Genomic DNA, 115,343 nt, shown 5'->3' with positions numbered 1-115,343 from the left:
CCTTCTAACTGCTTCATGACGTTGCCGTACATAGTTCCCTGACCACAACCCGAAGTAACGGTCTTTTTCTTTAATGCAGGTTCTAAATGTTCTAGCGATTCTTTGGTGACAATGGCGGCAGTATTGGTTTCCCAGTCAATAATAACTGACTCAAGTGCTTCAGGATCGTTAAGAAAACTTTGGTTCTTCAGATAGCCTAAGACAAGGGCTTCAGGGCGAGATCCTAATGTCATCAAGGTGACTATCTCTTTCCAGTTAAGCATTACTGTTAACGGGCGCTCACAGGCGATAGATTTAGTTAAGCGCTCACCATATTCGTCAAAAACATCAACTTCGATAGTTTGAAATGGGTTTTCACTGGTTTTTATGATTTTAGGTTGTGCCACGTGAGATTCCTGATGGAGTGATCGGAGAACAACGAAACAGCAAGTTTCATTCCATTGCTTTGTTAATTGCGTCGATTAGGACATTTTCATCATTTAACCGCAAATTAATGCGACATTTAACCCATGACATTCGCAAATTTCCAACTAGGCTTGAGTCAATGGCTCAATATTTGCTTTGTGTCACCTTAAATAACACTAACAACATATACTAAAACAAGAATTGATTAGGTTTCTTATGTCAGAAAAACAAATACAAGCTCAACCTCTTGTAGCTAAACAAACGATGGCAAAAACCGAAAACAGTTGGCCTATAAGCTGTCGCTTAAAAGAACATGAGATTACTGCCGGAATGTGGGTAACAACCCAATGGCAGTTACTTGGCTTTGATCTAACCGTAGATGAGAACTCACAGCATGTTGCAATGCTGGAGCTATATCGAGACGAGCGTACAGACTATCGCTTTAATCTCAGCTCCCAAAGTCCAAAATTGTTTTTGATTTTAGAACAGCCAGAAGATGGCGAAGCACCAAAAATCATCCGCTTAATCGCCTCGCAAAGTGTCGCAGGTCAATATATGGATGGAGAGTATTTGGTGTTGTCGAATGACATGCCTTTGCCTGTGCAAGCTTGGATGGAAGCTTTTATCGGCCGACACGGCGAACTGTTAGAAGTGCGTGGTAAGAAGCGTAAAGGCGCGGGGAGGTCTAGTGGTCAATGATTCATTCTTAACGCGCTGGTCAAAACGTAAGCTTGAGGGAGAGAAAGACGCTCAGGTAGAAGACGCGAAGCCAGGATTGGAAGCTGATTCAATTAACACTGATACTGCCATTGACCTAACAAGCGAGGACAGATCAGACGAAAACCTATCTTCAGATGTTGAAGCATTACAAGAGGGTAGCGAGCCTCAATCACTTGCTTCCTTACTGACTTCGGAAGCCGATAAAGACATTAAAAAAGCCGCACTACGTAAGCTATTTTTCGGCGGCGAGTTTAGTGAAGTGTGCAGAATGAACGACTACGCTCAGGACTTCAGTGCCCTCAAACCTCTGTCACCGGAAATTGCAAAAACATTGCGAGGATGGTTGAAAGAGTCGACCGAAAACCCTGAGCAACAGGAACAGTTTGAGTCTGAACAACCCGAACTGCTTGCGCAGCATAGTGAGGTGGAAGAGGGTGAGCAAACGGAAGAAACAGCATTAGAGACCCACATTGAACTCTCTGATTTAGAAGGTGAGACAAAAAATACCATATAAATCATAGGTACATTTTGACTAAACGGTAAGTTAGCAGTTGGGACAAATTGTCCCACAAGATAATAATGCCCTTAATTAGCTTAGTGTTATCCTTGTATCTTGTTGTAAATATTGAAAAGTTTTCTTGGAACGCTATTTGCTAATGTAGGTTCATATCCAGATAAAAAGTGTGTGGATAAACACTGGAAGCGAGCAAATGCTAAAACAATACTTACAACAATCGACTTCGCAAAATGGAATCGCGCGGTACTCTGCCATTGAAAATACCGTCGAATTATCTAACCTCATTCCTCCCACGGTGAGTTATGAGTCCTCTGGCGATACTCTGATTATTGGGCCTACCAGTCTGATTGAGCGTATCGCAGAACAATTACCTCAAGTTCAATCTGTCTCTTTGCTCTCCATTGATGGAGAAAAGGGCAAAGAAGCCAATATCTATTTTGCAGATAGCGTTCAAATTAGTGGATACCTCGGCAGTTTTGATGTGCTGGTACAAAACCATGGTGTCACAACAAGTCTTTCAAAAGTCGCTATAGGAAAAGATTCGTTCGATATCATCCTTGATATGTCTCTGAATGGCGTCATGACGGAAGAAGTTCCTGTTCCGGGGTATTTCCCTGTAGGGCGAGGCTATCCAAAACTGGCTGACGCACTTGAGCAAATCCCAAATTTGGTCGGCACTTTTGATAAACCAAAATATTTCCGACTTGATACCGATTTATGCGCGCACAGTTCACGCGGTGTAAAAGGCTGTGAACGTTGTGTGGATGCCTGTCCTGCTGGCGCTTTATCAAGCGAAGGTTCAGACAAAACAGGTCATAGAATTGAGATTAACCCTTATCTATGCCAAGGCGTCGGAACTTGTGCCACCGCTTGTCCTACCGAAGCTATTCATTACGCATTACCCACACCTAAAGAGACACAAAAGTTTATCGAACGTTTGCTTAAAAACTACTTTCAAGCGGGCGGAGAAAAACCGGTCGTTTTGATTTGTAGCTCAGAACACGAGACGTATAACCTGATGGCGTTAAAGGCACTACCCGAAAACGTTATTCCAGTGACGGTCGATGAACTGCCATCCATCGGTATTGATACTTGGTTTGCCGCATTAACCAATGGAGCGACTCAAGTTCTTTTTGCTGCCAGTCGCCGAATGCCGAAAACCATTCAACGTATTCTGGAACAAGAAGTCGCAACCGCTCAAACATTGCTTTCTCAGTTAGGCCTAGCGAAAGAGACAATAAACATCCTCTATTTAGAATCACTTCGCGAAGGCGCTCCGAACCTAATCACCGACGATCTTCAATTACGTTTAGGTGAATTAGAAGGGAACAAGCGTTCCCGTCTATTTACCTCGCTTGATGCACTTGCCGAACAATTCAACATCGAGAAAGTGGCGCAGCCATTAGAAGCCTCTTCCGTTTACGGGACGATAGAGTGTTCAACCAAAGACTGTACTTTATGTATGGGATGCGTTGCAGTGTGTCCAACAAGAGCGCTTCATCATGAAGGTGATATTCCGGGGATTAAGTTTGTTGAACAGGACTGCGTTCAATGTGGCTTGTGTATCAAAGCTTGTCCTGAAAATGCTCTAACAAGTGTTAAGCAAATGAACTGGGATAAAGCAGCTCGTCAATCGGCGATCACGCTCCATCAGGAAGAACCAGCGAAATGTCTGCGTTGCCATAAGCCATTCGCACCTCAATCTATGATCACTATGTTGCAGAATAAGTTACAAGGTCACTCGCATTTTGCTACTGCTGAAGCTTTGAACCGTATTGCTATGTGTGAAGACTGCCGTGTGATTGATGTATTTGAGTCTATGGCTAACGACCCAGAACAACAGCTGAGATATTAGGAGAAGGAAATGGAACAGGCACAATCAATGCGTTCAGATATCTATCTGTTATTGGCGACGCTATTTCGCCAAGCGCCTAGCAAAGAACTGCTCGATTTTCTCTCTGAGTTAGAGTTTGAAGACAACGGTACGCCTATGGCTCAGGCTTGGTCTGAAATCGTTCATGCGTCTAAGAATACCAATGTTGAGCAACTGGAAGATGAGTACCAAGAACTGTTCATCGGTATTGGTCGCGGTGAAATCGTACCTTTTGCATCTTGGCATTTAACTGGATCGCTAATGGAAAAACCGCTAGCGGAAATTCGCACACATTTAAGCCAGCTAGGTTTAGAGCGAAGTGAAAATGTGAAAGAGCCTGAAGATCATATTTCAGCTCTTTGCGAAACCATGGCGTATTTGTGCGAACAGCCAGAATCCGTTCAACAATCATTTTTCAATCGTCATTTAGCGCCTTGGTATGAACGTCTTGCCGTACAAATTACCGAAGCGCAACACACCCGTTATTACCATGCAGTTGCCAAGTTAATGCGTGCATTTTTGTCGTTAGAAAATGTGTCATTTACCGAGGCGAAGGTAAGTAAACGTAATACTCACAAAATAGAAGTAAAGAACCTGACTGAATAAGCGCATAAGGCGCTTTCAGACTTACCTTGTTGGCAACAATAGGGACGAGATAAGGAAGCAATGATGAAAAAACAACAACAAGACATCGATAAAAGCAGACGTGACCTGCTCAAAGGACTTGGAACTGCCGCGGTTGCTGGCGCTGTAGGCGCAACAGTTTCTCAAAGTGTCAGTGCACAAGAACCGTCTTTGAATGTACCTACAAATAAAAAAGAAGGTTATCACGAGACACAACACATTCGTGATTACTACGACACGCTATAGGAGCTCGCAGATGAGACTAACTAAACGTTCTGATAACGTAACAAAAGAAAAGAATCAGCTCGGGATTAGCCGTCGTGCCTTCATGAAAAACAGCTCATTAGCTGCTGGTGGTGCGGTTGTCGGTGCAAGTCTATTTGCTCCGGGAATGATCAAAAAGGCACAAGCGGAAGAAGTTGATCGCAATGCCAAAACTGAAGTGAAGCGCACCATCTGTTCTCACTGTTCTGTGGGTTGTGGTATCTACGCTGAAGTTCAAAATGGCGTATGGACAGGTCAGGAACCCGCATTTGACCACCCATTTAACGCTGGTGGACACTGTGCTAAAGGTGCAGCTCTTCGTGAACACGGTCATGGGGAGCGTCGTCTGAAATACCCGATGAAACTCGAAAACGGAAAATGGAAAAAGATCTCATGGGATCAAGCCATTAACGAAATCGGCGACAATGTTCTGAAAATTCGTGAAGAGTCAGGCCCTGATTCTGTTTACTGGCTTGGCAGTGCGAAACACAGCAACGAACAAGCGTATCTGTTCAGAAAAATGGCTTCGCTATGGGGTACCAATAACGTTGACCACCAAGCGCGTATTTGTCACTCGACAACAGTAGCCGGTGTAGCAAACACATGGGGCTACGGGGCAATGACCAACTCTTTTAACGATATGCATAACAGCAAATCGATTCTGTTCATTGGCTCGAACCCTGCTGAAGCTCACCCAGTTGCGATGCAACATATCTTAATCGCCAAAGAGAAGAACAACTGTAAGATTGTTGTCGCTGACCCAAGACGTACCCGTACTGCGGCAAAAGCGGATCATTTCGTCGCTTTGCGCCCAGGTACTGACGTGGCATTTATCTGGGGTTTGCTATGGCACATATTTAATAACCAGTGGGAAGATAAAGAGTTCATTCGTCAGCGTGTATTCGGTATGGATGAAATTCGCGCTGAAGTGGCGAAATGGAACCCTAAAGAGGTTGAGCGCGTTACAGGTGTGAGCGAAGAAGACGTATATCACACGGCGAAATTGTTGTCTGAAAACCGTCCCGGTTGTGTGGTCTGGTGTATGGGTGGTACTCAGCACACCACTGGTAACAACAACACTCGCGCATACTGTGTACTTGAATTGGCACTTGGAAACCTAGGTAAATCTGGCGGCGGTGCAAATATCTTCCGTGGTCACGATAACGTTCAAGGCGCAACGGACTTAGGCGTACTTTCTCATACTCTACCGGGTTACTACGGCTTACTTGATGGTTCTTGGAAACATTGGGCTCGCGTGTGGGATGTCGATTTCGAGTGGATTAAAAATCGATTCGACCAGAAAGAGTATCGTGGTCACAAGCCAATGAACAATATGGGTATTCCTGTATCGCGTTGGATTGATGGCGTGCTCGAAGACAAATCTAATATCGAGCAGAACGACAACATTCGCGCCATGTTCTACTGGGGCCATGCTGTAAACTCGCAAACTCGTGGCGTTGAAATGAGAAAAGCGATGCAGAAATTGGACATGATGGTCATTGTCGACCCATATCCAACAGTCGCTGCGGTGATGAACGACCGTACTGATGGTGTTTATCTGCTTCCAGCAACCACTCAGTTTGAAACTTACGGCAGTGTGACGGCATCTAACCGATCTATTCAGTGGCGTGACCAAGTCATTGAACCATTGTTTGATTCAAAACCAGACCACGAAATCATGTATTTGCTTTCAAGCAAACTTGGCTTCGCTGATCAGTTGTTTAAGCATATTAAAGTCGAAAATAATCAACCCGTCATCGAAGACATCACTCGTGAATTTAATAAAGGGATGTGGACGGTTGGATATACAGGACAAAGTCCGGAACGCTTGAAAGCGCATCAACAAAACTGGCACACATTCCACAAAACAACACTTTCAGCAGAGGGTGGACCAGTAAACGGTGAAACCTATGGCTTGCCTTGGCCATGTTGGGGTACGCCTGAGATGAAACACCCGGGCACTCACATTCTTTATGACACGTCCAAAACTGTTGCAGAAGGTGGCGGCAATTTCCGTGCTCGTTACGGTGTCGAGTTCGAAGGTAAGAACCTACTTGCTGAAGATAGCTTCTCAAAAGGAAGTGAGATCGAAGACGGATACCCAGAGTTTAGCGCTAAGCTACTGCAACATCTTGGTTGGTGGGATGATCTTACCCCTGAAGAGAAAGCAGAAGCGGAAGGTAAAAACTGGAAAACCGATCTGTCTGGCGGCATTCAGCGTGTGGCAATCAAGCATGGCTGTATTCCGTTTGGTAACGCCAAAGCGCGTACCATTGTATGGGAGTTCCCAGACCGTGTGCCGCTTCACCGTGAGCCTTTATACACACCGCGCAGAGATTTGATTGCGGATTATCCGACTTGGAACGATGCAGAGTCTATCTATCGTCTGCCAACCCTTTATAAATCTATTCAGGATCAGGATAAGTCGAAAGAATATCCAATCATTCTCACGTCTGGTCGTTTGGTTGAGTATGAAGGTGGCGGTGATGAGACACGTTCAAACCCATGGCTAGCTGAGCTTCAACAAGAGATGTTTGTTGAGGTCAACCCTAAAGATGCCAACGATTTAGGCTTCAAAGATGGCGATATGGTATGGGTTGAAGGCGCGGAGAAAGGACGCATTCACGTTAAAGCTATGGTTACTCGTCGTGTACGTCCGGGAATGGCATTCATTCCGTTCCACTTCGGTGGGAAGTTCCAAGGTGAAGACCTAAGAGGCAGGTACCCAGAAGGTACTCAGCCATATGTTGTTGGCGAGTCAGCGAACATTGCAACCACTTACGGTTACGATCCAACGACTCAGATGCAAGAAACGAAAGTCACACTATGTAACATCCGTAAAGCGTAAGGAGCACCGCGATGGCTAGAATGAAATTCCTATGTGACACCAAGCGCTGCATCGAATGCAACGGCTGTGTGACTGCATGTAAAAACGAAAACGACGACGCATTAGAGTGGGGAATCCAACGTCGACGCGTTGTAACACTTAACGATGGTGAGCCGGGTGAAAACTCGATCTCGGTTGCGTGTATGCACTGTACCGATGCACCGTGTATGGCAGTTTGCCCAGCAGATTGTTTCGTACACACGGAAGACGGTATTGTTCTGCACAATAAAGATCTTTGTATCGGTTGTGGCTACTGTCTGTTCGCTTGCCCATTTGGTGCACCACAATTTCCTAAGCAAACTGCATTTGGTGAGCGTGGAAAAATGGACAAATGTACTTTCTGTGCGGGTGGTCCTGAAACGGAAGTGGGTTCTGAAGAAGAGCGTAAAAAATACGGTGCGAACCGTATTGCGGAAGGCAAACTTCCAATGTGTGCTTCACTGTGTTCAACCAAAGCGCTTATGGCAGGGGATGCTGAGACAGTGTCAGATATCTTCCGTCAACGTGTTGTTGAACGTGGCGCAAAAGGTGCTGGCTGGACCAATGGTGAAGATCTTTCTTATGACGCAACAAGGAGCTAGTAGCCTATGCGAAATTTAATTGTTCGCGCTGCTGGTCGAGTGCTGCCTTTACTGGCAGCACTGCTGTGCTTGGCTTTTGCGCCTGCGTTTGCAGAAGAAGGTGGCAAAGCCGTAAATGGCAAGGCAGATGTTGCGCAGAGTGAAATGAGCCAACTTGCTGGTGCTGATTACTGGCGACAAGTTCGTCAAGGTGTGTCTGGATATACCACCTCTCAGTCTCCTGAGCATGGTGTTCTGATCAGTAAACCGGGCGAAACGTGGTTTATTTTGAAAGAAAAATGGATGTCTCCTGCGGGTGCAGTCGCGATTTTCGGAAGTATTGCTTTGGTTATTCTGGCGTATGTGATTGTTGGCCCAATCATGTTGAGCAAACCTAGAACGGGGAGAAAGTTAAATCGCTGGTCGCGACTAGATAGGGCGCTGCATTGGTCTATGGCGTTTACATTCTTAACTTTAGCATTCAGTGGTTTGATGCTGGTTTACGGAAAGCATTTTTTGAAACCTTACATCCCAACTGACTTATGGGGTTTTATCGTTTTCGCCGCAAAACAGTATCACAACTATGTAGGGCCTCTGTTCTTTGTGTTGCTGGTGTTTATCCTGCTGAAGTGGTGGCGTAAATCGCTGTTCACTAAAGTGGATGTTCAATGGGCAATGAAACTGGGTGGAATGGTCGGTAAGCATAAAGGTACACATCCATCAGCAGGCTTCTCAAATGCTGGTGAAAAAGCGGTTTACTGGTTGTTGATTGTGTTTGGTGCCTTCGCTGCTGTGAGTGGTTTGTTCCTTGATTTCCCTATCTTTGGTCAAACTCGTCGCGACATGGAGATGTCTAACCTTGTCCACATGTTCTCGGCATTGATTTTAATCTGTGGTTTCGTGTTCCATATCTATATTGGTTTGTTTGGTATGGAAGGTGCGTTGGAAGGCATGGTGACAGGTAAAGTTGATGAAACTTGGGCTAAAGAGCATCACGATTTATGGTATGACGAAATGAAAGCCAAAGGAGAAATTGAAGAAGCGGACGCCGTTTCCAACGACACTCAATCTCCACCAATGGGGGAGCCAATGCATGACAAGCGCTAATACTATGCAAGCTTCGGATAACAAGTCAGTGTGGTTCGTTTACATCGCTAACCTATTAACACCGTTTACCTGTTTAATCTCCGGCGTTATCGGCATTATTTATGCCGGATATCGTCTGGATAAAAACGAGGATGGGGAAGTCGCAAACTCTCATTACTACGGTTTGATCCGCAACTTCTTCCTCTTTTTAACTTTCTTTGTGGTACTGATTGTCACTGTCGCCACTACCAACGGGCTGATCATGGGCGTTAACCGTTACTGGTACGCACATTCATGGTTAACGACCGTAGGTGGCGCAATTCCCTATGTCGGAGCATTAATTGCTCTGTTTGCCATTTCACTTTGGTTTGTGCGAATGGTTAAAGGGATGCAGCAGTTGAAAAACAATATTCCTCATGCGCCCTCTAAAGGGCCAAACCTATAAAAAATCTCAATCGCTTATAGTGCCATTGATATAGTGTTACAGGCGGCCAAGATAACATTGGTCGCCTGATTTCATTCAATGAATCACTCTCTCACGATGAACGTTACTCAATACCTGAGAAAAGTCTATTGTCAAAACGACGACGGTTGGCTTTTGTTGAAATGATTTTGTTACCGAAAATTCCGGCCCGAATTTTACGTTTGGAAATTGAAAAGTAGCAGGCCATTCTGCAGACGGAGTTCTGCTTAAAGACTCAGAAATGGAAAAAGAAAAAGCGGGTAATTGCTTCATGAAGCTCTCCTCCAATATGCCTAAAAAGCGGGCTACGATGAGCCCGCTAAAGTTTAGATAGTCGTTGGAATCACAACCTGTTGGTTAGCTATCCTGATTTTTGTCTTCGACGTAATCGGACACCATTGCTTCCGTAGTGATCATCAACCCTGCAACAGAAGCTGCGTACTGCAACGCTGAACGGGTAACTTTGGTTGGGTCCAAAATACCCATTTCTATCATGTTGCCATATTGTCCACTCGCAGCGTTGTATCCGTAGTTTTCATCGCCGCTTTTCACTGCGTTTGCAACCACAGATGCTTCGTCACCAGCGTTGATAGCAATCTGGCGTAGTGGCTCTTCCATCGCGCGAATAGCAACACGAATACCTACGTTCTGGTCGTCGTTGTCACCAGTGAGCTCTGAAAGTTCTTTGGCGATCTTCGTTAATGCAACACCACCACCGGCCACGATACCTTCTTCCACAGCAGCGCGAGTCGCGTGTAAAGCATCATCGACGCGATCTTTTTTCTCTTTCATTTCAACTTCGGTAGCCGCACCAATTTTGATCACCGCTACACCACCAGAAAGTTTAGCAATGCGTTGTAGCAACTTGTCTTTGTCGTACTGAGACGTTGTTGTTTCAATCTGATTTTCAATTGTCGCAACACGATCTGCTATAGCACTAGCTTCCGCCGCGCCACCAACGATAGTGGTTGTATCTTTGGTTATAGTAACTTTCTTCGCCGAACCTAATTGTTCTAAGGTTACTTTTTCTAACTCAAGCCCGATTTCTTCAGAAATAACCGTACCAGCAGTGAGTACAGCAATATCTTCCATCATCGCCTTTCTATTATCACCAAAGCCTGGCGCTTTAACGGCAGTAGCTCGGACAATACCGCGCATGTTGTTCACAACTAATGTAGCCAGAGCTTCGCCTTCAATATCTTCAGCGATGATCAACAGAGAGCGAGATGCTTGAGCAACCGCTTCCAATACCGGCAATAGTTCGCGGATGCTACTGACTTTCTTATCTACCAATAAAATGTAAGGGTTATCGAGTTCTACAGAACCTTTCTCCTGATTGGTAACAAAGTAAGGTGATAAATACCCACGGTCGAACTGCATACCTTCAACCACAGATAATTCATTACTTAATCCTTGACCTTCTTCAACGGTAATTACGCCATTACGGCCCACTTTTTCCATCGCTTCGGCAATGATTTCACCAATAGCACGATCACTATTTGCTGATATGCTGCCTACGTGAGTAATTGACTCTTTGTCTGTACACGGTTTCGATATTTCACGTAGCTTAGCAATCGCAGCTTCTGTTGCTTTGTCGATACCGCGTTTCAAGTCCATAGGGTTCATTCCCGCAGCAACAGCTTTTAGCCCCTCGTTAATAAACGCTTGTGCTAATACTGTCGCAGTGGTGGTACCATCGCCCGCCTCATCATTGGCTTTTGAAGCAACTTGCTTGACCATTTGGGCGCCCATATTTTCGAACTTATCTTTGAGTTCAATTTCTTTTGCGACAGAAACACCATCTTTTGTAATTGTTGGGGCGCCGTACGACTTATCTAGAACAACATTGCGTCCTTTTGGACCTAAGGTGACTTTAACCGCATCAGCCAGTAGGTTTACACCTTTAAGCATTTTTTGACGTGCTTCATTTGCAAATAGAACTTCTTTTGCAGCCATGATTTAACTCCTTAAAAACAACCAAATCTTTATTCAACAATTGCCAACACATCAGACTCTGAGAGAATCACATATTCTCTACCGTCTATTTTTTCGTTTTTTACGCCGTAACCGTCATTGAATATGATTTGATCTCCAACTTTCACTTCCATGGCGGCATGATCGCCATTGTCTAAACGTTTTCCTAAACCCACAGCAATGACTTTGCCTCGGTTAGATTTTTTAGCGGACTGGGAAGTAAGTACAATTCCACCTTCAGATTTGTTTTCCATTACTTGCCTTTCTACAAGTAACTTGTCATTCAAAGGGCGAATATGCATGTTGAGATGCCTCCTACTTAGTACAGAAAATAAAAGACAGATTAAAACTATTGATTACACACGAGTCACTAAACTCGTTTCGATAAAATAAATAAGGTCTGAGATAACGACTTCAAGAGGGATTTTTAATAAATATTTTTTATTGGTATGAAAAAAGGAATTAATCGGAAGTATAAGTACTGAACAATTACAGGGCGCACTAAATTGGTTCACGCGTACCAATGTGGTGCTATTTATTGGCAGAAATCCGATTGTTCATCATTCGGCCATTCCCGTTTTTAAAACCAATATTATTAATAATCAGATAGTTAATAATTTAGTTGTTGTTGTAGTTACAAACTGGAATACATCTTGCTCATGCTGGGCACAAACATAATAAATTCACCAATATTGTGAATTGCAAAACATTTGGCACCTAGTTGGTGCGCTTTTTTATTCTGCATGGAGTGTAACGAGAATGACTCAAACCGAAAGTCAGGTTTATGGAGCTGTACAAGCCCTGACCCAAAGTTCAGATACTTTATTTTTGCTGCTTGGCGCCATTATGGTGTTTTTAATGCATTCAGGGTTCGCATTTTTGGAAGTAGGGACAGTGCGTAAGAAAAACCAGGTTAACGCATTAGTAAAAATTCTAGCGGACTTTGGTGTATCAACTATCGCTTACTTCTTTATTGGTTACTGGATTGCCTATGGTGCTAACTTCTTTGCTGACGCTGAAACATTGGCTCAAAGCAATGGCTACGAGTTAGTTAAGTTCTTCTTCCTACTGACGTTTGCCGCCGCTATCCCTGCAATTGTTTCGGGTGGTATTGCGGAACGTGCGCGTTTTTATCCGGTTCTCATTGCTACGTTTTTCACTGTTGGTCTGGTTTATCCTTTCTTTGAAGGGATCATCTGGAACGGCAATTATGGAATTCAAGAAGCATTCGAAAATCGTTTTGGCGCAGGTTTCCATGATTTTGCCGGTTCGGTTGTTGTACACAGCGTCGGCGGTTGGATTGCACTGGTTGCCGTGTACTTCCTAGGAATGCGTAAAGGTCGTATTCGCGCAGGTAAACATACCAACTTTGCACCTTCAAACATTCCATTTTTGGCGCTAGGCGCATGGATTTTGTGTGTTGGCTGGTTTGGTTTCAACGTCATGTCTGCACAAGCGATAGCGGGCATTAGCGGCCTTGTGGCGATGAACTCGTTGATGGCGATGGTTGGCGGTATCCTAGCTTCGCTTGTAGTTGGCAAAAACGACCCAGGCTTCATTCATAACGGACCTTTGGCTGGACTCGTCGCCGTGTGTGCGGGTTCTGATATCATGCACCCGCTTGGTGCGTTAGTGACAGGCGTTGTTGCTGGTGCGCTATTCGTATGGTTATTCACACAACTTCAAAACAAAACCAAGCTTGATGACGTACTAGGTGTTTGGCCGTTACATGGTGTGTGTGGTGCTTGGGGTGGCATTGCAGCAGGTATCTTCGGTCAAACGGCTCTAGGTGGCTTAGGCGGCGTTAGCATTGCTGTTCAAGTGATGGGTACTGTGTTGGGTATCCTTGTTGCTCTGGTTGGTGCATTCGTGGTTTATGGAGCGCTTAACGCTCTGACAGGGCTGCGTCTATCCGAAGAAGACGAGTTTATCGGCGCTGACTTGGCTGTACACAAAATTTCTTCAGTCAACGAAGAATAACTTCTCGCTTTATTTTAGTATTCGAGCGTTAAACAAGAGCAGGCCAATGGTCTGCTCTTTGCTTTTCTGAATCACATAACAAGTAATAAGTACTAAAATTAAGACTATTGTCTAACGGCGAAAACTACAGATGAGTTTGCTTCAGTGTTAATCTAGCCAAAAGCTATTCAGAATAAGGATGTTGTATGAAATTTCCGTATCGCAATGTTGTTGTGCTAACAGGCGCTGGAATCTCTGCGGAATCGGGTATTCAGACCTTTCGAGCTCAAGATGGACTTTGGGAAAATCATCGAATCGAAGATGTTGCTACGCCAGAAGGTTTTGCTAAAGACCCAGATTTGGTTCAGGACTTTTATAACCAGCGCCGCCGTAAACTTCAGTCTGATGCCATTCAACCTAATCCGGCACATATTGCTTTAGGTCAGCTGGAAAAAGAGCTTGATGGCAAAGTCACCATCATTACTCAGAACATCGACAACCTGCATGAGCGCGGTGGAAGCCAAAACATTATTCATATGCACGGTGAGTTGCTTAAAGCGCGTTGCAGCGTCTCTAATCAAACCATAGAACAAAAGGGCGATTTGTTGACTGGTGACCTCTGCCATTGTTGTCAAATACCTGCGCAGATGCGTCCACATATCGTTTGGTTTGGTGAAATGCCTCTGCGAATGGGGGACATCTACTCGGCATTAGAAGAAGCAGACTTGTTTATTTCGATTGGCACTTCTGGCGTAGTTTATCCAGCTGCAGGTTTTGTACACGACGCGAAGATGCACGGAGCACACACGATTGAGATAAATTTGGAGCCTAGCGCGGTAGAGAGTGAGTTTGCAGAAAAACGTTACGGAAAAGCGAGTGTTGAAGTCCCGCGTTTGGTTGAAGAAATTCTCGAACTTCAACAACCCGATTTCAAGTTTGGTAATCACTAGCAAGTCACTCTTAAGTTTCCTTGTTCCTAAAATGATTACGGTAAAAAAAAGCGGCTAAAAGCCGCTTTTTCAATTCATACTTTGTTCGATTACTTATCGACTTTAAGTTTCTGGAAGTATTCTTCGTACAGAACGCTTGCGTCACCAACTTCGTCTTGCCACTCACCGCTGTCCATAATTTCTTGCGGAGGGAAGATGCTTGGATCGTTCGCAAACTCTTCAGGAAGTAGCTTATACGCCGCTTTAACTGGTGTTGGGTAACCAATTTCTACTGCAATTTTCGCTGCGTTGTCCGGACGAAGCAGGAAGTCGATCATTTTATGAGCTGCTTCGATGTTCGCTGCACCAGCAGGAATCGCTAAGCTGTCCATCCAGAAGATTGCACCTTTCTCTGGCCAAATAATATCGATGTTTGCGCCTTCTTCACGAGCCATGTATGCAGAACCATTCCACAGCATGCCTAGCGATACTTCACCTGCTAAGTAAGGGTTAGCAGGGAAGTCTGAGTTAAATACCAACACATTTGGCATTAGCTTTTTCAGTTCTTCGTAGGCTGCTTCGATTTCTTTAGGGTCGGTTGTATTTGGTGAGTATCCCAGCTTAACCAGAGCGATATGGAAGACTTCTCGAGAGTCGTCCATCATCATCAGTTGTCCTTCCCATTTGGCGTCCCACAAATCAGCCCAGTTATGGATGTTTGATTTATCCAGCATATCCGTGTTGATACCGATACCTGTCGCGCCCCAAATGTAAGGAATTGAGTAGCTGTTATTTGGATCAAAAGGTTTATTTAAGTAGTTAGAATCCAAACCTGCAAAATTAGATAGTTTCGACTTATCAATCTCAAGAAGCATGCCTTCCTTACGCATTTTAGAAACGAAATACGTTGAAGGGACAACTAAGTCGTAACCCGTACCTTGTGTTTTTAACTTAGCGTACATACTCTCGTTCGATTCGTATGTAGAGTAGATGACCTTAATACCTGTTTCCTTGGTAAAGTCTTCTAGTACTTCGCTTGGAATATATTCTGACCAGTTGTAGAAATAAAGTTCCTGGTCATTAGCCATTGCATTGGTAGTGAATAGAGTCGCAGCACAAAGAGCGCCAGCATACAGTTTACTTTTCATTACTTTTCCATGTTTGTGCAAGAGCTTGCCTAGGCAAACGCGTTTCAAAAAGGAAAAACAGTATAACAGCTCGAAAAAAAATAGGCAGCGAAAGCTGCCTATTTAGTTCTTTTTGCTGGGTTATTGACCCGCTTTAAGCTTCATGAAGTAGTCTTCGTACTTCACTGTTTTGTCGCCAACAGCAGCTTGCCATTCCACACGGTCAAGATCTTCTTGAGAAGGGAATAGTGGAGCTACGTCTTTGAATTTTTCGTTAGACTGAGCAACAGCAGTTAGGTAACCAGTGTCGTTAGAGATTTGCTCTGCGATTTCTGGACGTAGTAAGAAGTCGATCATCTTGTGTGCTGCATCGATGTTCTTCGCACCAGCTGCGATAGCAAAGTTGTCAACCCAACCGATACCACCTTCTTTAGGGAATACAAGTTTAAGAGGTAGACCTTCTTTTTGTGCTGCAGCTGCAGAACCGTTCCAAAGCATACCCAGACCTACTTCACCAGCTAGGTAAGGGTCAGCAGGGTTGTCTGAGTTAAATACTAATACGTTTGGCATTAGTTTTTGTAGCTCAGCGTATGCTTCATCAATTTGTTTTTCGTCTGTAGTGTTACCTGAGTAACCTAGTTTACGAAGTGCAATATGGAATACTTCTCGAGTATCATCCATCAGCATTAGTTGGCCTTTAAGCTCGGGTTTCCATAGGTCGCCCCAGCTTTGGAAGTCGTTTGGATCATACATATCTGTATTCACCGCAAGACCTGTAATAGCAACAACGTGTGGAATAGAGTAGTCGTTATTTGGATCGAAAGGCTTGTTTAGATAGTTAGTATCCAAATTCTTGAAGTTGGTAAGTTTTGACTTATCAATCTTCTGAATCATACCTTCGTCGCGCATTTTAGATACGAAGTAAGTTGAAGGAACAACAAGGTCGTAACCTTCGTTGTGAGTCTTCAGCTTCGCATATAAGGTTTCATTCGACTCGTAAGTTGAATAGATTACTTTGATACCGGTTTCCGCAGTAAACTGCTCTAGAATACCGCTGTTAATGTACGGTCCCCAGTTCATGAATACCAGTTCTTTATCCTCTGCTACTGCTTGCGCAGATAACAGTGAAAGCGCACATGCACTACCAGCTAATAAAGTAGCCCATTTTTTCATTGACGTTAGCTCCAAACCAAACGTTGCCCTTAAGGACATTTTTAAAGGATAACGGAATAACATCGGTTATTCCGTTTCGAATTCCAGTTAGTCAATTAACTGAAAATTATTTCACTTTCTCTTTTGCCAGCAGTTGTGAAGTCACAACCAGTACCAGCGAAACAACCAACATTACGGTTGCCAGTGCATTCACTTCAGGTGAGATACCCACTTTAACCATTGAGTAAATCTTCAATGGCAGAATCTCGTATGTCGGTCCTGTAACGAACGAACTAATAATGACGTCATCAAGAGATAGGGTAAAGCTTAATAGCCAACCTGCTGCAACCGCAGGCTTAGCAAGAGGTAAAATGATTTTCTTCAAAATTACCCATTCACTCGCACCCAAATCTTTTGCTGCTTCTAGCATTTTTACATCGAAGCCATTCAGACGACTGAATACAGTCACAACAACAAATGGCAGACAGAATGTAATATGAGCAATCAATAGCGTCATAAAGCCAAGCTTCGCACCCAACACTAAGAATAGTGCAAGAAGCGAAATTGCCATAACAATGTCAGGAGACATCATTACTACAAACAGCATACCGTTAACCATGTTTTTACCACGGAACTGGTAACGGAATAGGGCTACAGCAGTCAAACTACCTATGATCGTCGCAGCCGTCGCTGAGAAAACAGCCACGCTAATTGAGTGCCATGCTGCTTGCATTAAGCTGTCGTTGTTCATTAATGCGTGGTACCACTTAGTGGTGAATCCACCCCATTTAATACCGAATTTGTTCGCATTAAATGAGTTTGCAATTAACACAATGATTGGTAGGTACAAGAATAGGTACACTACGCTCATAAAGCTAAATCTAACAACTCTTCCCATTAGTCTAGCTCCACTTTCTTATTCAACAATTTGCCAGCACGGTAATATGCGTAAAGCATGATCGCCATTGCGATTGTCAATGCAATACTTGTTGCTGCACCAAACGGCCAATCGCGCGCGTTCAATACTTGGCTCTTAATGACGTTACCAATCAGCAAGTTTTTCGCTCCGCCAAGTAAGTCTGAAATGTAGAACATTCCAAGAGCAGGGAGAAGAACTAGCAAGCAGCCGCCGATAATGCCAGGCATAGTCAGAGGCAAAATAACTTTGGTTAGAGTCTGGAACTTATTAGCACCAAGATCGCGAGCCGCTTCGATGTATGTGTCATCCAATTTTTCAATCGCTGAATAAAGCGGAAGAATCATGAATGGCAATAAGATATACACCAAACCGATCATTACTGCAGTTTCTGTATACATAAGGCGTAGCGGAGCATCAATTAGGCCAATGTCTAACAGTGCCTTGTTCAAAATGCCTTGAGTACCAAGAACAATCTTCAAGCCGTATGTACGAATTAATGAGTTGGTCCAAAATGGAACAATCACCAAAAACAGCATAATCGGACGCCATTTTTCAGGCATCTTAGCGACGATATAAGCAAACGGGTAACCGATAATTAAACACAAGATGGTTGCTACGATCGCCATATAGAAAGAATGAAGCATTACTTTCGCATAGAGCGGATCTAACAATCTTAAGTAGTTATCAAAGGTAAACGTCAACTCAATCAGATTTGCTTCATCACGAGTCAGAAAACTTGTAATGATAATCATCAGGTTAGGGATCAGAACAAAAAGAACTAACCAGCCAACAATTAAACTGATGATTGAAGTCTGAAGATTAAACTTCTTGCTCATCATTGAGGACTACCTCCCAGCTTTCTACCCAAGTGATAGTAACTTTTTGGCCGATAGAGTGGTCAACGTCAGGATCATCTTCATTAAAGAACTCACTAACCATAACACTCATGCCTGAATCCAACTGAACAACGGATTCTAAAGTCATGCCTTTGTAGGTGCGATCTGTCACGTGACCAACGATACCTTTGGTCTCTGACTCTTTGATCTCTTCAATGCGTAAATCTTCTGGGCGAAGAAGAACTTGGAGTTTATCGCCAGCATTGACCGGTTTGTCGTAATAAACCACAGATTCAACGCCTTCGATATCAACCAGAATACGTTTATCATCAAGACGTTTAATGGTTTCTGCAGCAAATACGTTGATTTCACCGATGAAGCGAGCAACAAATAGGTTTTTAGGATCTTCGTAAATTTCACGAGGAGAACCATCTTGTTCGATATTACCGTCACGCATCACGATAATGCGGTCAGACATAGACAAGGCTTCTTCTTGGTCGTGAGTAACGAAGATAAAGGTGATGCCAAGTTGACGCTGTAGATGCTTAAGTTCACTTTGCATCTGTTTACGTAACTTGTAATCAAGAGCTGAAAGAGATTCATCTAACAGAAGTACTTTTGGTTTATTCACAACAGCACGAGCAATAGCGATACGTTGTTGCTGACCACCTGAAAGTTGGTGCGGTTTACGCTGCGCCATTTGATCCAAACGAACCATACGCAAAGCTTCCATAACTCGAGGTTCGATGTCATTAGCCGGCACTTTTTGCATACGCAGACCAAATGCTACGTTTTCAAAAACCGTCATGTGAGGGAATAGAGCGTAACTTTGGAATACGGTATTGACGTGTCGTTGTTCAGCAGGAACTTGAGTAACGTCTTGACTATCCAGTAGAATCTGACCGCTATCAGCAGATTCAAAACCTGCTATCATTCTTAAAACGGTAGTTTTACCACACCCTGATGGGCCAAGAATTGTTAGGAATTCACCATGGTTAACGTCTAGCTGCAAGTTACCGATGATCTGTTTACCATCAAAACTTTTACTGATACCAGAAAGTCTAACGACTGGTTTTCCTACTGAATTTGGTTTGTTCAACGTCTGTCTTTCTCCACCCTGATCCGCAGATAAGTTAACTAGAAGTTGTAAAACTATCTACTTGTTGGACCTGTTAAATAATTACAAATTAGTGGCGCATGATAATCACGAAAAAGGCGATCTCAAAGCGTTTTCTTATCTTGAAACACAAAAAGTTTTGTAGTTAAAAGCAAACTTTCATTAACATCCAAGTTGCGATAACTATCAATGCTTTCAACTGGTTAATTATCAACCATATTAATAAGAAAGCAAGATGCAATTCGAGATTCGATTTTAGACTCGGGTGCATTTCAGTATAATGAATCAAAATTTTATGTTGTCATATTTCCATACCAAATATGACTCGCCAACTTAGGGCATTTTATGAGCAAGGATATAGAGAGAGATTTCAACGTAGGTGGTACTGTTGAGCAAGCGCTGTCGGGCCAATATCAACTAAAAGTTGGTGAGGTTCTGAAAGAGTCTTGGGATACAACACTCAAGCATTTTGTCTCTTTTTCTCCAGCAATCGTAGTAATGATTGCCATACAAATTGCAATATTTTTCGTAGCGCTAAAGCTTCAACTTGGTGATCCTTCTGCAATCATTACCGCTATAGAGCAAGGTTCTGAATTTCCAGAAGGGATGATTGAGGCCATTTTCATTGCCAACTTCAGTTACGAAGTTGTCAGTGCGCCTATTTTTGCTGGTGTTAGCTTGATGGCAATGAGCCATGCGGCTGGCTTGAAAACAAAAACTCGACACATCAGCAAAGGTTTGCAGTTTACCATCCCAGTTATCTTGGCAACGTTGGTAGGATTAGTTCTACAAGGCATCGCAGGAATGATCTTCCCTTTGCTGTCTATGTATCTTTCCATCGCATTTAGCAACTCTATCTTACTGATTTGTGAGAAAAGAGTGCCACCAATGCAATCACTGTTTTTGTCACTGCGTGCCGTAAACAAAAAGTTATTGCCTCTCGCGTCGCTTTACTTAATCGTGATGATTATGTTTGTTACAGCGGCTCTCATGTACGGAATAGGCTTGATTTTTGTTGTTCCGTTTTTCTTCCACTTAAAAGGAATTATCTACCGCAACATGTTTGGGGTGCGTTTAAAGATCATCACGACTAATAAAGATAATGATGACAATCAGGATAATAACTCTCAGGTATTTAATGCATAAGTTTTTTCAAGTTGCCGCTTTGGGCGGAATCATCGCAGTTGCTGGCTATGGCTATTACAATTTTGAAAGCCAAAAGAGCCTGACTGAATCTGTAGCTAACAAAGGTAAAGCAGTATCAAAAGCACCAGATTTTACTGCTTATACCGATGTAAATGAGAAGAAACATGCATTCTTTTCATACCTTAAGCCGGGAATTGCTTTAGAAAACCAACGAATTGAAAAAGAAAGAGAAAGGCTGATTCGTCTCAAAGAGCATCTTGAATCAGGTTCAATTTCTGATTCTGACATTGACGATGCAAAACGCCTCTCTCATCTATATCAAGTTGAGTTGCAGGGGGATGTTGTCACATCTGACTGGATTGACAACATGCTGCATCGCGTTGATGTCATCCCTGAAGCATTGGTACTAACGCAAGCAGCAAACGAGTCTGCTTGGGGCACATCGCGATTTGCTCGCACGGCAAAAAACTATTTTGGCCAGTGGTGTTATAGCAAAGGGTGCGGCGTAGTTCCATTACAACGTAGCGAAGGAATGACTCATGAAGTGGCGAAATTTAAGTCTGTTCAAGAATCAATCCACCGTTACTTTATGAATGTAAATAGAAACCAAGCTTACTTTGACTTGCGCGAAATCCGCTTCCAACTTAGAGAAGATGGCGCAGATTTGTTGAGTATGAGTAGTGCAATGGAAATGAGTAATGGCTTATTGAAATATTCTGAACGAGGTGAAGACTACATTCAGGATTTACAAGCTATGATGCGTCATAACGAACAATTTTGGACAAATTAATGAAAGGAATTACAGCGTTAGCCCTAGGGCTAGTTTGTGCCAGCTTTTCTATCAATGCTGCGGCTCAAGAATACATGTTTACCTACAGCAAACTGTATTCATCTCTCAAGAACAACAACAAACCAGAATACCCAGATGTGAAAGTCGGTGTGTTTTTCGTCAATGCCGATACCAAAAAGCTATGTACGATTGAAAAAGCTTGGATGGAAAAAGAAGAACATTACGAACTGATTCCGAGCAGCGATATCAATGAGCTTCTGCTACCTATTGATGAAAACCTTAAACAAGCTAATCCACTAGTGTTTGTTGATACCCCACAGGATACGCGTTGCGATTTCTCCCTTGTGGTAATGACTAAATCCACTCTATCTGATCAAGTTCTGTATTCTGACGTAGAGAAATTGCTTCCACAGATGCAGGAAATTCTCGAATCGTTAGGCGGTATGTTCTCTAGTTGGTTTACACCTGAAGTTGCAGGTGTGACATTAGAGTTTGCGAACAACTTGAATGGTTTCATTCAGTTAAGTAGTGGATCAGACGTTGAAATTGTAAATGGTAAAGCTCAGGTTTCTTTAGCGCAAATTGGAAAAGATGGTTGGATGAAACTACCCGAAGAAACCACCCGAGTTCTTCCATATTTACCAACTGCGAAAAAATGACAAAAAAAGGCTGCAATTAATGCAGCCTTTTTCTTAACGATTCATAAGTTGGAAATCAGACGTTAGTCACGTCTAGTTTCAAGCTTGGATCAAACTCCATTACACTGTCTTCATCTTGAATTGGCATTGCCGGAATATCTTCCTTATCAAAACCAATATCACCACCATTAATTACACCTGACTCACTGTTAATAGATTTAAAATCAAACAGCTCGAAGTCAGCTAAGTGACTAGGTACTACATTTTGCATAGCGCGGAACATTGATTCAATTCGACCAGGGAATTGCTTATCCCAAGTATTCAGCATCTGCTTAATATTCTGACGCTGTAAGTTTGGCTGAGAGCCACACAGGTTGCACGGAATAATAGGGTAGTCACGCATGCTTGCGTACTTGATGATGTCTTTCTCACGGCAATAAGCCAGAGGACGGATTACCACGTGTTCACCGTTGTCAGATACAAGCTTAGGTGGCATACCTTTCATTTTTCCGCCATAGAACATGTTGAGGAACAAGGTCTCAAGAATGTCGTCTCTGTGGTGCCCAAGTGCAATTTTAGTCGCACCTAACTCTTTCGCAGTGCGGTACAAAATACCACGGCGTAGACGAGAACATAGCGAACAGGTTGTTTTACCCTCAGGGATCTTGTCCTGAACGATTGAGTAGGTATCTTCTTCTATAATCTTGTACTCAACGCCAAGCTGCTTCAAATATGCTGGCAGAATATGCTCTGGGAATCCCGGTTGCTTCTGATCAAGGTTTACTGCTACCAACTCAAAAGAGACAGGTGCGCTCTTTTGTAAGCTCATTAAGATTTCAAGCATAGTAAAGCTGTCTTTTCCGCCAGATAGACAGACCATGATACGGTCGCCATCTTCAATCATGTTGAAATCAGCGATTGCTTGGCCTGTATTACGACGAATACGCTTTTGCAATTTGTTGAAATTGTATTGTTGAGCCTTGGTTAGCTCTTGAGTTTGCTCAGTCATCAGGTTGCAGTCTTTAATCTTAGAAACAAAATGAAGTGCGTATGATACGGATAAATTAACGATATGCCAGAGTTAAGCGTTCAAGCACAAAAAAAAGTCCCTAGACTTTCGTTTAGGGACTGATGACGTTTGCGGATTGTTATGAAGCAATGGTTGGATCAAGTGGGCTAACATACCCTCTAGGTTTTAGTGCCATTACATCACAGTTAATTTTATCAATCACTTGTTCAGCAGTATTACCAATAAACACCGCAGACAGACCAGTTCGGCCAGTTGTACCTAAGATAACCATCGCAGCATTTAGCTTTTCAGCCGCTTGTGGGATGACATCTTCAGGCAGACCTTGTTGCACGAGCGTATGTTCTTCATCGATACCATGCTTCTGACGTAACGCTTTCATGGCGGTTAAATGATGCCCGCGAACCGCATCGGTATAGGTTGTCGGATCAAACTCAGGCAACTCGATTGTGATATTTGCCGGAGTGACCGGATATGCGTTAACCAAGTATGAGTTTGTGCCTAAACGTTCAGAAAGATTTAAGAGCTGTTCGACCATTCTGTCATTGAGATCTAAGTGTGTGTCAACTTCAGAACCGACATGAACAGAAGCGATAATATTCGCATTCTCAGGCCAATCTGAATTCTTAACCAACAAGACAGGGATAGGGCACTTACGAAGTAAATGCCAATCGGTAGGAGTGAAGATCACCGATTCCAAAACGTCATGCTTACGAGTACTTTTGATCAAAATGTCGTGTTCACCAGCGAACACCTCACCGATGATGGCTTCATAGGGACGGTTATGCCAAACGACTTTAACATCAAAAACGATGGATTCTTTGATGTAAGGTTCTGCAACTTTCTTCATCCACTGTTCACGTTGATGAATAACACCACGTCTCATAGCATCACGTTCCTCTCCAGATAACATGGATGTCATGTCATAGGAGAAGTCATAGATAGATAAGAAGAACGTAATATGACTTGTTGAGCGACTTTTCTTAGCTAATTGAATAGCTCGGGCTAAAGCGGGTTGTTCATCATGATTTATATCAGCTACAACCAGAATCTTGTTGTAAATACTCATAACAAACTCCTTTATCGTTTCGGAGATTTCTTATTTAAGAGTAGCTTAGAAGTTGCGAGAGGTTTAGCAAAAAAAGAGGGATTATAGAAGAAGTATGACGCAGCTCATTGTTGAGCTACGTCATTGATGTTTATTTACTTTCTTTAGAGACGCCAGCCAATTCCATCAAAGCATCATGATCGATGATTGTGATGTATTTGCCTTTAACACTCAGAATTTCTGATTTTTGGAAGCGGCCAAGTAGGCGGCTAATGGTTTCAACAGTCAGACCTAGGTAGTTACCGATATCACCACGAGTCATGGTTAAACGGAACTCTCTTGGGCTAAAACCACGTTGTGAAAAACGAGTAGATAGATTAAACAAGAAAGCAGCTAGACGTTCTTCAGCATTTTTCTTTGAAAGCAGAAGAATCATCTCTTGGTCGCCCTTAATCTCATTACTCATTAAGCGCATAATTTGTTGGCGAAGCTTAGGCATCTTGCCTGAAAGGTCATCTAAGATTTCATAAGGGATTTCACAAACCATAGAAGTCTCAAGTGCTTGAGCGAAACTAGGGTGTGCATCGCCCGTAATTGCATCAAAGCCAACTAAATCACCCGCAAGATGGAAAGCAGTAATCTGTTCGTCACCTTGCTCTGTAATGGTATAGCTCTTGATTGTACCTGAACGGATTGCGTACAAAGACTTCAGCTCATCACCAGCTTTGAACAATTCCTGACCTTTTTGAATTGGCTTTTTACGCTCAATAATTTGGTCAAGTTGATCCAGTTCAGACTCGTTAAGAGTGAATGGAATACAGAGTTGGCTAATACTACAGTCTTGGCAGTGAATAGCACATCCACCAGATTGAATTCGCTTCGCAGCAGGCTTTTCCGAAATCATAACGACCTTTCACTAATTGATTTACATCAATATTTTAGCATCCCTTCACACTAAAGGATAGTTAAAAAAATCATTTTGCTAATCAATCATCTAGCTAAGATTAACTAGCATGTTTATTGCGTTGTAGCCGGTATAGATGCCGTAACAAATAATTGAAATTGCAACAATTGTCCTAAAAACAGGCGACTGCTGTAACTGCTTAATTTGTGTTGCTCCGAATCCAACGAGCAGCATAGAAGGCAATGTCCCAAGGCCGAATGAACCCATAATCAGAGCTCCCTCAAGGGTACTACCGGAAACAGCCGCCCACGTTAGCGCAGAGTAGACTAAACCGCAAGGTAGCCAACCCCAGATAATTCCAAAAGGTAGAGCGTGCCAGCTTTTTTTTAACGGAAGCAGCTTTCTCCCCAGAGGAGAAATGTATTTCCATAAACCAGTGCCTAGCTTTTCTAATTTTAGTAAACCAAACCACCAACGACCGACATACAAACCGAGAACTATCATCATCATTGCAGACAAAATCCTCAGCCAGATTAGCGAATGATTGAGTGTCGATATTTGAGTTAAAGTTGTGGCTAATCCACCAATCAGTGCGCCAAAAACGCAGTAACTGAATATACGCCCGACATTATAAAATATGATTGGTAGAGCTGTTTTATTAGTGCCTTGGCCAATACTTAGCAGGGAGCCTAAACCGCCGCACATTCCGACACAATGTCCAGTGCCTAATAAACCGACAACAAAGGCTCCAACGAAATCAGCGTTCATCATTTTTTTCGTTGTCAGGATGATTTTTTGGCGTTAAATGCTCATCCTCGTCAAACAAGATGTTATGGCCTTGACGCTCTAGATCTTCGAACTGATCACTTTTGACCGCCCACAAAAATATGGCAACAGCTACGGCTACAATGACGATCGCGATGGGAATTAAAATATACAAGCTTTCCATTTAGTTATTCTGTTCCTTCAGTAATCGAAGAGAGTTAGATACTACTATAATCGAGCTCGCAGACATACCGACAACCGCGACATATGGGGCAACAAACCCTGCAACAGCTAATGGCAAAATAACCACGTTGTATCCCAACGACCAAGCCAGATTTTGTCTGATAATGCTACGGGTTTTTAAAGCTAGCTCACGAGCATCCAGTAAGCGATCCAACTTATCGCCGAGCAAGACCATATCAGCAGAAGCTTTCGCTACATCAGTACCGCCGCCCATAGCAACAGACAGATGAGCACCTGCAAGAGTTGGGGCATCGTTGATACCATCACCAACCATTAATGTAATGTCTTGCGTATCCAGCGAACGTAAGTAATTGAGTTTATCTTCAGGCTTGGCTTGTGCAATTACATTGTCCACACCGAGTTCACTCGCGACAGTTTCAGCATTAACTTGAGAATCGCCCGTCAATAGCGTGATTCGAATACCTGCTTGGTGAAACTTGTTAATAAAGCCTTTTGCTTCAGAACGAATAGGGTCCTGATAATAGAATGTCGCAATATGTTTCGAGTCGATAGACATATACACGGCGTTTCGCTCGTTGACGATGTCGTTGCTTCCCAGAACGTAATCCGCATTACCGATGCAGACTTTGTTGCCTTCAAACGTGCCTTCTATTCCTGAACCTATCGTGTTTTTTACATCCGACGATACGAAGTCAGCGTTTAAGTAAGGTTTGAATGCACGAGCAATAGGGTGATTAGCATATTGTTCAAGCTCTGCAGCAATCGCTAAACATTGTTCCTTAGTCCACTGTGGTGAGTGTACTTTCACCTCGCTGATTTCGATATTTCCATGTGTGAGCGTGCCCGTTTTATCTAAAACGAGGTGATTAACGTTACACAGAGTTTCAAATACATGATTCTTACGAAGCAAAATGCCATAGCTGCCAAGGCGCGAAGTAGCACAGGTTATCGCCGTTGGTGTTGCTAATGAAAGAGCACAAGGGCAGGTAGCAACGAGTACAGATAACATAATCCAGAATGCATCGTCTGGGCGCGAGCTATGCCAGAACAGCCATGTACCTAGCGCAATAACCAGAATGATAGCGACAAAGTATCTCGCGACTACATCTGCAATCTCAGCAATTTTCGGCTTCGATGATTGAGCATCGTCTTGAAGGCGAACAATGTTTGAAATTACCGAATCTGCTTTTGTTGCCGTTACTTCTAGAACAAAAGATTCTTCGCCGTTTAGTGTTCCGGCGTATACAGCGTCGCCAATGTTTTTAACCACAGGTAGCGATTCGCCAGTTAACATGGACTCATCAACATGAATCCGGCCTGAAATAACCGCTCCATCTGCGGGAATGTGCTCTCCTGGTAATACGCGGATTTTCTCTCCAATTTGCAGAGTCTTAACCGGCGTTTGAGAGCCATCAATACGTGTGGCAATTGCTGGAATTAATTTTAATAAGTTTCCACTGGCCGCAGCCGCTTTTCGTCTTGCTCGCATTTCCAGAAAACGTCCCACCAGTAGGAAGAAGGTGAACATGGAAATGGACTCAAAGAAGACTTCGCCTTTTTGAGTAACAGTAGCAAAAAGACTGGCTACATAAGCAAAGATAAGAGCAATTGATACGGGTACGTCCATACCAAGCGTGCGGCCTTTAATGCTACGCCAAGCGTTGACATAAAATGGGAAAGCAGAGTAGAGAAGTACAGGAGTGGCAAATAATAGGCTCACCCAGCGAAAGTAGTTCTTAAATTCACTATCCAGATCACCAAACGCTTCTAAGTACAAAGCCACCGCAAGCATCATTACTTGCATTGTTGCTAAGCCTGCAATACCCAATCGATATAGATATTGCTTCATTGACTGGTGATATTGTGCTTCGTGTTTATCAGCCTCGAAAGGCGCAGCCTTGTAACCTAAATTATGGATACGCGAGAGAATATCACTGAGTTTAGCTGTAGATTTGTCCCAACTGAGCAGAGCCCTGTTCGTTGTGGTATTGACACGAATACCTATTACACCGGGTTCTTTAACTAATTGTTTTTCTATCAGCCAGGCACATGCGGCACAAGACACCCCTTCCAGTGACAACGTCACTTCAGAGTGTGAGTCGACATTTCTAACAAATTCAGCCTGAACGTCTGAGTTATCGTAATGGATCAATGCTTTTAGCTGTTCGGGGACTAACTCAACTTTATCCGCAGTTGTTGTTCGAAACTGGTAATAGGATACAAGCCCATTCTCAACAATAGTTTCAGCTACGGTTTTGCAACCGGGGCAGCACATGTCTCGTTCTTCGTTGAGAATGGTGACTTTGAAATCGGTGTTGTCTGGTACATCTTCACCGCAGTGGTAACACGCTTTATTCATATCACTAGTTCATCAGTTGAGTCGGAGAAGCAGAAGGGAATGTAACTCGACCTTGAACCAGCCATTCACCATTGTGTGGTGTTAGCTCAATAAACCAAGGGCCTTGCATCTCATCATCACGGGTAATTTTGTAATTACCTTTTGCGTCAGCAGTGATCAGCTGCGAGAAGTCTCTATCTGGAAGCGTTCTGTGAGCGAACATTGCCTGAATAGCAGGATAGTGATCCAGTTTGCCTTTATTAAACTGGATAATGATTTCATTGCCTTGAGAGCTAACAGCAGCATTCAGACCAAGATCTTTAGCTACGTGTATCTTAGACAAATCTACATTAATGCCTTTTCCTTTTTTATAGTAATCCTCAGTTACCAATGAGACTGAGTTATTCGAAAACACGATAACCGTAACGATCGTCCATACAACAACTGTAAGTGGAAGGATAATCAGGAACCACGGCCAAAATTGTTTATACCAAGGCTTTACCATAAAAAAGTTCTCTACAACAAAAAAGAAGGGATTAAACTTAGAAGGCTTAAATTTAAGAAAAAAGCAGCCCCTAGAAAAGGGGCTGTTATTAGATTTTTACTATTTATCTGAATTGCTTAGGCTCCAGACATAAGCCGCAACGAGTTGCACCTTGTCTTCACCTAGAATGTCAATCCAAGCTGGCATTACACCAGAACGGCCGTACATAACTGTTTCAGTTACCGCAGCACGTGAATCGCCGAACAACCAATCTTGGTCAGTCAGGTCAGGAGCACCCACAGCAGGGTTACCTTTACCATCTGTACCGTGACAAGCTGCACAAACGACGAAGCGCGCTTTACCTGCTTCAGCTTCACGAGCATTTACAGAACGACCACTTAGGCTAAGTGCGTAACTTACTACTTCAGCTACACCTTGCTCACCCAATGCATCTTTCCATGCTGGCATCTGACCAATACGACCATGACGAATCGTTGTCACGATTGCATCAGGCTCACCACCGTATAGCCACGCGTTGTCAGTTAGGTTAGGGAAACCTTTCTGACCACGAGCATCAGAGCCGTGACACTGAGAACAGTTTTGTAGGAACAAACGTTGTCCAACTTTCAATGCATCAGAATCTGCTGCAATTTCAGTAACAGGACGTAGTTCCGAACCACCATCTTTGTATGCCAAACGCTTGAAAGCTTCACCGAAGTACGCATCAGCATCATCAAGTTCCTTCGCGTATTGAACAAGAGTTTTTGTTTCTTGAGCTTTAGCAATAGAAGCTTTTGATTCTTCCAACGTACGTACTTTTTGGTCTGAACTTTGCCAACCTAAAACGCCTTTAAAGTTCCCCAAACCTGGGTAAAGCGTTAAATAGACAGCAGCAAAAATGAACGTACTAATAAATAGATAGGTCCACCACTTAGGCAGCGGGTTGTTTATCTCGCGAATACCATCGTACTCGTGGCCCATGTCAGCGCCTTCTTCAACACCCATTTTGTCTTTAAGACACCAAACGAGAAGAATTGCGCATCCAAGTAGGGTACCAACCGTAATTACGATGATCCAAAGACTCCAAAATGTCGTCATTACTCAGTCACTCCTTGTTCTTATTAGAGGGTGTTTCTTTTTGTTCATCTGCAAAGATCAAGTTTGCGGCTTCGTCAAAACGCGCTTTACGCTTTTTGCCAAATGCCCACCAAACTACACCGATGAAGCAGACAAACAACGTTATGGTCCAAATACTGTGAATAGTACCGATATCCATAATTACCTCTGTTTATTTCATTGCGTGACCAATAGACTGAAGGTAAGCAATGATGGCATCCATCTCTGTTTTTCCTTCAACATCTTTCGACGCATTCGCTATTTGCTCATCTGTATATGGTACGCCGAACTGATTGCGGAAAACCTCAAGTTTCTTCTGAGTGTTTTTCCCATCCAGTACGTTTTCAGCTAACCAAGGGAAAGCAGGCATATTCGATTCTGGAACTAGCTCACGAGGGTTCATCAAGTGAACACGGTGCCATTCATCTGAATAACGACCACCAACACGAGCAAGGTCAGGACCAGTACGCTTAGAACCCCATAGGAATGGATGTTCCCAAACACTTTCACCGGCTACAGAGTAGTGTCCATAACGTTCTGTTTCAGAACGGAAAGGACGAACCATTTGGCTGTGACACACGTTACAACCTTCACGGATGTAAATGTCACGACCTTCCATCTGCAATGCAGTGTATGGTTTCAGGTTTTCTACTGGCTCAGTAGTTTGCTTTTGGAAAATCAACGGTGTGATTTCAACTAAAGCACCCCAACTGATGGCGAATACAATCATAATTGCCAACAAACCGACGTTACGTTCGATAATGCCATGGCGATTATTAGAATCTGAACTCATTCTTTAAATCTCCTTACGCTGGTTGTTGGATAGCTTTTAGGCTGTGATTCGGAGCTGAGATCGTCTTATATGTGTTGTACGCCATTAGGAACATACCAGATAAGAAAATAAAACCACCGATGAAACGTACGGTATAGAATGGGTACGAAGCCTGTACAGACTCAACAAAGCTGTAAGTTAACGTACCGTCAGAGTTAACTGCACGCCACATCAAACCTTGCATTACACCCGAAATCCACATCGCCACGATGTACAGAACAGTACCGATTGTTGCTAACCAGAAGTGAGCATTAATCAAGCTAACTGAATACATACGTTCTTGGTTAAACAGGCGAGGGAGCAAGTGATATACAGAACCAATCGATACCATTGCAACCCAACCCAATGCACCAGAGTGAACGTGACCAATCGTCCAGTCAGTGTAGTGAGAAAGTGCGTTTACTGTCTTAATCGACATCATTGGGCCTTCGAAGGTAGACATACCGTAGAAAGACAGAGATACGATTAGGAAGCGCAAGATAGGGTCATAACGTAGCTTATGCCATGCACCAGACAACGTCATGATACCGTTGATCATACCACCCCAAGAAGGAGCGAATAAAACCAAAGACATCACCATGCCCAAAGACTGAGTCCAGTCTGGAAGAGCTGTGTAGTGTAAGTGGTGCGGACCTGCCCAGATATAAAGTGAAATCAATGCCCAGAAGTGAACAATCGATAAACGGTAAGAGTAAACTGGACGTTCTGCTTGCTTAGGTACGAAGTAGTACATCATACCTAGGAAACCAGCTGTTAGTAGGAAACCTACCGCGTTGTGACCATACCACCATTGAACCATAGCATCGACAGCACCTGAATAAATCGAATATGACTTAGTCATTGATACTGGGATTGCCATGCTGTTTACAATATGCAGAACAGCAACAGTAATGATGAAGGCCCCAAAGAACCAGTTTGCTACATATATATGAGACGTTTTACGTTTCACAAGTGTTCCAAAGAACACCACTGCGTAAGAAACCCATACTACTGCGATAGCAATATCGATAGGCCATTCTAACTCAGCATATTCTTTACCAGAGGTAAAACCTAATGGTAGAGAGATTGCTGCGGATAAAATGATTGCTTGCCATCCCCAAAAGGTGAATGCAACAAGCGGCCCACCAAATAGACGAGTTTGACAGGTACGCTGTACAACATAATAAGAGGTTGCGAACAGGGCACTTGTACCAAACGCGAATATCACCGCATTAGTATGCAACGGACGGAGACGACTATACGTCAGCCACGGCGTATCAAAGTTTAGCTGTGGCCAAACTAATTGAGCGGCAATCAAAACACCTACACCCATTCCGACAATACCCCAGAGAATAGTCACTAAGGTAAATTGACGAACGACTGTATAGTTATAGTTTTGTTCAAGCTGCTTTTCTTGGCTCATTTTGCATGCTTCCAATGTCTAATTAACTACACTTTTCTTCCAACACGACAAATGTCGCAATGCCACCCAAATCCACAACAAAATTAAAGTTTTATCAAAACGTTAATAGCTATTGCTGACTTTACGAAAAAGTGGCATTTTCAAGCGGAAAAGTATACTGCAATTAACAATTCAATGACAGTGTAGTAACCTTACCCTTTATCAGGTTTTGCCCTTTTATTTCAAAACTTTGAACTTTGTTACACGAGGAACCCGTTCTAATGGCAGCTGAAAAGCTTACAAAACACAGACTTGCTCAAATTCTCATCACCTTAAGCTTACTTCTTATCGCTTTCTTTTGGAGAACGATCACATATACAGAGGTAAGTACGATGACTTGCAAGCCTCAGCCAAATTGTTCTGTATTTGTAAATAATGAAAAAATAACTGTTACAAAAGATGATAGGCAGTTAGGAGTGTTGAATGTTTATCCAATTCCCCAGGATTGGGAAATCACTTACGAAGGCAAGGTAACAAGAAACGCTCAAAATGTTGCACTTTTTCCGAATGCTAACAAACTTAATACAGTTGATTACTTTATTATTAATAACTCGGTAAAAATTGAAATTGAAAACTAGTTTACATCGTTCAATTTATAAGACTTATGTGACATAGAGAGGAGAGAGCCGTACATATCTAAATTATTATGGGGTATAAATTAATCGGACTGTGTACACATAAGTAACTCGTAAATGCGACTTAAAACGGCTATTTCAAATAATCCAGATGCTAATAACGCCATCAAAGAGATCCGGTCTGCTATCAACCTGACTGGCATCAGTGCAATAGTTTGTTACTACACCGAAGTTTATAGTAACCAAAACCTATCCAGCTTTTTTTCTTGTTACTTTCCAGATATTCCGCTTATTGGTTGCTCTTCCTGTAATGGTCTAATGACAGACGCAGGAATACACAGTGGCACCGTTATTGGTGTCATGGCAATTTACGATGATTCAAATAGCAGTGCCTACGGTACCGCTTATACCAGCCTTAAAGATTGTACTCAGTACTATGAAATAGTTGGCTCCGCTATTAATGAAGCTCTTTTAAAAGCTAACAGAGTCGGTGAAGTTCCAGACTTTATCGTTCTTCACTCAACTCCTGGTAATGAAGAACGTATTATAGAAGCGATTGATGCTCAGTTCGGTACTCAAGTACCTATTGTTGGAGGAACAGCCGCAGACAACAATATCGTCGGAAACTGGTCAGTCTCGAATGAACATAACGTTTCATCTGAAGCTTTAACTATTCTCGTGGGATTTCTTTCCATACCCATCGCCACAGGCTTGAGCGTCGGATATTCGCCTACAGAGTACTCAGGAAGAGTCACTAACGCTTGTGGGCGCTACATTTATGCTATTGATAGAATGCCGGCAAAACAGGTCTATCAACAGTGGTTGAGCGAGTATTCAGGGTTATCGATATTAGATGAATACTTGTTTGATTATATCTCTGAGTTTCCTATCGGAAATGTTGTTGGTCATATAGACAAGCAACCATATTTTAAATTGTCACATCCGATTCGTATCACTGAAGAAGATGCGCTAGAAATGTTTTCGGAAAGCAAAGTAGGAGAGACCATAACCTTAATGACTGGTTCAAAAGGGCATTTGATAGAAAGAGCGTCAAGATTTGTAAAAGATGCCAATATAAAGAACTACAATGAGACTGAGATGGTTGGTGGCATCATTATTTTTTGCGCAGGTTCTATGTTGCATCTAGGGAAACAAATTGGAGAAGTATATGAGAAAATTAACTCTCAAATGAATGGTTGTCCCTTCATATGTCCTTTTACCTTTGGTGAACAAGGAAAGCTTGTCGGCGGTGAAAATGCCCACGGCAACTTAATGATTTCATCTGCAATCTTTTACGAGTCAGAGCACTATCTATGAAGCAGCAATATATTGAACACTTCAACGAAACGTTGCTTGAGTTAGAACGTAGTAGAGAGCGCGAACGCCTAATAACCGAAGAGAACCAAGTCATCTTGGCGGCTTTATCTGCACTTAGCCGAGCAGATAACAAATATCAAATTTTCGACGAATTAAAGAAGGTGCTCAGTCGATACATCAAGTTCAATGACTTCATCGTAATATCTAAAGGGAAGGACAGTACAAGCTACTCAACATTCCTCACTTCAAATATTGCGTTTACAGGGAAGAACTGGTTAAACGGAACAAAATTTCAGCGCGTACTTGATGGCGAATCCATCATACTTTTTGAACCCATCAAACTTGATGAGTTTAAATACCTCAATAGCTTCCTCAAAAATCAGATTGAATCAGCCCTGATCACCGGGATTAGAACTCAAACATCAGATTCAGTGTTGTTACTGCTCGGGAAGAAAAAAGGCCAATTCAGTTTAGATATGAAGACAACTCTACTTCGTTTTAGGCCGCTTCTAGAAAGAGCAATCAGCGATATTGAATACAAAGAAGAGTTACAAAGACTTGTTGATATAAAAACCAAAGAACTGGTTGTGGCACAGCAACTAGCAGAGCAGGCGAACAAATCTAAATCTCAATTCCTAGCCATGATGAGTCATGAGTTAAGGACACCATTGAATGCTGTGTTAGGTTTAATTGATGTTTTAAGAGATACATCTAACATTCATCAACTGGATCTGCTGGAACAAATGGAGCATTCAGCGGAACTACTTCTTGTGATAATCAACGATGTTCTGGATCTAAGTCGGATTGAATCAGGGCACTTCAAGCTACAGTGTCACAAAGTAAATCTATACCATAAACTAAATCATGCCTTGGAATATCACCGTCAGCTTGCTGAGGACAAAGGCATTGCATTTTGCGTTGATGTAAAACTTTGTCCTACAACTGAGTATCTAGTCGATCCCGTTCGTTTAACTCAAATACTGTTTAATGTTGTAGGTAACGCCGTTAAATTCACTGAGAAAGGCATGGTCACGGTGTCACTTTATGACCTCGGTGGAAAATTGAATATTCAGGTTAACGACACGGGCATAGGAATAGAAAGCGACAGAGTTGAACAACTGTTCTCACCATTTATACAAGCGGATAGCTCGCATACTCGAAATTATGGCGGCACTGGACTAGGGTTAACCATAACTAAACATCTCGTGGAACTGATGAAAGGAACAATTTCAGTTAACAGCACATTACACAAAGGAAGTTGCTTTGAAATTACGATTCCTTTGAAAGATAGTTGCATTGATGTACCCAAAGGCACAATAACCAACGCGGCATTTAAGAAGAACGAAGAGAAGACTTATAACATTCTGGTAGTTGAAGATACGAAAACTAATCAGATAGTAATACAGTTGATGTTGAGCCGCTTAGGTTACAACGTGACATTGGCAGATAACGGCAAGCAAGCAGTAGAGCTCATCAAAAACGACGAACAATTCGACTTAATCTTCATGGATATTTCAATGCCAGTGATGGATGGAATTGAAGCAACCAAACAAATCCGCGCTAAGAGTCTTAGTGTCCCGATCATTGCACTAACAGCACACACAATGGATGACGATAAAGACGAATGCCTAAAAGCCGGCATGAATGACTTTATGCTTAAACCGATGCGTATCAATGAAATCTCATCAGTTATAGAAAGGTTCACAGCCTAATAACTACATTTTTAATCACAGATGATAAATGTAGTTATTAGGTATTTTATGGTAAATGCCGATTATGTTAAAACGCACAAGGAATAGAGCAGTTATTCGTTCAATGTAGGTATGTTGCTCGCATCTAGAAAACCATATTTAACATAATACATATAATGCGCACTCATTAATAGAATGTTGAATCACACCATATCCCATAACAATCGCTCCGTAACCCATTGATAATCTTTGCAATCCTTGCTTATTGAACTTTTTTGCAATGCGTTCCCACATGGCTTTTATTGTCACATTTTCGTTGCGATCAGCGTGTATTCCCAGCAATGCCAACTCTGGAGGAATTCCTGCATTTTCTGCGAGAAAAACTGCTTCCGAATCAGATATATAGCGCGAACCTTTGCGCATTTCACAGATTCTAGACGGATGAACATTCAAATCATGGGCAATTTGCTTGTCTTGTATGTAGTTTTGCGCCTTTTTATAGGCATCTAACAGCTGACCTTGATACATCGATAGACTCCTTTTTTACCGATATTAGCTTAATTCTTGCGCAATTTCGCATCTAGTAATTGCGGAAATGTGCAATTAGTATTGCGAAAAATCGCTATTAAAATTGTCACGATTATAGGCTGGTATTCGATAAATGCTCAAGCTCACCACCAAGATTTACTATGACTTACTGCCCGACTATTCGGTTTCCGTACTTGTGTACGGCTCAACCGAATGGGACGTTTTTCGCAGTATGAATCATCTGTGTGCTTGGGCTGACGCCGAAATCCCGCATTACGAGTTGGTCGACATTACCAACACCACCGCGCAACAGCGCATGAACTTGGGGGTTTTCGATGGCTGTCAGTATTGATTACCTCTGTTTCACCATGAAAGTAAAAGACTTGCGCCACTGTGCGCGAGCCACTTACATGGACACTCATCAGCATGACCCTGACGTGAAGAAAAAGTCACGCCGTAACACTTTGATGATAAATCCCATCGCGCGCTTTTTCCCACAAGAGCCTGTCTTCAATACCGATTTCCGTGCGCGCAGTGCCGAAGACATCGAGGCTTACCGCAATTTCTTCCGCATTCAGTATCAAGAGTATTTAGACCGTTGTTTGAAATTGTTCGTCACGCACGTGCTTGGTTTAACCATGAACGCGCCACGTGGATTTGGTTTTCAGTTCTACACCGAGTCGATGAAACTCACGACCGCAGACGGTGAAGATTTTTGCGGATTTGTCGGGATTGGTGGCAACCAAGACACGGTGCATTTTCAAATCAATGGTACGGGCTGCAAGCACGTGTTTGCTAAGTTGCAAGCGTGGGAGCTGCACGGCTGGTTATCCAATGTGTTAGGCGTTCAACAATTGGCGCGTCTGGATTTGGCGTATGACGATTATCACGGCTTGTTTGATTGTGACTATGCGTTAAAAGCCGCTTATGAAGATGCGTTTAGAACCGCTTCACGTGGCATTTCTCCAACGGTTAACGAGAACCACAAATACCGCTTTGGTGAGCATGGCGCGAAGCATTACAGCCAAGAAATGGTGACTGTTGGCTCTCGAACCTCGCGCATTTACTGGCGTATCTACAACAAGGCGCTTGAGCAGAATCTGGCGCAAAACGGCATGGTTTGGTATCGCACCGAGTGTGAACTGAAAAAATGGGACATCGATGCCCTATTAAATCCTGATGGCGCGTTTGCCGCGCTCAATGCCTTTAGTGCGTCTATAAGTAGCGCGCCTGCCTTTAATACCAAGCCTCGCCCTGAAAAACGTGTCGCTTGTGATGTGTTAACCGCAGCGTATTGGATGCGCCGCCAGTACGGAAAAATTCTTAATTCGCTGATTGAAGAGTTCGACGGCGATATTCCCAAGGTCATTGGATTACTGCAACGGGACGGGCGCAAGTTCAGCTTCCCCGATACCTATACGGCATTAATCCAGTCCATTACAAACCGGTCAGTCGACCCATTGGAGTGTAAATCATGAGTAAAGGTGTATTTGTGTTAGGCGTGGACATCATTTGGAACAGTTTCCGTGGTGATGGTGCGCAGCTCAATATCTCGCGTCCACTGCGTGAAATCAACGTGGAGAAGTTCAAACGCCGCACATTAGGCGAATCGGGCGATGTGAATCCGCAGTTTGACCACCCTATTCAGCTTGATTACCAGTACGCGCTCAAGCTGGAGAAAACCGGCGCGTTAGTGCCTCGCCGTGAGTACGAATTGAAAATGGAAATCAACCCGAACGACCCGTTGTCGGGCGCTATCGTGACTGAGTTGGTGCCGGTTGATGATGAAATCAAAGCGCATTTTAAAGCCTCGGGCATGACCAAGTAATGAGCCTTAATTCAGGCACTTATCTCATTACTTGTGACAATAAAGACTGTTCGACCGGCTACCAATTGGTGACGCTGGCAGAGGTAAAAACCGAGCTTGCGCCGCCGTATATGACCCTCGACCAACTCAAACAAGTGATGCCTGAAACCGTGTTGTTTCTCGCCATGTGTTGGTGTTGGAAGAAGATTAACCACCACTAAAAAAGGAAATAATCCTATGAAAACGATGAATGTAAAACGTGTTGTCTTGGCTTCGGCTCTTGTTATGGCTTCTGGCGCGGCGTCTGCTGCGGCTCCTGATGTGACAAGCGCAGTTGCCAGTATTGGCGAGTTTGGCGTGGTCATTGGCACGCTGGGCGGCGCTTATCTGTTGCTCACCATTGCGAAAAAAGCATGGGGCAAAATCGGCGGTTAAAGTCGCCTTTGCTTGCTAACTCAAGGGCTGTGTATTCAGCCCTTTTTTGATCGAACTTGAGGGTTTAAGGATGGCACGTTATGACGTTAGAAATGTATGTAATTACGGTGTTCTTATTGGGCTTATTTGTTTTGCATTCCTAGTATGCTCACCATGGGCGTATGCCAACAATAAAGCACCATACTGGGTGAAAATTATGTCTAACGCTCCTAAAGTTTGTTATGTGAGAGAGGTCCGTTCTAAATCAGAAGAAGAAAGGCTCCAGCTTTGTCGAGAAGATATCGAGAAGTCTATCTATCTTTATAATAGCAATATTATCCATCATATTTATCTGTCAGACGTTTGGGGCGTTGATATTAGTCACTATGGCGTGTTATCGGGGTATCGTACTATCGATTTGTACATGCTGGAGAACAGAGAAAATTTGCAGCACTGTGATGCCGGAGAAAAGCCCGTTTATCCAGCTATCGATTGTGAACAGAAAACCACCTGTGATTCACCCGACATTCAACAAGATTTTCAACAAGCGCAATACGCTTGTCAGATAGGCAATCCCAACACTCAACTATGGGAGACCGATTATCAATGGTCATGCCAGGATGTGGAGGGACAAAAGACACCGAACGTCTCTTCAAGCTGTAACTATATTCCTAACGGTTGCATTGTCGGCTTAACGTGTGAGAAAGCACCCAAAGATGTCGCCTATTGTGACCCGAGCAAAGAAACCTGCGCTCTGCCGCCACAAACCGAAAAGACCGATGAACCTATCCCCGATTTGCCGCCGCTTGATGGCACAAACAACGGTGCCGGTAATGGCTCAACTGGCACTAGCGCAAACGTCCCAACAGAAAATCCGAACTTCTGCGATTTGAATCCGCAGCTGTGTGAGAAACAACAGCCACCAGAAACAATACCTGAGCCGAATCCCACGCCGACTGAAAAGCCCGACAATACCGAGCTGTCAGCCGGTGACAATGCGATTGTGAAAGAAGTGTCGCTCTCGAATCAGCATCTGGAGAACGTCAATAGCAACTTGAAAAGCCTCGGCGGTCAGCTGCTTGAACAGCTTTCGCGTGGCAATGAATTTTCCCAGCATCAACTTGGGTTAATGCGTGAAATGCTGGAGCATCTTATTCAAGGCGATAACAGTGCGCTCATTCCCAACGACACCGGCAAAGAAGAAAAACCCAAAGAAGAGGAGCAAGAGAAAACCGACCCTCCGATGGCCAGCGCCGATTGTGATAAATCGATATTTGAATGTCGCGGTGATGTCATTCAATGCGCCCTGCTTAAAGTCCAGTACGACAGCACGTGCACGGTCGATGAATTCGCCCAACTTGAAGAAGCGTTTAAGGGTATCAAGTTACTCAATAATGAAGCGCTGCTGGTTCAGAAAGACAGCATCGATTACTCGCGCATGAATCAAAAGTACCTCAATGGCGGTGTGTCCTTTGGTAGCGGTGCTTGCCCTGCGCCTGAGCGCATTTCGTTTCGCGCCTTTGGTGACAATAAAACCATTGAGTTCAAGTTTGATCCAGCCTGTCGCTATGCAGAGTTATTACGCCCCCTATTGATTGCCTTTGCGTGGTTAACGGGTCTGTTCATAATCGGTCGCACACAAGGAGCCGTTTAATATGCAGTATTTCATTGGATTTTTAGCCACGGTGCTGGTTCCTCTTATTCCCAGCATTGCAAAAGGTTTAGCGACTTATGTCGCGCTCTCGGTCGGGTTCTCTTTGGTGGCTTACACCGGCGTGTCGGTCGCGATGGATTCGATAGCCGATTACATACAGTCGAACATGAACGGCGTCACTCCGAAACTTGCCGCACTCATGGCAATGGCTGGCGTGGATACCTATATCAACGTGGTGCTCACCTGTGTGGTGTTCTCGTTCACGTTAAACGGGCTCATGTCGGCAACTGGCTATCGTCCTTCGTGGCGTAAACCGGTCGACCCAGCATAAGGAGCCAGCGTTATGTTGCACGGTTTCAGCGGCGGTATGGGAACAGGGAAAAGCCTTAACGCCATCAAGTTTATCATCGAGAACGACAACTTCGCCGACCGTCCTGTGTTCTATCACGGTATACGGGTGATGCTGCTCGACTACAACGTGTGTAACAGCTTTCAGGGCTGGCTCTATGGCGTGTATTTCCCAGCCAACAGTCACAACAAAGAGTTAGAAGCGAAACTATTACGCATCGAGACTGAGCAACGTCTGGCAACCCTAGAAGATTTGCCTTATCTGGGGTTTCACTACAAGAAACATGAGCCGTTTAAGCAGTGGCTTTACTGGTTCAAAAAGCTGGCTTCGCCTAAGCGCCTCGCCTCGTTTAAAGAAGCCTTAGCCGTACTTGAACTCGATGAAGAGTCCATCACCTACCAAGACATTGAACACTTGAACCTGTCTTGGACATCGTTTGATGATCCCACGGAGATCCACACGCTTCCTGCCGGTTCGGTGATTCTGGTTGATGAAGTGCAAAACATTTGGGGCAATCGCACTGCTGGTAAAACCGTGTCGCCGGATGTGAAGTTCGTGACCACGCACCGGCACAAAGGCATTGATTTAGTCTACATCTCTCAAGACTTCAAAGACGTTGACCAAATCATCCGAAGGCGTATGCAGTATTACGTCCATTACGAGTTCATCGGCGGTGACTGGCTGCATCGATACTTTCACATTGAAGGCTTTGACCCAGCCAATAAAACCGAGCTAGCCAAAGCCGAGAAAGAGAAAGTGAAACGCGATAACAAATACTATGGCGTTTATCTCAGCTCCATCAAGCACACGCAAAAGGTCAGGCTCGACCCGCAATTAAAGAAAGGCATCATCGGTTTAACCGTTGGCGTGTTGGGTATCAGTGCGGCGGCGTTCTACCTCTATTCGTGGTTTCAAAAACAGGTCACACCGCCCACTGTTGAGACGGTTCACAGTGAAGCCCCAGCCCCTGAAAGTGCCGAAAATACGCAAGACTTAAAAATACTGGATATAAACACAGTATATATAGAAAAGTTCCTTCCGCGCTTAGATTCCCTGCCGTTCTCCGCGCCGGTGTATGACTCACTCACGCTCGATGCGAATCAATATCCTGAACTCACTTGTGTGATTGTGAGAAAGCAATGCAGCTGCTTCACCCAGCAAGGCAGCGCTTATGCCATGCAAGAAAGCGCCTGTTTTAACATTGCTCGCTATGGCTACTTTGACCCGTTTGAGGCTTCAACCGACAACAATCAACGCCGTAAAACATCCCAAAATCGCACCAATAGTGACAATGTCACACTTAACAGAGGTGGACTCTACTAATGAAACGCATCCTTGCCCTCGCCTTGCTGTGCCTAGTTTCCCGAGCGTTTGCCTTTGAAGCCAACCTCGCCGGTAAGACGCTCAACGAGTTTTTTATCATCTCTAGCAAAGTGTTTGATAAGACCATCATCGTTGACCCGTCTGTGAACGGTGACTTGAAGCTCTATCAAGCCTCGGGTGCGGCGAACTTTCGTGATGTGTGGTTCAGTGTCATGCGCGCTCATAATCTCACTTACATTGAATCGGGTTCAGTCATTCGCGTAGACAAGCGCAACAAACTCACTGGCGGCAATGAAATCGTCACGCGCACGTATAAGCTGCTCTACCTCACCGCCGATGACTTACTGGAGCCGCTTAGAAAGTCTCTGGTTGTCCAATCGTCTGTGCTCGATGTGCCTGATGTGACCAACGTAGACAGTATCATTGCTGGCTCTGCGCTGATGATTACCGCGCCCAAATCGATGCACAGTGACATTGCCGAGTTTATCGATACAGTCGACAAACCACTCAAACAAGTGAAAATACGCGCTGTGATTGTGGAAACCGTTGACGGTGACTTACGAGACTTAACCGTGAATCTCGCCGCTGGTGCCGGTGCAATTAAGACGGCGTTTGATGGTTCAGCAATTGCGTTCTTAACCGGCTCACCTAACTTGACCGCGACCAGTGATGATTTTAATGCGTTTGTGCGTTGGATTGAGTCCAACGATAAGACCGAGATATTGAGCCGCCCTGAAATCAGCATCCTGCACGGTCACAGTGGATTGATTAGTGTTGGTCAGGAGCTACCTATCATCACCGGCTCATACACCACAGAGACTGACGGAAGCAGCAAACCGTTTCAGACGATAGAGCGTAAAGACGTAGGTTTATCGCTTTGGGTTCAGCCTATGATTGGTTTGAATGGCGACATTAAACTCAGAGTAAAACAAGAGCTTAGTCGTGTTGATAAATCCGTGGAAGCCAGTGACATTGTCACGAGTAAGCGTCAAATCGATACCGTTCTCACGGTCAAATCCGGTCAAACTATTGCACTAGGCGGTATGATGGCAAGAGACTCACAAACCGTGACCATGAAAGTGCCGGTTCTTGGTGATATTCCCTACCTTGGTGTGCTGTTTCGTTCTGAGTCAGAGAAAACCAGTAATCGAACGCTTGATGTAATTTTGTATGTAACGCAAATCCAATGAATTTAACGAATACCCTCATAATGTGTTATAGCCAAAGTCATGCGTTCAAACAGAGGATGGAATCCAGAAAAATCGATTGTTGCTTTTTGTCTCTTTATAACTTCTGTAGCAAACGTATTTTTACCATAAAAGCTGTTTTTAGGGGTGCGTTTTTCCGTTGGGTCAAATGTCCTACCTTGTATTGGTGTTGACCAAAGTGCTGGATTGAACAAATTCTCAATCATCGAATCGTTTTTACCATTTAACGGAGTGAGTACAATGTAAAGATTATGCACGACATGTATGAAGTCTGCTGTTTTTATATCTTCTTTAATATTTCCTGTTGCTTTATCGATTGGATAAACTGTACAAGTATCAATTTTAGCTAAAGCACTTATGATGTCGTTTAATCCACTATCATTATCAAGAATGATTATTATTGGCTGACCTGATTTAGGTGCAGAATATAAGGAGTAATGATCTGAATAACTAGAGATAAAACCTGCAAGGTATGATGTTCCCCCTGAAAGCTCTAGTAAAAATCTACTTCTTTTATTGTAACTAAAGTAGTTGACTAAATGTTCAAATGGAGTAGCTTTCACTAATTTAGGATAGTGAGCTGCTAGTTGGAAGATTGCAGACTTAAGATATATATTATCCGTCTTTCCTTCACATAGGATCGTTGGTTTTGATGGTGCAAAAAACCATTTATAAAATAGAAATTTGCTAAATGTTTTTTCTCTACCTGTTAATAACGCTCTAGTTTTATATCCATAATTTCTATGAGTATAATGAATACTGAGTTTCTCTGGATAGTTAATTCGGTTATATAAATCTATAGAGTCGATGAAATTTAGGCGTCCTTCTAATTCATTTATTGTTCCGGCAACATGTTTATCATTAACTATCTTTGTATAACTTCCAGTATGGAACAAGCTGTTGCACATTGATTTCGTCGTTCTACGATATTCCTTTTTTACACCAATTTTCTTATTGACTATCAACCCTGTTACATCCTGTCTAGAGTCTCTATATTGAATTCGGGTTTTCTTATCATTAATCTTAAAATCAGCCCTTTTTATTTCGTGCTTCAATCGCTTACTAGGATTATATACACCATTATTTTCCACCATTATTTCTGGAGGAAACTTTGACTTTCTAGTTGAAAACGTTATGTCATCAGCATACCGCGAATAAGTACAAGAATATTTATTCGCTAGTTTTAAAAGCTGAATATCTAGTGAATGAGTAATTAAATTTGTAATTACAGGAGAACAAGGACTTCCTTGTGGTAATTCATTATTACAACAAGCAATTTGTGCTATAGTTGTTGCAACCTCATCATTTAATAGAAAATTTCTATTTTTTTGGAAAAAACCGCGAACTCGACCAAAATTAAAAGAACCAAAAAAATTATCTAGGTCAATGTTTAAGACGTTTTTTGAATTCTTATGCATAATTGCATTTGTAATAATTGACCGTTCACGCACGAAGCCATGAGCCAACCCGCTATTAAATCCCCTTTCTTTATTAATGTCGTCAATACAATCTAATAATAGCTTAGATAAGTTTGTTTGAAGTGTTTTTAGTTTCCCTATAGGAGCGTTGATTGTCCTAACTCCACCATTTTTTTTAGGGATATTAAACGACGTATAATTATTCTGAGGTCCTTTTTTGTATAACGTAAACGTTAAGACCGCAGGTTTAACTTTAAGTAGTAGAGCTAGATCTACCCGTGTATTACAGTTTTTTAATTGTGTAATCGAGTTCATAGAAAAGCCATTATAAAGAAAGGAATGGGTAGCTTACGGGCACTCTTACGCACTAGTCAGGGATTATCAAAAATTAGCATAATCGCCAAAAAGCAAGTCTCTAGGACATTTTTTTCACTGATTGCAGATACGCAACCCAAAATCTGCCCGTAAGCTAAAAACTAACTTATCATATAGCGTTCCGTTACATCACTGAATTTAGTTGAATAATGTGATCAAACCATTTCATATTATTCCCGAAGGGATAAGGGAGCGTCTTACGCGACCGAGACACCAAGCCCACACAAATGCTGAGTGTCTCGTGTCGTTAAATGGCGCGGAGCTTCCCTAGTCTTCTTGTGGCAACAAATTCCCCCTTCCTGCCAAGCCTAACGACCTAGTAACCTACAGCGTCAAAATTTGCTCATAGCTTTGCAGCTTACGCATAGCGGCTTTCCGTCTGACTAATAAAGCGCAATTACGATTGAGTGTGTGCTCGGAACGAGCGCACGCACAAGCGTGATGCGCTTGAAGGAAAGGCAAAACCCCCGAATCTGTATTACGGGGGTAAATTCCACCGAACTATCGGCGTTCTCTGTTTTGGGGACTAAAATCGCTCCTCAGAACTAGAATATTTGCCAACGCCCTAGCTGTTTTCATTAAGTATAAAGAAGTCTTTCTAGTAGATTCAGAGCCCTCTGTTATGAGTGCTGCCCCTAAAAGGATCTGCTGAGGTGTGATAAGTAAGCCTGTAGGAAGTTCTAGCAATCCGTTTGTTATCTTGAATTGGTGCCAGCTGGCTTCTTTCGATGCATCACGTGTCCGATACATACGCATGAGCCTTTTGCATTCGGGAGGTATGGTTCTCCCTTTGTCCCACTCTTTAACTGTTTTGATATGTTTAAAGCAAAGATCTGCGGTGGCTTCAACCGTTAACCCGCATTCGAATTCTCGAAATATGTAGTTCTTTGTATGCTTTTGAGTCGTCATTATGCGCATGCCTAATTAAAAGCATGCGTTATATATGAAGATTTTATTGTTACGTTATAAAAGGCTTACAAAGCAATGATGTATTGCGAGTTATATCTCCTTGTTATCAGAGCATAACAACTCACAATACATTTATTTACGTATGGCTTTTGGATTCGACTAGCATTCGCGCTAACTCTCTTGAATAACGAATTAGCTTAGAAGTTGTTTTGAGTTCTAACTCAGATTGGATACTTAAAAGTGCTATACCTATAAGAATCTGTTGCGGCGCGACTAGCTGTCCGGTTGGAAGCTCTAGCCGATCATGAATCATGGTGAACTGTTCCCATGACTTATGATCACTGATTTGGCGCTTTTTCGCATAGCGCATGAGTCGTTTGCATTCCGGTGGAATCGTTTTTCCACTATCCCACTGTGTGACCGTTCTCGAAGTTTTGAAACACAATTCTGCTGTTTCTTCGATACTTAAATTGCACACAAACTCTCTAAATATCTTATTTTTATGCATTTCGTGACAGTTTGAAGAAATTAGTATATAAAAACTGCATACGATAAGTTATTGTTAAATAAGGTTTATTTGTCATAAACCAATATAATGCGCACTTAGATATGGTAAAGATAAAGCGCCTAATTAGCGCCTTATCTATTTGATTTATGGTCATTTCTTCAACGGTTCTTCTTGGTTTTATCTCCAGAACTCTTAAATCCCTGATGCGGAAATACGTTGCGAATTCGCTGCTGAACTTTTTTAGGAACTTGCTCTGTAAATACTAGTTTCATGCCTGTACGTTGTTGATATACCTTCATTTCACCACTGAATGGTGTTACTTCCGCAATCTCAGTGACGTTATGTTTAAAGGTTGGAGGAAAATGGCCTTTTACTTTACTTAAAGTACCATCTTTAAAAGTAACTTTAAGTATGGGTCTATCAACAGCTACAAGCCAGAAAATGATTAAAGCAGCGATTAAAATTACGTACAGCATGAGTTAACTCCTAATTAGATAGCAACTTACTCAAATCTTCTTTTAAGTTTGATACAGCTTTACTGGCTTTCTCACTTCGAGAGGCTTCACTAAGCAGATATTCAATTGCGTCTGACAACGTACATCCCAATTCATTCGCTCTAGTAGAAAGCTTTTCCCAGACTTGGTAATCAAGATCAATCGACTTTTTACGTGTATGGATTTGCTCTGCGTTAAAGTGACGCTTACGTTTTGCTCGAATGGCTTGCTTCAGCTTATTATCAAGCTCTGGAGCCATATTCTTTTCAATCCATTCCAGAACCAACGTAGGTTCATGTTCAATTGATTTCAATTTCTGTATGGCAGCATCTGCTTCACTACGATCAAGATGGCAAGTAATTGATTCACCATCTTTCCACTTCTTAATCAAATACTGCCATTTCCAACCACATTCTAGGTTTTCAAGCTGTTGATATTTCATTTGAGGCAATCCATTAAAAATTAGGGTGACAGCGTAACCCAACCCGAATTTATGTTCAAATTAATCCTGATAAAAACTAGAGGAAGATCATTCATCATGTGTGCTATTCGAACTAGTGGTTTTTCTATATAATTCGTTGTCTCTTAACAATCAATTCAGTAATTCAATGACTCAAGATATTTGGCGCCTTGCAACTCCCCAGTACGATGAATTTCAAATTCAACTAGAACAGTACCCTAACCTACAGCCGATCTCGCTAATCGATACTCAATCTAGGTTAACAAAAGCAATCGACAGATTTCTAAACATTAGAGGATTCAGCCGTTTCTTGATTGTTAATGCTCCTGACAACTCAATATATCGCTCTTTGTTAAAAGAAAAGCTAGAAAGTATGGTTGAAGGCAAGCCAGTTATCTCAACCGAATCGCTTGATATGGAAGTAATTTTAGGACAAGTCAAAGCTGAAAATGGTCATGTAGTTTCGAAATCTAAGGGTCTGATATCTCAAGCTGATGGTGGCTATCTTATTGTTTCCGCTAACTTACTTTTAGCCAATCCACGTCACTGGCCTACTTTGAAATCGGCCATTCTTGGTACACCGATTGCTCCGTTTAACTGTGATCCTAAATCTATTATAGAAGAAACGCAGTACAGCCAATATGATGTCAAACTCATCGTTGTTGGTGACAGAAGCCAACTTGGTGATGTTGATTTTCTAGATGTGGATATCCACTCTGGGCTGTGTATTTACAGTGAACTAGAACTAGATGTAAAGATTGATTCAGATTCGATAACTCAATATTTGTCATTTGTTAAATGGCTATGCGATTACTACACACTTCCTCAGCTAACCGTTGAAGCACTTATAAGTTTGATGACAGCCGGTGCTAGATATACAGAAGATCAACACTATGCTCCACTTTGCGTTATGTGGCATAGAGCTCTATTGGAAGAAGCTGCAATAGAAGCGAATGGTGACGTAATTGAAGCTATTTACATAGAACAAGCGATAGATGCTCGTCACTACAGAGAATCTTATCTACCAGAAAGAGCTTTAGACGATATCCTAGATGGACAAGTGTTTATTGAGACTCAGGGCGAACAAGTTGGTCAAGTTAACGGGTTAACGGTTGTCGATATTGCAGGACACCCAGTGTCTTATGGTGAGCCTGCTCGAATTTCCTGTGTTATTCACTTTGGTGATGGAGATATCGCTGACGTAGAGCGTAAAGTTGAACTAGGCGGAAACTTGCATGCAAAAGGCATGATGATCATGCAAGCTTTTGTTAGTAGCGAGCTCGACTTAGATGTCCCTCTTCCTTATTCAGCATCTGTAGTATTTGAGCAGTCTTATTGTGAAGTTGATGGTGACAGTGCATCGCTAGCTGAACTATGCTCATTAGTTAGTGCGCTTTCTGAATACCCTATTAATCAGCAAATAGCCGTTACCGGAGCCGTGGATCAATTTGGCCGAGTGCAAGCTGTTGGTGGTTTAAATGAAAAAATTGAAGGCTTCTACCATGTTTGCCAACACCAAGGATTTACTGGTGAACAAGGTGTGATCCTTCCGCAAAGCAATTTGAAACATTTAGCCCTTCATAGATCTGTAGTAGAAAGCATTAAGAATGGAGAGTTTCATATTTGGCCGGTGTCGCATGTCGATGAAGTCGTTCCTCTTGTTATGGGTAAACCTTTCAGAGGTGAAGATGAAGATAGCGTCATTAGCAAAATTGCAGAACGTATTGAAAATTTTGAAAAACATGTTCAGCCAGTTGGGTTTGTGGAACGTATCAAAAACTGGTTTGTTTAGTACTGATCGGAGTTGTCTGGCGTACACGTGTTCACTAACATGCACCCTATCAGAAATTGGAGTAATTGATAATGCAAAACAAACGTGACTCATATAATCGTGAAGACCTATTAGCCTCAAGCCGTGGTGAGCTATTTGGCGAAGGTTACCCTCAGTTGCCAGCACCAAACATGCTGATGATGGATCGTATTAGCAAAATGTCTGAAACTGAAGGCGAATTTGGTAAAGGTCTTATTATTGCTGAGTTAGATATCACTCCAGATTTATGGTTCTTTGACTGCCACTTCCCTGGCGATCCAGTAATGCCAGGCTGTCTAGGTCTAGATGCAATGTGGCAGCTTGTGGGTTTCTTCTTAGGCTGGGTTGGCGGTAAAGGTAAAGGCCGTGCTCTTGGTGTTGGTGAAGTTAAATTTACTGGTCAAATCCTGCCAACAGCAAAGAAAGTGACTTATGAAATCAACATGAAGCGCGTAGTAAACCGTAAGCTTGTAATGGGTCTTGCTGATGGTCGCGTATTGGTTGATGGTAAAGAGATTTATGTAGCTAAAGACTTAAAAGTTGGCCTCTTCCAAGACACGTCTGCGTTTTAGTTCTTAGAAACTTATTAGAGCAGCTATTAAGCTGCTTTAATTTCACCCAATACATTTAGTTATAGTGCATTATAAGTATCAGATATTAAAAAGCCCCTTTCGGGGCTTAAGATCCTTTAGTATGTGGGGGTTATTTATAGAGACCAGAGTGTTTGTCATCTCTTGCGTCACGCCAACCGCCTAGCCAATATGAACGAGCATCACTTTGTTGGTATGGACACTCTTCGGGAGATCGTCCATTCAAACCAGCTTTATAACCTTGAGATTGTGCTCTTTCAAGGCGATCACGCTTTTGTCTCTTCATAGTGCAGTCCTCATACAGTAACTTGTGTCTTACTTACAACTATTACATTAGTGTGGATCTTTTATGACCACACCTAAAGAATCGCGCAAAATCTGACCTTTCTCAAGTCAAAAAAAAGCACAAGCTTATTTTTGTGAGCTTGTGCCTTTATTGACAAAAAATGACTATTTTCTACGGAACCAACCTAAAGTCAGAAGAATTAAACTCCAAAAACCTAAGCTGCCACCCGAACGTTCAGATGTTGTTGTGTCGGTACCTCGTTCACTAATATCACTTGAAGTAGCGCCAGCAATCGGTACAAGTTTTACAGCCACTACCGTTTCTGTTCCACTACAAGAAGCATTGTGAGAAGTAGTACTGTATCCACCACTACACTTCAGCGCTGTACCAGAGATCACCCCTGCATCATTGATATCTGTTGCATCTACAACGCGATATTGGTTATTACCTGACAGTGAACCATCATTCGTTAAATCATCTAAGTACCAAGCTTTGTTTGCAAAGCGACTCATGCGCGTTGCATCACTGCCAGACGCATTATACGGATATATAAATCCGCGTTTCACTCTTGGTTTTCCGTCAATTTCACGAGTATCATCGAAATCGACTTGACCAACAATCTCGTTGTAATTGTTTATAGCACCAGCTTTTCCGCCCGCGCCCTCAAATATAATTCCACCAGAGGGGAAACTCGCGGTCAACGATGAGGCTGAGACATCGTCAACAATAAATAGTCGATTTGATGCAGCGCCATTAGATGGAGTACTACCCGTACGCTTAGCACTACCGATTGCCACTAAATTTTCGTTGACAGCAGTAACCACAGAGTTGGTGTGAATAGTATCTGAGCCAACAACAACAGTAGCATTATTTACAACTGTAGATGTCCATGCAGATGGAGTGTCGAATGTGTTCGAGCCTAGATCTAATTTGAAGACCGTAGCATTCATATAGTTATATGAAGAGTCATAAGCGTTAAAGCCGACACCATAGATAACGTTACCAACTATAACGAAATCACGCATACTGCCTTCAGCGATATAATTAGATGAAGCCAAAGCGGTGCCACTAACCCATGGTATTTGAACGGTTGTACCTGAACTATCCCACATTGCTGGATAAGACGCGTAATAAGTTCCATAGTCACTAGTTGCTTGTTCGACAGATACACTCCCGACGGTATAAGTACCATCAGTTTTCCATGCTCTAGTTTGTAGATATCCAGATGGAGCGCTACCTTCCACGCGTGCTTCTACTGAATCACGTCTATAGCTGGTTACATTAGCAAAGCCTGAATCAATACCAATTGCTGTACCTGAAGGAGAAATGCTATTAATCACAACGTTAGCTGATTCATAGACTGCATCACTAGTCGAAGACGAACCAATAAAGCCAATTGCGTTAGGTGTTGCATCACCATTCATTTCAGCCGACCAAACATTCCAGCGAACACTCGCCCATTGGCTGCAAGTAGAATAACCTAACTGTGCCTCACAATAATTTTCAAAATCATCGGACGTTTGAATGTAACTAAACTGACGGTTCATCGCGAATGGCGCTTCTTCTCTGAAACTAAGTCCATCAACTTCTGTTCCTGAGTTCATCGAAACCAAGCGAGTCTCACCACCAAGAATATAACTGTCACAAGACTTAGAGCCAGCAGTGCTACTGACGAAACAGTTATCACTTGCGCCTGTAGTTGTTGCAGGCTCAATAGCTACGCCATAAGCACTTTTATAAGTATTAGTAGTACTTGGCGTTACTTCTACAACGTTATAAAGTGCAGCTGATACTTGTGTGGTAGCAAGAATAGCTGAGCTCACAACGCTCAGCTTAAACATTTTTCTATTCATAAATTCCATTAACTATCCTGTTGCATCGCTTCGAGCTCTTCCCAGCGCTCAAATGCAATTTCAAGCTCCTGCTCTTTAGCAGTTAACTTGTCTAAAATTGGTTGTGTCACATCTACAGACTGACTAAAGAAGTCTGCATCGTTGACTTGCTCTTGCATTGATTCTATTTCAGCTTCTAATTCTTCAAGTGTTTGCGGCAGAGTTTCTAATTCACGCTGCAGTTTATAAGATAACTTCTTAGACTTAGGCTTCGCAGGCTCCGATTTGGGAGCTGGCTCAACCGATTTTTCTTGTTTAACGACGTTTTCGATACTACGCGATTGCAGCACTTGAGAGCGCTGTTGCTGAGCATCGTGATATCCACCGACAAACTCTTCTATTTTCCCGTTACCTTCAAAAATCCAACTCGTCGTCACTGTATTGTCTACGAACTCACGGTCGTGGCTGACTAACAATAAAGTGCCTTGATAATTGGCAAGCAAATCTTCCAAAAGTTCCAAAGTTTCGATATCTAAATCGTTGGTTGGTTCATCAAGAACCAATAAATTATTGGATCTTAGGAACAAACGAGCGAGCAAAAGTCTGTTTTTCTCACCGCCTGACAGCGCTTTTACTGGTGTTCTTGCGCGTTTAGGTGCGAATAAGAAATCTTGAAGATAGCTCAATGCATGACGTTGACGACCACCTACAGTCACTTCTTGTTTACCATCAGCAAGGTTGTCTATTACCGTCTTTTCAGGGTCTAAAACTTCACGATATTGATCGAAATAGGCCACTTCCAGTTTCGTACCACAGTGCAAACGGCCACTGTCCGCCTCCAACTGACCCAAAAGAAGCTTCAGAAGTGTACTCTTACCACAGCCATTCGGACCAATCAGAGCAATGCGATCGCCACGCATAATATTGAAACTAAAGTTATCGACGAGGCATTTGCCATCAATCGAGTAACTTAAGTTCTCTGCTTCAAATACAATCTTTCCTGAACGAGCAGCATCATCGATTTGCAGGTTAACTTTCCCCTGCACTTCACGTCTTTCACTGCGCTCTTGACGAAGCTTTTTCAGGGCTCTTACTCGACCTTCGTTGCGCGTACGACGAGCCTTGATGCCCTGACGAATCCAGACCTCTTCTTGAGCCAATTTCTTGTCAAATTCAGCGTTTTGCAGCTCTTCTACTCGCAGTAACTCTTCTTTCTCATTGAGATAATTTTCATAGTCGCCCGGGAAAGAGTTCAATTGACCACGATCTAAGTCTACGATGCGAGTCGCCATAGATTTAATGAATGAACGGTCGTGAGAAATAAAGATAATTGAGCCACGGAAGTCCTTTAAGAACCCTTCCAGCCATTCAATCGTCGTAACGTCTAGGTGGTTGGTAGGCTCATCAAGAAGTAATACATCAGGGTCGCACACCAACGCACGAGCCAACGCAGCTTTACGCTGCCAACCACCAGATAGATCAGTAAGTTTCGTATGACCATCAAGCTTCAAAGAGCCCAAAACGTTTTGAATTCTGTCTTCGAAACGCCAAGCGCCTGCGTGTTCCAACTGCTCTTGCACATTAGAAAGCTTTTTAATATTGGACTCAGATGGGTCAACGGCAACGAGATCGAGCAGATCGTTATAGATCCTTAATTGCTCACCGACTTCTTGTAGTCCACCAGCAACATAGTCAAAAACCGTTCCTTCCTGATTACGAGGCGGGTCTTGCTCTAAACGAGAGACGACAACATCTTGCATCACCTGCATTTTGCCATCATCCAGCAGGATTTCACCTGCGATGATTTTCATTAACGTCGACTTACCAGCGCCGTTTCGTCCAACCAAACACACTCGCTCGTTTTCTTGTAATGCAAAATCTGCGTGATCGAGTAAAGGGTGATCACCAAAAGCCAGTAAACCGTTATGAATGGTAATTAATGCCATTATTTTCTAACCACTGAGTTAATTCTGAAAAATCAAAAGGCCAGTTAAGCTCTGAGCCTTGATATGAGACAACGGGTATAGTTACCCCGTAACGAGAAAACAGTTCTTCATCGAATGCAATGTCAATCACTTCAACTTGAGAAGCGACATTTGCTTGATTTAGTAAAGCGAAGGCCATCTCGCATAGATGACAGCCTCCTGTACTATATAAAGTGATCACTCAACCTTCCCTATTAATTATTTACTAGAGCTGCTTATGAGTAACAATCCAACAGTTATGGATATGCTTGTTACGCTCAAAATCGAGCGGAAGCGTTTGTGCTGAAATATTTTTCGCTTCCAAGCCCAAGTGACTGAGTTCTTCCATATCCATCTTAAAATGACGCTTGTTGTTCGAGAAAACGATTGTGCCATCTGGGCGTAGAATACGCTTGAGGTTTTTCATTAACTGAATGTGGTCTCTTTGAACATCAAAAGACTGTTCCATGCGTTTTGAGTTAGAGAACGTCGGTGGATCGATAAAGATTAGATCATACTGACCCGAAGCCTGATCCAGCCACTGAAGGCAATCTGCTTGGATAAACTGATGTTGACGCCCTACTTGGCCATTTAGCTTCATGTTGTCTTTAGCCCATTCAAGATAGGTATTCGACATATCAACCGTAGTGGTTGATTTTGCACCACCACAAGCCGCGTGAACGGTGCCTGAGCCTGTGTAGGCAAATAAGTTCAAGAAGTCTTTACCTTGAGCCATCTCACCCAATTTACGGCGAGTGATTTTGTGATCCAAGAAAAGACCTGTATCCAAGTAGTCGTGTAAGTTAACGATAAGTTTTACACCATACTCGCTGACTTCCATCGTTTGAGACTGCTGACCAAACTTCTGATACTGGGACGTACCTTTTTGTTTCTCGCGAACTTTTAGAACCACATTGTTTGCGTTTGTTCCCGTCACCTGAATCGCCGCTCGAATAATGTCAGTAAGACGGCGTTTCGCCTTCTCTTCGGGAATATTCTTAGGTGCTGCGTACTCTTGAATAACTAACTGGTCTTGATAAACGTCAATCGCAACGTTGTATTCAGGAAGATCGGCATCATAGATACGGTAACAGTCTAAACCTTCTCGTTTCGCCCATTTACCAATCTTGCCAATGTTCTTCTTCAATCGATTTGAGAAATCAGGAGCAATTTGTGTTGATTGTGACTGCTGTTCTTCTTCAGAACGTTCACGAGCTGAAATTGAGTAGTTCTTTTGGTGACAAGGTAACGCACCGTTATTCAGCTTGTATTGTTTCTCAGCGCGCATACGCAAACAGCTTAGCAGTTCGTCTGAACTAGAGAAGATAGACGCCTGACAACCACCGAACTCTGATTTCAGCTGAGCACCAAATGCAGTGTAAAGCGCAATCAGGCCAGGATGAGTTCCCAAACGTTCACCATATGGCGGGTTACATACAATAACTCCATTTTCAAAGCCTTGTGGCTTCTTAAGTAGAGATGCATCACCAAGCTCGAATTGAATCAAGTTTTCTACACCAGCTCGTCTAGCGTTATCTTTCGCTGTTTTCAGTACACGGCTATCATTATCTAGGCCAAAAAACTTAGTGTCAGTTTTATTGACACCCCTTCTAGCTTGAACACTCGCTTCAGATTTCACCTCTGCCCATAGCTCAGGTTCAAAGTCTTGAAGTGACTCAAAGCACCATTTCTCGCGCTTAAGTCCAGGTGCGATATTTGCAGCCATCATTGCAGCTTCAATTAATAGCGTTCCCGAACCACACATAGGGTCTAGCAATTGCTTAGAGGCATCCCAACCACTACGTAGAATGATTGCTGCAGCCAACGTTTCACGAAGTGGCGCTCGACCAGATTCCGGTCTGTAACCTCGGACATGTAAGCCACCACCAACCATGTCGATACCAAGCAGTGCTTTATCGTTATGTAAGCGAACATGAATGCGAAGATCCGCATGATCTTTACTGATCGACGGGCGTGGGAGATTTTTCTTTTCAAAACAATCAACTACGGCATCTTTAACTTTCATAGCACCGTATTGACTGTTACGGATCTCTCGGTTTGTACCGTTGAAGTCAACAACAAACTTTTTAGAACTGTGAAAATGATTGACCCAGTTCACTGACATTGCCGAAAGGTACAAGTCCATATCATTTTGACAATTGAATTCTGTAATAACGCGTACAAATCGTGAAGCAAGTCGGCTCCATAAACAACAACGGTAAATTTGCTCATTTGACGCCTTGAATTTCACCCCTGCTTGTACAGGTTTGGCGTCTGAAATCCCTAATTTTGTTAATTCTTCTACTAATAGGTTCTCAAGACCGTTTGAGGTTACCGCTAGATACTGATTCATACTGTTCTTTAGCTAATAAAAATGGTGTCAGATTATAACTGACAATGGACAGCTTGCCCAAATCTAAACACCCCAAATCCATAAAAACACAAAACATCCTTTCTATTACCCGAAAAAACGCCTTGTAAATGTTCGATCAGGCTAAAGCTAATAATTTAAGGCCTCATAGCGATAGTGAGTATTTATTCACAAACACATTGGACTATACCAGATGCATTTTTACACTGTAAATTAGTTACAAAATCAGCTAAAACGGGAATTTTTGCATGTCTGGAGCGTGATAATTGAGTGATTCAGATGTCACATTTGGGGGGAAATAAATGTAATTTATTTGTCAGAATCAAAAATGAGATAGCAGCAACGTAAGTTACCCTGCCTGTCGCTGAGAAATTTGAGGCAAAAAAAAAATCGGCTTTACGCCGATGGGAAATGAAACAAAGGAACGAAAATACTAGGGAAAATTAACCTACCATCGCCATAGGCTGAGGTAGCAAAATTTGATTTGCTGAAGCCATTCGATCATGCATGACTTTAATAACCTGTCCAAAGCGCAATTGCTTTGAACCGTTTAGAGCAAAATCTTCAAGGTCAACGAGTGCACAAAGACTTGCACTGTCACCCACTTCTAGGACGATGAAATAGCCTTGGCCATTACTGTTAACCAAGCTGACAATTTCACCCTCTTCTGGAGAATAACCACTGCTTTGATAGTCGAAGAACCAGCTCTTAGGTTGAACCGGTTTATGGAAGCGCTTAGCGGCTACACAATATAGAACGAGTTCTACTTTGCGCGGCTCAATCAGATTTAAGCAATCGATGCGCTCCTTATAGGTTTGATAGTCGGAAGCGTCATCAACGGTAAACTGATTAGATGCAAAAGCACAATCTACTAATAGATTGCTGCTAAGGTTGGTGCGAAACACCATATCCTCACCCAGTTCTAGCATCAGATAGCCTTCACTATCTGAGTAGTACCAATTCCATTTGTCACTCGGTTTAAGCATTGTCCTGACTCTCTATATATTTTTTATCAGACTATTTAGGTAAAACGCTTAATTACCCTTGCCAACTAACTGAAGTTCATTCTAAGAGAGGAAAAACAAAAAAAAAGAGGAAATGATTTGCTCATTCCCTCTCTACATTACCTTGTCACTTTTGCATAAATCTATACGCTGCGAGACTAACTAGATGTTTTTTACTATGTCCGCAACCAAACGTGGACCTTGGTAAATGAAACCACTGTAAACTTGAACAAGTTTTGCACCAGCCAACAATTTTTCTTTAGCAGCAACATATGAATCAATACCACCAACACCAATAATCGGAATTTGATCGCCTAGCTCACGGTATAAACATTTGATCACTTCAGTGCTGCGAGATTGAAGTGGTTTACCACTTAACCCACCCGCTTCATTGCCGTGTTTCATACCTTCAACCAAAGAACGGTCCAAAGTAGTGTTGGTAGCAATGACGCCATCGATTTGGTTCTTAAGTAATGATGCACAAATTTGCTTAATTTCGTCATCACTCAGATCTGGTGCAATTTTAAGAGCTAAAGGAACATACTTATCATGCTTGCTAGCAAGTTCAGCTTGTTTTTCCTTCAGCGCTGCTAATAGTTCATCGAGTGCTTCACCGTACTGTAAAGTGCGTAGTCCAGGTGTATTTGGCGAAGAGATGTTTACAGCAATGTAACCTGCATACTGATAAACCTTCTCCATACAGATCAAATAGTCATCCGCACCCTTTTCGATTGGTGTGTCTTTATTTTTACCGATATTGATACCGATAATCCCGTCGTAATTGGCTTTCTTTACATTCTCAACCAGGTTATCAACGCCTAGGTTATTAAAACCCATACGGTTGATGATCCCTTCTGCTGGAATGATACGGAAAAGACGCGGTTTGTCGTTTCCTGATTGAGGACGAGGAGTGACTGTCCCTACTTCTACGAATCCGAAACCCATAGCACCAAATGCATCAATACATTCGCCATTTTTATCAAGACCAGCCGCAAGGCCAACAGGGTTTTTGAATGTTAATCCCATACATTCAACTGGTCGATTAGGGAGATGTTGACGATAGAAGAGATCAAGAGGAGTGCCGGTAAAACGTTTGAAGTTTTGGATGGCAAGATCATGCGCCTTTTCAGCATCCAATTTGAAAAAGCCAGTTCTGGCTAAGCGGTAGAGCATTGTGCCTCCGATAGAAAAAAGCCCCGATTAAACGGGGCGTAATTATTGTCTTATTCGGCTAACAATTCAAACTTTATTCAACCGCTTGGCAGTTTAAGTTGAGCAGCATCAATTCTCTTAATGCAACAGAGAATTTCGCAAACTCATGGACTGTACCGACTTTGAACTCATTGAGGATGTTTTCCCAGCGGTGTAAAGAGACTGAGTTTGCTTCCATCCACTCTTCCAGCGCTTTGATAACATCCAACTCACCACTTGCACATTCACAGTTAAGTACTTGTGCAGTTAGTTGACGTTGCTGCCAATCCAGATCTTCTCTGAATGCTGCACGAGCCAGTACTTGCCAGTTATTGTCTGTCGCTTGGTTATTAATCTGTTTTAAGAACCAGTGCAGAGACAGACGGTCGCCAAGGTTGAAGTACAGTTTGGCTGTTTGCTCAACTGTTTTCTGTTTTTCCTTAGCCACTGTAGATATATCCAGTACTGAGTGTAAGCTAGACAAACGAGCGACATAGTTAGCCAGTTTAGGTTCGATACCTTTCTCGATCCAAGCCTTAGCCATAACGTTGTGCTCTTCTACTTCTTCAGCCACAAGCACATCATCAAGTTTGTTGGCGATAGCTTCTACATCTGCTTGGTACAACTCAATCAAGTCACGAACTGATTGTTTGCCCGGACGATTACGTAGCAACCAACGAGATAAACGGCGCAAAGTACGGCGAACATGGAACATCACTTCGTATTGCGTTAATGCATCAGCTTTATTATCCAGCTTACGAACTTCTTCAAGCACTGAACCTAACTTGTAGATTTCACGGGCAGCAGCGTATGCATTAGTAATATCGACAGCGTTTGAACCTGTTTCTTCCTGCAAACGAGTAACGAAGTTACAACCCATTTCGTTAACCATCTGATTCGCAAGCGCTGTTGCAATAATTTCAGCGCGTAGTGGATGGTTCTGCATGTGTTGTGAATAGTTACGACGTAACTCAGTTGGGAAGTATTGCATTAATTGCTGAGCATGGAACTCGTCATTCGCAATTTCTTCACAAGCCAATTCGTCTTTCAACACCATCTTGCCATAGGCAACCAGTACAGATAGCTCTGGACGCGTTAAACCTTGGCCAAGTTTTTCACGTTCAAGCAGTGTTTCGTCATCAGGAATATATTCCAGTGCACGATCCAAATGCCCTGCTTTCTCCAGTTGGTGAATAAAGCGAACCTGTTCTTTAACGACAGCGACACCTTGTTGCTCGGTCACTGAAATCGATTCTGACTGAACATACGCATCTTCAATTACGATTGCGCCAACTTCGTCTTCCATTGATTCAAGCACTTGGTTACGTTGCTTGATCGTCATGTCACCATTTGCAACCAGACCATTCAAGAAGATCTTAATGTTCACTTCGTTATCTGAACAATCCACACCACCAACGTTATCAACGAAATCGGTGTTCACTCGGCCGCCTTTCAGTGCGTATTCCACACGTCCAAGCTGAGTCATACCTAAGTTACCGCCTTCACCGACAATCTTAGCGTTGAGGTCACGACCATCGATACGCAGTGCATCGTTCGCACGATCACCTACATCGGTGTGCGTTTCACGCGAAGACTTAACGTAAGTACCGATACCGCCATTCCATAACAGATCAACTTCCATGCAAAGGATCATCTTAATCAGCTCATTAGGAGCAACAGATCCTTTTTTCGTCCCTAACATCTTCTGAATTTCAGGCGTTAAGGTAATAGATTTCGCCTTACGTGAGAAAATGCCACCGCCCTTAGAAATCAGTTTAGGGTTGTAGTCTTCCCAGCTAGAACGTGGAAGATTGAACAAGCGATTACGCTCTTCCCAACTGCTTGCTGCATCAGGTGTTGGATCAATGAAGATATGTAAGTGGTTAAATGCACACTGTAGACGGATGTGTTTTGATAGCAGCATACCGTTACCAAATACATCACCCGCCATATCACCGATACCAACAGCAGTGAAGTCTGTGGTTTGACAATCAATGCCTATTTCGCGGAAATGACGCTTAACAGATTCCCAGCCACCTTTCGCGGTAATACCCATCGCTTTGTGGTCATAACCATTCGAACCACCAGAAGCGAAAGCATCACCTAACCAGAAGTTGTATTCCGCAGAAACCGAGTTAGCAAGGTCAGAGAATGTTGCAGTACCTTTATCTGCCGCAACAACCAAATATGGATCGTCTTCATCGTGGCGAACGACATTCACAGGAGCAACAAGATCGCCTTCTACAATGTTGTCTGTAACGTCTAATAGCGCACGAATAAAGCGTTTATAACAACGCTGACCTTCAGCGAAAATTTCATCACGAGTGTTGTACAGGTACTGTTTCTTACAAACGAAGCCACCTTTTGCACCTACAGGTACAATCACTGTGTTCTTAACTTGCTGCGCTTTTACCAGACCAAGGATTTCAGTACGGAAATCTTCTTGACGATCAGACCAACGCAAGCCACCACGCGCTACCTTGCCGCCACGTAGATGCACACCCTCAATATCTGGTGCGTAGACGAAGATTTCAAAAGCAGGCACAGGTGCCGGAATCTCTGGGATCTCTTTTGGCTTCATCTTTAATGCTAACCAAGGTTTTGGTTGCTTATCTTCATCCAATTGGTAGTAGTTGGTACGGTACGTCGCTAGGATCATTTCCATGTAGCGACGAATGATACGGTCATCATCAAGACTTTCTACATGATCTAACTGTTCTGTGATCTTGTTAATCAGCTCAGTTTGACCTTTTTGAGCACCTTTGTATTTAGGATCAAAACGACGAACAAACAGATCCACCAGGCCTTTCGCCACATCAGGATAGTGACTCAATGTATCTTCGATGTATTGTTGGCTGAATGGGAAACCCACTTGACGCATATAACGAGCGTAAGCACGAAGAATCGAGACTTCTCTGCCTGTTAAAGAAGCGCCTAGAACTAAACGGTTGAAACCGTCGCTTTCCAGATCGCCATACCAAATAGCCGCAAATGCTTGTTGGAAACGATCACGAGCTTCACGAAGATCAACTTGGTTTTCACTCTTATGAAGCATTGAGAAATCTAGGATCCAATAAACCTGACCGTTTGATTTGATCACTTCGTATGGCGATTCACCAATTACGCGCAAGCCCAAGTTTTCGAGCATTGGCATCACATCAGAAAGATGGATAGGTTCATCACGGTGATACAATTTCAGACGTACCGCTTTAGAATCTTTGGTTTCTTCTTGCGGACGGTAGAACAGCATGCCCAGTTTGTTTTCTTCATTGAGTGCTTCAAGGCGCTCAATATCTGCAACTGCAGAAGCTGGCATTACATCTTCTTTATATGAACGAGGGAATGCATGAAGGTATTGTTTTGAAAGTGGTAAACCTTTGCTTTCGCCACAGTTCGCCACGATCGCTTCAGACAAACGATCATCCCAAGTTGTTGATGCTTCCATTAAGTTTTGCTCTATTTTCTTCACATTCACGTCCATATTGTTGTTATCAACACGAACGATGTAATGGGTTCTTGCAAGTGGGCTTTCAGAGAAATACGTTGTGAATTCAACTTCTTGTTCACAACCAAAATACTGTTTAAAAATGCGTTGAGTCTGACGACGCAACTCAGTGTTGTAACGCTCTTTTGTTACATACACCATACAGCTAAAGAAACGGCCAAACGGGTCTTTGCGTACAAACAGACGTAGAAGATCTCGGTCCTGCATTTGTACAACACCCATACCAACTTCTAGTAGTTCTTCTTCCGTCGCTTGAAGAAGTTCATCGCGTGGGTAGTTTTCTAGAATATTGTGCAGTGCTTTATAAGCGTATGAACCAACACGGTAGCGGCTAGCGCTGAGTATACGTTCCACTTTTTCACGGATCAGAGGAATGCTTTGTACGGCTTGGTTATATACCGCTGATGTGTACAGACCTGTAAAGCGGTGCTCGCCGACCACTTTTCCGTTTTCATCAAACTTTTTAATTCCGATGTAATCGGTATACGCCGGACGATGGATACGAGATTGCTTATTGCCTTTAGTTAGAATTAATAAGTAGGCTTTTTTCGCTTCTAGACGGGCTGAATCTGAAAACTCAGATAGTTTTACTGAACGAACGCGATCACTTTGTGAGAAAAGTCCAAGCCCTGCTTCCTCAGTAGGTTTCAGTGTTGTATCACCTTCAACCTCAACAAGATCGTATTCTTTGTAACCCATAAAGGTAAAATTATGATCACCCAACCAACGTAAGAACGCCATGGTTTCCTGGAAACGATCAGACTCTGGGAGACGATCTGCATTTGCTTCCAGTTGACTGATAACTTGATCCAGTTTGTTTACCATAGGTTTCCAGTCTTTAACGACCAGAGCGGTATCAAGCAGAATATCTAGCAGTTCATCCTGAAGAGTTTTCATCTCTGCTTTATTGCTCAAACGATCGACTTCAATATGGAACAGAGACTGAAGAGGCCCTTCTCCGTTATTGATACTCTTGATTGCGCCTTTATCATCACGATCAATTTGAGTAGGACCATTTAGCATTAGATGGGAGGTTAAATCTAGTCGGCTTAGCGCCATCTTAATAGAGTCAACATGGAAAGGACCATCAGGAACAACAATCTCGACAATAGTGTGGGTAGACTCCCAACCATGTCTGCTTACCGTTGGGTTGAAAACTCGAACAGAGTAATCATCGCTCTTCTTCTCACAGATATGATGCCAAAGGCTGACAACTGCACCGTATAAATCCGATTCATTTCGTTCAGCTAAATCATCTTGCGATACATTGCTAAATAAATGTTGAGCGAGTTGAGTAACCAAAGGTTGTTGTTTTTGCTCAAGTTTGTCTTGAATCAGTTGGTAAACTTTTTCAAGTAGAACCGGCATCAAAGTCTCACGCGCGGTCATAGGCGACTCCAGATTAGAATTATGTTTTGTAGGGGATGCAGTAAGGATATAACCTACCGCTGGTAATGCATGGTTTATTGTAAAAGTTTTAGGAATTAAACGTTAATATTTTTAACATTTCCACACAGCCAAATGTTTGAGAATGTGACTAAGATTCCTATTTAAACATCTGGCAATAACTTTCTTCATAGCATTTCTAACTTTATAAACTTGTTATTTTGGTCAGTTATCAGCCTAAATCGACCTTTTACTCCAATTTGGCTAAGAAATGGCCGAAATCTTGATGCTGGCAACTGCAAACGCAATCCCTGCTCTGTTGCAACTAAAATGGAACTTGCCGCTCCCGAATAATGTGCCAAATAAGCTTGATACGAGATGTTGAGTGAAAAATAGTATTGCTTCATAGACCAATCACCGCAGCGATGAATTGTGGTTTAGAAATAAAAAAGGTGGCATCGAAATGCCACCACTACCTGCTGTTAATCTTCTAGTGCTTTAGAGACTTTTTCAAAAAGATCTCGCGCTAAATTATCCATCGCTTTTAACGCTTCAAGTTCTTTCCTAATCAATCCTTGGCGCTCTTCATCGTATTTACGGAATTTAAGCAGAGGGTCAATTAAACGTGATGCCACTTGAGGGTTACTGTTGTTGAGCTCGCGAAGTATTTCGCCCGCAAAACGATAGCCTTCACCACTCTTCGCATGGAAGTTAACTGGGTTGTTATTTAAGAAAGCACCAATCAGGTTACGAGTACGGTTTGGGTTCTTCAAACTGAATGCTTCATGACTCATCGTTTTCTTAATCACTTCTAGTGCATCACTCGCCGGATTGCAGCCTTGCAGAGTAAACCACTTGTCCATCACTAAACCGTCGTGTTTCCACTTATTGCTGTAATCCGCCATTTGGGCTTCACGACATGCAAGCCCTGCACTGTTCGCCGCACTCATGGCTGCGATAGTATCAGTCATGTTGTTCGCTTCGTTGTATTGTTTCTCCACTAAAGCATTGCCTTGCTCGGTGTACGCTAGATAGGACAAACAGATATTACGCAACGCGCGTTTACCAATGGCTTCATGGCTAATGGTGTATTCATTTTGTTTTAGCGTTTGATATGTTGCACTTAGTTCATCTTCAAGTTCAGTCGCAAGAATAACTTTGAATGCTTTAAGCACCTTAGCAATTGCATCAACATCCACACACTTGTACCAACCAGACACTTCGTTATGGCTCGGAAGTGAGAGCATCTCGGCAACAAATGCAGGCTCTAAAGAGTCACTCAGTAAAACACCACGGAATGCATCGACAACAACAGCAGGTAATTCAACCTTTTGTCCTTGCTGCTCACGAGTTACATTGTCACGAATATACTTAGCCATTAATATTTGACCAGCATCCCAACGTGCAAATTCGTTAGTCGCATTGGACATTAAGAATACTAACTCTTCATCCGAATAGTCATATTCCAACTTCACTGGCGCAGAAAACTCTCTTAGTAACGATGGGATTGGTTTTTCTGTAACGCTCTCAAATACAAAAGTTTGCTCTGCTTGAGTTACATTAAGCACATTTGCAACCGGACTACCTTTGCTCTGTAAAGGAATCACACTTCCGTCTTTTGCATAAAGCTCAACGTCAAAAGGAATATGCAGAGGCTGCTTCTCTTTTTGATCGTGCGTTGGCTCTGTCGACTGACATACCGTTAGCGCATACGTTTTTGCTTCAGCATTGTATTCGCTGCTTACGGATACCGTTGGTGTACCCGACTGGCTGTACCATAAACGGAACTGCTTGAGATCAACACCGGATGCATCTTCCATCGCAGCGACAAAATCTTCACACGTTGCAGCTGTACCATCATGGCGCTCGAAGTATAACTTCATGCCTTTTTGGAAACCTTCCTCACCAAGCAAAGTATGCATCATTCGAATCACTTCGCTGCCCTTTTCATACACAGTCAAGGTGTAGAAGTTATTCATTTCTATCACTTTATCTGGACGAATTGGGTGCGACATTGGGCTTGCATCTTCAGCAAATTGAGGGCCACGAATAATGCGAACATTGTTGATACGGTTCACGGCACGAGAACCTAAATCGGAAGAGAATTCTTGATCGCGGAATACCGTTAAGCCTTCTTTCAGGCTTAGCTGGAACCAGTCACGACAAGTCACTCGGTTACCTGTCCAGTTATGGAAATATTCGTGACCAATCACAGCTTCAATACCAAGATAATCCGTGTCTGTTGCCGTTTGATCATTGGCCAATACAAACTTCGAGTTGAAAATGTTCAACCCTTTGTTTTCCATTGCACCCATGTTGAAGAAATCAACCGCAACGATCATGTAGATATCTAAATCGTACTCAAGACCAAAACGTTCTTCGTCCCACTTCATTGAGTTAATCAGAGAAACCATCGCGTGGTGCGCTCTGTCTAGGTTGCCTTTATCAACGAAGATTTCTAAATCTACATTGCGGCCAGACTGAGTAACAAATTTATCGCGCAGAACATCAAAATCACCGGCAACCAAAGCGAATAAGTAAGCTGGTTTTGGATGCGGATCTTGCCATTTCACCCAATGGCGACCGTTTTCTGCTTCACCTTGTTCAATTTTGTTACCGTTGCTGAGCAGGTATGGATATTGAGCTTTATCTGCAATGACCGTGGTTGTGTATTTCGCTAATACATCCGGGCGATCCAAATAGTAGGTAATTCTGCGGAAACCTTCAGCTTCACATTGCGTGCAGAACGCGCCGCCGGATTTATACAAACCTTCTAATGCAGTGTTTGCCTCTGGGTTGATCAGAGTAACAACCGTTAACTCAAACTCCGCCGGTAGCTGACGAATTTCTAAGCCAGCTTCCAGCTCAGTGTATTCGCTCCAATCAACGCCATTTACTTTCAGCGCTTGTAACTTAAGATCTTCACCATCCAAAACTAAGGTTGTGCTGTCCTTCATTTGTTTAATTTGTGAAACAGCAGTCACCGTCGTCTCTGTATCATACAGATCGAAAGTCAGTTCGATTTGAGAAATGGTATGGGATGGTTGAGTATAATCTTTACGATATTTGGCTTGAGGTGTGTGAGCCATTGCCGGAATCCTTTTGACATATTGATATGTGACAGTTACAGATCTTAGGCTTGTTATTGCCAATAACAACCCCTAAAAGAAAAAAAGAGATACCCATCACTGGCTATCTCTTATAAATAGATTTCAACTGGTTAATAAACATTCGAATGTCGCGGTTAGCGAATCCGATTTAAAACTGCGTACATAGAACCGCCTTCCATATCCAAAGTTAACTGATCCTGCTGTAGCGTATAGCGCGTATCTTGTTCACCGTCTTCATACAACAAAACAAGGTGATCCCCTTCCATGTAATAGACACCTTGATGAGTGGTTTCGTTTCCGTCACTACCACTGGCTTTAAACAGGAACACAAAGTCAGGCTGAAGAATGAGTAACACTTCCGTAAGCTTATCGGCATAAAAGTCTTGTCCGGAGAGTGAAGTGCTCGACCACATTCCTGCTAATGCATTAGGTAAAGCTTTAGTAAAGGTCACACCATTTAAAAACAGCAGGTTGTGGTTACTTTTGTACTCATATACCTGAGGATCATCGCTGTTTAAACCGAGAATCAGCGTATCACTGTTTGCCGTATACATACCTTCCCAATGGTCGACACTGTAATCCTTCTTCTGAATATCAATGCTAAAGGTATAGTCCGACTCAAAACTCAGCTTGATGGCGAGGAAGTTCTCCTCCGATTCCTCGGGAGCGGGATTTAACAGATACCAGTCCCCAAGCAGAAACGGCTGGTCAAACTGGGTTAAATCTTTAATTGGCCCATTCATTGAACCAAAGGACTGGCCTGTTATCGTCAAAGCAATACAGGCAAAAATAACGGTTATCCATCTCATAGCGATCTCCCTCACTTTTTTTAAGCTTAGGATCGCATGTTAGATTTCGCTAAATTATTTGATACACATCACATTAAGTTGCATATGGATTTTAGGCATGAAAAAAGCGAGCTAACCAGCTCGCCTTTTTTATTACTTTGAATTTTCTATTTTTTCGCTGACTTCAGCATATCAACCATGATGGCTACCGATTCGTTCAAATACGCATCAGGCACTTCATAATCTTTCGGCACGTCATCCAAACTCTTGTATTCTGCTTTTCCAGCATCAACTTGACGTTTGTTAATTCGAGCTAAGCGTTCTGCATCGGCTTCATCACTTTTCTTCTTACGAGCTTTTTCGTTTAAAGACAGAGCGTTGTCATCTTTTTCCGCTTTGTATTTCGCAATATCCTGTTGGATAAAACCAAACTCAAGATCAGAAGCAATGCGTTGCTGATGCTTTTGCGTCAATGAAGCTATAAGTGCTGAGAAATCGTGAAGTTTAGAATACTTCGCTTGATCAATGCTGTCCCAAGGAAGCGCATTTGGCTCGACGCTCTCTCCGGTTTCAGCAGCATCAATTGCAGCAGGGAACGCAATGTCAGGTACTACACCTTTGTTTTGCGTACTTCCGCCGTCAATACGATAAAACTTCTGAATCGTGTATTGCACATAACCCAGCTCTTTATCGAACATATCGTAGATATGATTCAAAGAGCGGTGTTGCTGTACCGTACCCTTACCGAATGAGTTCTCGCCAAGAATAATCGCACGACCATAATCTTGCATTGCCGCAGCAAAAATCTCAGATGCAGAGGCACTGTAGCTGTTGATCAATACCGTCATTGGACCTGAATAACTGATCTTTCCGTCGGTATCGCTGTTTACATTTACACGACCATAACTGTCACGAACTTGAACAACAGGGCCACTGGTAATAAACAAACCAGATAATGCCGTCGCTTCTGTTAAAGCACCGCCACCGTTATTTCGTAAATCAACGATGATACCGTCCACTTTGTCCGCTTTTAACTGAGTAATCAGTTTATCGGTATCTTGAGAAAGGCCAACATAAAAACTTGGTACTTCAAGAACACCAATCTTTTTACCGCCCTTTTCAATCACTTCTGATTTAACGGCTCTGTCTTCTAGACGAATCTTATCGCGAACAATTGTTACAACGTGACGTTTAACGTCCTTGCCATCAGGCAGAATTTCAAGATTAACCTTAGTGCCCTTCGGACCTTTGATTAACTGAACAACGTCATCCAATCGCCAGCCGATCACATCAACAATATCTTCACCATCCTGACCAACGCCGACAATACGATCACCTTCCGACAATTGCTTACTGCTTGCAGCTGGGCCACCAGTAACCAACGAAGAAATAACCGTGTAGTCATCCGTCATTTGTAAAACAGCACCGATCCCTTCCAAAGATAAGCTCATCTCAGACTGGAATTGTTCGGCATTGCGTGGTGATAGATAGCTGGTATGCGGATCAATTTGGCGAGCAAACGCATTCATGTAAAGTTGGAAAACATCTTCACTATGAGTTTGAGTTAGGCGTTTGATAGCATTGTTGTAGCGTTTTGACAGCGTGTCTTTGATTTCAGGCCACTCTTTACCTGTCAGCTTTAGACTCAAAGCGTCGTATTTTACGCGCTTGCGCCATAACTCATCAATTTCAGCTTTGTCTTTCGGCCAAGCCGCTTTAGAACGATCAATTTCGATAGTTTCATCAGTATTAAATTTGATTTCTTTATCGAGTAATGACAAAGCATATTTAAAACGTTCAAAACGCTTAATCATAGACAAGTTATAGATTTCAAACGCAATAGCGTTGCTACCTGCCTTGAGTTCATCATCTAATTGAACAGCTTTAGACTGGAAAGAATCGATGTCAGCTTGAGTGAAAAGACTGCGGTTGTAGTCAAGAAGCTCAACGTAACGTTCAAAAATCTCCTGAGAAAATTGATCGTCGAGATTGAAATGCTTGTAGTGAGAACGAGTAAAACGAGAAGTTACCCTTTTACTTGCTGTTTCATGTTGAGCTTCAGGAGCAAGAACTGGTAAATCTTTCTTTTGAATTTGGGCTTCAACAGCCTGAGCTGAAGCTGCTGCTAGCCAAACGCTAGCAGCAATCAGAGTCCATTTTGAACGGCATTTCATGCGTAGGAGTTTCTCCTTTAGGCGCGCAAGTGCTCCGCTTTTACAACCATTTGTAGGCCGTTACCAAGTTGAACACGCACGTCTTCCTTATTGATTTCAACAATGGTCGCTGCCATGTTGCCTTTACCCATGTTGATGTTCACTTCTTTACCGACAACGATTTCGTCAGTATTCAAAGCTCTTGTCTCAACAGGTTTACTTTCTGGTTTTGGCCCTTTATTTTGAGGACGGCGAGGCTGAGCTGCTTTTTTAGCTTTTGGCTTAGCTTTCGCTTCATCGCGAGCTTTTTTACCTTGTTCTTTACGGCGAGCGTCAACGCGAGCTTTGCTTTCTGCCAACGCTGCTTGTGCATGTTCTACGTGTTGCTCTTCAAGCTCTCCACAAGCGTTTCCGTCTAGGTCTACACGAACAGCACCAGGTTTTACGCCGTGTAGGTAACGCCATGAAGAAGTGTACTGTCTTAAAGCTGCACGAAGCTGAGTTTTACTAACTTTTGGATCTTCGCCAAGGCGTTCAGCAAGATCTTGAAAAATACCAATTTTAAGAGGCTTCGCTTCACCCTCTAAAGTAAAGCATTTAGGGAAACATTCAGCAATGTACGCAATAACTTCTTTGCTGTTTTTTAACTTTTCAGTGTTTTCCATGAGGATTCCTGGTTTATGCGGCTTGTCCGCGAGCATTAAGAGTAAATATGTTCGGTATTATAGTGACCTGAATACGAAAAACCACAGGCAAAAGACAATTTATGCCTTGTTAGCCTGTGAATTGAGCAGCTTTTCTACTTCTGTCATCAAAAATGTAAGACCTTCTTCATCAATTTCAGAGAAACGACCTACACTTGGGCTGTCAATATCAAGTACACCAGCTACCTCTCCATTAATTGAAAATGGAATAACAATCTCTGAATTGCTGGCAGCGTCACACGCGATATGTCCTTCAAACTCATGAACATCATAAACACGTTGTACACTATTAGAAGCAACTGCTGTACCGCATACACCGCGTCCTACCGGAATACGTACGCAAGCAGGTTTGCCTTGGAATGGACCTAATACCAACTCACCGTCTCTCATTAGATAAAAGCCGACCCAGTTAAGGTCTTCTAATTCCATGTTGAGTAGTGCGCTTAAATTAGACAAGTTCGCAATCAAATCCTTTTCTGATTCTAGTAATGCGACAGCTTGCTTTGTTAAGCGGTGGTAATGTTCTAATTTCATATAAACTAAACTTCCAATTGAAAAATAAAGACTTCACTTTAGGTTTTAAATGCCTTTAAGTTTTGATTACCTAAAGGTTTTACATATAATGCGCCAAAACTAAATAGGATTCATTCTCATAAAGATGGCAAATTCCACAAACACTATTAGCCGTTCTTGGCTAATAACACAAGCGAAAAAGCATCAATCCAAGCTATTGTTTGCCAATGTAATTGCGATTGTTGCAACGTTAATCAGTGTGCCTATCCCACTGCTTATGCCTCTCATGGTTGATGAAGTGCTGCTAAACCAGCCTTCAACCGGTATCGAGATGATGAATCGTGTTTTGCCGACGTCTTGGCAAACGGCAACAGGTTACATCATCCTCACTCTACTGCTTGTCGTTCTGATGCGAGCGGCGAGTCAGATGCTCAACATTCTACAAAGCCGACAGTTCACGCTTGTCTCTAAAACCATTACCTATCAGATGCGCAGCAAGATGATAGATAAGTTGGGGCGAATTAGCATAAAACAATACGAGACTCGTGGAAGCGGCGGAATAAATGCCCATTTGGTTACGGATATTGAAACCATAGACCAATTTATTGGTTCGACGTTAAGTAAATTTATTATTGGCCTGTTGACCGTCAGCGGAACCGCGATTGTTTTACTGTGGATTGAGTGGCGCTTAGGTCTCTTCATCTTATTGGTAAACCCTGTCGTGGTTTACTTTTCGCGTTTGCTTGGTAGTAAAGTCAAACACCTCAAAAAAAGAGAAAACCAAGCCTTTGAACGCTTTCAAAACAGATTGGTAGAAACCCTCGATGGCATTTATCAGCTTAGAGCAGCCAACAAAGAACGTGAATTTCTTACTGAGTTAAAACAACAGGCCAATGAAGTACGTTTAAGTGCTGACAAATATGCATGGCAATCAGAAGCGGCTGGCCGCTTATCATTCCTTCTGTTTTTGCTTGGCTTCGAGTTGTTCAGAGCGGCGGCGATGCTCATGGTGGTGTTCAGTGATCTTTCTATTGGACAGATGTTTGCAGTGTTTGGCTATTTGTGGTTCATGCTTTCACCTGTACAGGAACTGTTAAGCATTCAATTTTCTTGGTATAGCGCCAAAGCCGCGCTTGGACGAATCAACACTCTACTTGATTTGGAAGAAGAGCATCGCCCGCTGAGTAAAGTGAATCCTTTCACGGATGACAAAGAGGTTGAAGTGACCGTTTCGAACGTCAATTTCTCATATAACGGTGAGAACAATGTCCTCAATGATCTGTCTCTTAATATCCCAGCCGGTAAAAAAGTTGCACTGGTCGGAGCAAGTGGCGGAGGAAAATCGACTCTAATACAACTGCTGATAGGTGTTTATCGAGCGAATTCAGGGCAAATACGTTTCAATGGCGAGACATGTGACGACATTAGTTTCGATGTTATCCGTGGGGAAATTGCTGTTGTTCTACAACAACCTATACTCTTTAATGACACTTTAAGGCACAATTTGACCCTAGGCGGTGAACATGATGAAGCTGATCTGTGGCGCGCTCTTGAAATTGCGCAAATGCAGGATGTGATTAGTAAGCTGGATCATGGATTGGATTCTCAAATTGGCCGCAATGGTATTCGCCTTTCTGGTGGTCAGCGTCAGCGCTTAGCGATTGCACGCATGGTGTTAAGTAATCCCAAGTTCGTCATTTTAGACGAAGCGACATCAGCACTCGATACCGCAACAGAAAGTGCCTTACATAAGGCATTGAACGAGTTTTTAAAAGGACGAACCACTTTGATAGTCGCTCACAGACTTTCAGCAGTGAAACAAGCAGATTTGATTTATGTATTGGAAGATGGACGCGTTAGCCAAGCTGGCACACATAGAGAACTGGTTGAGCAAGAAGGACTATATCAAACACTCTATGGTTCAGTACAATCCTACGCCAATTAGTGACAATGTCACATTAAGTTCAAGGGGTATCTGATGAAAGTGAGAGCGATAGAAAGGCATCTATCCACTCCTTCTGGAATACGCCTTTGCCAAGGGTGTGAATTACCCGTCGACGTTATCAGCGTAGAAAAAGGGAAAAGTGCGTATTGCCCTCGTTGCGGTACGCAGCTTTACCGTGGTGGGCAACCTTCCCTTTCAGGTAACTTAGCGTTAGCCATAACCTGCCTTTTACTGTTTATACCCTCTCACTATTTCGATTTTATTCGTATTCGCCTGATTGGCGTCATGATTCCGGCAACACTCCCTTCCGGTATAGAAGCACTCTATAACGAAGGATATGCGGGCTTAGCACTGCTGGTGTTTTTCTGTGCTTCTTTAGCGCCATTTATACTTTGCTGCAGCGTGGTAGGTGCGCACATTGCGTTAAGACACAATAATTTTTCCCTGATGCGGTACTCCCTGCTGCTGATCTCCAAGCTTAAACCTTGGGTAATGATCGATGTATTTCTGGTGAGTATCGCTGTTTCATGTTTCAAACTGATTGATATCTCTGACGTATTCGTTGGTCCCGGACTCTATGGGCTGGTTTTGCTACAGATATTTACCGTGTTGCTTATCAGTCGTATCAGTGTGAGGCGTTATTGGGAAGCGTGGCGACCAGAAACAGACTATCCGTTAGAGATCAAACATGTACACTGCCACAACTGCCACCTCTCTCAACCAGAGAGTTCAAACTGTATCCGTTGTCATGAAAAGCTCTACCATAGAAAACCCAAGTCGATTGAAAGGACCTGGGCGTATTTATTGGCTGCGACAGTTTCAATTATTCCAGCCAACTTTTTACCAATTTCAGTATTGCTGACCAACGGCAAAAGACTCGAAGACACGATATTTTCAGGTGTAGCTTCGCTGATAAACAGTGGCATGGTTGGTATTGCAGTCATTATTTTTGTGGCAAGTATAGTGGTACCAGTCGCAAAAATACTTGGCTTAACTTATCTACTACTTGCCATAAAATTTAAGCGAAGCGTCTTTTTCCGCCAAAGAATGATCATATACTTTGTTATCAAATGGATAGGAAAATGGTCCGTAATGGACTTATTTGTTATTTCTATAATGTTGGCGGTAGTTGACCGTGGGCAGTTGCTCGATTTCACTCCCGGATACGGAGCGATTGCTTTTGGAATGGTGGTAGTACTGACGCTGTTAGCAGCAGAGAGCCTCGACCCAAGACTCATTTGGGATAATTACCGCGACGATAACAATAAACAAGAGTCAGTTGATGAATAAAAATATTACTCAGCAAACCTCCTACAAGCCAGATGTCAAAAGGAATAGAGGGATCTCCCCTTTATGGATTTTGCCGATCCTCACCGTCTTGCTAGCTGGTTGGTTAATAATGAAATCTATCCATGATGCTGGTGAACGGATTCAAATCTACTTCTCTAATGCACAAGGTCTGGTTGCAGGAAGAACGCCTGTTCGCTATCAAGGCTTAGAAGTCGGTATGGTCAGAGACATCAAACTGTCGCCGAACCTAGACAGCATATATGTCGACACCGACATATATCCAGACGCCAAAAGACTGCTTTCTGAAAAAACGCGGTTTTGGTTGGTGAAACCCACAGCGAGTTTGTCTGGTATTTCGGGGCTGGATGCTTTGGTATCGGGTAACTACATTGCCATTGACCCGGGCGATGAAATTATTGAAGACGATGATTACGATGCAGACGACCATCCTCAAAGCTATCGAGCACTCGACTCGGCGCCATCAGATTTGCTCGCCAATCAGGGCTTAACCATTACTCTAAAAGCTCGAGATCTGGGCGGAATTTCTGTTGGGTCGCAAATCGTCTACAAGAAAATCCCAATTGGTGAGGTGTACAACTATCAACTGGCTGATGACAATCAGTCAGTTATTATCGACGCATCCATTCAAGAGCAATATCGCAATGTCATAACGACAGAAAGCCGATTTTGGAACGTAAGTGGTATTGGCGCTAACTTAGGCTTAGGTGGCGTTGATATTCGTATGGAAAGTGTAGCTGCTTTGTTAGGTGGGGCTATCGCCGTTGACTCCCCTGACGAAGGAGAACCCGCTGAACAAAACGCGCAATTTAAACTTTATCCTGATCTCAGAACCGCCGGACGTGGTGTCGCCATTAAGATCGTTCTTCCCGATGACAACAACATCAGCCTCTCTGGTGCGCCAATTATGTATAGAGGGTTGGAAATCGGTCAAATCACCAACTTGCAATTGGACGAAGAACGTAAAGAAATCATTGCTTCTGCCGCTATTCAGCCAGCCTTTAGCGATATGTTGAACAGCGGCAGCAACTTCGTTCTTGAAGAAGCGAAAATAGCGCTGACAGGTGTCGAGAATCTAGGCAATCTTATCAAAGGTAACTACTTGACTCTGGTTCCCGGTGAAGGTGATCGTTCCCGTCATTTTGTGGCAGTACGTAAGCAAGAATTTAAGCGTACTCAAGCGAAATCCGTCGCATTAAAACTTATCGCCGACAGCTCATTTGGTCTGAGTGCTGGTACCGATATTTTGTATCGAGGCGTTGCAGTCGGTAGCGTTACAAAAGTCACCCTTAAGCCTGATAGCGTAGAGTTCGATACACTGATTGACGAAGAGTACGTTCCATTTATTGGCTCGAACAGCCGCTTCTATGTCACAGGCACAGCAACCGCCGAACTGACAGAATCAGGATTAAACGTTTCAATTCCTCCGGCAAAACAGCTACTGACGGGTTCTATTAGCTTTGTCAGTGAAGGCAGCAAACAAATTCAGTCTCAATACCGTCTCTACCAGAGCCAATCACTCGCTGAGTTGGCAAAGTACAATCAGTCTGGCACTCAGACTTTGACCTTAATGGCAGATGAACTTCCACCAGTCAGCGCGGGTAGCCCACTGCTCTATCGCAACCTGCGTGTGGGCAATGTGGCAGGCTATACGCTGACGTCCAAAGGGGTTGAGATTAAGGTAAAAATTGAAAATCAGTACAAGCACCTCATCACGAGTCAAACGGTGTTTTGGAACCGTTCAGGCGTCGAGATTGATGCTTCACTGGCAGGAATAAGTGTGAAAGCCGCACCGCTACAAACATTGATTCAAGGTGGTATCGCGTTTGACAACATCAGTGGTGTAGAAAACAAAGTCGACAGTAAATGGGTACTTTACCCAAGCTATCAACAAGCACAAAAGTACGGCAAAACTATCACGCTTACAGCATCAGGAGATGTGACGATTCCTGTTGGCACCAATATCAAATATCAAGGTGTTTCTGTCGGTGAAGTGGTCAGTGTTACCCCTAGCTTCACTGCGAATAAAATTGCGATTTCCGCTCGAATTAAACCTGAATACAGCAAAAATATCGCAACAAAAGGATCCGTATTTTGGATTGCTGAAGCCAAAGTCAGCTTGACTCATGGTATTGAAAATATAGAGAACCTGTTAAGCAAATCCATTGAGGTTAAGCCGGGAGATGGAGATCCAACCTATTCATTCCCGTTGTCAGAACTACCATATAAGAAAACCAGTATTTCGTTCACCCTACAAAGCGAAACTAAAGGCTCTGTTTCCGTTGGTACCCCTGTTTTATTCAGAGGTATGGATGTTGGCCGAGTGACTCGTGTGCAACTAGGTAACCTTGCTGACCGAGTGATTTCGACCATCGAAATTGAACCTGAGTACAGCTATCTCATTCGCCAAAACAGTGTCTTCTGGAATGTTTCAGGCGTGGATGTTTCTATCGGTTTATCAGGTGCAGACATCAAAGCAGGAACGTTCGACAGTATTGTTCGTGGCGGCATTACCTTCTCTACTCCGGAACAAAAGCAGCTCATGCCTGCTGCCAAAGCGGGACAATCTTTCTATTTGTACCCGCGCGCTGAAGAAGGTTGGAAACAATGGCGCACTGCTATACCGCAACCGAACTAATGTGCAACTAAACTAGCAACCTCGAAAGTAATAAGAATTAAGCGTGGAAACACGCTTTTTTCATTTCTCAGCTTAACAACGCATAATCCAGCAGTAAAACCACGACTTCAAATAAAACGGTGATGCCGCTATAATCTGCCGCCTACTACCCACTCTGTCCTCTAGCTAGCCGAGATTACGTTTTGCATCCAAATATTTCCTTCCCAGAGCTGTTCCTTTCTTCAATGGCCGAGATCCTTCCACCTGAGTTAAACATGGAAGATTTCATTGCAGCATGCCAAAGACCGTTACGTAAAAGTGTTCGCGTAAACACGTTGAAAATCTCTGTAGAGGAATTCAAAAAACGCGCTGAAGAAAAAGGCTGGGCTTTAGAACCGGTACCTTGGTGTGAGACTGGTTTCTGGATTGATGCTGACGAAAGTGACGTACCTCTGGGGAATACCGCTGAACATATGGCTGGCTTGTTTTATATCCAAGAAGCCAGTTCCATGATGCCTGTATCTGCACTGTTCACCGCTGAAGACAGCCCTTACCTGTCAGTGCTAGACACAGCGGCGGCTCCGGGCTCTAAAACAACGCAGATTGCAGCGTTAATGCAGAACAACGGTATTTTGGTAGCCAATGAGTTCTCAGCCAGCCGTGTAAAAGTCCTGCATGCCAACATAGAACGCTGCGGCATTCGTAACACTGCGCTGACCAACTTTGATGGCCGAGTGTTTGGCAGTTGGTTACCTGAACAATTTGATGCCGTGTTGTTGGACGCGCCATGCTCAGGCGAAGGAACCATTCGTAAAGATCCGGATTCTTTGAAAAACTGGAGCAAAGAATCCATTCAAAGCATTGCAGATACACAAAAAGAGCTGATCGAAAGCGCCTTTCAGGCCCTAAAAGTGGGTGGTGTGCTTGTTTATTCAACCTGTACATTAAGCCGTGAAGAGAACCAAGACGTGTGCCAGCATCTTCAACAGACATTCGGCGATGCAGTCAGTTTCGAATCCTTAGCTTCCCTATTCCCTGAAGCCAATAAAGCATTAACAGCAGAAGGTTTCCTGCATATATTCCCGCAAGTTTATGACTGCGAAGGCTTCTTCGTGGCTCGAATCCGCAAGAATAGCAGTGTTGATACGCCAGCAGTCAAAAAACGCTTAGGTAAATTCCCGTTTGAAAAAGCCAACGCGAAGATCTCAAACGATGTGAATCAAGAACTTCAAAAATGCTTAGGTATTTCGCTTCCAGAAAACAGTTCCGTCTGGCTTCGTGACAACGATGTATGGTTATTCCCTGATGCATTAGAGCCAATGCTGGGTGAGCTACGTTTCTCACGCATGGGGATTAAAATTGCTGAAACACACAAAAAAGGCTATCGCTGGCAACACCAAGTCGCAACCACTCTTGCAACGGGTAATGAAGCTTGTTGTATTGAACTCTCGATTGAAGACGCCAGAGAATGGTATATGGGGCGTGATGTTCGTCCGCAAGGACAAAGTGGTCAAGGTGAAGTCATCGTTCGCTTTGGTAACGATGTGATTGGATTAGGAAAATGGGTCGGTAACCGAGTAAAAAATGGTTTACCAAGAGAGCTTGTTAGAGACAAAAACCTATTCTAAAAAGCAAACTTCTCTTTTGTAAAATCAAACTATAGTATGAAATTCTAGTTAACCCTCGCTAAACGAGAAGCCTGTACTACACTTACAAGTAAGTGGAAATTAGCGCAGGCTCTTCGGAGCCATTCCCCTAGGCCCAAAAATGCAAAGCATTTCGGGCCTTTTTTTATTCTAGGGAAACAGGGTTATTCAGGAGGAACAAACACAGCTATAAAGCTTGGCATTTAAGCCAAACGGATGCCATCTTGCTCGATTACAATCTTGCCTTGTTTGTACAAAGTACCGATAGATTTCTTAAACGTCCCTTTACTGGTACGGAACTCAGCAAAGATAGCTTCAGGCGTTGATTTATCACTTAACGGCAGAGAACCGCCTTTCTTAGCCAGTGTTTCTAAAATCTTCTCGCTCAAGTCGTCCATCTTCTCAACACCGATCTTCTGTAAAGAAAGATCAATTTTGCCATCAGGGCGAATATTCTTGATGAAGCCTTTTAGCTTTTTACCGATGAATAACTTACCGAAAACGTCTGAAGGGAAAATCATTCCCCAATGCTCGCCATTCACTATCGCTTTGAAGCCCAAGTCTGAACGTTCAGCGATAATCAAATCAACCTGCTGGTTTTTGGTGTAGTTAGCTGGTGTTTTATCCAACCATTTATTGAACTTAGTGGTACCAACGATACGACCAGACGCTTTATCTGTGTAAACATAAACCAGTACGCTTTGTCCCGGTTTAAAGCGTGTACGTTGCTCGCTAAATGGAAGCAACAAATCTTTATTTTTGATACCCCAGCTTGCAAACGCGCCAGTGCTGTTAACACTTTCAATCGTCATTAAGCCCCATTCACCCACTTGAGCCACAGGCTTTTCAGTCGTAGCAGCCAGTTGGTTGTCTGAATCGAAATACAAAAATACGTCAACATAGTGTCCGAGTTCTACGCCCTCAGGAGCCATGCGTTTTGGCAACATTGTTGTGCCATATTCGCCCGCATCTAAAAACACGCCAAACTCAGCGATTTTTACCACTTCTAGACTGTTAATCTTGCCAACGTTAATCATTAATTACTGTCTCACCTCAAATTTGCAGAGATTATACGTTATCTCTGTTATGCTTTCGCCTGTTCATCAGAGAAAATTTCGTTATTTTTCGAAGATAGTTAGGAGTTATTGTTGATCACGGTAGATAAGCAAGATGCGGTTACGTTAAAAATCACCACAGAGATGTCAGAGAGCAAAAAACTGGACCTAGATATGTATATCTTTGTTCCAGGCGAACTAGGTCTAACCTCCGACGTCATGACTGAATCTGAATTTTTTTACAGCTCTATTCATCAAAAGCGCGCCTACTACAGTGACAAAATTCTTCTTCCGCTTGTGCACAGCCGACTCGCTCAACGTGGCCGGCTCTCACCTACACAATACCGCGTAAGTTTAAGTTTGTTTGCTTATCAATATGTTACCGCATTAGACAAAGCCGTTAACCAACTCAACCTTTCAAGTGACAGCGTCACTGAAGATGAAGTTGATACTGTTATTGAACTCTCTTTAGACATTCTAAAACGGCTACGCAGAAGCATTCCCTATGAAGAAGGTTTAAAGCGTTACTACGCAAATATCGACAACTACCTATCTTGGTATACCGAACAGAAATTCTTATCCATGGTGTCTCAACTGACTCGCGATAAAGAATACAAAACCATCAAAGAACGCCTGATTACTCTGGTTGAAAAAGAGCAAGCACACCGTACTTTGAACAACTATAACTCTGTCAAAGCCGATCAAGACATAACCCGCCTGAGTAACAAAATGCGTTTACTACGTCGCTTGATAGAGCATCCGATTATCCTTACTGAGAAAGTGACCTCTTTAGGCAAGAATATGAGGCGCGCGGTCAAAGGCTTCGCAACGGGTTTAGTGATGGTGTTTGTGACTATTACAGCGATTCTGGCGCGAGATTATTGGGGAGAAATCACCGCATCATTCATTATCGCCATGTCTTTTGTCTACGCATTACGCGAGATTTTTAAAGACGATTTGAAAGACATGATGTGGCGCTGGATTCGCAAAGGAAAACCGAAGTGGCGACGACGCTATTTCGATCCAACAACGGGCAAACAAGTCGGTCAAAAAATCGAATGGCTTGACTATAAGTCCTTATCCGATCTAGCTGATCGCATCAAAATCATCCGTAAAAAGCGCGTGGTTCAACGGGAAGAACAGATCCTTCACTACCGCTCAGAAACAGAAATGACAACGTCACGTTTTATGAGCGGTTATGAAGAAACACGAGATGTGATGCTGATCGATCTCCGAGCCCTAACCCGCTTGATGGATAAAGGTTCCAACCGCATTTATCGATTAAGCAATGGTCAGGTAAGCCGAGAATCCGTCGAAAAACGTCATCTAATCAACTTAATCATCAAGGAAGACGGACACAAGCAAAGCCCTCGTTACTATCGTTGGAAAGTGGTACTCAACCGAAGCAAAATCGTCGATATTGAGAAAACCGAAGTCCAACAGTAGTCGGGCTATGCCAGCCCCTTCACACTAAGCGCGTTTATTAATGCGCTTAAGCGACAAAGTTAACAAAAACTCCGCCATTGGCTCATCACCATGCAACGATGGGCAAGTGGCGACAATTTTTACGTCTTTATTAATTCGCTCACCTGTTGCAATGGTTTCGTCCAGCATTGCATCTATCAGTTCGCCATCATCACAATGAAAGTGCACATCCGCTTCGGGACGTTTAAAAAACTCCCCTTTGACCGCTTTAAAAGCCAGCGACACCTTTTCACCACGCTGCCCCGCTTTGTCCATAGCCATAAAGCCACCAGCTACGTCAGCACCAACAGCAAGCACACCAAAGTACATACTGTTCAAATGGTTTTTATTGCGTCGTTTTAAAGGAATACGGATTTCTATCGATTTCTCGTTAAGAGATAGTATTTGAGGACGGCATGCCCAAATCAATGGAACTTTAAAAAAACCAAATGACTTGAGATACCAATTTGCTTTAGTAAGAGTAGAGAGCATGTTTCTGACCTTTTAAGGTATGTTGTTTTATATTTATTCGGTCAGTTAAAGGGATGCTGGTGATCGTGTCAACATTTCGTTAACAAAATTAAGAGATCAGTGATGCTCTCACCAATCTCTTCATTGTTAAACAAGAACAGCGAGTTAAAAGTTAAAAATAGACTCTGGCTGAACGTTTTCTGCAAGATGCTCCTGCAGTTTCGGATAGTTTTCCAAACCACGAGTAACAACCACTACAGGCTTTTTAGCTGCGTTTGCAGCCGTTACCGCAAGGTTTACTAATTGACTTACCGCTTCGCTTTCTGGGTTATATAAGTAGCTAATCGCTTCATTATATTTATCCACCGCTAACGTAATCTGCGTCAGGTCATCCCAATCAATGACAACACCGTCAAAGTATTGCAGCAGCTTTTCTGCAACCAACGCAGCCGAAGGCACACTACAAACATACAGAACTTTAAGACCATTCAAACCACGTGGTAAACCCTGTTCAGCCAGACGATCAATAATGGTTGCCGCATCGCTTAATGCTCTAACAAACGGGACAACAATTTCTACGTTATGCCCTTTCTCTTGCAGCGCTTTGATCACCTTACACTCTAGAGCAAACGCCGGTGAATACTTGCTAGAAGCAAATCGGGACACACCGCGAACACCCATGGCTGGGTTAACTTCATCTTCTTCTATGCTTCCGCCAATTAATGCTTTAAACGCATAGCTGTCTGATGAGCTTAAACAGATTCGAATTGAGCGATGTTCAGCATTGATCGACTGCGTAATGCGTTCTACAAGAACTGAGACAAAATGTTCTTCGATCGACAGTCCGTTGAGCAGAGATTTCAATGAGTTTTGTTCTAACTCAGGAAGCAACTCTACTCCACCCGCAGCCAATGCAGGATGGTAGAACACACTCTCTGCAATCAATTCAGACAGCGATATAAATAAGGCATGGCTACTTTGCTGTGGCTCCGCATTTGGCAGGGTATTTCCCAACACCAATTCTTGATGGATGATTCCTTGTTGTTCAAAACTCATTACTGCTCCAATTACCGTTTTGTTGTTAGCTCGAAAATACCGAGTCAAAGAGAGAAAAACAAGCATATATCCAATAGTTATGGTGAAAAACTGAATATATTTTCACTTTACACTTTTTATGAGCGTCAAATGCTCGCAACTGTTTATTCTGACAGCCAAATTCGCTATCTTTAGCGCTTCGCAATAAAAGGACAGGCTATTCTCCTATGCCAACCAAAACAGATGAATTAAGAACCCAAGCGTTGGGACCTATGCCAACTCCGGCAGAACTTAGCCAAGCACATCCAATTACGGAAGAAGTTGCACAACGTATTGCTCACTCTCGCAGACAAATCGAACAGATTCTTACTGGCGAGGACGATCGCCTTTTGGTCATCGTAGGTCCATGTTCTGTGCACGATACAGAAGCAGCTTTAGATTACGGCCAGCGTTTAAGTGCAATTCAAGAACAATATAGCAATGAATTGTTTATTGTTATGCGAACTTACTTTGAAAAACCGCGCACAGTTATTGGTTGGAAAGGCCTAATTACCGATCCAAACTTAGACGGCTCTTATGCATTAGAAACCGGTCTAAATAAAGCTCGTAAACTTCTGTTAGATATCAATAAGCTTGCTCTTGCTACCGCGACTGAGTTTCTGGATATGATCACCGGTCAATATATCTCTGATTTGATCACCTGGGGAGCAATTGGCGCGCGTACGACAGAATCTCAAATTCACCGGGAAATGGCTTCTGCCCTGTCTTGTCCTGTTGGTTTCAAGAACGGTACCAATGGCAATGTGAAAATTGCTATTGATGCGATTCGTGCATCTCATGCTCAACACTACTTTTATTCGCCAGATAAAAATGGTCGCATGACGGTTTATCGCACTGCGGGCAACCCATTCGGTCACGTCATCCTGCGTGGTGGCGAATCTGGACCAAACTTTGACGCAGCTTCAATTGATGAAGCGTGTAAGCAACTAGCCCAATTTAATTTACCGGAACGTCTTGTGGTCGATTTCAGCCACGCGAACTGCGAAAAGCAGCATCGTAAACAATTAGACGTTGCTCAAAACATTTGTGAGCAAATCGAGTCCGGTAGTCATAAAATAGCGGGTATCATGGCTGAAAGTTTTATTGAGGAAGGAAACCAGTCTATGGTTGACCTTGATAATCTGACGTACGGCCAATCTATCACTGACCCTTGTTTGGGCTGGGAAGATACCAAGACAATGCTGGCAATGCTGGCTGAGTCAATAAAAGTACGCCGCTCTAATCAACAATAAGGAAACTTAACATGCCTTCTTTTGATATTGTTTCTGAAGTCGATACTGTAGAACTACGTAACTCAGTTGATAACGCTGTTCGTGATCTCGCGACACGCTTTGACTTCCGTAACGTTGAAGCCAGTTTTGAATTAAAAAATGAAACAGTAAAACTTACTGCTCCTGACGATTTCCAGATCACTCAGATGATGGACATCCTGCGTAACAACCTCGCGAAACGCGGTGTTGATCCACGTTCAATGGAATCGAAAAAATCTGTACCGTCAGGTAAAACTTGGTCTAAAGAGGTGGTTTTCAAACAAGGTATTGAGACCGATCTAGCGAAGAAAGTCGTTAAGATGATCAAAGATGAGAAGCTCAAAGTTCAGGCTTCAATTCAAGGCGACAAAGTACGCGTAACCGGTAAAAAGCGTGATGATTTGCAAGCAGTGATCGCGTTCCTACGTGGTTCAGATTTGGAACAACCATTCCAATACAACAACTTCCGCGATTAATCACAATTGTTGTCACACTAAGTTGATAAAAAAACCAGCCTCTTGGCTGGTTTTTTATTTGTTCATTTCGATTGAAACTTAAAGTCCGAGTTCTTCTGAAAGTGCTTTGATTTGCTCTAAGTCCATCTGATGAATTCTTAGCATTTGATCAATTTGGCTAATTCTCGAACTCGCAGCATCTTGTTTATCACAAGAGTCTGAGGTCGCATCCCATGACTTGCCTTCTAAATAAACATCACACTCTTTTTTCAGTGTTTTTAGCTTAGGAACCAACTCATCACGTTCTTTCTGCAAGGTTTCTACTTCTTGCTTAATTTTCAGCTCTTGCTGGAATAATTCACGCGAACGCTCAAGCATGGTTGTTTGCATATCTGACTGACGATTCAACTTGGCATTTTGCTGGGCAGTCTGCTCCAGCTGCGCTTTTTGTTCTGCGACTTGCGCTTCCAACGACATATTCACTTTTTCAAGCTCAGTCCGTTGAGATTCGACACTTGCCATAGCCTGTTGATGTTTCTGCTCTTGCTCTTCCATCGCGGCTGCAAGTTGCTTATCAAACTCTTCTTTAGCAGTCGTTTTATTCTGCTCTACAATCGCCGCTTGTTCTGTTTTGGTTTCTTGACTCTTCTGATATTGAGCCTCAAGCACTTGGTATGTTTTTTCCCACTTTGAAGCCGTGATTGAAGAACCAATCAGACCTCCGAGTGCCAAGCCCAGCACTGCTGCCACAGCTATGTATACAACACCCCTTTTATCACGCTGCTCGATGACAACAACATCATCATGATCATCATCTAAATCTGTTTGATTCATTTTTTACTCCTAGTTCAAACATCAGCGGATCAATTCGGTAATAACAACTGTCACAACATAGATAACAAACGCAGAAACCAAAGCGGTTACAATCCACTTTTGAAATTTCGCGTTAGTACCGTAACGGATTAACAGAAAAGCCAGCACCACCAATACAGCGATAGCAATTAACCTGTTCATGGATTCCTCCAATTTGTTGACTAGCTTATATCACGTATTATTGCCCATAAAGTCATGTGAAAGTATATAAATCCGTAACTTGAACCACAATGTTACATTAAATTGATCTAGCGCGTGACATCACATTTTGATTTCGCTAATATCGCCAACGCAAATTATCCATTCACATGGATAATTGTTCCGATGAAGACTGCAGGAGAGAGGTTATTAATCTAATAACAAATTGTTAGATTAGTGTTACCCGCCGAAGAAGTAAATCTTTCAGGTGCTTTATTCCGTATTTGGAATAAGCGAGGACTGTAGTTGGAGGAACCTCTGGAGAGAACCGTTAAATCGGTCGCCGAAGGAGCAAGTCCTGCGTTTAGCAGGGTGAAACTCTCAGGCAAAAGGACAGAGGAGTGAAAGGCCCTATTGTATTCGTTGCATCCAACGCAACGGATCTATTTATATTTTTTAGTACCCTTTCTCTCTTCTCCTTATATGTTATTTTTTAAGGGGAATTCATGACAAACCTTCAATCATTACTACAATCGATCGACAATTTTATTTGGGGTCCACCACTTCTGATATTACTTGTTGGTACAGGTATCTATTTCACATTTCGTTTAGGCTTACTTCAGTTTCGCCATCTACCCACGGCGTTAAAAATGGTCTTTTCCAAAGACAAAAACTCAAATAAAGAAGGTGATGTATCCAGTTTCGCTGCATTGTGTACCGCCCTATCTGCAACGATAGGTACAGGTAACATCGTTGGCGTAGCAACCGCTATCAAAGTCGGTGGTCCTGGTGCACTGTTCTGGATGTGGCTTGCGGCAGTATTTGGCATGGCGACTAAATACGCTGAATGTCTACTTGCTGTGAAATATCGTAAAACCGACGCAAACGGCCAAATGGTCGGCGGACCAATGTACTACTTACAATACGGTGTTGGTTCAAAAGCGCTTGCTGTGTTGTTTGCGATTTTTGCTCTGGGTGTCGCTTGTTTTGGTATCGGTACTTTTCCTCAAGTAAACGCGATTTTAGATGCAACACAGATTTCATTTGGTGTATCACGTGAAGTAACCGCAGTGGTGCTGACTCTGCTAGTGGCATTCGTCACTATCGGCGGTATTCAGTCGATTGCGAAAGTAGCGGGTAAAGTGGTACCGACAATGGCGGTGTTCTACATTGTTGCTTGTCTGAGTGTGATTATCACCAACTCAGATCAACTGCTGAATGCTATTGAATTGGTTCTTGTGTCTGCTTTCACTTCAACCGCAGCAACAGGTGGTTTCCTTGGCGCAAGCATTATGCTGGCTATCCAGTCTGGTATCGCACGCGGTGTATTCTCAAACGAATCTGGCCTAGGTAGTGCTCCAATGGCAGCAGCAGCAGCGAAAACGGACTCTTGTGTACGCCAAGGTTTAATCTCCATGACTGGTACATTCTTCGATACCATCATCATCTGTACCATGACGGGCTTAGCGTTGATTCTTACCGGCGCATGGCAAACAGATTTGGCTGGTGCAGCGATGACCACTCATGCATTCGCTGTTGGCTTAAATGCAAACACGTTGGGCCCAATGCTTGTCTCTATCGGCTTAATGTTCTTCGCATTTACCACCATCTTAGGTTGGAACTATTACGGTGAACGTTGTGTTGTGTACCTATTAGGGACAAAAGCGGTTCTGCCATATAAGCTAATCTTCATTGCTCTTGTAGCTTCAGGCGCTTTCTTGCATTTGGATATGATCTGGATTTTGGCAGATATCGTGAATGGTCTGATGGCAATTCCAAACCTGATTGGATTGATTGCGCTACGTCATGTGGTGATTGAAGAAACAAGACGCTACTTCGAAGCTCATGTCTCATATTCAAAGGCTGTTGCTTAACCAAGTAGCTTAACCAAGTATCATTCGACTGATAAAAAAATAGCGCCGCATTGGCGCTATTTTTTTTGCAAACAGAATATTTCTGACTAAACCGTTTCTTTTTCAAATAACAATTTAATGCCCAAAGTCACCAGAACCACACCCGTTGTGCCTTCCATCCAACGCATGAACGAAGCATTTTTAAGTAGGTTCTTAGCTGAACTTAACGCTGCTGCCAGACCACATTGCCAAATCATCGCAATCACAAAGTGAATCGCAGCCATCAATAGAGATTGAAGCAAAGGTGAATGCTCAGGATTAATAAACTGTGGCAAAAATGCTAGGTAAAACACTGCTGTTTTAGGGTTTAATACGTTCGATAAGAAACCTTCACGCAATGAACGTTTCAAATTCAAAGATGAATGCGTCGCCACGGCTACGTTAAGTCCTTGTCCTGAAGCCATAAGCGCTCGAAGACTCGATAAACCCAACCAAATTAAGTAAGCCGCACCAATCATTTTCACAAAATGAAACAGCTCTGCTGACTGAGCCAAGATCGCTGAAATACCGATTGCAGAAAAGGTAGCGTGGACAAATAGTCCCGTACAAATTCCCAAGCTCGTAGTACAACCATCCGCGAATCCCGCTCGTGAGGTGTTACGAATAACCAGTGCGGTATCCAATCCAGGAGTGAGAGTCAGAATGGTAATAGCAATAAGAAAAGCTTCGAAATTTTGAATGTACATTATCAATCCCTGATGAATTATGAGATCTTCGTTATACAACAAAGATCTCATACTGTCTCTATGACTTTTAAGTTAAAGAATAATTATTTAGAGAGCTGCGCTAAGCGCTTAGCTGCCGCTGAGTGACGCTCTAGCAGTTGAGCCATATCAACGCCCACTACTTCACCATCTAAAACTCGCCATTGACCAGCCACCATCACTTTATCAGCCTGCTGGGCACCACATAATAAAAGCGCAGCTAAAGGATCGTGACTCCCTGAGAAACGAATATCATCAAGCTTGAACATGGCAATATCGGCTTCTAAACCAACCTCTAACTCCCCGATATCACTGCGTCCCATTGCCGCTGCCGAACCTTTCGTCGCCCAACGTAATGCATCGAAATGGGTCACTTTGGCGGAACCGTATTGAAGTCGCTGTAAATACATCGCCATACGAACTTCAGCAATCATATTTGAACCGTCATTGGAAGCCGAACCATCTACACCCAGCCCTACTTTCACACCAGCAGATTCCAGTTCTAAGTTTTTACACATTCCAGAAGCCAGCATCATGTTCGATGTCGGGCAATGTGAAATACCCACCCCTGCTTTACCGAGCCTGATAATTTCTTCTGAATTGAAATGGATACCGTGCGCCAGCCAAGTTCTGTCATTAAGCCAACCTACATCTTCCAAATAATCTACCGGCCTCATTCCGAAGCGTTGAATGCAAAAATTCTCTTCATCGATGGTTTCACACAAGTGTGTATGCGTCATAACACCCTCACGCTCGGCAATACGTGCGGTTTCCTTCATTAAGTCTGTAGTGACCGAGAACGGTGAACACGGCGCCAACGCAATTTGTGTCATTGCTCCACCTTGAGTCTGATGATAATCACGGATTAATCGTTCGCTATCATCAATGATGGTTTGTTCTTTTTGTATGGTCTGCCTTGGCGGAAGACCACCTTCATCCTCGCCTAAACTCATTGATCCACGAGTGAAGATAGTACGAACACCAAGTTTACGTGCCGTTTCAACCTGTATATCAATGGCGTGTTCAAGTCCTGATGGCAGCAAATAATGGTGGTCTGATGCGGTTGTACAGCCTGACCGCATCAGTTCCACCAGCGCCAGTTCGGTCGCAACACTGTGCATTTCATCGTCAAGATTCGCCCATACCGGATATAAGCTCTTGAGCCAATGAAAAAGCTCTTTATTCAAAGCAGTTGGATAAGCGCGAGTTAATGTTTGATAAAAATGATGGTGAGCGTTGATGAGCCCAGGAGTGACGATGTGATGCGAAGCATCAACAGCATAGTCATAAGATATTGAAGGTGAAGCGTTTAACGCTACCAGTTCGATAATTTTATTTCCGCGAATTACCACACCACCACGAGCATCTTTGGTATTCCCTGTATAAATCGCGAGAGGATTTTTAATCCAGATAGTTTGCATTCATAAATGTCCTTAGCCGTTTCAACCATTTCAGGGGAATCGGACTTTATTTGTCACCATAAGCAGTTCCAACACTTATCTAGGGCAACGGTTTTATTGTTAATAAATAGCCAATGGAATTGGCCCGATATATTTAAACCTAAGAGGAGTATTCCTTGTTTCCTGTTGGCATTTTCCCTTTAGGTACAAATACCATAACCAATATTTCTGTTTTTAGGAACATTCTTACCGTTTAGCGTTCTGTGATAGTAATGAGAATGAAAAACACTTCAGAAAATGCGCGACAACGGCGACGTGTAACGATAAAGTATCGCTCTAACTCTGCTTTAAACTAAGTCACCTTTTACTATGCAAACCAACCCTTTGCTGGCAATTCCTGTCGGCGTACGTTTTATGTTTCTTTCTGCACTTGGCTTCTCCTTGATGACAGCCAGCGTAAAAGCGGTTCATGAATATGGCATTCCTGTCTTTGAAATCGTTGCGGCAAGGGCTCTGGTCTCTTTTGTCATTAGTTACGCTGACGTAAAACGCAAACGCATTTCGGTTTGGGGTAACAATCGCCCATTGCTATTACTTAGAGGCGCTGTAGGCACGTTTTCACTTATCTGTGTCTACTATTCAGTAACGTCACTACCGCTAGCAGAAGCAACGATTCTTCAATACACGCACCCTATTTTCACAGCGCTGCTAGCCGTATTCTTTTTGAAGGAACGCATTCAACCAGCAACCTTGATCTGTATTGTGCTGTGCATACTGGGTCTATATTGCATCTTATTACCAGAACTCGATGGTTCCAATGAAGTCAACCTACCCGCATTCAGCGTGATAGTTGCCCTCATTGGCGCTTTTGGTAGCTCTATCGCTTATGTCATTGTTCGTAAGCTAAGCCAAACGGAAGACAGTTCAGTCATCATTCTATACTTCCCTATGATTGCTACTCCCATTTCAATTCTGCTGGTATGGAATGATTTCATATGGCCAGATCTTCATTTGACCTTTATGTTGATTATGATTGGCGTGTTTACACAGATTGGGCAATATGGCTTAACCAAAGCAATGAAAACGCAAGAAGCGGGTAAAGCCTCAGCGTTCTCTTACGTTCAGATCGTATTCTCGATTGTTATCGGATTGGTGTATTTCGATGAAATTCCAGCTGTGTCTACCTATATCGGTGGCGCTCTTATTGTTGTCGGCGCTTTGTTCAACGTGTTTGGACAACGAATTGCTCTGCGTAAAGCCTAATCATTGATTGAGTCTATACAGATAAGAAAGTCGCCAAATTAGGCGACTTTTTTGTTGGTTTAACTTTAGGCTTACGCTTCAACGGGTTTTCGCCAATCGTCAGAGCCTGACGTACCTGCATTGACGTGGTCCCAAGTGATTTTGCGGTAAGACATCGAAACCGTTAGATTTTGCGTAAAATCTGATTTTGCCGGATCTTGGCAGTGAGGCATTTCACAATGAATATCAACAATCGAAGCATTCTCTAGCTTGGTGACGAAGAAGTTCTCTTGTTTACCTTCAATGGACGTGCGGTACCATTTCAATTCAACAGACTTCATTTTCTCACCTGATGCCAAAGCGTTATACAACAGAGGCACAGCTTTGTTTAACGCTACAGTGAATTTAAACGGTTTATGAACACGTTGGCCTGAAGGTTGACCCGACTGTGGATCCGTTGGAACAGTCACACTATGGTCAAATTGCTGCACCAGCATTTCATCTTCATGGCCTTCAACAAATGAATCACCAATTGAATCTGAAGTGCATGCTCCAGACGTAATCAAGCCCTGGGTTTGACCTTCTATCGAGATATAACATGGAGTTGGCATTTTACATTCCTCTTTATCGGTATAAATATCGCGTTATGCGCTAAGTCGCTGAATAAAGAGCAAGTCAAATGCCAAATAATTATCATCAACAAATCAATAAGTTAAATTAAACCGTTGAGACATAAAGCAATATCCTGCCTAAAAATAAGTAACTTTCTGCTCAATGAGCAACAAGATTACATCAACTTAATTTGGTGATTAGTTTTTCCCTTGATACACTTTCTGCAAATTTCTTTAAGGATAAAGGAACACTTTCTATGAGTGCATTCAACACCTTAGTTCAACACTTTAAAACCATTTCTCATTTCAGCCACCTATCTGCGATCTGTGGTTGGGACCAAGCTTCAATGATGCCAAATGGCGGCGCTCAGGCACGCTCTGAAGCGATGGCTGAACTCTCAGTTCATATTCATAGCCTAATGACGAAACCACAGCTTGAAGAGTGGTTTGCGTCCGCCGCTTCTGAATCTCTTAATCATCAACAACTATCTACATTAAGAGAGATGAAACGCCAATGGCAGCAAGCAAATGTGCTTCCGGAAAGCTTAGTTCAGGCAAAATCCCTTGCTGGTTCTAAATGTGAACACGCTTGGCGGACTCAACGTAAGGAGAACGACTGGGTTGGGTTTGAAAAGAATTGGGCAGAAGTTGTTAAGTTGTCACAAGAAGAAGCCGCAATCAGAGCAGACGCTACAGGCCTAACGCCATACGATGCGATGCTGGATATCTATGAACCGGGTACAACCACACAATCTTTGGACGTAGTATTTAATGATGTTAAAAGCTGGCTACCAGACTTAATTGATGCCGCGATAGAAAAGCAGAAATCTGAACAGATCATTATGCCTAATGGTCACTATGCGACTGAGACACAAAAAGCTCTCGGTTTAGATGTAATGAAGTTACTTCAGTTTGACTTCAACCACGGCAGACTCGACGAAAGTGTTCACCCTTTCTGTGGTGGTGTACCAAGTGACGTTCGTATTACCACTCGCTACAGCGAAGAAGAGTTTGTTCAGTCTCTGATGGGCATAGTGCACGAAACCGGACACGCACGATATGAACAAGGACTACCGAAATCACTAGCAGGAAACCCTGTGGGTGAAGCACGCTCAATGGGTATTCATGAATCTCAATCGCTATTTTTTGAAATGCAGATTGGACGAAACGAAAACTTTATTCACCATCTAGCAGGCTTAGCTGCGACTCATTTTAAGGATAGTGATAAATACGTTCTTGAAGTGGAGAACATGAAAAAGCTCTACACCCGCGTGAAAAGAGATTTTATTCGCGTTGATGCTGACGAACTCACCTATCCTAGCCATGTCATTTTGCGTTATGAAATTGAACGCGATTTAATGAATGGCAAGATCAAACACACTGATGTGCCGGAGCTTTGGGATACAAAAATGCAAGCCTACATCGGTCTAAGCACCAAAGACAACTACAGAAATGGCTGCATGCAAGATATCCACTGGACAGATGGGAGCTTCGGGTACTTCCCTAGCTACACTTTGGGAGCTATGTACGCGGCTCAGTTTATGGCAGCCATGAAGAAAACAGTGGATGTGGATACGGTTATCCGTAGTGGTGATCTAACGCCTATTTTCAATTGGTTATCAGATAACATCTGGAGTAAAGGCAGCTTATTCACTACTGACGAGTTGGTGACACAAGCCACTGGTGAAAGACTTAATCCTATGCATTTCAAACAGCATTTAACAAATCGCTACCTGTAATCTGTTTATTTCCTTGCGAACAGTTGCATAACTGTTCGCAGTTTACATCTATATTTTGTAGGAATGTCGCTAGATGATATGTACTACAAATAAAATAGATTAAATTTAGTCTTGATGATGGTTATAAGTGAAAATTTCTAACTTAAATTAATTTATCCATATATCAACAAAGACTAAAACCTAACCAAAATCGTCAAACATTGATAGACTGTATCGCTTGAAATACCTCACAACTCCATATTTTAGCTTCTTCCATCGCATCATAAACTTCACTTACCTGTATATCTAACTTAGAACACTGTTGTCCTATACCCTTCCAATTAGCCTGCTCGTAGTGCTCTGCCAATATTATAAGATCTCCTATTGGACCATTCTTCTGCAGAAGAGAGTTTTTAATATCGTCACTAAGTGGGATAGCCTCGAGGATTAATTCCAAGGTGTTGTCTAACATTGCATCTAATAATGATGACATCCCTATCATGAAAGCAAAGGTTTGATAGTCTCTAAAATGGCTATGCTTTGACATTTGCAAACAAAATTGTGCGCGTTGCATAGATAGTTTATATAACTCAAATGGCTTTCTATTTGACATATATGATGCCGCTATCATAGACACAAACATTTTTAATCTTTCTTCACCTAGATAAACTAAAGCCTGTTTAAATGAAGATATAGGTTGTTTGAGCCTGATTGATAGTGAATTAACGAAACTCAATAATTTAAAAGACATCGTAATATCTTGTTCTATAATTTTCTCTACTGTATTAAAATTAACTTGATTTTTACATATTTCAGCAAATAAATTTAATGCACTAACTTGTTCTGGCTCCATGTTTTCACTTTTATTCTTTTGGGATTTAGTGAAAAACTCGCCGTGAAAAAAACGACAGCCCACATTCTGAACTTGATCAAACTGCTCTTTATTTTCAATATTTTTTGCGAGTAATATACACTTCGAACCAATACTTCTTAGTTTCCGAATGAAGTTACAAGTATCTTTAATATTTCTATGTGCGACATCAATATTAACAATTTGTATATAAGGCTTAAATGCGGTCCATTTATTACTGAGAACAAATTCATCACAGGAAATTAGATACCCATTTCTATTTAAATGAATAATTGCAGATAAAAGTTCATCTGTTGGTATGCATGTTTCCAATATTTCTATAACAATTTTATCTTTTGGAAGGCTCATCGGTACAAGATGGATGAGGCTTTTATAAGAGAAGTGTATAAAGCATCTTGAAGAATGGTAATTAGTATTGATGTTAGAATTGATAAATTCATCTATACATTTATGACTACTGTAACTAGGTACATCTGACGAGTCAGGAAATGCATTATTCTCTCCTTCAGAAAATAAAAGTTCATAACCGACAGTATTTTGTTTACGGTTAAATATCGGTCTGCGGGCAATATATGTAAACGACATGTCGCATCCTGATTGCTGATATTGCATCAATCCCATTAGTTCCACTAATGGGATGCTGAGATTTAATTGCCGGATTATATGGAAGTAACATCACACTTTCAATGAAAATATAGCTTTGACGTATATTTAGTGATAGTAGTCATCATTGTTGGTGATTTACATCAAATTAAACCTGACGTTGAGTTTAGTGCTTTGTTATTTACTCGTCTTGAAGATCAGATTACTTCACGTTACTTAGGTTAATTTTTCTAATCGCAAACGTAAAAAAAGCCAGCCTTACTAGGCTGGCTTTTGCGTATCTGCACTATCAGACGTTTTTAAACTCTCAGACTTATAGGAAGTGGAAAGTCGCGTTTAGTGTGAACGAGTCAATATTGTCATTGTCCAATTCATAGTTGTTGTAGCTTGCGCCTACAGAGAATGGCCCCATGATGAAGTACTCAGCACCGAAACCGTACATTAGGTCGATACCGTCATCAATTTTACTGCCATTGATCTCTTTATCCCAAGAGTGAGCACCAGCACGTGCGTAAACATGCAGCGGACCAAAGTCGATGCTAGGTTTAAGTGCAAAGTATACAGAGCTTGCCGATAGTTCTTGGTTCGCAGCAATATCAAAATCACCGTGATCGGTATAACCCGCTTCAACACCGATAAACGGAAGAATACCTGTACCTGCATGCACAGTCATAGACGTAGATGTTTTACCATTAAGGTCAGACTGTCCAACAGACGCACCACCGTAGATCCATGAATCAGCGAAAGCTGTTGTAGACGCTCCGATAAGAGCGAGTGCTAATAGAGTCTTTTTCATAATAAACCTTCTTAAATAACGTGAGGCAACAGTCCCAAATTCGGTGATCCGTTGCCACGTGGCGCCAAATTATAGTGATTTCATTCAGCTATGCAAATCTTATACCGAACATGCATCAATAGCGTTCTTAACACGCTTATCCGAGACAGGATAAGGCGTGCCGAGTTGTTGTGCGAAGAAACTTACACGAAGTTCCTCAATCATCCAACGAACTTCTTTGATATTTTCCGGCAATGCCATTCCCTTAGGAACTTTATTTAACAGCTCTTTGTAGTCATTGCGAATCGATTCCACCTTAAGCATATGCAGACGATCTTTATTCGGATCGATCGGCAATTTCTCTAAGCGGCGTTCTATTGCCTTCATGTATCGCAAGATATCCGGCAGTCGTTTCCAGCCACATTCCGTTGCGAAGCCCTTAAATATCAAGCCTTCGATTTGCGCTTTCACATCGGATAATGCAAATGCCATCGTGAAGTCAACCTTACCTTTCAATCGTTTATTGATATTGAATGCCATTGTTAGAATCGCTTCAACTTGCTTTGCAATATCAACCACTGTGTCACCCAGTTCGGCTCTTACATACTCTTTCAGAGACTCAAACTCTTCTGGCGTCCACGCAAGTCCACCACGTTCTTCAAGTAGCTTATCGATACCACATGCAATGCAGTCATCAATTAAGTCCATCACTTTACCGAACGGGTTGAAATATAATCCAAGTTTAGACTTGTTCGGCAAGTTGGTGTGCAGATATTTAATCGGTGAAGGCACGTTCAGTAAAATCAAACGACGTTGACCTTCGCGCATCGCACTGATTTGCTCTTGCTCCGTTTCAAACAGCTTAATTTCAACGCTGTCTTTTTTGTCTACCAGCGCAGGGTATGCCTTAACGTCAAAACCACCACGTTTCTGCTGATACACTTTTGGCAGTTCACCAAACGACCACGTATGCAAACCCGATTGCTCGATGTCGTCATCAGAAACCTGAGAAAGGGTTTCTTGTACTTTCTCTTTTAAGCTCTCTTTCAGCTCGTAGAGATCTTTGTTCTCTTTAAGCTTACGGTTTCGGTGGTCTACCGCTCTAAAGGTGACTTTCAAGTGATCCGCCACCTGCGACAAATTCCAGTCATCACGCGATACTGTAACGCCCGTCATGCGTCGCAATTCTTTCTCTAAAGCGTCAAGCAGAGGCAGTTCCATCGCATTTACTCGCGCCAAGAATGCATCTGCATAGTTAGGTGCGGGTACGAAATTCTTACGCAAGGTTTTCGGTAGAGACTTAATCAAACTGACGATAAGTTCATGCCGTAGGCCCGGTATCTGCCATTCGAAACCTTGTGGTTCAACTTGGTTTAAGATCGGCAGAGGAATATGAACAGTGACACCGTCACTGTCCTCACCCGGTTCAAACTGATAACTGAGTTTTAGCTTGAGGCCATTTTGATACCAGAAGTTCGGGTAATCTAAATCGGTAATATGGCTGGCATCACCTTTGAAAAGCATCTCTTTTTCAAAGTTAAGCAACTCTGGCGACGCCTTGCTGGTCGCTTTCCACCAAGTGTCAAAATGACGACCAGAAACCACTTCTGTACCAACACGTTGGTCATAGAATTGGAACAAGTCTTCATCATCGACCAAGATGTCGCGACGACGTGACTTGTGCTCAAGCTCTTCAACCTCTTGCAGTAGCGAGCGGTTAAGTTTGAAGAAGCTGTGTTTGGTTTCCCATTCACCTTCAACAAGTGCACTGCGAATAAAGATTTCACGGCTCAATACCGGATCAATATTGCCGTAGTTCACTAAGCGCTTAGGTACAATCGCAATGCCGTAGATCATTACTTTCTCGTACGCCATTACCGCTGCACGTTTCTTCGACCAATGCGGCTCACTGTAGCTGCGTTTGATTAAGTGTTTCGCCAGCGGTTCAATCCATTCCGGCTGAATCTTCGCCACGATACGCGCCCAGAGTTTGGATGTTTCAACTAACTCAGCAGACATTACCCACTTAGGTTGCTTCTTAAACAAGCCAGAGGCTGGGAAAATATTGAAGCGAGCGTTGCGAGCACCTTGATACTCGTTCTTCTCTGGATCTTTGATACCAATGTGCGATAACAAACCAACAAGAATAGCGGTATGAACGCCTTCATAGCTGCCCGGTTCGTCGTTGAGCTTATAATCCATTTCGCGCATTGACTGATGCAACTGGAAGTAAACATCCTGCCACTCACGAATGCGCAAATAGTTAAGATAATCTTGCTTACACTGACGACGGAACTGGTTACCAGTGAGCGCTTTCTGCTGTTGCTTGATGTATTCCCAAAGATTGACGAAAGTAAGGAAATCAGACTCTTCATGCTGGAAACGGCGATGTTTATCATCTGAAGACTGCTGCTTATCACTTGGTCTCTCACGCGGATCTTGAATAGAGAGCGCAGAAGCAATGATCATCACTTCTTTTAAACAACCCATGCGTGGTGCTTCCAACACCATACGTGCTAAACGAGGGTCAATTGGCAAACGAGCCAGTTTACGCCCCACTTCGGTAAGTTGTTTATTACTGTTTTTCGATTCTTCCTTAACCGCTCCGAGTTCTTCAAGCAAACGCACGCCGTCTTGAATATTGCGTTTATCTGGCGCTTCCACGAATGGGAAGGCTTCAATATCACCCAGACCCAGTGCAGTCATTTGCAGAATAACCGACGCTAAGTTGGTGCGTAGAATTTCAGGATCGGTGAACTCCGGACGCGAGTTAAAATCTTCCTCGGAGTAAAGGCGGATACAGATACCCTCTTCCACACGACCACAACGGCCTTTACGCTGGTTGGCGCTCGCCTGAGAAATAGGTTCAATAGGAAGACGCTGAACTTTAGTTCGGTAGCTGTAACGACTGATACGCGCTGTACCTGGGTCGATCACATATTTGATACCCGGTACGGTAAGCGATGTTTCCGCCACGTTGGTCGCCAATACAATTCGACGACCAGCATGCGGTTGGAAAATCTTGTTTTGTTCACCGGCTGAAAGGCGAGCATACAAAGGAACAATTTCAGTATCACGAAGGTTTCGTTTCGACAACGCATCCGCCGTATCGCGAATTTCGCGCTCACCGTTCATAAAGATCAGAATATCGCCTAAACCTTCATCGCAAAGCTCGTCTACTGCTTCAAAAATGCCTTCAAGCTGATCACGTTCGCTATCTTCGTCGCTCGACAACGGGCGGTAACGAGTATCCACCGGATAGGTTCGTCCAGACACTTCAATGATAGGTGCATTGTTAAAGTGGTTTGAGAAACGCTCAGGGTCGATCGTTGCCGAAGTTATGATGACTTTCAGATCAGGGCGACGCGGCAACAACTGTTTCAAATAACCGAGGATAAAGTCGATATTTAAGCTGCGCTCGTGCGCTTCATCGATAATGATCGTGTCATATTGGTTGAGAAAACGGTCGTGCTGAATTTCAGCCAGCAAAATACCGTCTGTCATCAACTTGATTTGTGTTTGATCCGAAATTTGGTCGTTGAATCGAACTTTATAACCGACAAAATTGCCCAGTTCGGTTTCCATCTCTTCTGCAATACGGGTTGCAACTGAACGAGCAGCAAGACGACGCGGCTGAGTATGACCAATCAGACCATATTTACCTCGACCAAGCTCAGCACAGATCTTCGGTAGCTGAGTGGTTTTACCTGAACCTGTTTCACCAGCAACAATAACCACTTGGTTCTCTTGAATCGCTTTCGCAATGTCGTCGCGCTTTTGACTGACAGGAAGAAGCTCTGGGTATTCGATAGTGACTTTCTGGTTGATTCGCTGCTGCACGACCATCATAGATTGTGCGATATCTAAAGCGATTTCATCAAACACGGCATAACGAGCAGCATCTTTTTTGATTTTACTTGCGCCCGAAATACGCTTGCTTAATCGAAAGCGATCTTTCAGCAAACATTGCTTCAGTGCTTTCTTCAGAGATTCTGCACTGTTCGCTTTTGCTGAGTTATTCGTTTCTGTATTTGGCTGTGACTGAGTCAAAGCGTTTACCTATTCTTTTAATTAACAAAACTGCGCGGATTGTATCACAGAGTGCGGTCAGGATTAGCAATTCCTCTTATTCAATTTTTTTGAATGAGTCATGCAAATATTCCTGCTTCTTATGTGTCATAGCTCTCATTATGATGTAACCATCAATGTGATACCTCCAGTAAAGGAAAAATTATGTCTCAAGTACTTGCACTTAAATCCAGCATCCTTGGTGATTACTCTCAATCAAGTAAACTGATTGATGCTTACCTAACCAAATTCGATCAAGATAAACTCGTTGTTCGTGATCTGGCTGCTTCTCCTCTTCCAGTACTTGATTTATCAGTAGCAACAGCACTTCGCGCTACGGATGATCTGACTGCAGAACAAAAAGAAGTTGTTGAACTTTCAGATACTCTAATCGCTGAAATCAACGCGGCAGATACACTTGTTATCGCAGCACCTATGTACAACTTCACAATTCCAACTCAGCTTAAAAACTGGTTTGACTTGATTGCTCGCGCTGGTGTGACATTCAAGTACACAGAAACAGGCGTTCAAGGTCTAATAGAAGGCAAGAAAGCAGTTGTTATCACCACTCGCGGTGGTATCCACAAAGATTCTGCAACTGACAACGTGACGCCTTACCTAAAAACGATTCTAGGTTTTGTTGGTATTACAAACGTTGAGTTTGTATACGCAGAAGCCCTAAACATGGGCGAAGAACCAGCGGCTAAAGGGATTGAATCAGCACAATCTCAACTAGAAGCTATCGCACTGTAATCTCTAATCGTTGTATACCCAAACTACTTGGAGTTGCAGGTAGGCGGCAAGCGAGTGAATCCCCATGAGCATAGATAACTATGTGATTGGGGTGAACGAACGTAGCCAACACCGCTGCAGCTTCAAGTAGGAAGGGGATAAAGCTACAGCATAGCCAGTAGTCCATAACTCAGTGCATTCAAAGCAGTCCATCAAGGGCTGCTTTTTTATTGGCACTGCCTAAATTGGACAAATTTAGTGGCACGCCCCACATTTATTAAGAGAATGAGGTTAAGAATACTTAGTTTTCATGACGTTTGGCCGTTAATATACGCAGACTGGAATACCAATAAGACCACATTTTGAAAGCATCAGAACTTAAAGCATTACTAGACTCACTTCCGCAAGACTTTGACCCAGATATTGTGATGGGTGAAGATTGGCTGCCAGAACGCCTGATTAGTACGCATCTTAATGACGATTTCTTGTTTCTGGAATTCGACAATGCACCAGAAGAAGATCAAGGCGAAGAAGAAGGCCGAGGATTTGTCGAACATGAAATAGAGATGATTCGCAGCCAAATTGAAGGCCTTTTGCGTGAAGAAGACAAAGGCATCAAAACCAAAGCGGAAATGTTGCTGACCTTACTGGTGATGGCTCATGAGCGTACCAGCTCAGAATTTATTGAATTGATTGAACCTTTTGTCTCCGATGATGATTACTAGTCATCCCTTTCTCGCTGATATGGCTAAACCCGATTGAACTGTTTGGCTTAAAATCGGTCTTTAAAATTAATAGATGAAATATATAAGTGAGTGAGATTTCATTATGTTCAACGCAATTACCTCTTTGTTCAAACAGTTGCTCGATGGCCAAGACCTAAGCCAACAAAAACAGAGCCCAAACCTTGCGATCGCATGCTTATTGAGTGAAGTTGCGGGCGCTGACTACCAAACAGATAGCAAAGAGCAAGAAGCCAAACTGCATCTGGTTCAACGCTTATTAGGTTTAGATGAAGCCGAGGCTGAATCCTTAGTTAACAAAGCGGATGAACAAATTAAACAGTCTGCCTCACTGTACGATTTCACTTCTCAGTTGCGTGAGCTTTCACAAGAAACACGTTTTGAACTGATAAAAGCGATGTGGGAAGTTGCCCACGCTGACGGCGAAATTGACCCATTGGAAGATGCCGTCATTCGTAAAGCATCCGAACTGCTTTACGTAGACCATCAGCAGTTTATTCGCGCGAAACTGATGACGGCCAATAAGCAATAAACCGCGACAGATACAACAAAGGGCACTTCAGTGCCCTTTGTTTTGATAACCAGCGGTTTTGATGAGCGATTTTTAAAGCATAGTTAATGCGAGCTTCGCTAAGTTGTAAGCATCCACGTATCCTGAATGCTGGCGACCTTCCCACTCAATTCCTTTTCCTTCTTGAGCAGCTCGATGACCAATACGTTTATCTTTCAGACGATTCTGAATGCGGTATAGGGTGGCGAGATTAAGGAACTCTTTAAACGGCACATCAATCCCCTTTTGTTGGCACTCATTGATCAAGATTTGATCATCTCTTCCCCAAGACGCGTAAATCTTATGTGGACCACCAAAATTCTTCACCATCGACTTTAACACTTCAGCCAATGGGCGACCTTGCTTCTCTATTTTTTTCGGTGTGATACCCGTTAGCTCGGTACAAAACAGCGAAATTTCGTCATGTTCAGGTTTAACGTAATACTGAGCGCGTTTTACGATCTCTCCTGCCGATAAATCAATTTCAGCCAGCCCTATTTCAATGATCTCGCCAGTCGTGCCCACTCCGTTTTCATTCCAACAGCACATTTCTAAATCGAAGCAAACAACACGGTTATAGTTCATTGGTAAATCTGGTCCCTTTCTTTTAAAGCTGAAAATCTAAAATAGAAAAGCCGCTATGTTACCTGAACAAAAGTGAAAACTCGACGCTCAAACGTAATTTAGCCCGCGTCAGCCACGCACAGCGAACTCATTTGCCTACTTATTCTTCAACAGTGTTTAAAAGATAGTCTATTGAACGAGATTAATAGTGAGAAAACCGCATTTCTGTAAGCCTTAATCCTTGAATATGGTAAGATTCGCCCCTATTTTTTTGCTAACTTTTATCTAGTCGTGCAGTAATTTTGCTCAACATTTTCTGCATTCATCCATCTATAGAGAATTCATCATGAACTTCGATTTAAACGCCATTCCAACCACTTTCGATATCCTTCATGCTGGTTTAGCCGCGTCTAGCGTTCTGCTTCTACTTATTGCTGTATCTCGTAAATCCAAAGTAATCGAGAAAGTGGTTGAGAAACCAGTAGAAAAAATTGTGGAAGTGGAAAAACCGGTTGAAAAGATCGTTGAAGTGGAAAAAGTTGTCGAAGTCGAGAAAATCGTCGAGAAAGTGGTCGAAGTTGAATCAAAACTGGCAACAGCCAATACAGACTCTGCAATGCAATTGCTTTCTCTATTCCAACAAGAAGCGCGTCTCATTGATTTCCTAAAAGAAGACGTGGCTGGTTTTTCTGACGAAGAAGTCGGTGCCGCTGCTCGTGTAATCCACGCTGGTGGTCAAAAAGTGTTAAAAGAGTATGTTTCTCTTTCTCCTGTACGTAGTGAAGACGAAGAAAGTCGTATCACGTTGGAAGAAGGCTTCAATCCTCAGCAAGTTAGATTGGTAGGTAATGTTTCTGGCTCTGCGCCGTTCACAGGCACTCTGATTCATAAAGGTTGGAAAGCGGACTCTATGACGCTGCCAAAACTTGCTGAAAACTACGATGCTTCAATTATTGCTCCGGCAGAGGTTGAGCTGTAATGGAACAAAACGCAAAATTCAGTATTGGTATTGACCTAGGAACCACGCACAGCGTTCTCGCTTATGTTGATACGCAAGCGGAAAACCCAGCGGTTAAAGTCATGGGTATCGCTCAGATGACAGCACCGGGAACTGTTGAAACCCGCGAACAGCTCGGTTCATTTTTATACCAGCCTCATGAACATGAAATGTCAGAAGCTTCCAGAAAGCTTCCTTGGACAGATACACCACCAGCCTTGGTTGGCGCAATTGCGCGTAATCTTGGTGTGAAAACGCCGATTCGTCTGATTGCCAGCGCGAAGTCTTGGTTGTGCCATGGAGGCGTGAATCGTCGCGATGCGTTTCTCCCTCAAGGTAGTCCTGAAGATGTGGCAAAAGTTTCTCCACTGCGTGCGACTGAGCTTTACTTAGAGCACATTAAGCAAGCTTGGGACCATGAGCACCCTGCTCACCCAATTTCAGAACAAGATGTCACCATTACTGTACCTGCATCTTTCGACCCAGCAGCTCGTGATCTTACCGCTGAAGCGGCTCGTAATGTGGGGTTCACCCATTTAACTCTGTTAGAAGAGCCACAAGCAGCGCTTTATAGCTGGATTAACAACAGCAGTGATGCATGGCGCAATGAAGTGTCAGTTGGTGAAGTTATTCTGGTGGTTGATATCGGTGGCGGTACAACCGACTTATCTTTGGTGGAAGTCACGGAAGATCAGGGCAATCTTTCACTGAACCGTATTGCGGTTGGTGAACATATTTTGCTAGGCGGAGACAACATGGATCTTGCGCTTGCTTACCGTCTGAAAATGAAGCTTGCTCAAGAAGGCAAAGAGCTCCAACCGTGGCAAGTACAGGCAATGACGCACGCTTGTCGCGATGCTAAAGAAGCGCTTCTGAAAGACTCTGAACTACAATCTGTACCGATTGTGGTACCAAGCCGCGGTTCTAAACTATTGGGCGCGACGTTAAAAACAGAATTAACTAAAGAAGAAGTACAGCAGACACTGGTTGATGGTTTCTTCCCACAAGTTGCTATCACCGAACACCCTGTGCAAAAACCTCGTGGCGCTTTGACTCATATGGGTCTGCCGTATGCACAAGATGCCGGTATTACTCGTCACATCGCGGCTTTCTTGTCAAAGCAAGCCGATGCTCAAGCAAACGGCGAGAACAGCGGTCAGAGCTATGGTGAGCCTGCGCCATTCAATATGGCGGGAATTCCGGGTATGTCTGCGCCGGTGGCAAATTTCATCAAGCCAAACGCAGTTTTGTTTAACGGTGGTGTGCTTAAGTCTGATCTGTTAGCGAACAGACTGTTTACTACCATTAACCAATGGCTAAGTGGCGCACAAGCTCCTCAGGCGAAGCGCCTTACTGGCCTTGATCTAGATCTCGCTGTTGCAAGCGGTGCTGCGTACTATGGTAACGTGCGTCGTGGACAAGGTGTTCGAATTCGTGGTGGTATTGCTTCAGCTTATTACGTCGGTATTGAAAGTGCGATGCCTGCTATTCCGGGTATGGCTCCGCCAATGGAAGCTCTTTGTGTTGCACCATTTGGCATGGAAGAAGGTTCGCATGTTGAAGTTCCAAGCCAACAGTTTGGTCTTGTGATTGGTCAACCGGTTCACTTCCAGTTCTTTGGTTCAACCACTCGCCGAGATGATATTGCAGGTACTCACCTTGATTATTGGGCACCAGAGGAGCTGGAAGAATTGCCTGAAATTCAAGTTACACTGCCTGTTTCAAAAGGACGTCGTGAAGGAGAAGTGGTTCCTGTGACTCTTGCTTCACGAGTGACTGAGTTGGGAACTCTTTATCTCGAAGCGATTGCAGCGGACAACGGCCAAAAGTGGCATGTTGAATTCGATGTAAGAGAATCAGGCGAAGATTCTCAGCAGCAACATTAATCTTTAAACGGCATCCCTAGCGATGCCGTTTATCTATCTGAATATATAACGAGGTTTCTATGATTATGGCAGCACCGCGTTTTCTTGTCGGGATCGATTTAGGTACTACTAATACAGTGGTCGCATTCTGTGAACTGATGGATGATCTCGAACATGCCGCTGTAGAACTCTTTCCTATTGATCAGTTAATAGGCCCCGGTGAAGTGGTTCGTAAACCACTGTTACCTTCATTTAGATATCACCCTGCACCGGGTCAAATTGCGGCCAGCGATTTAACCCTGCCTTGGGATAACCACCCCGTCGAAGGCGACACCGAACTCGCTATTATTGGCCAGTGGGCACGAGATTTAGGAGCAAAGGTCGAAGGGCGACAAGTCTCAAGTGCAAAAAGCTGGTTGTCTCATCCAAGTGTGGATCGCTCTGAAGCCATTCTTCCTTGGGCTGGTGCAGCTGATGTCGAAAAAGTCTCCCCCGTAGTAGCAAGCGCCAGTTATCTCAACCATATCCGCCAAGCTTGGAACTACCGACATCCTAGTAATCCTCTGGAAGCTCAGGAAGTAGTCGTCACCGTTCCAGCTTCATTTGATGAAACCGCGCGAAACCTGACCTTAGAAGCGGCGAAGCTGGCTGGTTTAAACAACATAATTCTGTTAGAAGAGCCACAAGCGGTCTGCTATGACTGGTATTCACGCCATAAAGATTCTGCGAATGAACAACTGTCAGAAATTCCACTAATTTTGGTTTGTGATGTGGGCGGCGGCACCACCGACTTAAGTTTGATTGAAGCGAAGTTTGAAAGCGAAGAGCTGACTTTAAACCGTATTGGCGTTGGTGAACACCTAATGCTTGGCGGTGACAACCTCGACCTAGCGCTAGCTCATTTAGCAGAAAGCCGATTTAATCAAAGTAAGAAGCTCACTGCGGCGGGATTAACAAAGCTTATTCAGCAAACCCGACAAGCGAAAGAAAACTTGCTCTCAAGTAACGCACCAGAGACAGTGAAAATCACCATGTTGGGCAGCGGTTCAAAACTGCTTGGCGGAACAAAGAGCGTCAGCTTAACCAAACAGGAAGTTCACCAGATTGCATTAGATGGTTTCTTCCCTATGTCTGATTTCTCTGAACTGCCAAATAAACGTCGTAGCGCGATGATGGAGTTTGGTCTGCCTTATGTCGCCGACCCTGCTGTCAGTAAACACGTAGCAGAGTTTCTTACTCAGCATCAGCAAGTGTCCAAAGCGGCACTAAACCAAACTGAGCTTAGCACCCCTTCAATCCCTGTTGGCCTGTTGCTAAACGGGGGTGTTTTTAACAGTGACTTAATCACAGAACGCATGCTGAACCTGCTGGGTCACTGGCGTGGTGAAGCCATTACACAGTTGGACAACCCTCATCCAGACTGGTCGGTAGCTTTGGGCGCGGTGGCTTTTGCCAAAGCACGCCGTGGCGCACAACTGAAAATCGGTGGTGGCTCTGCCCGTTCTTATTTCCTTCATTTGAAAGAAAAAAACAGCATGGGCAAAGCGTTGTGCCTGTTGGCGAAAGGAACGGAAGAAGGTCAAGAAATTCGTCTAAGCAGTCGTCGTTTCTCGCTAACGCTAGGTATGCCCGTTCGTTTTAACCTGCTTACCTCAACGCACGATCAAATCGCTGACAACACCAAAATACAAAATGGTGTACTCGTTGAGATTGATGCAGATAAGTTCCAGCCTTTGCCACCTTACATCACTACGTTACAGGGTGATGAAAATATTCAATTACAGGCAAACCAAAAGCAACGCGAAGAGGTATTTATTGCTTGCCAGTTGACCGAAGTCGGCACACTGAAAATGGAGTGTGTATCCACCAGCGATGAGAACAAACGCTGGCTAATGGAGTTTGAAGTACGTAACAGCAGCCAAGCCCAGAACAATGAAGAATCAGAGAAGCCGAATCCTAAACTTGAACAGGCGAAAACACTGGTGACGCAAATATACAGCGGTAATAAGAACAGTGCTGATAGCAAAGCCGTGAAAACCTTGAACAAAGATCTGGAGAAACTACTAGGTAAACGCGACGAGTGGGATTTTTCCGTTTTGCGTTCCCTATTTGATACTTTGGCACAGGGAAGAAAACGTCGTCGTCGCTCTGAACAACATGAAAAGAGCTGGTTACGATTAGCGGGTTTTGCATTGCGTCCAGGTTTTGGTGATGCCACTGACAGTTGGCGAATCGAACAGATTTGGGGCTTATACCAACAAGGCATTCAGTTCCAAAACCATCAAGGCTGGAGCGACTGGTGGGTATTCTGGCGTCGTATCGCGGGCGGGTTAAACCAAGAACAACAAGAGACACTGCTGGCGGATATTGCTAAGCATCTGCACCCCGGTGCTTCACGAAATCCGAAATCTCAGCAAGAAGCGCAAGATAAAGGTTACGAAGCCATGGTTCGCTTAGCCGCTTCGTTAGAACATCTGGACGTGGAAGATAAAGTTCTACTGGCAACTTGGTTTATTAATAAAGCCCTGAACCAAACTCAGTTTGAGCAAGCTCATTGGTGGGCTGTCGGTCGTCTGTTATCTCGTACGCCTCTGTATGGCAGTGCACACAATGTCGTTGCTCGTGAGCAAGTTCAGCAATGGTTACCAAAACTGCTAGACAAAGACTGGCAGAAAGAACCAATGATCGCGTTTGCAGCAGTGATGATTTGCCGTAAAACTGGCGATAGAACGCTGGATATCTCAGACGATTTTAGAACTTTGGTTCTTGAGAAACTCAAGCAAAGCCGAGCGCCTGAAGCTTGGATACAGTTGGTCGAAAATGTCAGTGAACTGAGTGAAACAGAGTCTAAGCGTATTTTTGGTGATGCCTTACCCCATGGTTTAACGCTCATTTCTCACTAAGGAAATCTAAACTGAAGCCATCTTAAACGTCTCGTTAAGCGGCTTCAGTTTTTCTCAAAATCCCATCTTTGCTTAAGCAAGCCTTACTTAAACTCTCTTTCATCGTTCATTTCTATATATATTTTCTTTCAATTAGATGAAAAAATGCGCATTTTTAGACTCGCATTCGAACTATGAACCGTTGTAGAATGTGCGCCCTCGCAGCCCGAGTGGTTAACTCACTGTAAGCGGCGAGAAATTCTCTGCTCGATTTGAATTTGCAAACCATAGAGAAGTTGCTGAATTAAATTACTTAGCGAATGTGATTTGCCTAAGTGAATACCATCAACCTTATTGCAGATTCAGTTGAGAAGAGTATAAGTTGATTTACACTCAAATGAGTTCAACCCAAGGTGTAGATCGTTTTCGATACCTTATATTCGAAATGGCAATAACTTTCGTATTAACTTCTTACAGCATTACTTAAAGATCGTGAAAGCCAATGAATCAAGATAAGTTTACTAACGTTTATCGTCTGCCGGGTTCTATTCAGGTTCGTATTGCTAAATGGCAAGCGACGTTTCGTGGCACCTCGGATATTGTGTTGCACAATGCACTCATCGTTCGAAACAAGCAATTCCAAAAACCAGATTTTCTACCCAGAGGCTGGTGCCTGACACCTTTCTCTGAAGACGATATTTCTATCACTCATCATGGCAAATACATTCAAACAACGATGCTCACCATGATTGATAAGAAAGTGTCGTACAAACGTGTTTATTTGTCTCGAGTACCCCTTGAGCAAGCAGAGCCCGCTTTACGTCAGTACAAAATAGAGTGGATGCGTAAGTACAACGATATCGTTAACAAATACAATAAGATAAAGAAAAAAGAGTTAATGGTTTATGCTTGGGAAGAAGTTGAAACCCTTTACCCCGCTATTCCTAAAGCACAATTTGATAAGAATTTATGGAATAAGTTAGTGGTTTCTCAATTTGGACCAGAGCGTAAATACTCTAACCCTTACTATGTAAAGAAAGCCGATTTTTAGTTCTTGTTTATCAGCAAACAAAACTTAGCTCTAAAATATTTAAGGCTCATGTGAATTCACATGAGCCTTTTTACTTTCAACTAATTACACGTTCAATCTTTTGTTTGATCAGTGTTGAACGCCAGATGGATTAGAGCCGAAATCGGATTGTTGATAGATATCGGCAAGGGATTTGTTTTTGTGCTTTGTGGTATGACGTCGAGATCGTTTCGGTTCAAATTCTTGCTCGACATGTTTGAGTGTAGCTTCGTGTTCCTTAGCCATTTCTATAAATTCAGGGTTAGACATCGCCTCTTGGCGTAGGCGGTTAATGCGTTCTAATGTTTCTAACAACATACGTTACCTCCTCTAGCACTGTTTATGTGTACAGTATAGATAAGGTTACACAATTGTCAATAAAACACTGGTTATTAACACAGTAACTGTGCTTTGGCTCTTACTTCATGATCTTTAACCATTCATGCAGTAAATATTTGTTTTCAAAACATTAGTTGATATCAGGATGTCGATAGAAGTACGGCGTAGTTTTGGCGATCACTGTAAAACCGTATCGCTCTACAATAGGTCGACTCATTTCAGAGGCATCAATATATAAATAGTGTTTACCCGCAAGGATTGAATCTCTGATGCGTTGCTTGAGCAATGCTTGATAATGCCCTCGCCCACGGTGAGTTTGAACCGTACTCCCACCCCAAATTCCAGCAAATGGAGAATTAACACTGTTGAAGATCACCCACGCAGAAGAAACAGGCTGCTCACCATCATAGATAACATAAATACGGATGTTCTCAGGGCATGTTTGTTTGAGATTTAACAGATGCAAAAAATAACCACTGCAATCTTCCACCGTTTGAGACTGCTTCACTGCAATTGCATCACGGATTCCACGTTCATCAAACGCCTCAACGCACTGGGGCTGAAGTTCTGGGACTGAATTATAATCACGAAGATTCAAAACCATAAAGGACTCTGGATCTTGTTCGTAAAAACCTTTGTTGAGAAGCATACTGTCGATATCGCTTGGCTTATCGAAATCGTAAACCTTCCATTCAAAGTTTTTACCTAAGCGGTAGAAATACTCCATTTGCTGATCAATGACTTCAGACGCCTTTGAGCTATCTAAATTGAAATAGGCAATAAAGCTCCCATCTTCATCAGGAGACACTACCCTGACAAGCGTAGTGTCCGAATAGATCTCCCAACCGGGTATTTCAATATGCATACGCTCATAGCAGTTAAACTGAGTCATGATTTCAGCTGCGTTCAAGGTATTCCCTCTCGAAAACAAAAAATAAAGACGTCTAAGATCGATTGACCTGATATGGTGTTCGGCATTATCTACTTAGTTTTTAAATAGTGTTAGTAATTTCGAACTTTTACGTATTTCTTGTTTTAAGTTAGCTGGTTAGCTCTGATTTTGTCCTGCAAACGCAACTTATTTGGAGTGAATTTCGGCGCATTTCACAGATTATTATCTGGCAAAAATAACGAATTGAGAGCCTCTTTCCAGAAGCTTATAGTTGTGGGGGTTTCCAGCAACTCAGCTTACAGTGCTTGCAATGCTCAATATTTACACCGCGATTCTTTTCTTCTCATTCTTCGTTTTTAACCCTCTCAGCCAAGCGAGTGAAAGAGCTGAATGGGAAGCGGTGGTTAATAAAGCCCTGAGTCGTAATCCCGACTCTGTGCTGTACCTTCTCAAAGACAGGTATACCTCACTCCCGCCGAGCGCAGAAAAACTCTATATTGCCAGTCGTATTCATGAATACATGACCAAGCTTGGACAAGATTATTTTGCTAGTGACAATTCTAATCAACTTTCATACAACGAAGAAGAAAAGCGATTTATACAAGCGCTCAATGAAGAGAAGAACAAGCAATACATTAACGCTAGCGGGCTGTACCAAGAGCTCTATTCGCGAATGAAACAACGACAAGATAGTGATGGCATTTTCTTGTTTGAATACCATTTGTGCCGCTTGGTAAATCTGCAAGCAAACAATTTGCACAGCCAAAAATTCTGTAACCAGCTTCAGAGCTCGCTTGAGCAAAGCAATAATCCCGTGGTTCCTCGCTATCTTGCTTTCATGGTTATTGCAAAAAATCTCGAACTTATCGGTGACTACAAAGGTGCTCTAGACAACTACAAGCGTTTGCTGGATGAGCTTCCAGAAGGAACCAACACCGCAGCAATTTTCAATGATATCGGCCTGTTACTTTGTACCTTGGGACAACATCAACAGGCTCTTGAATACCTCTACCGTGCTCTGACACTTCACATAGAAAACCGAAACGACGATGGCATCGCACAAACAGAGCACAATTTAGGTGAGGCCTATCATCACAAAGATGAGTTTCACCAAAGCATCGCCCATTTTAATAAAGCCCGTCTTATCCACCTTAAAAAAAACAATCTTAGAGGGTTGGCTTATGTTCATCTTGGTTTAGGTAAGTCACATACTGAATTAGGCTCGTTTCACAAAGGCATAAATGAACTATTAAAAGGTCTCGACTATGCCATTCAATACAACGAGATTAGTCTGAAAAGCGATGTCATACTTGCCCTGTCTAACTCCTATGTTCAGAAGAAGTATTACAGACAAGCTGAATATTACGCATTAAAGGCAAAAGCCCTTGCTGAAGAGTCACAAAACACCCGTACGCTAACCCAGTCGTTGCGTCAGTTAGCAAAGATTGCGGACAAGAGTGGTAAGTATGAAATGGCACTCTCGTATTACCGCGAGTACGTTGAAAATGAGATTACAATTCGCGACCGTGAACACTTCCAAGCTTTGGAAGCGTTAGATCAATCAACCTCTTCTCTCGAACAGAAAAACATTAGGTCAGAACTGCTAGCGCAGAATGAACAGCTTAATATCCATGTAGATTCAATGAGGCAGGAACGACGTTACTTGCTGCTACTTATTGTATTTCTGCTGCTCTCCATCGCCTATCTTGTTCACAAATCGGTTCATTTAAACAGTAACCAGAAAATGGACTGCCTGACTGACGCTCTCCATCGAGCAGTCTTCATTAATCATTTGAAAACAATAGAGCAGCCTCAATCCATGGAAACCAGACACCTAGTAGTTCTTTTTGATATCGACAATCTTAAATTGATTAACGACAAGTACGGTTACGAAGTTGGCAACAAGGCACTGAGAACCATCTCCGATGGGATGAAGCAGTGTTTGAAGACGGATGATTTCTGGGGACGTTTAGGTGGTGATGAATTTATCACCGTATTAACCAATGTAGATCAGTACGAAGTGCAGCATAGGGTTGAATCGTTACACAAGGCACTAACCTCTAAGCCTTATTGGTATCACACTAACGAGGCGGGTAATAACAAGCCGCTGTATTTATCCACCAGCTTTGCATTTATAGCAACTGCGGGGCAAATCAGCGACTTTAATCAGCTCTACTCCGTTTTAGATCAGGCGTTATTCAAAACCAAACAAAAAGGACAAAACTGTATTTTCGATGCTTGCAGCGATTCTATTGATTGTTCTTTTGCTTTAAAGACTCAATAACAGCGGCGCGGTTATCCAAGTAATCGTTCAGCCCTGCCTTACGTAAATGACAGGCAGGACAATCACCACATCCGTCACCGATGATGCCGTTGTAACACGTCAGTGTTTCATTGCGCACAAGATCAAGCGACTGGTATTGATCAGCCAATGCCCACGTTTCAGCTTTATTTAACCACATAAGCGGAGTGCGGATTTCTAGCTCACGATCCATCCCTTTGACGAGGGCACTGTTCATCGCTTGGATGAAATCGTTTCGGCAGTCCGGATAACCTGAAAAATCGGTTTCACAAACACCCGTAATGACCGTATGCGCGCCAATCTGGTATGCGTAAATACCTGCTAGCGTTAGAAACAGGATGTTTCGACCAGGTACAAATGAGTTTGGAAGACCGTTTTCCTGAAGTTCATGAGAAACAGGAATATCGTCGCGAGTGAGTGAACTGATAGCGAGTTCATTAAGCAGACCAACGTCTAGCACTTTGTGTGCAGTTACGCCTAACTTCTTGGTTAACGCTTGAGCCACTTCTATTTCAAGTTTGTGTCTTTGCCCATAATCGAAGGTAATGGCATGAACTTCATCAAACTCTTGTAGCGCTTGGACCAAACATGTCGTTGAATCCTGACCACCACTAAATACAACAACCGCTTTTTTCATGGGTAAATCCTTTAGGCAATACTGAGGTACTTATGTGTTTGAATAGACAGACGCCAGTTACGCGCCACGCAAGTATCTATACACAATTGTGTTGCTCTGGGCTTTTGACTAATAGGCTGCAGAGCAATCACGGTTGACTCGGGAACATTGGCAGACTGGAGCAACTGATCCAAGTTCTCAATATCTTTGTCTGTCGCAACTGGATGTTTAATCTCGTTCGCACGTAACAATGCCGATTCAATAACCGGTAACTTACCTTTCATTGCCACTTTTGGTGACACTGTCACCCATGTATCTTTAGTTGCTCTAACTTCAAAGGTTCCGCTGGTTTCGATTTGGCATTGGCAGCCAATCTCGTCAAACGCCTGGGTAAGAGGAACTAAATCATAGATACAAGGCTCACCACCAGTAATAACAATATGCTTCGCTGTGTATCCTTGCGACTGATACATCGCAATGATCTGTTGTGCGGAAGCAGAGCACCAGTTTGGCGAGTCTCCAGTCTTTACAATAATCTGGTCGAAAGACAGCTGGTCTTGCTCATTGGCTTCCCACGTCTGCTTAGTGTCACACCAAGCGCAACCCACAGGGCATTCTTGTAGACGAACGAATACGGCAGGAACGCCTGTAAATACGCCCTCACCCTGTATCGTTTCAAACATTTCGTTAACTTTGTACAAAGTATTTTGCCTAATTCAAATTTCCGAAAAATCGCAGCCGCAGACCTTAATAGAAGGTCTGCTTCAGGTCAATTTAAAACCTCGCCTGAATCACAAAAATCATCATTGAACTAAATGAATTATCCGCATTCCGGCTCAAACTAATCATGCAATTTGTTTTGCTCTTTGCATCACAAACGAGCAAACTGTCATAAATTATAGATATTCTTTTCCGAATTAATTTAAGCATTCTAGGTATCACATGTACAAAATCATCGCCCTTGATATGGATGGCACTCTTCTTAATAGCCAAAAACAAATTACGCCACGCACAAAACAAGCTATTGCTCTGGCAAAAGAGCAAGGTGTAAGAGTGGTTCTTGCTTCAGGTCGCCCAATTGATGGTATGCGTAGCAAACTTGAAGAGCTGGAATTAACCTCAGATCAAGATTATGTCCTTCACTACAATGGCTCTATGGTGCAAAACGTCGCGACTGGTGAAGTTATCTATAAACAAATCATTGACGGCAAAGCCGCGAAAACCATCGCCAAACTGGCCGCTGAGCTAGGTGTAAATACGCACGCATTCAGTCAGATCCATGGGCTTATCACACCGCGCGTCAGTGAGTTCACAGAACTTGAGTCGAAAATAAACGACGGCTTAAAGATCACTGAGATGGATTTTTCAGAGCTAGACGACGATCACCCTATCATCAAAACCATGATTGTCGCTGAACCAAGCCTGCTCTCTGAAGCAATCAAGAAAATCCCTGCACATTTGCATCAAGAATTTACTGTGGTGCAAAGTGCCCCGCACTTTCTAGAGTTTTTGAACACACAAAGTAACAAAGGTGTGGGTGTTAAAGCGATTGCAGACCACCTTGGCGTGCCAGCAAGCCAAGTGATGTGTATGGGTGATGCTGAGAATGATCACCATATGATTGAGTATGCAGGAATGGGTATTGCGATGGCTAACGCAATGGAAGAAACCAAACGCATCGCAGATTACATCACTCTCAGCAACGATGAAGATGGTGTTGCAGCGGCTATCGAGAAGTTTGTTCTGTAACCATTTCGGCTAACAATCCGCAATAAGATCTAAAAGGGCTGATTTCTATATATGAAGTCAGCCCTTTTGATTGATAACAGTTTGAATTAAATAAGCTTATCCGTGCCTACTCGGCTATTTCTTTTCGCTGCCCGGCTTTATCACTCTTTGTTGACTGTGTAACAAAGAAAACTCTTGGGTTAGCTGAGAGACTAAGACACAAATTCGTTGTCTGTCCTGTTTCGCCTGTTTTAAACGCTCGCCCAATTGAGCGGGGCTTGGAAACTCTTCCCTTTCTGCATCTCGGCGACAAAGATCAATCACATCATATGAACAGCCTTTCTCAAACAACACCAACTCAGCCTGTTGCATATATCGCATCGCTTTCATTGGCAGAAGTTCAACGTCGGAACCGTATTCTATCCATGTGACGTCACCGAGGTTTTCGACATCTTTTTCCAAAGCTGTGCGGTATAAAACTTCCAACTGCTCACGCGAAGTTGCGTCTTTCACTTCTCTGATAGCAAAAAACATTTCCCAAAACTTGCGACGTAGATCAACTGTTGGCAGACGCTCTTTAATCGAAGTTCGTTTAGAAGCACCAAACTCTGCGAGTAGACCTAAATTTTGCGGCAATACCGACTCCAAAGTTTCACGAACATTGCGCACAAGCACGGGTGACGCGCCTCCGCTCGAAATTGCTATTTGAATTCGACCTCGATTTATCATCGAAGGGGTGATGAAATCGCAATAGGGTAAATCGTCCACCACATTGACTAAAACACCAATATTTTTTGCATCTTTATGCACCTGATGGTTGAGGTCGGGGTTATCTGTGGTCGCCCATACCTGCACGAAGCGATTGCTTAAAACACTGGGTGAGTAGAAGTTCTGTATCCACTCGCATTTGCCTTGTTCTACAAGCGTATACAGGTACTGTTCGATCTGAGGGGAAACGATAGTAACACGAGCACCAGCGCGTAAAAGTGCATCAATTTTACGGCATGCAACCTCGCCTCCGCCAACGACTAAAACAGCTTTATTTGATAGATCCAGAAACAGAGGAAAATATTGCATTTAAATTTCATCACAATGTAAATAACTATTCGGTAATGCTAACAAAAAAGGTGCAAGAAAATCACTAGCCAATACTCATCAAATAATTAATGACTAAATTTTAATCCTTTTTTAGATGATCATGTAAGTTTCATTCGTTAACAGCATGTTAATATATTAAACATTCAGTCAATTATCCCGAAGACATCCTGTTGCACCAAGGCTGAGCCTAGTTGCACTATTTACATTGGAACAACATTTAGCCATTCTAAACGAAGCTTAGGTATGTGATTTCCCTCGAAAGTCTATTTAAATTATGTATTTGAGAAATCCAGAATTTATATCTACGCTTTAAAAGCCTGATGAGTAAGCACCTAAAAAGTGCAAGCCTGTTAGGCTACTAA

The 115,343-nt window shown here is 43.0% G+C and carries 103 protein-coding genes and 1 riboswitch (1 of these 104 only partly in view); of the genes, 47 read left to right on the top strand and 56 right to left on the bottom strand.

What is annotated here, in order from left to right:
* On the bottom strand, positions 1 to 386 hold the 5' portion of the coding sequence (fdhD, locus tag HKI82_RS10460) for a formate dehydrogenase accessory sulfurtransferase FdhD (RefSeq protein ID WP_171137939.1). The gene continues 454 nt to the left of window position 1, outside the view; only the first 386 of its 840 coding nucleotides appear in the window; the start codon lies at positions 384 to 386; the stop codon falls past the left edge of the window.
* Between the two features lie 283 nt (positions 387 to 669).
* On the opposite strand from fdhD, the gene HKI82_RS10455 reads away from it, so the two are divergent.
* From HKI82_RS10455 to HKI82_RS10415, 9 genes are all read left to right on the top strand, one after another.
* The gene (locus tag HKI82_RS10455; protein WP_171138015.1) at positions 670 to 1,104 is read left to right on the top strand and encodes a DUF3305 domain-containing protein; all 435 of its coding nucleotides are present in this window, start codon (positions 670 to 672) and stop codon (positions 1,102 to 1,104) included.
* Positions 1,094 to 1,639: a DUF3306 domain-containing protein gene (locus HKI82_RS10450; RefSeq protein WP_171137938.1), complete on the top strand. Its 546-nt coding sequence runs from the start codon at positions 1,094 to 1,096 to the stop codon at positions 1,637 to 1,639. Before HKI82_RS10455 ends, HKI82_RS10450 begins: the two co-directional genes overlap by 11 nt.
* Before the next feature lie 196 nt (positions 1,640 to 1,835).
* A complete protein-coding gene (locus tag HKI82_RS10445; RefSeq protein ID WP_171137937.1) occupies positions 1,836 to 3,497 on the top strand; it encodes a 4Fe-4S binding protein in 1,662 nt (553 codons plus the stop codon).
* A gap of 9 nt (positions 3,498 to 3,506) precedes the next feature.
* On the top strand, positions 3,507 to 4,121 hold the full coding sequence (locus HKI82_RS10440) for a TorD/DmsD family molecular chaperone (RefSeq protein ID WP_171137936.1): 615 nt from the start codon (positions 3,507 to 3,509) through the stop codon (positions 4,119 to 4,121).
* A gap of 63 nt (positions 4,122 to 4,184) precedes the next feature.
* Positions 4,185 to 4,385, top strand: coding sequence for a twin-arginine translocation signal domain-containing protein (locus tag HKI82_RS10435; protein WP_171137935.1), 201 nt, complete (start codon positions 4,185 to 4,187; stop codon positions 4,383 to 4,385).
* A gap of 10 nt (positions 4,386 to 4,395) precedes the next feature.
* Positions 4,396 to 7,251: a formate dehydrogenase subunit alpha gene (locus tag HKI82_RS10430; protein WP_171137934.1), complete on the top strand. Its 2,856-nt coding sequence runs from the start codon at positions 4,396 to 4,398 to the stop codon at positions 7,249 to 7,251.
* A gap of 11 nt (positions 7,252 to 7,262) precedes the next feature.
* Entirely contained in the window at positions 7,263 to 7,871 is a 609-nt protein-coding gene (gene fdh3B / locus HKI82_RS10425) for a formate dehydrogenase FDH3 subunit beta (RefSeq protein WP_042482336.1), read from the top strand.
* A gap of 6 nt (positions 7,872 to 7,877) precedes the next feature.
* A complete protein-coding gene (locus tag HKI82_RS10420; RefSeq protein WP_171137933.1) occupies positions 7,878 to 8,957 on the top strand; it encodes a formate dehydrogenase subunit gamma in 1,080 nt (359 codons plus the stop codon).
* Positions 8,958 to 8,961: 4 nt separating this feature from the next.
* Complete coding sequence (locus tag HKI82_RS10415; RefSeq protein ID WP_171138014.1) at positions 8,962 to 9,381, top strand: hypothetical protein; 420 nt, start codon at positions 8,962 to 8,964, stop codon at positions 9,379 to 9,381.
* Between the two features lie 75 nt (positions 9,382 to 9,456).
* Here HKI82_RS10415 and HKI82_RS10410 read toward each other — a convergent pair whose 3' ends face one another.
* The 3 genes from HKI82_RS10410 to HKI82_RS10400 all read right to left on the bottom strand — a co-directional run bounded on the left by HKI82_RS10410 (position 9,457) and on the right by HKI82_RS10400 (position 11,675).
* Positions 9,457 to 9,672, bottom strand: a complete 216-nt coding sequence (locus HKI82_RS10410; RefSeq protein WP_171137932.1) for a hypothetical protein — start codon at positions 9,670 to 9,672, stop codon at positions 9,457 to 9,459.
* 84 nt (positions 9,673 to 9,756) lie between these two features.
* The gene (gene groL, locus HKI82_RS10405; RefSeq protein ID WP_102942033.1) at positions 9,757 to 11,355 is read right to left on the bottom strand and encodes a chaperonin GroEL; all 1,599 of its coding nucleotides are present in this window, start codon (positions 11,353 to 11,355) and stop codon (positions 9,757 to 9,759) included.
* A 29-nt stretch (positions 11,356 to 11,384) separates the two neighbouring features.
* On the bottom strand, positions 11,385 to 11,675 hold the full coding sequence (locus HKI82_RS10400) for a co-chaperone GroES (protein WP_102942034.1): 291 nt from the start codon (positions 11,673 to 11,675) through the stop codon (positions 11,385 to 11,387).
* Between the two features lie 457 nt (positions 11,676 to 12,132).
* Between HKI82_RS10400 and HKI82_RS10395 the strand changes: the two genes are divergently transcribed.
* Positions 12,133 to 13,353: an ammonium transporter gene (locus HKI82_RS10395; protein WP_171137931.1), complete on the top strand. Its 1,221-nt coding sequence runs from the start codon at positions 12,133 to 12,135 to the stop codon at positions 13,351 to 13,353.
* Positions 13,354 to 13,538: 185 nt separating this feature from the next.
* Positions 13,539 to 14,282 carry a Sir2 family NAD+-dependent deacetylase gene (gene cobB, locus HKI82_RS10390; protein ID WP_171137930.1) on the top strand — a complete coding sequence of 248 codons (744 nt, stop codon included), beginning with the start codon at positions 13,539 to 13,541 and terminating at the stop codon, positions 14,280 to 14,282.
* Positions 14,283 to 14,371: 89 nt separating this feature from the next.
* On the opposite strand, the gene HKI82_RS10385 is transcribed toward cobB, so the two are convergent.
* From HKI82_RS10385 to potA, 5 genes are all read right to left on the bottom strand, one after another.
* Positions 14,372 to 15,409: an extracellular solute-binding protein gene (locus HKI82_RS10385; RefSeq protein WP_102942037.1), complete on the bottom strand. Its 1,038-nt coding sequence runs from the start codon at positions 15,407 to 15,409 to the stop codon at positions 14,372 to 14,374.
* Positions 15,410 to 15,529: 120 nt separating this feature from the next.
* On the bottom strand, positions 15,530 to 16,561 hold the full coding sequence (locus HKI82_RS10380; protein WP_102942038.1) for an extracellular solute-binding protein: 1,032 nt from the start codon (positions 16,559 to 16,561) through the stop codon (positions 15,530 to 15,532).
* Between the two features lie 106 nt (positions 16,562 to 16,667).
* The gene (gene potC, locus HKI82_RS10375) at positions 16,668 to 17,438 is read right to left on the bottom strand and encodes a spermidine/putrescine ABC transporter permease PotC (RefSeq protein WP_042482364.1); all 771 of its coding nucleotides are present in this window, start codon (positions 17,436 to 17,438) and stop codon (positions 16,668 to 16,670) included.
* Positions 17,438 to 18,295, bottom strand: coding sequence for a spermidine/putrescine ABC transporter permease PotB (potB, locus tag HKI82_RS10370; protein WP_171138013.1), 858 nt, complete (start codon positions 18,293 to 18,295; stop codon positions 17,438 to 17,440). Before potB ends, potC begins: the two co-directional genes overlap by 1 nt.
* Complete coding sequence (potA, locus tag HKI82_RS10365; protein WP_373863250.1) at positions 18,279 to 19,451, bottom strand: spermidine/putrescine ABC transporter ATP-binding protein PotA; 1,173 nt, start codon at positions 19,449 to 19,451, stop codon at positions 18,279 to 18,281. Before potA ends, potB begins: the two co-directional genes overlap by 17 nt.
* Before the next feature lie 306 nt (positions 19,452 to 19,757).
* Between potA and HKI82_RS10360 the strand changes: the two genes are divergently transcribed.
* Genes HKI82_RS10360 through HKI82_RS10350 form a run of 3 tightly spaced genes read left to right on the top strand, consistent with a single transcriptional unit; the run spans position 19,758 to position 22,007 of the window.
* Complete coding sequence (locus tag HKI82_RS10360; RefSeq protein ID WP_102942041.1) at positions 19,758 to 20,558, top strand: DUF2189 domain-containing protein; 801 nt, start codon at positions 19,758 to 19,760, stop codon at positions 20,556 to 20,558.
* On the top strand, positions 20,551 to 21,348 hold the full coding sequence (locus tag HKI82_RS10355) for a glucosaminidase domain-containing protein (RefSeq protein WP_171137929.1): 798 nt from the start codon (positions 20,551 to 20,553) through the stop codon (positions 21,346 to 21,348). Before HKI82_RS10360 ends, HKI82_RS10355 begins: the two co-directional genes overlap by 8 nt.
* Positions 21,348 to 22,007: a DUF2987 domain-containing protein gene (locus tag HKI82_RS10350; protein WP_171137928.1), complete on the top strand. Its 660-nt coding sequence runs from the start codon at positions 21,348 to 21,350 to the stop codon at positions 22,005 to 22,007. The genes HKI82_RS10355 and HKI82_RS10350 overlap by 1 nt, the downstream gene beginning before the upstream one ends.
* Before the next feature lie 55 nt (positions 22,008 to 22,062).
* Here HKI82_RS10350 and ttcA read toward each other — a convergent pair whose 3' ends face one another.
* The 11 genes from ttcA to ccoN all read right to left on the bottom strand — a co-directional run bounded on the left by ttcA (position 22,063) and on the right by ccoN (position 32,106).
* Complete coding sequence (gene ttcA, locus HKI82_RS10345) at positions 22,063 to 22,995, bottom strand: tRNA 2-thiocytidine(32) synthetase TtcA (protein WP_102942044.1); 933 nt, start codon at positions 22,993 to 22,995, stop codon at positions 22,063 to 22,065.
* A gap of 139 nt (positions 22,996 to 23,134) precedes the next feature.
* Positions 23,135 to 24,082, bottom strand: coding sequence for a universal stress protein UspE (gene uspE / locus HKI82_RS10340; protein ID WP_102942045.1), 948 nt, complete (start codon positions 24,080 to 24,082; stop codon positions 23,135 to 23,137).
* A 130-nt stretch (positions 24,083 to 24,212) separates the two neighbouring features.
* Complete coding sequence (locus tag HKI82_RS10335) at positions 24,213 to 24,965, bottom strand: FNR family transcription factor (protein ID WP_042482392.1); 753 nt, start codon at positions 24,963 to 24,965, stop codon at positions 24,213 to 24,215.
* Between the two features lie 90 nt (positions 24,966 to 25,055).
* Entirely contained in the window at positions 25,056 to 25,733 is a 678-nt protein-coding gene (locus HKI82_RS10330; protein ID WP_171138012.1) for a sulfite exporter TauE/SafE family protein, read from the bottom strand.
* Positions 25,723 to 25,914: a cbb3-type cytochrome oxidase assembly protein CcoS gene (gene ccoS, locus HKI82_RS10325; RefSeq protein ID WP_171137927.1), complete on the bottom strand. Its 192-nt coding sequence runs from the start codon at positions 25,912 to 25,914 to the stop codon at positions 25,723 to 25,725. Before ccoS ends, HKI82_RS10330 begins: the two co-directional genes overlap by 11 nt.
* Positions 25,915 to 28,293: a heavy metal translocating P-type ATPase gene (locus HKI82_RS10320; protein ID WP_171137926.1), complete on the bottom strand. Its 2,379-nt coding sequence runs from the start codon at positions 28,291 to 28,293 to the stop codon at positions 25,915 to 25,917.
* 4 nt (positions 28,294 to 28,297) lie between these two features.
* The gene (locus tag HKI82_RS10315) at positions 28,298 to 28,777 is read right to left on the bottom strand and encodes a FixH family protein (protein ID WP_102942049.1); all 480 of its coding nucleotides are present in this window, start codon (positions 28,775 to 28,777) and stop codon (positions 28,298 to 28,300) included.
* Positions 28,778 to 28,876: 99 nt separating this feature from the next.
* Positions 28,877 to 29,854 carry a cytochrome-c oxidase, cbb3-type subunit III gene (gene ccoP, locus HKI82_RS10310; RefSeq protein WP_102942050.1) on the bottom strand — a complete coding sequence of 326 codons (978 nt, stop codon included), beginning with the start codon at positions 29,852 to 29,854 and terminating at the stop codon, positions 28,877 to 28,879.
* A 7-nt stretch (positions 29,855 to 29,861) separates the two neighbouring features.
* Complete coding sequence (locus tag HKI82_RS10305; RefSeq protein WP_042482410.1) at positions 29,862 to 30,032, bottom strand: CcoQ/FixQ family Cbb3-type cytochrome c oxidase assembly chaperone; 171 nt, start codon at positions 30,030 to 30,032, stop codon at positions 29,862 to 29,864.
* Positions 30,033 to 30,044: 12 nt separating this feature from the next.
* Complete coding sequence (gene ccoO / locus HKI82_RS10300) at positions 30,045 to 30,665, bottom strand: cytochrome-c oxidase, cbb3-type subunit II (RefSeq protein WP_102942051.1); 621 nt, start codon at positions 30,663 to 30,665, stop codon at positions 30,045 to 30,047.
* Between the two features lie 13 nt (positions 30,666 to 30,678).
* The gene (gene ccoN / locus HKI82_RS10295) at positions 30,679 to 32,106 is read right to left on the bottom strand and encodes a cytochrome-c oxidase, cbb3-type subunit I (protein WP_171137925.1); all 1,428 of its coding nucleotides are present in this window, start codon (positions 32,104 to 32,106) and stop codon (positions 30,679 to 30,681) included.
* Between the two features lie 260 nt (positions 32,107 to 32,366).
* Here ccoN and HKI82_RS10290 point away from each other — a divergent pair, with 260 nt between their 5' ends.
* The 3 genes from HKI82_RS10290 (at position 32,367) to HKI82_RS10280 (ending at position 35,749) form a co-directional block, all read left to right on the top strand.
* A complete protein-coding gene (locus tag HKI82_RS10290) occupies positions 32,367 to 32,723 on the top strand; it encodes a hypothetical protein (protein WP_171137863.1) in 357 nt (118 codons plus the stop codon).
* Positions 32,724 to 32,837: 114 nt separating this feature from the next.
* Positions 32,838 to 34,037: an FIST signal transduction protein gene (locus HKI82_RS10285; RefSeq protein ID WP_171137924.1), complete on the top strand. Its 1,200-nt coding sequence runs from the start codon at positions 32,838 to 32,840 to the stop codon at positions 34,035 to 34,037.
* Positions 34,034 to 35,749: a response regulator gene (locus HKI82_RS10280; protein WP_171137923.1), complete on the top strand. Its 1,716-nt coding sequence runs from the start codon at positions 34,034 to 34,036 to the stop codon at positions 35,747 to 35,749. The genes HKI82_RS10285 and HKI82_RS10280 overlap by 4 nt, the downstream gene beginning before the upstream one ends.
* Before the next feature lie 138 nt (positions 35,750 to 35,887).
* On the opposite strand, the gene HKI82_RS10275 is transcribed toward HKI82_RS10280, so the two are convergent.
* Positions 35,888 to 36,256, bottom strand: coding sequence for a DUF3693 domain-containing protein (locus HKI82_RS10275; RefSeq protein ID WP_171137922.1), 369 nt, complete (start codon positions 36,254 to 36,256; stop codon positions 35,888 to 35,890).
* Positions 36,257 to 36,389: 133 nt separating this feature from the next.
* On the opposite strand from HKI82_RS10275, the gene HKI82_RS10270 reads away from it, so the two are divergent.
* The 9 genes from HKI82_RS10270 to HKI82_RS10230 all read left to right on the top strand — a co-directional run bounded on the left by HKI82_RS10270 (position 36,390) and on the right by HKI82_RS10230 (position 42,993).
* Positions 36,390 to 36,608: a hypothetical protein gene (locus tag HKI82_RS10270; RefSeq protein ID WP_102942168.1), complete on the top strand. Its 219-nt coding sequence runs from the start codon at positions 36,390 to 36,392 to the stop codon at positions 36,606 to 36,608.
* Positions 36,592 to 37,734: a replication initiation factor domain-containing protein gene (locus HKI82_RS10265; protein ID WP_102942167.1), complete on the top strand. Its 1,143-nt coding sequence runs from the start codon at positions 36,592 to 36,594 to the stop codon at positions 37,732 to 37,734. Before HKI82_RS10270 ends, HKI82_RS10265 begins: the two co-directional genes overlap by 17 nt.
* On the top strand, positions 37,731 to 38,084 hold the full coding sequence (locus HKI82_RS10260; protein ID WP_102942166.1) for a DUF1293 family protein: 354 nt from the start codon (positions 37,731 to 37,733) through the stop codon (positions 38,082 to 38,084). The genes HKI82_RS10265 and HKI82_RS10260 overlap by 4 nt, the downstream gene beginning before the upstream one ends.
* Positions 38,084 to 38,284: a hypothetical protein gene (locus HKI82_RS10255; protein WP_171137921.1), complete on the top strand. Its 201-nt coding sequence runs from the start codon at positions 38,084 to 38,086 to the stop codon at positions 38,282 to 38,284. Before HKI82_RS10260 ends, HKI82_RS10255 begins: the two co-directional genes overlap by 1 nt.
* Before the next feature lie 16 nt (positions 38,285 to 38,300).
* A complete protein-coding gene (locus HKI82_RS10250; protein WP_042487059.1) occupies positions 38,301 to 38,498 on the top strand; it encodes a major capsid protein in 198 nt (65 codons plus the stop codon).
* A gap of 196 nt (positions 38,499 to 38,694) precedes the next feature.
* Positions 38,695 to 40,131, top strand: coding sequence for a virulence factor TspB C-terminal domain-related protein (locus tag HKI82_RS10245; protein ID WP_171137920.1), 1,437 nt, complete (start codon positions 38,695 to 38,697; stop codon positions 40,129 to 40,131).
* A 1-nt stretch (position 40,132) separates the two neighbouring features.
* Positions 40,133 to 40,462, top strand: a complete 330-nt coding sequence (locus HKI82_RS10240) for a DUF2523 domain-containing protein (protein WP_042487053.1) — start codon at positions 40,133 to 40,135, stop codon at positions 40,460 to 40,462.
* A 12-nt stretch (positions 40,463 to 40,474) separates the two neighbouring features.
* Positions 40,475 to 41,803, top strand: a complete 1,329-nt coding sequence (locus HKI82_RS10235; RefSeq protein ID WP_171137919.1) for a zonular occludens toxin domain-containing protein — start codon at positions 40,475 to 40,477, stop codon at positions 41,801 to 41,803.
* Positions 41,803 to 42,993, top strand: coding sequence for a hypothetical protein (locus HKI82_RS10230; protein WP_171137918.1), 1,191 nt, complete (start codon positions 41,803 to 41,805; stop codon positions 42,991 to 42,993). The genes HKI82_RS10235 and HKI82_RS10230 overlap by 1 nt, the downstream gene beginning before the upstream one ends.
* Before the next feature lie 2 nt (positions 42,994 to 42,995).
* Here HKI82_RS10230 and HKI82_RS10225 read toward each other — a convergent pair whose 3' ends face one another.
* The 4 genes from HKI82_RS10225 to matP form a co-directional block, all read right to left on the bottom strand.
* Positions 42,996 to 44,744 (bottom strand): retron Ec67 family RNA-directed DNA polymerase/endonuclease, encoded by a 1,749-nt coding sequence (locus HKI82_RS10225; RefSeq protein WP_171137917.1) that lies wholly within the window; start codon positions 44,742 to 44,744, stop codon positions 42,996 to 42,998.
* Between the two features lie 1,105 nt (positions 44,745 to 45,849).
* The gene (locus HKI82_RS10220) at positions 45,850 to 46,221 is read right to left on the bottom strand and encodes a phage protein (RefSeq protein ID WP_102942156.1); all 372 of its coding nucleotides are present in this window, start codon (positions 46,219 to 46,221) and stop codon (positions 45,850 to 45,852) included.
* Positions 46,222 to 46,379: 158 nt separating this feature from the next.
* Positions 46,380 to 46,697, bottom strand: a complete 318-nt coding sequence (locus HKI82_RS10215) for a DUF3634 family protein (protein WP_171137916.1) — start codon at positions 46,695 to 46,697, stop codon at positions 46,380 to 46,382.
* Between the two features lie 10 nt (positions 46,698 to 46,707).
* Positions 46,708 to 47,157 (bottom strand): macrodomain Ter protein MatP, encoded by a 450-nt coding sequence (matP, locus tag HKI82_RS10210; protein WP_042482429.1) that lies wholly within the window; start codon positions 47,155 to 47,157, stop codon positions 46,708 to 46,710.
* Between the two features lie 166 nt (positions 47,158 to 47,323).
* Here matP and HKI82_RS10205 point away from each other — a divergent pair, with 166 nt between their 5' ends.
* Positions 47,324 to 48,967 carry a S16 family serine protease gene (locus tag HKI82_RS10205; protein ID WP_102942178.1) on the top strand — a complete coding sequence of 548 codons (1,644 nt, stop codon included), beginning with the start codon at positions 47,324 to 47,326 and terminating at the stop codon, positions 48,965 to 48,967.
* Between the two features lie 71 nt (positions 48,968 to 49,038).
* Positions 49,039 to 49,557, top strand: coding sequence for a bifunctional 3-hydroxydecanoyl-ACP dehydratase/trans-2-decenoyl-ACP isomerase (gene fabA / locus HKI82_RS10200; protein WP_102942154.1), 519 nt, complete (start codon positions 49,039 to 49,041; stop codon positions 49,555 to 49,557).
* Positions 49,558 to 49,687: 130 nt separating this feature from the next.
* Here the strand turns inward: fabA and rmf are convergent, their stop codons facing one another.
* The 14 genes from rmf to HKI82_RS10130 all read right to left on the bottom strand — a co-directional run bounded on the left by rmf (position 49,688) and on the right by HKI82_RS10130 (position 70,403).
* Positions 49,688 to 49,861, bottom strand: a complete 174-nt coding sequence (gene rmf / locus HKI82_RS10195) for a ribosome modulation factor (protein WP_102942153.1) — start codon at positions 49,859 to 49,861, stop codon at positions 49,688 to 49,690.
* 164 nt (positions 49,862 to 50,025) lie between these two features.
* On the bottom strand, positions 50,026 to 51,714 hold the full coding sequence (locus HKI82_RS10190) for a DUF3466 family protein (RefSeq protein WP_171137915.1): 1,689 nt from the start codon (positions 51,712 to 51,714) through the stop codon (positions 50,026 to 50,028).
* Between the two features lie 8 nt (positions 51,715 to 51,722).
* A complete protein-coding gene (locus tag HKI82_RS10185; RefSeq protein WP_171137914.1) occupies positions 51,723 to 53,639 on the bottom strand; it encodes an ABC transporter ATP-binding protein in 1,917 nt (638 codons plus the stop codon).
* Complete coding sequence (locus HKI82_RS10180; protein WP_102942151.1) at positions 53,617 to 53,859, bottom strand: glutaredoxin family protein; 243 nt, start codon at positions 53,857 to 53,859, stop codon at positions 53,617 to 53,619. Before HKI82_RS10180 ends, HKI82_RS10185 begins: the two co-directional genes overlap by 23 nt.
* Positions 53,860 to 53,883: 24 nt before the next feature.
* Complete coding sequence (gene rlmKL, locus HKI82_RS10175) at positions 53,884 to 56,010, bottom strand: bifunctional 23S rRNA (guanine(2069)-N(7))-methyltransferase RlmK/23S rRNA (guanine(2445)-N(2))-methyltransferase RlmL (RefSeq protein WP_171137913.1); 2,127 nt, start codon at positions 56,008 to 56,010, stop codon at positions 53,884 to 53,886.
* Between the two features lie 461 nt (positions 56,011 to 56,471).
* Positions 56,472 to 57,014, bottom strand: a complete 543-nt coding sequence (locus tag HKI82_RS10170; RefSeq protein WP_171137912.1) for a cell division protein ZapC — start codon at positions 57,012 to 57,014, stop codon at positions 56,472 to 56,474.
* 180 nt (positions 57,015 to 57,194) lie between these two features.
* On the bottom strand, positions 57,195 to 58,205 hold the full coding sequence (pyrD, locus tag HKI82_RS10165) for a quinone-dependent dihydroorotate dehydrogenase (RefSeq protein WP_171137911.1): 1,011 nt from the start codon (positions 58,203 to 58,205) through the stop codon (positions 57,195 to 57,197).
* A 73-nt stretch (positions 58,206 to 58,278) separates the two neighbouring features.
* Positions 58,279 to 63,117 (bottom strand): NAD-glutamate dehydrogenase, encoded by a 4,839-nt coding sequence (locus HKI82_RS10160; protein WP_102942147.1) that lies wholly within the window; start codon positions 63,115 to 63,117, stop codon positions 58,279 to 58,281.
* 185 nt (positions 63,118 to 63,302) lie between these two features.
* Entirely contained in the window at positions 63,303 to 63,521 is a 219-nt protein-coding gene (locus HKI82_RS10155) for a DUF2835 domain-containing protein (RefSeq protein WP_102942146.1), read from the bottom strand.
* Between the two features lie 75 nt (positions 63,522 to 63,596).
* A complete protein-coding gene (gene pepN / locus HKI82_RS10150; protein WP_171137910.1) occupies positions 63,597 to 66,203 on the bottom strand; it encodes an aminopeptidase N in 2,607 nt (868 codons plus the stop codon).
* 155 nt (positions 66,204 to 66,358) lie between these two features.
* Positions 66,359 to 67,033 (bottom strand): hypothetical protein, encoded by a 675-nt coding sequence (locus HKI82_RS10145; protein WP_102942144.1) that lies wholly within the window; start codon positions 67,031 to 67,033, stop codon positions 66,359 to 66,361.
* A gap of 146 nt (positions 67,034 to 67,179) precedes the next feature.
* Positions 67,180 to 69,186, bottom strand: a complete 2,007-nt coding sequence (prc, locus tag HKI82_RS10140; protein WP_171137909.1) for a carboxy terminal-processing peptidase — start codon at positions 69,184 to 69,186, stop codon at positions 67,180 to 67,182.
* A 17-nt stretch (positions 69,187 to 69,203) separates the two neighbouring features.
* On the bottom strand, positions 69,204 to 69,830 hold the full coding sequence (gene proQ, locus HKI82_RS10135; protein WP_171137908.1) for an RNA chaperone ProQ: 627 nt from the start codon (positions 69,828 to 69,830) through the stop codon (positions 69,204 to 69,206).
* Between the two features lie 99 nt (positions 69,831 to 69,929).
* Positions 69,930 to 70,403 (bottom strand): GAF domain-containing protein, encoded by a 474-nt coding sequence (locus HKI82_RS10130; protein WP_165311328.1) that lies wholly within the window; start codon positions 70,401 to 70,403, stop codon positions 69,930 to 69,932.
* Positions 70,404 to 70,527: 124 nt separating this feature from the next.
* On the opposite strand from HKI82_RS10130, the gene HKI82_RS10125 reads away from it, so the two are divergent.
* From HKI82_RS10125 to rsmF, 4 genes are all read left to right on the top strand, one after another.
* A complete protein-coding gene (locus HKI82_RS10125; protein ID WP_171137907.1) occupies positions 70,528 to 72,327 on the top strand; it encodes an ABC transporter ATP-binding protein in 1,800 nt (599 codons plus the stop codon).
* Positions 72,328 to 72,360: 33 nt separating this feature from the next.
* The gene (locus HKI82_RS10120; protein ID WP_171137906.1) at positions 72,361 to 73,617 is read left to right on the top strand and encodes a paraquat-inducible protein A; all 1,257 of its coding nucleotides are present in this window, start codon (positions 72,361 to 72,363) and stop codon (positions 73,615 to 73,617) included.
* On the top strand, positions 73,610 to 76,273 hold the full coding sequence (locus tag HKI82_RS10115; RefSeq protein WP_171137905.1) for an MlaD family protein: 2,664 nt from the start codon (positions 73,610 to 73,612) through the stop codon (positions 76,271 to 76,273). Before HKI82_RS10120 ends, HKI82_RS10115 begins: the two co-directional genes overlap by 8 nt.
* Positions 76,274 to 76,455: 182 nt before the next feature.
* A complete protein-coding gene (gene rsmF, locus HKI82_RS10110) occupies positions 76,456 to 77,880 on the top strand; it encodes a 16S rRNA (cytosine(1407)-C(5))-methyltransferase RsmF (protein WP_171137904.1) in 1,425 nt (474 codons plus the stop codon).
* Positions 77,881 to 78,101: 221 nt separating this feature from the next.
* On the opposite strand, the gene HKI82_RS10105 is transcribed toward rsmF, so the two are convergent.
* On the bottom strand, positions 78,102 to 78,935 hold the full coding sequence (locus HKI82_RS10105; RefSeq protein WP_102942136.1) for a CvfB family protein: 834 nt from the start codon (positions 78,933 to 78,935) through the stop codon (positions 78,102 to 78,104).
* A gap of 111 nt (positions 78,936 to 79,046) precedes the next feature.
* Here HKI82_RS10105 and HKI82_RS10100 point away from each other — a divergent pair, with 111 nt between their 5' ends.
* Positions 79,047 to 80,399, top strand: a complete 1,353-nt coding sequence (locus HKI82_RS10100; RefSeq protein ID WP_171137903.1) for a hypothetical protein — start codon at positions 79,047 to 79,049, stop codon at positions 80,397 to 80,399.
* A gap of 24 nt (positions 80,400 to 80,423) precedes the next feature.
* Here the strand turns inward: HKI82_RS10100 and HKI82_RS10095 are convergent, their stop codons facing one another.
* Entirely contained in the window at positions 80,424 to 80,909 is a 486-nt protein-coding gene (locus HKI82_RS10095; RefSeq protein ID WP_102942134.1) for a PaaI family thioesterase, read from the bottom strand.
* Between the two features lie 144 nt (positions 80,910 to 81,053).
* Entirely contained in the window at positions 81,054 to 81,944 is an 891-nt protein-coding gene (locus HKI82_RS10090; RefSeq protein ID WP_171137902.1) for a putative PEP-binding protein, read from the bottom strand.
* 206 nt (positions 81,945 to 82,150) lie between these two features.
* Between HKI82_RS10090 and HKI82_RS10085 the strand changes: the two genes are divergently transcribed.
* Both HKI82_RS10085 and HKI82_RS10080 read left to right on the top strand, forming a co-directional pair.
* Complete coding sequence (locus HKI82_RS10085) at positions 82,151 to 83,215, top strand: 3-deoxy-7-phosphoheptulonate synthase (RefSeq protein WP_171137901.1); 1,065 nt, start codon at positions 82,151 to 82,153, stop codon at positions 83,213 to 83,215.
* Positions 83,216 to 83,226: 11 nt separating this feature from the next.
* Complete coding sequence (locus tag HKI82_RS10080; RefSeq protein ID WP_171137900.1) at positions 83,227 to 83,709, top strand: YajQ family cyclic di-GMP-binding protein; 483 nt, start codon at positions 83,227 to 83,229, stop codon at positions 83,707 to 83,709.
* A gap of 78 nt (positions 83,710 to 83,787) precedes the next feature.
* Here HKI82_RS10080 and HKI82_RS10075 read toward each other — a convergent pair whose 3' ends face one another.
* Positions 83,788 to 84,522, bottom strand: coding sequence for a chromosome partitioning protein ParA (locus HKI82_RS10075; protein WP_171137899.1), 735 nt, complete (start codon positions 84,520 to 84,522; stop codon positions 83,788 to 83,790).
* A gap of 21 nt (positions 84,523 to 84,543) precedes the next feature.
* On the bottom strand, positions 84,544 to 84,702 hold the full coding sequence (locus HKI82_RS10070) for a hypothetical protein (protein WP_171137898.1): 159 nt from the start codon (positions 84,700 to 84,702) through the stop codon (positions 84,544 to 84,546).
* A 305-nt stretch (positions 84,703 to 85,007) separates the two neighbouring features.
* Positions 85,008 to 85,106: riboswitch (glycine riboswitch) on the top strand.
* Between the two features lie 99 nt (positions 85,107 to 85,205).
* On the opposite strand from HKI82_RS10070, the gene HKI82_RS10065 reads away from it, so the two are divergent.
* A complete protein-coding gene (locus HKI82_RS10065) occupies positions 85,206 to 86,573 on the top strand; it encodes an alanine/glycine:cation symporter family protein (protein ID WP_102942130.1) in 1,368 nt (455 codons plus the stop codon).
* Between the two features lie 86 nt (positions 86,574 to 86,659).
* On the opposite strand, the gene HKI82_RS10060 is transcribed toward HKI82_RS10065, so the two are convergent.
* Both HKI82_RS10060 and HKI82_RS10055 read right to left on the bottom strand, forming a co-directional pair.
* Complete coding sequence (locus HKI82_RS10060; RefSeq protein ID WP_042482506.1) at positions 86,660 to 87,298, bottom strand: LysE family translocator; 639 nt, start codon at positions 87,296 to 87,298, stop codon at positions 86,660 to 86,662.
* Positions 87,299 to 87,381: 83 nt separating this feature from the next.
* Entirely contained in the window at positions 87,382 to 88,737 is a 1,356-nt protein-coding gene (locus HKI82_RS10055) for an 8-oxoguanine deaminase (RefSeq protein ID WP_171137897.1), read from the bottom strand.
* A 348-nt stretch (positions 88,738 to 89,085) separates the two neighbouring features.
* Here HKI82_RS10055 and HKI82_RS10050 point away from each other — a divergent pair, with 348 nt between their 5' ends.
* The gene (locus tag HKI82_RS10050) at positions 89,086 to 89,979 is read left to right on the top strand and encodes a DMT family transporter (protein WP_102942128.1); all 894 of its coding nucleotides are present in this window, start codon (positions 89,086 to 89,088) and stop codon (positions 89,977 to 89,979) included.
* A 71-nt stretch (positions 89,980 to 90,050) separates the two neighbouring features.
* On the opposite strand, the gene hcp-2 is transcribed toward HKI82_RS10050, so the two are convergent.
* The gene (gene hcp-2, locus HKI82_RS10045; protein WP_042482515.1) at positions 90,051 to 90,569 is read right to left on the bottom strand and encodes a type VI secretion system effector Hcp-2; all 519 of its coding nucleotides are present in this window, start codon (positions 90,567 to 90,569) and stop codon (positions 90,051 to 90,053) included.
* 257 nt (positions 90,570 to 90,826) lie between these two features.
* Between hcp-2 and HKI82_RS10040 the strand changes: the two genes are divergently transcribed.
* Positions 90,827 to 92,308, top strand: a complete 1,482-nt coding sequence (locus HKI82_RS10040) for a carboxypeptidase M32 (protein ID WP_102942127.1) — start codon at positions 90,827 to 90,829, stop codon at positions 92,306 to 92,308.
* Positions 92,309 to 92,501: 193 nt separating this feature from the next.
* On the opposite strand, the gene HKI82_RS10035 is transcribed toward HKI82_RS10040, so the two are convergent.
* From HKI82_RS10035 to hrpA, 3 genes are all read right to left on the bottom strand, one after another.
* On the bottom strand, positions 92,502 to 93,743 hold the full coding sequence (locus tag HKI82_RS10035) for an EAL and HDOD domain-containing protein (RefSeq protein ID WP_171137896.1): 1,242 nt from the start codon (positions 93,741 to 93,743) through the stop codon (positions 92,502 to 92,504).
* Positions 93,744 to 94,074: 331 nt separating this feature from the next.
* Complete coding sequence (locus HKI82_RS10030) at positions 94,075 to 94,557, bottom strand: porin family protein (protein WP_102942125.1); 483 nt, start codon at positions 94,555 to 94,557, stop codon at positions 94,075 to 94,077.
* A gap of 99 nt (positions 94,558 to 94,656) precedes the next feature.
* Positions 94,657 to 98,586 (bottom strand): ATP-dependent RNA helicase HrpA, encoded by a 3,930-nt coding sequence (gene hrpA / locus HKI82_RS10025; RefSeq protein ID WP_171137895.1) that lies wholly within the window; start codon positions 98,584 to 98,586, stop codon positions 94,657 to 94,659.
* Between the two features lie 183 nt (positions 98,587 to 98,769).
* Here hrpA and HKI82_RS10020 point away from each other — a divergent pair, with 183 nt between their 5' ends.
* The 3 genes from HKI82_RS10020 to HKI82_RS10010 all read left to right on the top strand — a co-directional run bounded on the left by HKI82_RS10020 (position 98,770) and on the right by HKI82_RS10010 (position 100,611).
* Complete coding sequence (locus HKI82_RS10020; RefSeq protein ID WP_102942123.1) at positions 98,770 to 99,357, top strand: FMN-dependent NADH-azoreductase; 588 nt, start codon at positions 98,770 to 98,772, stop codon at positions 99,355 to 99,357.
* Between the two features lie 341 nt (positions 99,358 to 99,698).
* The gene (locus tag HKI82_RS10015) at positions 99,699 to 100,061 is read left to right on the top strand and encodes a VC1380 family protein (RefSeq protein ID WP_102942121.1); all 363 of its coding nucleotides are present in this window, start codon (positions 99,699 to 99,701) and stop codon (positions 100,059 to 100,061) included.
* A 103-nt stretch (positions 100,062 to 100,164) separates the two neighbouring features.
* Positions 100,165 to 100,611, top strand: a complete 447-nt coding sequence (locus HKI82_RS10010) for a tellurite resistance TerB family protein (protein ID WP_102942120.1) — start codon at positions 100,165 to 100,167, stop codon at positions 100,609 to 100,611.
* Between the two features lie 72 nt (positions 100,612 to 100,683).
* Here HKI82_RS10010 and HKI82_RS10005 read toward each other — a convergent pair whose 3' ends face one another.
* On the bottom strand, positions 100,684 to 101,214 hold the full coding sequence (locus HKI82_RS10005) for a 3'-5' exonuclease (protein ID WP_102942119.1): 531 nt from the start codon (positions 101,212 to 101,214) through the stop codon (positions 100,684 to 100,686).
* Positions 101,215 to 101,539: 325 nt separating this feature from the next.
* On the opposite strand from HKI82_RS10005, the gene HKI82_RS10000 reads away from it, so the two are divergent.
* The 4 genes from HKI82_RS10000 (at position 101,540) to HKI82_RS09985 (ending at position 107,988) form a co-directional block, all read left to right on the top strand.
* A complete protein-coding gene (locus tag HKI82_RS10000) occupies positions 101,540 to 102,172 on the top strand; it encodes a DUF2760 domain-containing protein (protein WP_102942118.1) in 633 nt (210 codons plus the stop codon).
* A complete protein-coding gene (locus tag HKI82_RS09995) occupies positions 102,172 to 104,076 on the top strand; it encodes an Hsp70 family protein (protein WP_171137894.1) in 1,905 nt (634 codons plus the stop codon). The genes HKI82_RS10000 and HKI82_RS09995 overlap by 1 nt, the downstream gene beginning before the upstream one ends.
* Positions 104,077 to 104,141: 65 nt before the next feature.
* The gene (locus HKI82_RS09990) at positions 104,142 to 106,958 is read left to right on the top strand and encodes an Hsp70 family protein (protein ID WP_171138011.1); all 2,817 of its coding nucleotides are present in this window, start codon (positions 104,142 to 104,144) and stop codon (positions 106,956 to 106,958) included.
* 481 nt (positions 106,959 to 107,439) lie between these two features.
* Positions 107,440 to 107,988, top strand: coding sequence for an MSHA operon transcriptional regulator (locus tag HKI82_RS09985; protein WP_102942116.1), 549 nt, complete (start codon positions 107,440 to 107,442; stop codon positions 107,986 to 107,988).
* A gap of 108 nt (positions 107,989 to 108,096) precedes the next feature.
* Here HKI82_RS09985 and HKI82_RS09980 read toward each other — a convergent pair whose 3' ends face one another.
* Positions 108,097 to 108,324, bottom strand: coding sequence for a hypothetical protein (locus tag HKI82_RS09980; RefSeq protein ID WP_102942115.1), 228 nt, complete (start codon positions 108,322 to 108,324; stop codon positions 108,097 to 108,099).
* Positions 108,325 to 108,475: 151 nt separating this feature from the next.
* Positions 108,476 to 109,255, bottom strand: a complete 780-nt coding sequence (locus HKI82_RS09975) for a GNAT family N-acetyltransferase (protein ID WP_240956694.1) — start codon at positions 109,253 to 109,255, stop codon at positions 108,476 to 108,478.
* A gap of 292 nt (positions 109,256 to 109,547) precedes the next feature.
* Here HKI82_RS09975 and HKI82_RS09970 point away from each other — a divergent pair, with 292 nt between their 5' ends.
* Entirely contained in the window at positions 109,548 to 111,521 is a 1,974-nt protein-coding gene (locus HKI82_RS09970; protein WP_102942114.1) for a diguanylate cyclase domain-containing protein, read from the top strand.
* Here HKI82_RS09970 and queC read toward each other — a convergent pair.
* Entirely contained in the window at positions 111,487 to 112,176 is a 690-nt protein-coding gene (queC, locus tag HKI82_RS09965; RefSeq protein WP_102942113.1) for a 7-cyano-7-deazaguanine synthase QueC, read from the bottom strand. The two genes, HKI82_RS09970 and queC, sit on opposite strands and share 35 nt — an antisense overlap.
* Positions 112,177 to 112,187: 11 nt before the next feature.
* Positions 112,188 to 112,856 carry a 7-carboxy-7-deazaguanine synthase QueE gene (gene queE / locus HKI82_RS09960; RefSeq protein ID WP_240956693.1) on the bottom strand — a complete coding sequence of 223 codons (669 nt, stop codon included), beginning with the start codon at positions 112,854 to 112,856 and terminating at the stop codon, positions 112,188 to 112,190.
* 241 nt (positions 112,857 to 113,097) lie between these two features.
* Here queE and yidA point away from each other — a divergent pair, with 241 nt between their 5' ends.
* A complete protein-coding gene (yidA, locus tag HKI82_RS09955) occupies positions 113,098 to 113,904 on the top strand; it encodes a sugar-phosphatase (RefSeq protein ID WP_102942112.1) in 807 nt (268 codons plus the stop codon).
* Positions 113,905 to 114,018: 114 nt separating this feature from the next.
* Here yidA and HKI82_RS09950 read toward each other — a convergent pair whose 3' ends face one another.
* Positions 114,019 to 114,960, bottom strand: a complete 942-nt coding sequence (locus HKI82_RS09950) for a precorrin-2 dehydrogenase/sirohydrochlorin ferrochelatase family protein (protein WP_102942111.1) — start codon at positions 114,958 to 114,960, stop codon at positions 114,019 to 114,021.
* Positions 114,961 to 115,343: the final 383 nt, after the last annotated feature.

This window comes from Vibrio plantisponsor (assembly GCF_013041605.1).
GTDB classification, from domain to species: domain Bacteria; phylum Pseudomonadota; class Gammaproteobacteria; order Enterobacterales; family Vibrionaceae; genus Vibrio; species Vibrio plantisponsor.
The sequence above is the reverse complement of the archived record's forward strand: the minus strand, read 5'-3'. Positions and strand labels throughout refer to the sequence as shown.

Bases quoted from the DNA above. Each gene is read 5' to 3' on its own strand.
- HKI82_RS10455 (WP_171138015.1), top strand. From the start codon at position 670: ATGGCAAAAACCGAAAACAGTTGGCCTATAAGCTGTCGCTTAAAAGAA.
- HKI82_RS10445 (WP_171137937.1), top strand. From the start codon at position 1,836: ATGCTAAAACAATACTTACAACAATCGACTTCGCAAAATGGAATCGCG.
- HKI82_RS10440 (WP_171137936.1), top strand. From the start codon at position 3,507: ATGGAACAGGCACAATCAATGCGTTCAGATATCTATCTGTTATTGGCG.
- HKI82_RS10435 (WP_171137935.1), top strand. From the start codon at position 4,185: ATGAAAAAACAACAACAAGACATCGATAAAAGCAGACGTGACCTGCTC.
- HKI82_RS10430 (WP_171137934.1), top strand. From the start codon at position 4,396: ATGAGACTAACTAAACGTTCTGATAACGTAACAAAAGAAAAGAATCAG.
- fdh3B (WP_042482336.1), top strand. From the start codon at position 7,263: ATGGCTAGAATGAAATTCCTATGTGACACCAAGCGCTGCATCGAATGC.
- HKI82_RS10420 (WP_171137933.1), top strand. From the start codon at position 7,878: ATGCGAAATTTAATTGTTCGCGCTGCTGGTCGAGTGCTGCCTTTACTG.
- HKI82_RS10415 (WP_171138014.1), top strand. From the start codon at position 8,962: ATGCAAGCTTCGGATAACAAGTCAGTGTGGTTCGTTTACATCGCTAAC.
- HKI82_RS10410 (WP_171137932.1), bottom strand. From the start codon at position 9,672: ATGAAGCAATTACCCGCTTTTTCTTTTTCCATTTCTGAGTCTTTAAGC.
- groL (WP_102942033.1), bottom strand. From the start codon at position 11,355: ATGGCTGCAAAAGAAGTTCTATTTGCAAATGAAGCACGTCAAAAAATG.
- HKI82_RS10400 (WP_102942034.1), bottom strand. From the start codon at position 11,675: ATGCATATTCGCCCTTTGAATGACAAGTTACTTGTAGAAAGGCAAGTA.
- HKI82_RS10395 (WP_171137931.1), top strand. From the start codon at position 12,133: ATGACTCAAACCGAAAGTCAGGTTTATGGAGCTGTACAAGCCCTGACC.
- cobB (WP_171137930.1), top strand. From the start codon at position 13,539: ATGAAATTTCCGTATCGCAATGTTGTTGTGCTAACAGGCGCTGGAATC.
- HKI82_RS10385 (WP_102942037.1), bottom strand. From the start codon at position 15,409: ATGAAAAGTAAACTGTATGCTGGCGCTCTTTGTGCTGCGACTCTATTC.
- HKI82_RS10380 (WP_102942038.1), bottom strand. From the start codon at position 16,561: ATGAAAAAATGGGCTACTTTATTAGCTGGTAGTGCATGTGCGCTTTCA.
- potC (WP_042482364.1), bottom strand. From the start codon at position 17,438: ATGGGAAGAGTTGTTAGATTTAGCTTTATGAGCGTAGTGTACCTATTC.
- potB (WP_171138013.1), bottom strand. From the start codon at position 18,295: ATGAGCAAGAAGTTTAATCTTCAGACTTCAATCATCAGTTTAATTGTT.
- HKI82_RS10360 (WP_102942041.1), top strand. From the start codon at position 19,758: ATGAGCAAGGATATAGAGAGAGATTTCAACGTAGGTGGTACTGTTGAG.
- HKI82_RS10355 (WP_171137929.1), top strand. From the start codon at position 20,551: ATGCATAAGTTTTTTCAAGTTGCCGCTTTGGGCGGAATCATCGCAGTT.
- HKI82_RS10350 (WP_171137928.1), top strand. From the start codon at position 21,348: ATGAAAGGAATTACAGCGTTAGCCCTAGGGCTAGTTTGTGCCAGCTTT.
- ttcA (WP_102942044.1), bottom strand. From the start codon at position 22,995: ATGACTGAGCAAACTCAAGAGCTAACCAAGGCTCAACAATACAATTTC.
- uspE (WP_102942045.1), bottom strand. From the start codon at position 24,082: ATGAGTATTTACAACAAGATTCTGGTTGTAGCTGATATAAATCATGAT.
- HKI82_RS10335 (WP_042482392.1), bottom strand. From the start codon at position 24,965: ATGATTTCGGAAAAGCCTGCTGCGAAGCGAATTCAATCTGGTGGATGT.
- HKI82_RS10330 (WP_171138012.1), bottom strand. From the start codon at position 25,733: ATGAACGCTGATTTCGTTGGAGCCTTTGTTGTCGGTTTATTAGGCACT.
- ccoS (WP_171137927.1), bottom strand. From the start codon at position 25,914: ATGGAAAGCTTGTATATTTTAATTCCCATCGCGATCGTCATTGTAGCC.
- HKI82_RS10320 (WP_171137926.1), bottom strand. From the start codon at position 28,293: ATGAATAAAGCGTGTTACCACTGCGGTGAAGATGTACCAGACAACACC.
- HKI82_RS10315 (WP_102942049.1), bottom strand. From the start codon at position 28,777: ATGGTAAAGCCTTGGTATAAACAATTTTGGCCGTGGTTCCTGATTATC.
- ccoP (WP_102942050.1), bottom strand. From the start codon at position 29,854: ATGACGACATTTTGGAGTCTTTGGATCATCGTAATTACGGTTGGTACC.
- HKI82_RS10305 (WP_042482410.1), bottom strand. From the start codon at position 30,032: ATGGATATCGGTACTATTCACAGTATTTGGACCATAACGTTGTTTGTC.
- ccoO (WP_102942051.1), bottom strand. From the start codon at position 30,665: ATGAGTTCAGATTCTAATAATCGCCATGGCATTATCGAACGTAACGTC.
- ccoN (WP_171137925.1), bottom strand. From the start codon at position 32,106: ATGAGCCAAGAAAAGCAGCTTGAACAAAACTATAACTATACAGTCGTT.
- HKI82_RS10290 (WP_171137863.1), top strand. From the start codon at position 32,367: ATGGCAGCTGAAAAGCTTACAAAACACAGACTTGCTCAAATTCTCATC.
- HKI82_RS10285 (WP_171137924.1), top strand. From the start codon at position 32,838: ATGCGACTTAAAACGGCTATTTCAAATAATCCAGATGCTAATAACGCC.
- HKI82_RS10280 (WP_171137923.1), top strand. From the start codon at position 34,034: ATGAAGCAGCAATATATTGAACACTTCAACGAAACGTTGCTTGAGTTA.
- HKI82_RS10275 (WP_171137922.1), bottom strand. From the start codon at position 36,256: ATGTATCAAGGTCAGCTGTTAGATGCCTATAAAAAGGCGCAAAACTAC.
- HKI82_RS10270 (WP_102942168.1), top strand. From the start codon at position 36,390: ATGCTCAAGCTCACCACCAAGATTTACTATGACTTACTGCCCGACTAT.
- HKI82_RS10265 (WP_102942167.1), top strand. From the start codon at position 36,592: ATGGCTGTCAGTATTGATTACCTCTGTTTCACCATGAAAGTAAAAGAC.
- HKI82_RS10260 (WP_102942166.1), top strand. From the start codon at position 37,731: ATGAGTAAAGGTGTATTTGTGTTAGGCGTGGACATCATTTGGAACAGT.
- HKI82_RS10255 (WP_171137921.1), top strand. From the start codon at position 38,084: ATGAGCCTTAATTCAGGCACTTATCTCATTACTTGTGACAATAAAGAC.
- HKI82_RS10250 (WP_042487059.1), top strand. From the start codon at position 38,301: ATGAAAACGATGAATGTAAAACGTGTTGTCTTGGCTTCGGCTCTTGTT.
- HKI82_RS10245 (WP_171137920.1), top strand. From the start codon at position 38,695: ATGTCTAACGCTCCTAAAGTTTGTTATGTGAGAGAGGTCCGTTCTAAA.
- HKI82_RS10240 (WP_042487053.1), top strand. From the start codon at position 40,133: ATGCAGTATTTCATTGGATTTTTAGCCACGGTGCTGGTTCCTCTTATT.
- HKI82_RS10235 (WP_171137919.1), top strand. From the start codon at position 40,475: ATGTTGCACGGTTTCAGCGGCGGTATGGGAACAGGGAAAAGCCTTAAC.
- HKI82_RS10230 (WP_171137918.1), top strand. From the start codon at position 41,803: ATGAAACGCATCCTTGCCCTCGCCTTGCTGTGCCTAGTTTCCCGAGCG.
- HKI82_RS10225 (WP_171137917.1), bottom strand. From the start codon at position 44,744: ATGAACTCGATTACACAATTAAAAAACTGTAATACACGGGTAGATCTA.
- HKI82_RS10220 (WP_102942156.1), bottom strand. From the start codon at position 46,221: ATGCATAAAAATAAGATATTTAGAGAGTTTGTGTGCAATTTAAGTATC.
- HKI82_RS10215 (WP_171137916.1), bottom strand. From the start codon at position 46,697: ATGCTGTACGTAATTTTAATCGCTGCTTTAATCATTTTCTGGCTTGTA.
- matP (WP_042482429.1), bottom strand. From the start codon at position 47,157: ATGAAATATCAACAGCTTGAAAACCTAGAATGTGGTTGGAAATGGCAG.
- HKI82_RS10205 (WP_102942178.1), top strand. From the start codon at position 47,324: ATGACTCAAGATATTTGGCGCCTTGCAACTCCCCAGTACGATGAATTT.
- fabA (WP_102942154.1), top strand. From the start codon at position 49,039: ATGCAAAACAAACGTGACTCATATAATCGTGAAGACCTATTAGCCTCA.
- rmf (WP_102942153.1), bottom strand. From the start codon at position 49,861: ATGAAGAGACAAAAGCGTGATCGCCTTGAAAGAGCACAATCTCAAGGT.
- HKI82_RS10190 (WP_171137915.1), bottom strand. From the start codon at position 51,714: ATGAATAGAAAAATGTTTAAGCTGAGCGTTGTGAGCTCAGCTATTCTT.
- HKI82_RS10185 (WP_171137914.1), bottom strand. From the start codon at position 53,639: ATGGCATTAATTACCATTCATAACGGTTTACTGGCTTTTGGTGATCAC.
- rlmKL (WP_171137913.1), bottom strand. From the start codon at position 56,010: ATGAATCAGTATCTAGCGGTAACCTCAAACGGTCTTGAGAACCTATTA.
- HKI82_RS10170 (WP_171137912.1), bottom strand. From the start codon at position 57,014: ATGCTTAAACCGAGTGACAAATGGAATTGGTACTACTCAGATAGTGAA.
- pyrD (WP_171137911.1), bottom strand. From the start codon at position 58,205: ATGCTCTACCGCTTAGCCAGAACTGGCTTTTTCAAATTGGATGCTGAA.
- HKI82_RS10160 (WP_102942147.1), bottom strand. From the start codon at position 63,117: ATGACCGCGCGTGAGACTTTGATGCCGGTTCTACTTGAAAAAGTTTAC.
- HKI82_RS10155 (WP_102942146.1), bottom strand. From the start codon at position 63,521: ATGAAGCAATACTATTTTTCACTCAACATCTCGTATCAAGCTTATTTG.
- pepN (WP_171137910.1), bottom strand. From the start codon at position 66,203: ATGGCTCACACACCTCAAGCCAAATATCGTAAAGATTATACTCAACCA.
- HKI82_RS10145 (WP_102942144.1), bottom strand. From the start codon at position 67,033: ATGAGATGGATAACCGTTATTTTTGCCTGTATTGCTTTGACGATAACA.
- prc (WP_171137909.1), bottom strand. From the start codon at position 69,186: ATGAAATGCCGTTCAAAATGGACTCTGATTGCTGCTAGCGTTTGGCTA.
- proQ (WP_171137908.1), bottom strand. From the start codon at position 69,830: ATGGAAAACACTGAAAAGTTAAAAAACAGCAAAGAAGTTATTGCGTAC.
- HKI82_RS10130 (WP_165311328.1), bottom strand. From the start codon at position 70,403: ATGAAATTAGAACATTACCACCGCTTAACAAAGCAAGCTGTCGCATTA.
- HKI82_RS10125 (WP_171137907.1), top strand. From the start codon at position 70,528: ATGGCAAATTCCACAAACACTATTAGCCGTTCTTGGCTAATAACACAA.
- HKI82_RS10120 (WP_171137906.1), top strand. From the start codon at position 72,361: ATGAAAGTGAGAGCGATAGAAAGGCATCTATCCACTCCTTCTGGAATA.
- HKI82_RS10115 (WP_171137905.1), top strand. From the start codon at position 73,610: ATGAATAAAAATATTACTCAGCAAACCTCCTACAAGCCAGATGTCAAA.
- HKI82_RS10105 (WP_102942136.1), bottom strand. From the start codon at position 78,935: ATGATTAACGTTGGCAAGATTAACAGTCTAGAAGTGGTAAAAATCGCT.
- HKI82_RS10095 (WP_102942134.1), bottom strand. From the start codon at position 80,909: ATGCTCTCTACTCTTACTAAAGCAAATTGGTATCTCAAGTCATTTGGT.
- HKI82_RS10090 (WP_171137902.1), bottom strand. From the start codon at position 81,944: ATGAGTTTTGAACAACAAGGAATCATCCATCAAGAATTGGTGTTGGGA.
- HKI82_RS10085 (WP_171137901.1), top strand. From the start codon at position 82,151: ATGCCAACCAAAACAGATGAATTAAGAACCCAAGCGTTGGGACCTATG.
- HKI82_RS10080 (WP_171137900.1), top strand. From the start codon at position 83,227: ATGCCTTCTTTTGATATTGTTTCTGAAGTCGATACTGTAGAACTACGT.
- HKI82_RS10075 (WP_171137899.1), bottom strand. From the start codon at position 84,522: ATGAATCAAACAGATTTAGATGATGATCATGATGATGTTGTTGTCATC.
- HKI82_RS10070 (WP_171137898.1), bottom strand. From the start codon at position 84,702: ATGAACAGGTTAATTGCTATCGCTGTATTGGTGGTGCTGGCTTTTCTG.
- HKI82_RS10065 (WP_102942130.1), top strand. From the start codon at position 85,206: ATGACAAACCTTCAATCATTACTACAATCGATCGACAATTTTATTTGG.
- HKI82_RS10060 (WP_042482506.1), bottom strand. From the start codon at position 87,298: ATGTACATTCAAAATTTCGAAGCTTTTCTTATTGCTATTACCATTCTG.
- HKI82_RS10055 (WP_171137897.1), bottom strand. From the start codon at position 88,737: ATGCAAACTATCTGGATTAAAAATCCTCTCGCGATTTATACAGGGAAT.
- HKI82_RS10050 (WP_102942128.1), top strand. From the start codon at position 89,086: ATGCAAACCAACCCTTTGCTGGCAATTCCTGTCGGCGTACGTTTTATG.
- hcp-2 (WP_042482515.1), bottom strand. From the start codon at position 90,569: ATGCCAACTCCATGTTATATCTCGATAGAAGGTCAAACCCAGGGCTTG.
- HKI82_RS10040 (WP_102942127.1), top strand. From the start codon at position 90,827: ATGAGTGCATTCAACACCTTAGTTCAACACTTTAAAACCATTTCTCAT.
- HKI82_RS10035 (WP_171137896.1), bottom strand. From the start codon at position 93,743: ATGTCGTTTACATATATTGCCCGCAGACCGATATTTAACCGTAAACAA.
- HKI82_RS10030 (WP_102942125.1), bottom strand. From the start codon at position 94,557: ATGAAAAAGACTCTATTAGCACTCGCTCTTATCGGAGCGTCTACAACA.
- HKI82_RS10020 (WP_102942123.1), top strand. From the start codon at position 98,770: ATGTCTCAAGTACTTGCACTTAAATCCAGCATCCTTGGTGATTACTCT.
- HKI82_RS10010 (WP_102942120.1), top strand. From the start codon at position 100,165: ATGTTCAACGCAATTACCTCTTTGTTCAAACAGTTGCTCGATGGCCAA.
- HKI82_RS10005 (WP_102942119.1), bottom strand. From the start codon at position 101,214: ATGAACTATAACCGTGTTGTTTGCTTCGATTTAGAAATGTGCTGTTGG.
- HKI82_RS10000 (WP_102942118.1), top strand. From the start codon at position 101,540: ATGAACTTCGATTTAAACGCCATTCCAACCACTTTCGATATCCTTCAT.
- HKI82_RS09995 (WP_171137894.1), top strand. From the start codon at position 102,172: ATGGAACAAAACGCAAAATTCAGTATTGGTATTGACCTAGGAACCACG.
- HKI82_RS09990 (WP_171138011.1), top strand. From the start codon at position 104,142: ATGGCAGCACCGCGTTTTCTTGTCGGGATCGATTTAGGTACTACTAAT.
- HKI82_RS09985 (WP_102942116.1), top strand. From the start codon at position 107,440: ATGAATCAAGATAAGTTTACTAACGTTTATCGTCTGCCGGGTTCTATT.
- HKI82_RS09980 (WP_102942115.1), bottom strand. From the start codon at position 108,324: ATGTTGTTAGAAACATTAGAACGCATTAACCGCCTACGCCAAGAGGCG.
- HKI82_RS09970 (WP_102942114.1), top strand. From the start codon at position 109,548: ATGCTCAATATTTACACCGCGATTCTTTTCTTCTCATTCTTCGTTTTT.
- queC (WP_102942113.1), bottom strand. From the start codon at position 112,176: ATGAAAAAAGCGGTTGTTGTATTTAGTGGTGGTCAGGATTCAACGACA.
- yidA (WP_102942112.1), top strand. From the start codon at position 113,098: ATGTACAAAATCATCGCCCTTGATATGGATGGCACTCTTCTTAATAGC.
- HKI82_RS09950 (WP_102942111.1), bottom strand. From the start codon at position 114,960: ATGCAATATTTTCCTCTGTTTCTGGATCTATCAAATAAAGCTGTTTTA.